At 34.3% G+C, this 112,545-nt stretch carries 99 protein-coding genes and 1 tRNA gene; 46 read left to right on the forward strand and 54 right to left on the reverse strand.

Annotated features, from left to right (window positions below; genetic code table 11):
• Positions 1-55: 55 nt before the first annotated feature.
• From B0A66_RS07860 to aspS, 16 genes are all read right to left on the reverse strand, one after another.
• Positions 56-1,447: an NADH-quinone oxidoreductase subunit N gene (locus B0A66_RS07860; protein WP_089049313.1), complete on the reverse strand. Its 1,392-nt coding sequence runs from the start codon at positions 1,445-1,447 to the stop codon at positions 56-58.
• A gap of 64 nt (positions 1,448-1,511) precedes the next feature.
• Positions 1,512-2,951 carry a complex I subunit 4 family protein gene (locus tag B0A66_RS07865; protein WP_089049314.1) on the reverse strand — a complete coding sequence of 480 codons (1,440 nt, stop codon included), beginning with the start codon at positions 2,949-2,951 and terminating at the stop codon, positions 1,512-1,514.
• 10 nt (positions 2,952-2,961) lie between these two features.
• On the reverse strand, positions 2,962-4,854 hold the full coding sequence (gene nuoL / locus B0A66_RS07870; RefSeq protein ID WP_089049315.1) for an NADH-quinone oxidoreductase subunit L: 1,893 nt from the start codon (positions 4,852-4,854) through the stop codon (positions 2,962-2,964).
• Positions 4,855-4,860: 6 nt separating this feature from the next.
• Positions 4,861-5,181: an NADH-quinone oxidoreductase subunit NuoK gene (gene nuoK / locus B0A66_RS07875; protein WP_017494599.1), complete on the reverse strand. Its 321-nt coding sequence runs from the start codon at positions 5,179-5,181 to the stop codon at positions 4,861-4,863.
• Positions 5,181-5,720, reverse strand: a complete 540-nt coding sequence (locus B0A66_RS07880; protein WP_089049316.1) for an NADH-quinone oxidoreductase subunit J family protein — start codon at positions 5,718-5,720, stop codon at positions 5,181-5,183. Before B0A66_RS07880 ends, nuoK begins: the two co-directional genes overlap by 1 nt.
• Positions 5,721-6,266: a NuoI/complex I 23 kDa subunit family protein gene (locus tag B0A66_RS07885; RefSeq protein WP_089049317.1), complete on the reverse strand. Its 546-nt coding sequence runs from the start codon at positions 6,264-6,266 to the stop codon at positions 5,721-5,723.
• Positions 6,267-6,426: 160 nt separating this feature from the next.
• On the reverse strand, positions 6,427-7,482 hold the full coding sequence (nuoH, locus tag B0A66_RS07890; RefSeq protein ID WP_089049318.1) for an NADH-quinone oxidoreductase subunit NuoH: 1,056 nt from the start codon (positions 7,480-7,482) through the stop codon (positions 6,427-6,429).
• Positions 7,483-7,484: 2 nt separating this feature from the next.
• Positions 7,485-8,516: a 2Fe-2S iron-sulfur cluster-binding protein gene (locus B0A66_RS07895; protein ID WP_089049319.1), complete on the reverse strand. Its 1,032-nt coding sequence runs from the start codon at positions 8,514-8,516 to the stop codon at positions 7,485-7,487.
• A 102-nt stretch (positions 8,517-8,618) separates the two neighbouring features.
• Positions 8,619-9,986 carry an NADH-quinone oxidoreductase subunit NuoF gene (gene nuoF / locus B0A66_RS07900; protein ID WP_089049320.1) on the reverse strand — a complete coding sequence of 456 codons (1,368 nt, stop codon included), beginning with the start codon at positions 9,984-9,986 and terminating at the stop codon, positions 8,619-8,621.
• Between the two features lies 1 nt (position 9,987).
• A complete protein-coding gene (locus B0A66_RS07905) occupies positions 9,988-10,518 on the reverse strand; it encodes a complex I 24 kDa subunit family protein (RefSeq protein ID WP_089049321.1) in 531 nt (176 codons plus the stop codon).
• 131 nt (positions 10,519-10,649) lie between these two features.
• Positions 10,650-11,888, reverse strand: coding sequence for an NADH-quinone oxidoreductase subunit D (locus tag B0A66_RS07910; protein WP_089049322.1), 1,239 nt, complete (start codon positions 11,886-11,888; stop codon positions 10,650-10,652).
• A 21-nt stretch (positions 11,889-11,909) separates the two neighbouring features.
• On the reverse strand, positions 11,910-12,431 hold the full coding sequence (locus tag B0A66_RS07915) for an NADH-quinone oxidoreductase subunit C (RefSeq protein WP_089049323.1): 522 nt from the start codon (positions 12,429-12,431) through the stop codon (positions 11,910-11,912).
• A 1-nt stretch (position 12,432) separates the two neighbouring features.
• Positions 12,433-12,981 carry an NADH-quinone oxidoreductase subunit B gene (locus tag B0A66_RS07920; protein ID WP_089049324.1) on the reverse strand — a complete coding sequence of 183 codons (549 nt, stop codon included), beginning with the start codon at positions 12,979-12,981 and terminating at the stop codon, positions 12,433-12,435.
• Between the two features lie 163 nt (positions 12,982-13,144).
• Positions 13,145-13,510: an NADH-quinone oxidoreductase subunit A gene (locus tag B0A66_RS07925; protein ID WP_089049325.1), complete on the reverse strand. Its 366-nt coding sequence runs from the start codon at positions 13,508-13,510 to the stop codon at positions 13,145-13,147.
• A gap of 240 nt (positions 13,511-13,750) precedes the next feature.
• The gene (locus tag B0A66_RS07930) at positions 13,751-13,945 is read right to left on the reverse strand and encodes a cold-shock protein (protein ID WP_007137066.1); all 195 of its coding nucleotides are present in this window, start codon (positions 13,943-13,945) and stop codon (positions 13,751-13,753) included.
• Positions 13,946-14,319: 374 nt separating this feature from the next.
• The gene (gene aspS / locus B0A66_RS07935) at positions 14,320-16,071 is read right to left on the reverse strand and encodes an aspartate--tRNA ligase (protein WP_089049326.1); all 1,752 of its coding nucleotides are present in this window, start codon (positions 16,069-16,071) and stop codon (positions 14,320-14,322) included.
• A 306-nt stretch (positions 16,072-16,377) separates the two neighbouring features.
• Between aspS and B0A66_RS07940 the strand changes: the two genes are divergently transcribed.
• Positions 16,378-17,373 carry a TlpA family protein disulfide reductase gene (locus B0A66_RS07940; RefSeq protein WP_089049327.1) on the forward strand — a complete coding sequence of 332 codons (996 nt, stop codon included), beginning with the start codon at positions 16,378-16,380 and terminating at the stop codon, positions 17,371-17,373.
• A gap of 208 nt (positions 17,374-17,581) precedes the next feature.
• Positions 17,582-17,929, forward strand: coding sequence for a toxin-antitoxin system YwqK family antitoxin (locus B0A66_RS07945; RefSeq protein WP_089049328.1), 348 nt, complete (start codon positions 17,582-17,584; stop codon positions 17,927-17,929).
• Between the two features lie 71 nt (positions 17,930-18,000).
• Here B0A66_RS07945 and B0A66_RS07950 read toward each other — a convergent pair whose 3' ends face one another.
• From B0A66_RS07950 to B0A66_RS07975, 6 genes are all read right to left on the reverse strand, one after another.
• Positions 18,001-19,560 (reverse strand): PepSY-associated TM helix domain-containing protein, encoded by a 1,560-nt coding sequence (locus B0A66_RS07950; RefSeq protein ID WP_089049329.1) that lies wholly within the window; start codon positions 19,558-19,560, stop codon positions 18,001-18,003.
• Between the two features lie 7 nt (positions 19,561-19,567).
• Complete coding sequence (locus tag B0A66_RS07955; protein WP_089049330.1) at positions 19,568-19,867, reverse strand: hypothetical protein; 300 nt, start codon at positions 19,865-19,867, stop codon at positions 19,568-19,570.
• A gap of 15 nt (positions 19,868-19,882) precedes the next feature.
• Positions 19,883-20,215: a hypothetical protein gene (locus tag B0A66_RS07960; RefSeq protein WP_089049331.1), complete on the reverse strand. Its 333-nt coding sequence runs from the start codon at positions 20,213-20,215 to the stop codon at positions 19,883-19,885.
• A 55-nt stretch (positions 20,216-20,270) separates the two neighbouring features.
• Positions 20,271-22,712 carry a TonB-dependent receptor gene (locus B0A66_RS07965; protein ID WP_089049332.1) on the reverse strand — a complete coding sequence of 814 codons (2,442 nt, stop codon included), beginning with the start codon at positions 22,710-22,712 and terminating at the stop codon, positions 20,271-20,273.
• A 191-nt stretch (positions 22,713-22,903) separates the two neighbouring features.
• The gene (gene odhB / locus B0A66_RS07970; protein ID WP_089049333.1) at positions 22,904-24,145 is read right to left on the reverse strand and encodes a 2-oxoglutarate dehydrogenase complex dihydrolipoyllysine-residue succinyltransferase; all 1,242 of its coding nucleotides are present in this window, start codon (positions 24,143-24,145) and stop codon (positions 22,904-22,906) included.
• A 78-nt stretch (positions 24,146-24,223) separates the two neighbouring features.
• On the reverse strand, positions 24,224-26,998 hold the full coding sequence (locus tag B0A66_RS07975) for a 2-oxoglutarate dehydrogenase E1 component (RefSeq protein ID WP_089049334.1): 2,775 nt from the start codon (positions 26,996-26,998) through the stop codon (positions 24,224-24,226).
• A gap of 117 nt (positions 26,999-27,115) precedes the next feature.
• On the opposite strand from B0A66_RS07975, the gene B0A66_RS07980 reads away from it, so the two are divergent.
• The gene (locus tag B0A66_RS07980) at positions 27,116-27,667 is read left to right on the forward strand and encodes a hypothetical protein (RefSeq protein ID WP_089049335.1); all 552 of its coding nucleotides are present in this window, start codon (positions 27,116-27,118) and stop codon (positions 27,665-27,667) included.
• A 204-nt stretch (positions 27,668-27,871) separates the two neighbouring features.
• On the opposite strand, the gene B0A66_RS07985 is transcribed toward B0A66_RS07980, so the two are convergent.
• The gene (locus B0A66_RS07985; protein WP_089049336.1) at positions 27,872-28,225 is read right to left on the reverse strand and encodes a hypothetical protein; all 354 of its coding nucleotides are present in this window, start codon (positions 28,223-28,225) and stop codon (positions 27,872-27,874) included.
• A 41-nt stretch (positions 28,226-28,266) separates the two neighbouring features.
• Positions 28,267-29,292: a LacI family DNA-binding transcriptional regulator gene (locus tag B0A66_RS07990; protein ID WP_089049337.1), complete on the reverse strand. Its 1,026-nt coding sequence runs from the start codon at positions 29,290-29,292 to the stop codon at positions 28,267-28,269.
• Between the two features lie 166 nt (positions 29,293-29,458).
• Here B0A66_RS07990 and B0A66_RS07995 point away from each other — a divergent pair, with 166 nt between their 5' ends.
• From B0A66_RS07995 to B0A66_RS08005, 3 genes are all read left to right on the forward strand, one after another.
• Positions 29,459-32,098, forward strand: a complete 2,640-nt coding sequence (locus B0A66_RS07995; protein ID WP_089049338.1) for a TonB-dependent receptor — start codon at positions 29,459-29,461, stop codon at positions 32,096-32,098.
• Positions 32,099-32,224: 126 nt separating this feature from the next.
• Positions 32,225-33,445: an MFS transporter gene (locus B0A66_RS08000; RefSeq protein WP_089049339.1), complete on the forward strand. Its 1,221-nt coding sequence runs from the start codon at positions 32,225-32,227 to the stop codon at positions 33,443-33,445.
• Complete coding sequence (locus B0A66_RS08005; RefSeq protein WP_089049340.1) at positions 33,435-35,300, forward strand: alpha,alpha-trehalase; 1,866 nt, start codon at positions 33,435-33,437, stop codon at positions 35,298-35,300. The genes B0A66_RS08000 and B0A66_RS08005 overlap by 11 nt, the downstream gene beginning before the upstream one ends.
• Positions 35,301-35,354: 54 nt before the next feature.
• On the opposite strand, the gene B0A66_RS08010 is transcribed toward B0A66_RS08005, so the two are convergent.
• A complete protein-coding gene (locus tag B0A66_RS08010; protein ID WP_089049341.1) occupies positions 35,355-36,329 on the reverse strand; it encodes a polyprenyl synthetase family protein in 975 nt (324 codons plus the stop codon).
• Between the two features lie 283 nt (positions 36,330-36,612).
• On the opposite strand from B0A66_RS08010, the gene B0A66_RS08015 reads away from it, so the two are divergent.
• From B0A66_RS08015 to B0A66_RS08035, 5 genes are all read left to right on the forward strand, one after another.
• A complete protein-coding gene (locus B0A66_RS08015) occupies positions 36,613-37,134 on the forward strand; it encodes a YceI family protein (RefSeq protein WP_089049342.1) in 522 nt (173 codons plus the stop codon).
• A gap of 106 nt (positions 37,135-37,240) precedes the next feature.
• The gene (locus B0A66_RS08020) at positions 37,241-37,840 is read left to right on the forward strand and encodes a TetR/AcrR family transcriptional regulator (protein ID WP_089049343.1); all 600 of its coding nucleotides are present in this window, start codon (positions 37,241-37,243) and stop codon (positions 37,838-37,840) included.
• A gap of 10 nt (positions 37,841-37,850) precedes the next feature.
• Complete coding sequence (locus tag B0A66_RS08025) at positions 37,851-39,185, forward strand: TolC family protein (protein WP_089049344.1); 1,335 nt, start codon at positions 37,851-37,853, stop codon at positions 39,183-39,185.
• 10 nt (positions 39,186-39,195) lie between these two features.
• Positions 39,196-40,263 (forward strand): efflux RND transporter periplasmic adaptor subunit, encoded by a 1,068-nt coding sequence (locus B0A66_RS08030; RefSeq protein ID WP_089049345.1) that lies wholly within the window; start codon positions 39,196-39,198, stop codon positions 40,261-40,263.
• A 99-nt stretch (positions 40,264-40,362) separates the two neighbouring features.
• Positions 40,363-43,539: an efflux RND transporter permease subunit gene (locus B0A66_RS08035; RefSeq protein ID WP_089049346.1), complete on the forward strand. Its 3,177-nt coding sequence runs from the start codon at positions 40,363-40,365 to the stop codon at positions 43,537-43,539.
• 92 nt (positions 43,540-43,631) lie between these two features.
• On the opposite strand, the gene B0A66_RS08040 is transcribed toward B0A66_RS08035, so the two are convergent.
• On the reverse strand, positions 43,632-44,069 hold the full coding sequence (locus tag B0A66_RS08040) for a retropepsin-like aspartic protease (protein WP_089049347.1): 438 nt from the start codon (positions 44,067-44,069) through the stop codon (positions 43,632-43,634).
• Positions 44,070-44,189: 120 nt separating this feature from the next.
• Here B0A66_RS08040 and B0A66_RS08045 point away from each other — a divergent pair, with 120 nt between their 5' ends.
• The 3 genes from B0A66_RS08045 (at position 44,190) to B0A66_RS08055 (ending at position 47,190) form a co-directional block, all read left to right on the forward strand.
• Positions 44,190-44,969, forward strand: coding sequence for a TatD family hydrolase (locus B0A66_RS08045; RefSeq protein WP_089049559.1), 780 nt, complete (start codon positions 44,190-44,192; stop codon positions 44,967-44,969).
• A 63-nt stretch (positions 44,970-45,032) separates the two neighbouring features.
• Entirely contained in the window at positions 45,033-46,169 is a 1,137-nt protein-coding gene (locus tag B0A66_RS08050) for a 1-acyl-sn-glycerol-3-phosphate acyltransferase (RefSeq protein ID WP_089049348.1), read from the forward strand.
• A complete protein-coding gene (locus B0A66_RS08055) occupies positions 46,159-47,190 on the forward strand; it encodes an asparaginase (RefSeq protein ID WP_089049349.1) in 1,032 nt (343 codons plus the stop codon). The genes B0A66_RS08050 and B0A66_RS08055 overlap by 11 nt, the downstream gene beginning before the upstream one ends.
• A gap of 6 nt (positions 47,191-47,196) precedes the next feature.
• On the opposite strand, the gene B0A66_RS08060 is transcribed toward B0A66_RS08055, so the two are convergent.
• Positions 47,197-48,438 carry an MFS transporter gene (locus B0A66_RS08060; RefSeq protein ID WP_089049350.1) on the reverse strand — a complete coding sequence of 414 codons (1,242 nt, stop codon included), beginning with the start codon at positions 48,436-48,438 and terminating at the stop codon, positions 47,197-47,199.
• A gap of 90 nt (positions 48,439-48,528) precedes the next feature.
• Here B0A66_RS08060 and B0A66_RS08065 point away from each other — a divergent pair, with 90 nt between their 5' ends.
• From B0A66_RS08065 to B0A66_RS08080, 4 genes are all read left to right on the forward strand, one after another.
• On the forward strand, positions 48,529-49,398 hold the full coding sequence (locus B0A66_RS08065) for a LysR substrate-binding domain-containing protein (RefSeq protein WP_089049351.1): 870 nt from the start codon (positions 48,529-48,531) through the stop codon (positions 49,396-49,398).
• A 59-nt stretch (positions 49,399-49,457) separates the two neighbouring features.
• Positions 49,458-49,547, forward strand: a tRNA-Ser gene (locus tag B0A66_RS08070).
• Positions 49,548-49,826: 279 nt separating this feature from the next.
• Entirely contained in the window at positions 49,827-50,465 is a 639-nt protein-coding gene (locus tag B0A66_RS08075; RefSeq protein WP_089049352.1) for a type IV toxin-antitoxin system AbiEi family antitoxin domain-containing protein, read from the forward strand.
• The gene (locus B0A66_RS08080) at positions 50,462-51,331 is read left to right on the forward strand and encodes a nucleotidyl transferase AbiEii/AbiGii toxin family protein (protein WP_089049353.1); all 870 of its coding nucleotides are present in this window, start codon (positions 50,462-50,464) and stop codon (positions 51,329-51,331) included. The genes B0A66_RS08075 and B0A66_RS08080 overlap by 4 nt, the downstream gene beginning before the upstream one ends.
• A 60-nt stretch (positions 51,332-51,391) precedes the next feature.
• Here B0A66_RS08080 and B0A66_RS08085 read toward each other — a convergent pair whose 3' ends face one another.
• Complete coding sequence (locus B0A66_RS08085) at positions 51,392-51,898, reverse strand: GNAT family N-acetyltransferase (RefSeq protein WP_089049354.1); 507 nt, start codon at positions 51,896-51,898, stop codon at positions 51,392-51,394.
• A gap of 178 nt (positions 51,899-52,076) precedes the next feature.
• Here B0A66_RS08085 and B0A66_RS08090 point away from each other — a divergent pair, with 178 nt between their 5' ends.
• From B0A66_RS08090 to B0A66_RS08120, 6 genes are all read left to right on the forward strand, one after another.
• Positions 52,077-52,439, forward strand: a complete 363-nt coding sequence (locus B0A66_RS08090; RefSeq protein ID WP_089049355.1) for an S-adenosylmethionine decarboxylase family protein — start codon at positions 52,077-52,079, stop codon at positions 52,437-52,439.
• Positions 52,440-52,442: 3 nt separating this feature from the next.
• Entirely contained in the window at positions 52,443-53,666 is a 1,224-nt protein-coding gene (locus tag B0A66_RS08095; RefSeq protein WP_089049356.1) for a DUF4178 domain-containing protein, read from the forward strand.
• A 231-nt stretch (positions 53,667-53,897) separates the two neighbouring features.
• Positions 53,898-54,113, forward strand: coding sequence for a DUF350 domain-containing protein (locus B0A66_RS08105; RefSeq protein WP_089049358.1), 216 nt, complete (start codon positions 53,898-53,900; stop codon positions 54,111-54,113).
• The gene (locus tag B0A66_RS08110) at positions 54,106-55,623 is read left to right on the forward strand and encodes a polyamine aminopropyltransferase (protein ID WP_089049359.1); all 1,518 of its coding nucleotides are present in this window, start codon (positions 54,106-54,108) and stop codon (positions 55,621-55,623) included. Before B0A66_RS08105 ends, B0A66_RS08110 begins: the two co-directional genes overlap by 8 nt.
• On the forward strand, positions 55,601-57,229 hold the full coding sequence (locus B0A66_RS08115) for a flavin monoamine oxidase family protein (RefSeq protein ID WP_089049360.1): 1,629 nt from the start codon (positions 55,601-55,603) through the stop codon (positions 57,227-57,229). Before B0A66_RS08110 ends, B0A66_RS08115 begins: the two co-directional genes overlap by 23 nt.
• Positions 57,207-58,229, forward strand: coding sequence for a hypothetical protein (locus B0A66_RS08120; protein WP_089049361.1), 1,023 nt, complete (start codon positions 57,207-57,209; stop codon positions 58,227-58,229). The genes B0A66_RS08115 and B0A66_RS08120 overlap by 23 nt, the downstream gene beginning before the upstream one ends.
• On the opposite strand, the gene B0A66_RS08125 is transcribed toward B0A66_RS08120, so the two are convergent.
• From B0A66_RS08125 to B0A66_RS08135, 3 genes are all read right to left on the reverse strand, one after another.
• Positions 58,226-58,978, reverse strand: a complete 753-nt coding sequence (locus tag B0A66_RS08125; RefSeq protein ID WP_089049362.1) for an SGNH/GDSL hydrolase family protein — start codon at positions 58,976-58,978, stop codon at positions 58,226-58,228. The two genes, B0A66_RS08120 and B0A66_RS08125, sit on opposite strands and share 4 nt — an antisense overlap.
• 73 nt (positions 58,979-59,051) lie before the next feature.
• Positions 59,052-59,834 carry a DUF3050 domain-containing protein gene (locus B0A66_RS08130; RefSeq protein WP_089049363.1) on the reverse strand — a complete coding sequence of 261 codons (783 nt, stop codon included), beginning with the start codon at positions 59,832-59,834 and terminating at the stop codon, positions 59,052-59,054.
• An 87-nt stretch (positions 59,835-59,921) separates the two neighbouring features.
• Positions 59,922-61,100, reverse strand: a complete 1,179-nt coding sequence (locus B0A66_RS08135; RefSeq protein ID WP_089049364.1) for an acyl-CoA dehydrogenase family protein — start codon at positions 61,098-61,100, stop codon at positions 59,922-59,924.
• Positions 61,101-61,267: 167 nt separating this feature from the next.
• On the opposite strand from B0A66_RS08135, the gene B0A66_RS08140 reads away from it, so the two are divergent.
• Positions 61,268-63,019 (forward strand): helix-turn-helix domain-containing protein, encoded by a 1,752-nt coding sequence (locus B0A66_RS08140; protein WP_089049365.1) that lies wholly within the window; start codon positions 61,268-61,270, stop codon positions 63,017-63,019.
• Between the two features lie 32 nt (positions 63,020-63,051).
• Here the strand turns inward: B0A66_RS08140 and B0A66_RS22715 are convergent, their stop codons facing one another.
• From B0A66_RS22715 to B0A66_RS08150, 3 genes are all read right to left on the reverse strand, one after another.
• The gene (locus B0A66_RS22715) at positions 63,052-63,195 is read right to left on the reverse strand and encodes an rSAM-modified peptide (RefSeq protein WP_123868229.1); all 144 of its coding nucleotides are present in this window, start codon (positions 63,193-63,195) and stop codon (positions 63,052-63,054) included.
• A gap of 77 nt (positions 63,196-63,272) precedes the next feature.
• On the reverse strand, positions 63,273-63,416 hold the full coding sequence (locus tag B0A66_RS08145; protein ID WP_089049366.1) for a TIGR04149 family rSAM-modified RiPP: 144 nt from the start codon (positions 63,414-63,416) through the stop codon (positions 63,273-63,275).
• Positions 63,417-63,472: 56 nt separating this feature from the next.
• Positions 63,473-63,616, reverse strand: coding sequence for an rSAM-modified peptide (locus B0A66_RS08150; RefSeq protein WP_089049367.1), 144 nt, complete (start codon positions 63,614-63,616; stop codon positions 63,473-63,475).
• Between the two features lie 261 nt (positions 63,617-63,877).
• Between B0A66_RS08150 and B0A66_RS08155 the strand changes: the two genes are divergently transcribed.
• The 9 genes from B0A66_RS08155 (at position 63,878) to B0A66_RS08195 (ending at position 72,625) form a co-directional block, all read left to right on the forward strand.
• A complete protein-coding gene (locus B0A66_RS08155) occupies positions 63,878-65,431 on the forward strand; it encodes a vitamin K epoxide reductase family protein (protein WP_089049368.1) in 1,554 nt (517 codons plus the stop codon).
• An 89-nt stretch (positions 65,432-65,520) separates the two neighbouring features.
• Positions 65,521-65,742 (forward strand): hypothetical protein, encoded by a 222-nt coding sequence (locus B0A66_RS08160; RefSeq protein ID WP_123868230.1) that lies wholly within the window; start codon positions 65,521-65,523, stop codon positions 65,740-65,742.
• A gap of 62 nt (positions 65,743-65,804) precedes the next feature.
• Positions 65,805-65,990, forward strand: coding sequence for a hypothetical protein (locus B0A66_RS08165; protein ID WP_089049370.1), 186 nt, complete (start codon positions 65,805-65,807; stop codon positions 65,988-65,990).
• A 100-nt stretch (positions 65,991-66,090) separates the two neighbouring features.
• Entirely contained in the window at positions 66,091-66,333 is a 243-nt protein-coding gene (locus B0A66_RS08170; protein WP_089049371.1) for a hypothetical protein, read from the forward strand.
• Between the two features lie 30 nt (positions 66,334-66,363).
• On the forward strand, positions 66,364-66,555 hold the full coding sequence (locus tag B0A66_RS08175) for a hypothetical protein (protein WP_089049372.1): 192 nt from the start codon (positions 66,364-66,366) through the stop codon (positions 66,553-66,555).
• Between the two features lie 380 nt (positions 66,556-66,935).
• Positions 66,936-67,121, forward strand: coding sequence for a hypothetical protein (locus B0A66_RS08180; RefSeq protein WP_089049373.1), 186 nt, complete (start codon positions 66,936-66,938; stop codon positions 67,119-67,121).
• Between the two features lie 270 nt (positions 67,122-67,391).
• A complete protein-coding gene (locus B0A66_RS08185) occupies positions 67,392-69,584 on the forward strand; it encodes a peptidase domain-containing ABC transporter (RefSeq protein WP_089049560.1) in 2,193 nt (730 codons plus the stop codon).
• A 2-nt stretch (positions 69,585-69,586) separates the two neighbouring features.
• On the forward strand, positions 69,587-70,882 hold the full coding sequence (locus tag B0A66_RS08190) for an HlyD family secretion protein (RefSeq protein WP_089049374.1): 1,296 nt from the start codon (positions 69,587-69,589) through the stop codon (positions 70,880-70,882).
• A 90-nt stretch (positions 70,883-70,972) separates the two neighbouring features.
• A complete protein-coding gene (locus B0A66_RS08195) occupies positions 70,973-72,625 on the forward strand; it encodes a S41 family peptidase (RefSeq protein WP_089049375.1) in 1,653 nt (550 codons plus the stop codon).
• A gap of 39 nt (positions 72,626-72,664) precedes the next feature.
• Here the strand turns inward: B0A66_RS08195 and B0A66_RS08200 are convergent, their stop codons facing one another.
• The 3 genes from B0A66_RS08200 to B0A66_RS08210 all read right to left on the reverse strand — a co-directional run bounded on the left by B0A66_RS08200 (position 72,665) and on the right by B0A66_RS08210 (position 74,678).
• Entirely contained in the window at positions 72,665-73,372 is a 708-nt protein-coding gene (locus B0A66_RS08200) for a tRNA1(Val) (adenine(37)-N6)-methyltransferase (protein WP_089049376.1), read from the reverse strand.
• Positions 73,373-73,581: 209 nt separating this feature from the next.
• Positions 73,582-74,106 carry a ribosome maturation factor RimM gene (gene rimM / locus B0A66_RS08205; RefSeq protein WP_089049377.1) on the reverse strand — a complete coding sequence of 175 codons (525 nt, stop codon included), beginning with the start codon at positions 74,104-74,106 and terminating at the stop codon, positions 73,582-73,584.
• Positions 74,107-74,123: 17 nt separating this feature from the next.
• The gene (locus tag B0A66_RS08210) at positions 74,124-74,678 is read right to left on the reverse strand and encodes a 30S ribosomal protein S16 (RefSeq protein WP_089049378.1); all 555 of its coding nucleotides are present in this window, start codon (positions 74,676-74,678) and stop codon (positions 74,124-74,126) included.
• Positions 74,679-74,874: 196 nt separating this feature from the next.
• Between B0A66_RS08210 and B0A66_RS08215 the strand changes: the two genes are divergently transcribed.
• A complete protein-coding gene (locus B0A66_RS08215) occupies positions 74,875-75,363 on the forward strand; it encodes a DUF6252 family protein (RefSeq protein WP_089049379.1) in 489 nt (162 codons plus the stop codon).
• Between the two features lie 95 nt (positions 75,364-75,458).
• Entirely contained in the window at positions 75,459-75,812 is a 354-nt protein-coding gene (locus B0A66_RS08220) for an RNA recognition motif domain-containing protein (RefSeq protein WP_089049380.1), read from the forward strand.
• 126 nt (positions 75,813-75,938) lie between these two features.
• Here the strand turns inward: B0A66_RS08220 and leuB are convergent, their stop codons facing one another.
• The 4 genes from leuB to leuC all read right to left on the reverse strand — a co-directional run bounded on the left by leuB (position 75,939) and on the right by leuC (position 80,903).
• Positions 75,939-77,000 carry a 3-isopropylmalate dehydrogenase gene (gene leuB / locus B0A66_RS08225; protein ID WP_089049381.1) on the reverse strand — a complete coding sequence of 354 codons (1,062 nt, stop codon included), beginning with the start codon at positions 76,998-77,000 and terminating at the stop codon, positions 75,939-75,941.
• A 120-nt stretch (positions 77,001-77,120) separates the two neighbouring features.
• Complete coding sequence (locus B0A66_RS08230; protein ID WP_089049382.1) at positions 77,121-78,641, reverse strand: alpha-isopropylmalate synthase regulatory domain-containing protein; 1,521 nt, start codon at positions 78,639-78,641, stop codon at positions 77,121-77,123.
• Positions 78,642-78,761: 120 nt separating this feature from the next.
• Complete coding sequence (leuD, locus tag B0A66_RS08235; RefSeq protein ID WP_089049561.1) at positions 78,762-79,358, reverse strand: 3-isopropylmalate dehydratase small subunit; 597 nt, start codon at positions 79,356-79,358, stop codon at positions 78,762-78,764.
• 150 nt (positions 79,359-79,508) lie between these two features.
• On the reverse strand, positions 79,509-80,903 hold the full coding sequence (leuC, locus tag B0A66_RS08240; RefSeq protein ID WP_089049383.1) for a 3-isopropylmalate dehydratase large subunit: 1,395 nt from the start codon (positions 80,901-80,903) through the stop codon (positions 79,509-79,511).
• A 572-nt stretch (positions 80,904-81,475) separates the two neighbouring features.
• On the opposite strand from leuC, the gene B0A66_RS08245 reads away from it, so the two are divergent.
• Positions 81,476-81,895, forward strand: a complete 420-nt coding sequence (locus tag B0A66_RS08245) for a DUF417 family protein (RefSeq protein WP_089049384.1) — start codon at positions 81,476-81,478, stop codon at positions 81,893-81,895.
• Between the two features lie 76 nt (positions 81,896-81,971).
• On the opposite strand, the gene B0A66_RS08250 is transcribed toward B0A66_RS08245, so the two are convergent.
• Positions 81,972-83,366 (reverse strand): PKD domain-containing protein, encoded by a 1,395-nt coding sequence (locus B0A66_RS08250; protein ID WP_165766593.1) that lies wholly within the window; start codon positions 83,364-83,366, stop codon positions 81,972-81,974.
• A 238-nt stretch (positions 83,367-83,604) separates the two neighbouring features.
• Between B0A66_RS08250 and dnaE the strand changes: the two genes are divergently transcribed.
• Together dnaE and B0A66_RS08260 are read left to right on the forward strand one after the other, a co-directional pair.
• Entirely contained in the window at positions 83,605-88,143 is a 4,539-nt protein-coding gene (gene dnaE, locus B0A66_RS08255; RefSeq protein ID WP_089049386.1) for a DNA polymerase III subunit alpha, read from the forward strand.
• Positions 88,144-88,320: 177 nt separating this feature from the next.
• Positions 88,321-89,259: an outer membrane beta-barrel protein gene (locus tag B0A66_RS08260; protein WP_089049387.1), complete on the forward strand. Its 939-nt coding sequence runs from the start codon at positions 88,321-88,323 to the stop codon at positions 89,257-89,259.
• A gap of 170 nt (positions 89,260-89,429) precedes the next feature.
• Here B0A66_RS08260 and B0A66_RS08265 read toward each other — a convergent pair whose 3' ends face one another.
• The 4 genes from B0A66_RS08265 to B0A66_RS08280 all read right to left on the reverse strand — a co-directional run bounded on the left by B0A66_RS08265 (position 89,430) and on the right by B0A66_RS08280 (position 95,636).
• Complete coding sequence (locus tag B0A66_RS08265) at positions 89,430-90,419, reverse strand: Gfo/Idh/MocA family protein (RefSeq protein WP_089049388.1); 990 nt, start codon at positions 90,417-90,419, stop codon at positions 89,430-89,432.
• A 258-nt stretch (positions 90,420-90,677) separates the two neighbouring features.
• Complete coding sequence (locus B0A66_RS08270) at positions 90,678-92,780, reverse strand: prolyl oligopeptidase family serine peptidase (RefSeq protein ID WP_089049389.1); 2,103 nt, start codon at positions 92,778-92,780, stop codon at positions 90,678-90,680.
• A gap of 142 nt (positions 92,781-92,922) precedes the next feature.
• Entirely contained in the window at positions 92,923-95,130 is a 2,208-nt protein-coding gene (locus tag B0A66_RS08275; RefSeq protein ID WP_089049390.1) for a TonB-dependent receptor, read from the reverse strand.
• Between the two features lie 152 nt (positions 95,131-95,282).
• The gene (locus B0A66_RS08280) at positions 95,283-95,636 is read right to left on the reverse strand and encodes a hypothetical protein (RefSeq protein ID WP_089049391.1); all 354 of its coding nucleotides are present in this window, start codon (positions 95,634-95,636) and stop codon (positions 95,283-95,285) included.
• 374 nt (positions 95,637-96,010) lie between these two features.
• Between B0A66_RS08280 and B0A66_RS08285 the strand changes: the two genes are divergently transcribed.
• Positions 96,011-96,745, forward strand: a complete 735-nt coding sequence (locus tag B0A66_RS08285; RefSeq protein ID WP_244283412.1) for a porin family protein — start codon at positions 96,011-96,013, stop codon at positions 96,743-96,745.
• On the opposite strand, the gene B0A66_RS08290 is transcribed toward B0A66_RS08285, so the two are convergent.
• Complete coding sequence (locus B0A66_RS08290; RefSeq protein ID WP_244283413.1) at positions 96,740-97,345, reverse strand: hypothetical protein; 606 nt, start codon at positions 97,343-97,345, stop codon at positions 96,740-96,742. The genes B0A66_RS08285 and B0A66_RS08290 overlap by 6 nt on opposite strands.
• A gap of 132 nt (positions 97,346-97,477) precedes the next feature.
• Here B0A66_RS08290 and B0A66_RS08295 point away from each other — a divergent pair, with 132 nt between their 5' ends.
• From B0A66_RS08295 to B0A66_RS08310, 4 genes are all read left to right on the forward strand, one after another.
• Positions 97,478-99,946 (forward strand): bifunctional UDP-N-acetylmuramoyl-tripeptide:D-alanyl-D-alanine ligase/alanine racemase, encoded by a 2,469-nt coding sequence (locus B0A66_RS08295; protein ID WP_089049392.1) that lies wholly within the window; start codon positions 97,478-97,480, stop codon positions 99,944-99,946.
• A gap of 63 nt (positions 99,947-100,009) precedes the next feature.
• The gene (gene mscL / locus B0A66_RS08300) at positions 100,010-100,387 is read left to right on the forward strand and encodes a large conductance mechanosensitive channel protein MscL (protein ID WP_089049393.1); all 378 of its coding nucleotides are present in this window, start codon (positions 100,010-100,012) and stop codon (positions 100,385-100,387) included.
• Positions 100,388-100,561: 174 nt separating this feature from the next.
• Complete coding sequence (locus B0A66_RS08305) at positions 100,562-101,551, forward strand: aspartate-semialdehyde dehydrogenase (protein WP_089049394.1); 990 nt, start codon at positions 100,562-100,564, stop codon at positions 101,549-101,551.
• A gap of 111 nt (positions 101,552-101,662) precedes the next feature.
• Positions 101,663-102,166: an SMI1/KNR4 family protein gene (locus B0A66_RS08310; protein ID WP_089049395.1), complete on the forward strand. Its 504-nt coding sequence runs from the start codon at positions 101,663-101,665 to the stop codon at positions 102,164-102,166.
• Between the two features lie 58 nt (positions 102,167-102,224).
• On the opposite strand, the gene B0A66_RS08315 is transcribed toward B0A66_RS08310, so the two are convergent.
• The 7 genes from B0A66_RS08315 to B0A66_RS08345 all read right to left on the reverse strand — a co-directional run bounded on the left by B0A66_RS08315 (position 102,225) and on the right by B0A66_RS08345 (position 109,645).
• Positions 102,225-102,542, reverse strand: coding sequence for a 2Fe-2S iron-sulfur cluster-binding family protein (locus tag B0A66_RS08315; protein WP_026982672.1), 318 nt, complete (start codon positions 102,540-102,542; stop codon positions 102,225-102,227).
• A gap of 57 nt (positions 102,543-102,599) precedes the next feature.
• Entirely contained in the window at positions 102,600-103,085 is a 486-nt protein-coding gene (locus tag B0A66_RS08320; RefSeq protein ID WP_089049396.1) for a hypothetical protein, read from the reverse strand.
• 215 nt (positions 103,086-103,300) lie between these two features.
• Complete coding sequence (locus tag B0A66_RS08325) at positions 103,301-103,540, reverse strand: NifU family protein (RefSeq protein WP_026982674.1); 240 nt, start codon at positions 103,538-103,540, stop codon at positions 103,301-103,303.
• Positions 103,541-103,649: 109 nt separating this feature from the next.
• On the reverse strand, positions 103,650-104,777 hold the full coding sequence (locus B0A66_RS08330) for an Mrp/NBP35 family ATP-binding protein (RefSeq protein WP_089049397.1): 1,128 nt from the start codon (positions 104,775-104,777) through the stop codon (positions 103,650-103,652).
• Positions 104,778-105,078: 301 nt separating this feature from the next.
• The gene (locus tag B0A66_RS08335) at positions 105,079-107,508 is read right to left on the reverse strand and encodes an ABC transporter permease (RefSeq protein ID WP_089049398.1); all 2,430 of its coding nucleotides are present in this window, start codon (positions 107,506-107,508) and stop codon (positions 105,079-105,081) included.
• Positions 107,509-107,642: 134 nt separating this feature from the next.
• Complete coding sequence (locus tag B0A66_RS08340; RefSeq protein WP_089049399.1) at positions 107,643-108,350, reverse strand: ABC transporter ATP-binding protein; 708 nt, start codon at positions 108,348-108,350, stop codon at positions 107,643-107,645.
• Between the two features lie 47 nt (positions 108,351-108,397).
• Positions 108,398-109,645, reverse strand: coding sequence for an efflux RND transporter periplasmic adaptor subunit (locus tag B0A66_RS08345; RefSeq protein ID WP_089049400.1), 1,248 nt, complete (start codon positions 109,643-109,645; stop codon positions 108,398-108,400).
• A 155-nt stretch (positions 109,646-109,800) separates the two neighbouring features.
• On the opposite strand from B0A66_RS08345, the gene B0A66_RS08350 reads away from it, so the two are divergent.
• Together B0A66_RS08350 and B0A66_RS08355 are read left to right on the forward strand one after the other, a co-directional pair.
• Positions 109,801-111,147, forward strand: coding sequence for a sigma-54-dependent transcriptional regulator (locus B0A66_RS08350; RefSeq protein WP_089049564.1), 1,347 nt, complete (start codon positions 109,801-109,803; stop codon positions 111,145-111,147).
• Between the two features lie 2 nt (positions 111,148-111,149).
• Positions 111,150-112,475 carry a sensor histidine kinase gene (locus B0A66_RS08355; RefSeq protein WP_089049401.1) on the forward strand — a complete coding sequence of 442 codons (1,326 nt, stop codon included), beginning with the start codon at positions 111,150-111,152 and terminating at the stop codon, positions 112,473-112,475.
• Positions 112,476-112,545 lie beyond the last annotated feature (70 nt).

Consider the following 112,545-nt stretch of genomic DNA (forward strand, 5'->3'; position numbering starts at 1 on the left):
ACTTTTTGGGGCATGTTCAAAATGACGGCTTTACTTATATAATGATGTAAACTTTTTAGTTTAACAAGTCCAAAACTAATGATGGAAACAAACCTAAAGCAATATTCAAAACAATTGAAATTATAGCAATCGCATAAATAAGAACAGGTTTTCCTGTACGCTCTTCGTTTGGTTCTTTAGAGTACATTGCAAGAATTAGTTTAAAGTAGTAACCAACACTTATGATAGAGTTAATTACAGCAACGATTACTAAAGCAATATATCCAGCCTGAATTGTCTGATCAAATAAGAATAACTTAGCAAAGAATCCAGAGAAGATCGGAATACCTGCCATAGATAATAATGATCCGGTTAAGATAGCCGCTAATAATGGATTTGTTTTTCCTAAACCGTGAAAATTAGTAACATCTTCATTATCCTGATTTTTGCAAACATATAGAATAACACTAAATGCAGCAATTCCCGCTAATGCATACGCTGCTGTGTAGTACAATAAAACACCTGCAGATGTTGCAACAGTAAGTAATGTCATTAACATAAATCCGGCATGCGAGATTCCGGAGAAAGCAAGCATTCTTTTTACATTCACCTGACGCAATGCCATAATATTACCAACAGTCATAGAAGCTATGGAAACAATCACAACGATAGTTTCGAATGTTCCTAATAAATTTTGATTTTCTAAAGACGGAATTAAATTTAACTCTGAAATTAATTTAAAAAGAGTTGCAATAGCAATAACTTTTGCCAAAGTACTCATTAATGCTGTAGTCAAAGCTGGAGAACCTTCGTAAACGTCCGGAGCCCAGAAATGAAATGGTACCGCTGCTACTTTAAATAACATACCAACAATCATTAAGATCATTCCAATTGGAAACCAAATTGGTAATTCAGCAGAAAGAGAGCTTTGGTGAATCTCAGCTACGTCAAAACTTCCCATAGCACCGTAAATCAAACAAATTCCAAACAAAATAATTCCTGATGCAAATGATCCCATCAAAAAGTATTTCATACCTGCTTCGTTACTTTTTAAGTTTAATCTTTCGCTGGCTGCTAAAACATAAAGAGCGATAGAAAGGATTTCAATTCCTAAGAAAAACATAGCCAAATTTCCAAAAGAAACCATTGCTACACCTCCAGCCAATAAAAATATTTTTATAGCAATAAAATCGGAGATTTTAGTTGGGTGCTTTTCATAAAAATTATGACTTAGAGCTACCAGAAAAATGGTTAGAATAATAAATAATGATGAAAAAGCAGTAGAGAATTTACTCACTGTAATCATATTATTATAATAACTTTCTGTAGATCCAAATTCAGAAAAATTAAGTGCAAGCACCGCCAATAATCCCACGATTGTAACTGGAACAATGGCCTTTCTTAAATTAAGAATTTCAAATAATAGGCAGAAAACACCTAATCCTATAATAGCTATTAATGTATTCATTTTTGTTTTTTTGATTTAGGAAATCTAAAACTAATGATGCCCTAATTTATTTTTATTTAAAATATTAATTCTTACTGATAACGTTTAGAATTGTCTCTAAACTTGGTGTAATCAAATCTGTAATTGGTTTTGGATAAAATCCGAAGAATAATAAAACCGCAATAATTACAACTAATGAAATTCCCTCGTTAACAGAAACATCAGCAAACGTTTTTGAGTTCGTTTCTCCCAACATTACTCCTTGGAACATTTTAAGCATATAATACGCTCCTAAGATAATTGTTGTTCCGCCTAAAATAGCAAACCAGATATTGATTTGAGAAAGACTGTATAAAACAGTAAACTCTCCAACGAAATTAAAAGTACTTGGTAAAGCAACAGAAGCCAAAACCAAAATTAAGAACATTGACGTAAACTTTGGTGATTGTATACGAATACCGCCTAATTGAGCAATTTCTCTTGTTTCGAATCTTCTGAAAATGATTTCGGCAGCAAAAAATAATCCTACCACAACAAAACCGTGTGCGATCATTTGTAAAACAGCTCCGCGTAAACCATCAATAGTCAACGTATAACTTCCTGCAGCAATTAGTCCAACGTGAGCTAATGAAGAATAAGCCAATAATTTTTTAAGGTCTTTTTGTCTTAAAGCTACAATAGAACCGTAAATTACTCCTGCAATTCCTAAAGCAATAAAGATATTCATGTATTCTTTTGCAGCCAAAGGTGCAATTGGCAATTGCCAACGAATAACACTATAAAGTCCCATTTTTAGCATGATACCAGATAAAAGCATAGTTCCAACTGTTGGTGCTTTTTGGTATACATTTGCCTGCCATGTATGAAAAGGAATAATCGGAATTTTAATTGCGTACGCTAAGAAGAAAGCAAGGAATATCCAAAGTTGTTCCGTTGCTGATAAATCTACTTTGTATAGATCTTCGATTAAGAAACTGCCTGCTTTTGTATACAAATAGATAAAAGCTGTTAACATGAACAATGATCCTGCAAGTGTGTAAATAAAGAATTTTACAACTGCTTTTCTGCGTTCGTCAACATCACCATTACCCCAGATAAGAGCAATAAAGTAAATAGGAATAAGAGCCAATTCCCAAAAGATATAATATAAAAGTCCGTCTGCGGCAAGGAAAGTTCCTGTCATTGCAAACGCCATAAATAAAATCAAAGCATAGAATCCTTTAGCATTTTTGTATTCATTCCCAAAAGAAGAAAAAATGATAATAGGAGTTAAGGCAACAGTTAGCAACAGCATTGAAATCGCAAGACCATCTGCGTTTAATGCAAATGAAATTTTTGGCTGTGTAATCCAGGCATTGATCAGACTGATGTTTTCACCGGCATTAAAATGACTTAATAATACCAAAGAACAGCCTAAAGCAGCCAAACTAAAGAACAAAGCTACTTTTGAAGCTAGTTTGTCACCAACAAAATAAGTGGCAAATGCACCAATTAAAAGAATAATTAATATAAGAGAAACGTTCATAGTTATTAAATTATTGAGCTAAAAATATATACGAAACAATGGCGCAAAGACCTAAAACAAAAGCAAACAGATACAATCCAATACTTCCGCTTTGTAGTTTTTTACCTTGATATCCTATCTCATTGGTTACTTTTCCTAATCCGAAAACAAGAGCTGAAAGACTTGTTTCAACATAGTCTCTAAAGAATCTTGATATTGCGTTTACAGAACGAACAAATACAGCATCGTAAAACTCGTCTACATAATATTTGTTATATAAAACTTTAGCAATACCAGTAATATTTTCGTCTGCTTCAGGAACATTATCTTGTTTAAAGTACTTGATGTAAGCAATAAAGATTCCTAAAAGTCCACCTACAACGGCAACTCCCATCAAAGCATATTCTGTAGCGCCTAAATGATGTGCTTCGCCTGATGCTTCTGCAAAAAGTGGTGCTAAATAGCTATTTAACCAACTATTTCCAGGTAAGCTAATCAATCCTCCAAAAGTAGCTAAAACAGCTAAAATCATTAAAGGAAAAGTAATTAAACCATCACTTTCATGTAAATGATGTTTTTGTTCTTCAGTTCCTCTAAAGTCTTTAAAGAAAGTAAGGAACATCAATCGGAACATATAGAATGCTGTCATAATAGAAGCAACAGATCCAATTACGTATAAAGGAATACTTCCGTGGAAAGCAGTTAATAAAATTTCATCTTTAGAGAAGAAACCAGAGAAAAACGGTACTCCTGAAATAGCCAATGAAGAAACTAACATTGTCCAGAAAGTAATAGGCATTGCTTTACGCAAACCACCCATTTTACGCATGTCCTGCTCACCATGTAAACCGTGAATTACAGAACCTGAACCTAAGAATAAACAAGCTTTAAAGAAAGCGTGTGTGATTACGTGAAATACAGCTACTTCATAAGCTCCTAAACCTAAAGCAAGGAACATTAATCCTAATTGAGAAACTGTAGAATAAGCTAATACCTTTTTAATATCGGTTTGAACTAAACCAATAGTAGCCGCTACTAATGAAGTGATAGCTCCTACGATAGCAATAATATTTTGTACTTCCGGAGCAAGATCAAAAACAAAGTTTAATCTTGTGATCATAAAGATACCCGCAGTTACCATCGTTGCAGCGTGAATCAAAGCAGAAACAGGAGTTGGTCCCGCCATCGCATCAGGTAACCAAGTGTATAACGGAATTTGAGCAGATTTACCACAAGCTCCAATAAACAAGCATAACGCCGCTATTCCAAGTAATGGTAAGTTTAAAGTTGAAGCTTCTTTTGCTGCCGCAACAGCAGTTTGTAATGTTGAGTAGTCTAAAGTAGAAAACATAGAACCAATAATGAACATTCCGATCAAAAGACCTAAATCTCCAATTCTGTTCATGATGAAAGCCTTTTTTGCTGCATCATTGTAATCCTGGTTTTTATACCAAAATCCAATTAATAAATACGAGCAAAGTCCAACACCTTCCCAGCCAATAAACAATACTAATAAGTTACTTCCAATTACAAGCGTGATCATGAAGAAAACGAATAAGTTCAGGTAAGAAAAGAACTTATGCATGTTTTCGTCATCATGCATGTAACTGATAGAATATATATGAATCAAAGATCCGATACCGGTTACAAACAGTAACCAAAGTACAGACAACTGATCTAATAAAAATCCAAGATTGATAGAAAAATTACTAATCTGAATCCAGTCAAATAAAGTTACTTGAATGGCTTTTTGAGTTTGAGTAATTTGATTGAAAAAGAAAAGAGTTACAAGAAATGAAACTACAACAGATGCAGTTCCAATGATACCTGAAACCGTTTTTCCTAAACTTTTTCCAAAGAAAACATTGATTAAAAATCCTAAAAAAGGAGCTAATACTAAAACTAGAGCTAAATTGGTATCCATTTTTATTTATCCTTTTAAATTTTTTAAATTATCGATACTAATCGAACCTAAATTTCTAAAGATCGAAACTAAAATAGCCAATCCAACTGCAACTTCTGCTGCAGCAACAGCCATAGAGAAGAATACAAAAACTTGTCCTTGTGCATCTTGATGATACGTTGAAAAAGCAACAAATAAAAGGTTAACAGCATTCAACATGATTTCGATAGACATGAAAACGATAATAGCATTTCGTCTGTACAATACACCAAAAATACCAATACAGAAAAGTACAACACTTAAAAAGATGTAGTTTTCGATACCTATTTGATTTAAGATATTACCCATTATTTATTTAATTTTTCTTTTTTAGACAATAATACAGTTCCAATCATCGCAACCAAAAGTAAGATTGATGCAAATTCGAACGGAACCATATATTCGCTCAATAATATTTTACCTAATACATCTATAGATTGGAAATCTTCTCCAGTAGAATCGTAAGCCCCAACAATTGGTTTTGAGTTGATGAAGATTGTAATCAATACAATACAAATCAAACAAAAAGAAACAATTGCACCTAAACGTGTAATTCTTGGTTTATGAACTTCGCGTTGCTCATTGAGGTTCATCAACATGATCGTAAATAAGAACAAGATCATAATGGCACCGGAATATACGATAAGATGTACGATAGCTAAAAATTGTGCATTCAATAATAAATAGTGTCCTGCTATAGAAACAAAACAGATTACTAAATAGATCGCACTATGAATTGGGTTTCTGCTGAAAATAGTTAAAAAAGCAGTTATAACCGTTATGAACGCTAAGAAACAAAATATAATTTGTACAGTAGTTGCGTTAGCAAAATCAGGAATATGTATCATTTAGTTAGCGTTTTTAAGTTGAGCATTTTTCATAGCCATTTCTAAAGGCATCACTAATTTGTCTTTTCCAAAAATAAAATCCTCTCTTTCGTAACTTGCAGGAACCAATACTTTCGAAGTGGTCAAATAAATTGCATCTTTTGGACAAGCTTCTTCACAAAGACCGCAAAAAATACAACGTAACATATTTATTTCGTAAATAGAAGCATATTTTTCTTCTCTGTACAAATGTTTTTCATCAGCTGTACGCTCAGCAGCTTTCATTGTAATAGCTTCTGCAGGGCATGACAATGCACATAAACCACAAGCTGTACAGTTTTCACGACCTTGCTCATCACGTTTTAGCATGTGTTGACCACGATAAACCGGACTCATAGTTCGCACTTGTTCCGGGTAATGAATGGTAACTTTTTTTCTAAAAAGATGTTTAAGCGTAATTGCCAAACCTTTAACAATTGCTACAAGATATAATCGCTCCCAAAAAGTCATCTCTTTATTAGAGACCATCTTTTTTCTACCCGACAATGATATAGTTTCTATTGACATTTTTAATGTATGATTTATAATTTACAATTTGAGTTTGAAGTCAAATCTAAAATCTATTTTATTTTTTGTTTGAAGCTAATCCTGCTATTCGCTGTATCTTTTATGGTGAACCCCACCATAAAAGGATGCCGCTGCTATCAGGGCTAGGACTCTCGGTTTATTAAAATCCTAAAAAGACAGCAATTTCGCTTCTTAAAATTACAATACCTGTTATCATGATATTAACGATAGAAAGCGGAATTAAAATTCTCCATCCTAAATGCATTAATTGATCGTATCTGAATCTTGGAATCGTCCAACGTACCCACATGTAAAAGAATATGAAGAAACATATTTTTACAAACAGCGCAGCAATTCCTAATAAGTTACCAATATTTACACCAACATGCTCTACAATATATTGCATTCCAGGATAATTGTATCCACCAAAAAACAATACAGAAATAATAGTAGCAGAAATAAACATACTCGCATATTCAGCAAATAAATAGAATCCCATTTTCATAGAAGAATATTCAGTATGGTAACCACCAATTAACTCAGATTCACATTCTGCTAAATCGAAAGGTGTTCTGTTAGTCTCTGCAAAAGAGCAGATTAAGAATATTAAGAAAGATAACGGTTGGTAGAAAACATTCCAGTTCATTCCTGATTGCTGTATTGTAATCTCTTTTAAACTCATTGTTCCCGTCATCATCAATAAAGCGATCATTGATAATCCCATTGCGATTTCATAAGAAACCATTTGCGAAGCTGCACGAACAGCTCCCATTAATGAGAATTTGTTGTTAGAGGCCCATCCACCAATCATGATTCCGTATACTCCAACAGAAAGTACTCCAAAAATGTATAATAAAGCAATGTTTATATCAGTTGCCTGAAGAAGAACATCTCTTCCAAATACATGAAGTCTGTCTCCCCAAGGAATAACAGCGCTGGTCATTAATGCCGTACTCATAGCAATAGCTGGACCAACAATGAATAAGAATTTGTTAGGTGTGTTTGGGAAAAATTCTTCTTTAGAGAATAATTTCATACCATCTGCAAGAGGTTGTAATAATCCTCCCCATCCGGCACGGTTAGGTCCTACACGATCCTGAAGAAAAGCCGCAACTTTACGTTCAGCCCAAGTAGAATACATCGCCATAATCATAGTGATGGCAAAAACTATCACAATTACAACACTTTTCTCTATAATAAATACATTATCTACCATCGTTAAGAATTTTTGTTGTTATTGTTTAATGGAATTTCAGCCATACTAATTTTTTTACGGTCGATATCTCTACCTAAAAGAATATTCTTTTCAGTATCGATTTGTACTTTTTCTAATTTTTGAACGTAGTTATTTTGATTGATAACAGAATCTTTTTCAAATTCTCTTGGACCTTCAATAACCCAGTCATTTACATCTTTATGTTCAAAACGACAGCTGTTGCAAATGAATTCTTCCACTTCATGGTACTCATCTTTACGACCAGTAACACGTTGAATTTCTCCTCCAAACATCCAAACAGTCGTTTTTCCGCAACATCCAGGAGTAGTACATTCTCTGTGTGCATTGTAAGGTTTGTTGAACCAAACTCTTGATTTAAAACGGAATGTTTTATCTGTTAATGCTCCAACAGGACAAACATCGATCATGTTTCCAGAGAATTCATTGTCGATTGCTTTTGATATACCTGTCGAAATATTAGCGTGATCTCCACGATCTAAAACTCCGTGAACTCTGTTGTCTGTAAGCTGATCTGCAACTTGTACACATCTTTGACATAAGATACAACGGTTCATATGTAGTTGAATATTTGGACCAATATTTTCCGGTTCAAATGTTCTTTTTTCTTCAATAAAACGTGATTTTGGGTTTCCGTGCTCAAAACTTAAATTTTGAAGATCACATTCTCCAGCCTGATCACAAATAGGGCAATCAAGTGGGTGATTGATCAATAAAAATTCAGTTACAGATTTGCGGGCTTCTGTTACACGATCAGAAGATTTACTGTTCACTTCCATTCCGTCCATACATCCTGTTACACAAGATGCCATTAATTTTGGCATTGGTCTTGGATCAGCCTCGCTACCTTTAGAAACTTCAACTAAACAACAACGACATTTACCGCCGCTGCCTTTTAATTTTGAGTAATAACACATGGCTGGCGGAACTAAATCTCCACCAATCATACGTGCAGCCTGCAGGATCGTTGTTCCTGGCTCTACGTCTATACTTTGACCGTCTATGGTTACTTTCATCTTTGCTTTGTTTTTTTAGTTTCAGGTTTAAAGTTTCAGGTGGTGTACTTGAAACTAAAAAAACTTGAAACTTGAAACTATTTTAAACTGTTTTAAACTGTTTTAAACTGTTTGTTTGCCAACTAAATGTTTTACTTGCGAAAACGGTTCAGCTACAAAATGATCTCTGTGTTTTATTTTTTCCGGGAAACGAACGTGGTATTCGAATTCATCTCTAAAGTGACGGATTGCTGCGGCTACCGGCCAAGAGGCTGCGTCACCAAGCGGGCAAATCGTGTTACCTTCGATTTTACTCTGAATACTCCATAATAATTCGATATCTTCTTCACGGCCCTGACCGTTTTCGATTCTCCATAAAATTTTCTCCAACCATCCTGTTCCTTCACGGCAAGGTGTACATTGTCCGCAAGATTCGTGGTGGTAGAAACGGGCAAAATTCCAAGTGTTTCTAACTACGCAGGCAGTATCGTTATACACGATAAATCCACCTGAACCTAACATCGATCCGGTAGCAAAACCTCCATCACTTAAAGATTCGTACGTCATTAATCGGTCTTCGCCATTTGCTGTTTTAAAAATTAATTCAGCAGGTAAAATCGGCACTGAAGATCCTCCTGGAACAAATGCTTTTAAAGGTCTGCTTGAAGACATTCCTCCTAAATATTCATCAGAATTCATGAATTCATCAACACTTAAACCTAATTCAATCTCGTAAACTCCCGGATTTTTTATGTGTCCTGAAGCAGAAATTAATTTAGTTCCTGTTGAACGTCCTAGACCAATTTTAGCGTAATCATCACCTGAATTGTTGATGATCCAAGGCACAGCTGAAATAGTTTCTACATTGTTTACTACTGTTGGGTTTGCCCAAAGTCCTGAAACCGCAGGAAATGGTGGTTTGATACGAGGATTTCCTCTTTTACCTTCCAGAGATTCAATAAGTGCAGTTTCTTCTCCACAAATATAAGCTCCGGCTCCACAGTGAACATGAAGTTCTAAATCGTAACCTGTTCCTAATATATTTTTTCCTAACCAGCCGGCAGCTTTAGCTTCGGCGATTGCTCTTTCTAAGATTTTGAAAACCCACATATACTCTCCACGAATGTAGATATACGATAGGTTAGCGCCCAGAGCAAAACTTGAGGTAATCATTCCTTCGATCAATAAGTGAGGAATATATTCCATCAAAAATCGATCTTTGAATGTTCCTGGTTCAGACTCATCAGCATTACAAACCAAATGTCTTGGTCTTCCTGATTTTTTATCAATAAAGCTCCATTTCATTCCTGCCGGGAAACCAGCACCACCACGACCACGAAGACCTGATTTTTTTACTTCTTCAACTACTTCGTCCGGTGTAAGGGTTTTTAAAGCTTTTTCTACAGAAGCATAACCACCATTTTGGCGATATACCTCGTAAGTTTTAATACCCGGAACATTGATTTTATCTAATAATATTTTTTTTGACATCTTATTTATCGTGTAATATTATTTTATCATCTTTACAATCAGCGATTAACTGATCTATCTTTTCTTCTGTCAATTTTTCTTTGTAGAAATCACCTAACTGCATCATCGGAGCATATCCGCAAGCACCTAAACATTCTACTCCGGCAATAGTAAACATTCCGTCTGGAGTTGTTTCACCCATTTTAATGCCTAATTTTTCAGAAGTATAATCCATTAAATTTTCAGCACCATTTAAACAACAACAAGAGGTCTGGCAAAATTCAAACATGTATTTTCCAATTGGTTTTTGATTGTACATGGTGTAGAAAGTAACTACTTCATATACCTCAATTGGTTTGATGTTTAAGATTTCAGCAACTTTATCCTGCAACTCCGTACTTAACCAGTTATTGTGAGCATCCTGCACTTCATGCAGAACAGGCAATAAAGCTGATTTTCTTTTGTCTTCAGGATAATGACTGATTAACTCATTGATGCGGTTCATCAATGCTTCAGTCATATTTATTTCTTGTTTGTAATGTTTTCTTTCCATTCTTAATTTTAGATTTTAGATTTCTGATTTTAGATTTTTCAATCTCCAACCTATAATCTACATTCTACAAATCTTTTATTAGACTTAAACTTTGAATCTGAATTCTAAAATCTAAAATCTAAAATATTTTTTTATGCGTCCAGTTCTCCTGCGATAACATTTAAACTTGATAGAATAACAATTGCATCTGATAACAAAGCACCTTTAATCATTTCAGGATAAGCTTGGTAATAGATAAAACATGGTCTTCTAAAGTGTAATCTATATGGAGTTCTGCTTCCGTCAGTAACTAAATAGAATCCGATTTCTCCATTTCCACCTTCAACAGGATGGTAAATTTCTGCAACTGGTACAGGAACTTCTCCCATTACAATTTTAAAGTGATAAATTAGAGATTCCATTGAATTGTAAACATCTTCTTTTGGAGGAAGGTAATAGTCAGGAACCTGAGCATGATATTCGTTACCAGCCGGCATTTTATCTAATGCCTGACGAATAATGCTTAAACTCTCCCAGATTTCTGCATTACGTACACAGAAACGATCATAAGTATCTCCTGATTTTCCAACAGGAACAATGAAATCGAAATCTTCGTAAGAAGAGTAAGGGTGAGCAACACGAACATCGTAATCAACTCCGGCAGCACGCAAGTTTGGTCCTGTAAATCCGTAAGCCATTGCCTGCTCTGCAGAAATTGCACCTACATTTACAGTTCTGTCAAGGAAAATTCTATTTCTTTCGAATAAGTTTTCAAACTCTTTCCATGCAGCTGGAAAATCTTTAAGGAAAGTGTCTAGTTTCTCAAAAGCGGCTGGAGACCAGTCTCTTTCAAATCCACCGATTCTTCCCATATTTGTAGTCAAACGAGCTCCACAAATTTCTTCGTAGATTTCGTAGATTTTTTCTCTAAATTGAAAAACATACAAGAAACCAGTATATGCACCAGTATCTACACCAAGGATTGAATTACAGATTAAGTGATCGGTAATACGAGCCAATTCCATTACGATAACTCTTAAGTATTGAGCACGTTTAGGTACTTCAATATTTAATAGCTTTTCTAAAGTCATCCACCATCCCATATTGTTAATAGGAGAGGAGCAATAGTTCATACGGTCAGTAAGCGGTGTAATTTGATAAAAAGGACGATTTTCGGCGATTTTTTCAAACGCTCGGTGAATATAACCAATCGTAGGTTCTGCTTCCAGGATTCTTTCACCATCCATTAATAGGATGTTCTGAAAGATACCGTGTGTAGCCGGGTGAGTTGGTCCTAAATTCAGAACCGAAAGTTCACTTCCGTCTTCATTTAGTTTCTCCTTAATTATTTTAGCATAGCGATGCTCTGGTGGTAATAATAGTTCTGACATTTTATAATGTTGAATTATTTTTTAGCAATTTGTTGTTGTTCTTCCAAAGAATCTGTCGTCTTTATCCGTTCTTCCGCTGTCTTCCATCGGGAATTCTTTACGCATTGGGAAAGAGACCATTTCATCCATATTCAAAATACGTTTCAATTGAGGGTGACCAATGAAGTTCACGCCGTAGAAATCGTACGTTTCTCTTTCCATCCAGTTTGAACTTAAGAAAATATTTGAAATAGATTTTATTTCCGGTTTTTCGCCGTTAAGATATACTTTGATTCTAATTCGTTTGTTTTCGTACCAATTGTGTAAATGGTATACTATTGCAAACTGACGATCTATTTCGTTATCCGGATAATGAACTCCGCAAAGATCTGTTAGAAAATGAAAACGTAAATCAGCATCGTTTTTCAAGAATAGTATTAGAGCGGTGATTTTGTCAGCAGATGTTTCTACTGAAAATATATCTCTCTCTTCCTGAAAGTTGAAAACACTTGAGCTAAATGTTTCGGTAAGTTTATCTTGTATTTGGGTGTTTTCTAAAGCCATCTTATGAAATATTATATGAAGCTAATAATTCTTGGTATTCCGGAGAGCTTCTGCGTCTTACAGACTCGCTTTTTACCAATTCTTGTAGTCTCATTACACCATCTACAATTTGTTCCGGTCTTGGCGGGCATCCTGGTACGTAAACGTCAACCGGGATAACTTTGTCAATTCCTTGTAAAACAGAATACGTATCAAAGACTCCTCCTGATGAAGCACATGCTCCAACAGCAATAACCCAGCGAGGTTCAGCCATTTGTTCGTAAACTTGTCTTAAGATTGGTGCCATTTTTTTAGAAATAGTTCCCATTACCAATAACATATCTGCCTGACGAGGAGAGAAACTCACACGCTCAGAACCAAATCGTGCTAAATCATAATGTGAAGCCATTGTTGCCATAAACTCAATTCCGCAGCAAGATGTTGCGAATGGTAAAGGCCAAAGAGAATTCGCGCGTGCCAAACCTACTACATCATTAAGTTTTGTAGCGAAGTAACCTTCACCAACAACACCTTCAGGAGGGGCAACCATGTTTATATTTGAATCGCTCATTTTAATTTAGATTTTAGATTTCTGATTTTAGATTTTGAAAATCCTGAAAACCGAAATCAATATTTAAAAAAATCAATATTATATTTTTAGAAATCAATATCTCAAATCTAAAATTCTAAATCAAAGCAATCTAAAATTTAAAAATCTGAAATTTATAATTTCTTTATTCCCACTCTAGTGCTTTCTTTTTGATGATGTAGAAAAATCCAACCAAAAGAAGTGACATAAAAATAATCATTTTTAGCATTCCTTCGATACCCAATTCTTTAAAATTTACTGCCCAAGGATAAAGGAAAATTACCTCTACGTCGAACAATACAAATAAGATGGCTACAAGGAAATATTTTACTGAAAATGGAATACGTGCATTACCAACAGATTCGATACCGCACTCAAAGTTTTTGTCTTTAATTTCAGAAGTTCTTTTTGGTCCTAATTTTCCAGAAACAATGATAGTTCCAACAACAAAACCTACAGCCAAAATAAGCTGCATTAAAATAGGAAGATAACTGTATTGATCAGATTGCATATCGTGGTGTTTTTACATGAAAAAATGAAACACAAAGATAGGTTTCAAGTCTGTAAATCACAAGCTAAAAAAGGATTTAAGTGGGGTGTGAAAGAGGGTTTGAGGGTAATTTTTATTGATTATAAATAACAGGCTTGTTTTTTAGGTTTTTTTTAAGATTTGAGCAAAAAAAAACGTCTCGAAATAAATCGAGACGTTTGAACCATTCAGAGGCAAAAAAAATAAATTGCTATATTTTTCTTAGATTACTGCTACTTTAGCAGCAACTTTCCCTTTTCTTCCTTCTTCTTCTTCATAGCTTACACGGTCACCTTCGCGTAATTCTTCCGCGTTAATTCCTGAAGCGTGAACGAAGATATCTTTTCCTGTTTCTTCGTCTGTAATGAATCCATAACCTTTAGATTCATTGAAAAATTTTACTGTACCTGTACGCATTGTAATTGTAATAATAATTTATAATGAAGCAAATGTAATATATAAATTCATACAAATGACAAGAAGGTGTTAATTTTTTGTAAAAATTATTGATTCACAGTGTTTTCGCTATTTATATTGCATCTATTAAGATATCGATATGCTTTATTTGAGAATCATTGATTGTAGGAATCTTAAGTAGGAATATTGGCTTTTGTTTTACAAATAATTGCAATCTTTTCCAAAAACTATCAACGGCTATTTTATCGTGCCTTTTGTTGCTGTATTTGTTAGTGTTCACGATAATAAGTTCGTAATGAAGACACACTGAAAATAAAAAAAACCTGCAGTTATAAGTTAGCTGCAGGTTTGGTGTTTAAAATGCTATAATTATATTATACTGTAGCAATTTTAATATGTAGTTCTTTTAATTGCGCTTCGTCAATTGTAGCAGGTGCATCGATCATAACATCACGTCCTGAATTGTTTTTAGGGAACGCAATAAAGTCTCTAATTGTTTCCTGACCTCCTAAGATAGCAACAAGTCTGTCAAGACCAAAAGCTAACCCTCCGTGAGGTGGTGCTCCAAATTGAAAAGCATCCATTAAGAATCCAAATTGTGCTTTTGCTTCTTCTTCCGTAAAGCCTAAATATTTAAACATCAATTGTTGTGTTGCTTTATCGTGAATACGAATAGAGCCTCCTCCAATTTCGTTTCCGTTTAAAACCATATCGTAAGCATTTGCACGTACTTTTCCAGGATCTGTTTCTAACAGCGCCATATCTTCTGGTTTTGGAGAAGTAAAAGGGTGGTGCATTGCATGGTAACGACCACTTTCTTCGTCAAGTTCCAGTAATGGAAAATCAACAACCCATAACGGTGCAAATTCTTCCGGATTACGTAAACCTAAACGAGTAGCTAATTCCATACGAAGTGCAGAAAGCTGAGCACGTGTTTTGTCAGCAGGACCTGAAAGAACAAAAATCATATCTCCAGGCTGTGCTCCTGTAATTTTGCCCCAGTTTCCTAAATCGTCCTGGTCGTAAAACTTGTCTACAGATGATTTAAACGTTCCATCGTCATTGCATTTTGCATAAACCATTCCAGACGCTCCTACTTGCGGACGCTTAACCCAGTCAATTAACCCGTCAATTTCTTTACGAGTATAATTTCCTGCTCCTGGAACTGCAATTCCAACCACTAATTCTGCAGCATTGAAAACTGGAAAATCTTTGTGTTTTGCAAATTCGTTTAACTCACCAAATTTCATCCCGAAACGAATGTCTGGTTTGTCATTACCGTATGTTTTCATAGCGTAGTCATAGGTAATTCTTGGAAATTTATCTACTTCAATGCCTTTTAATTCTTTTAATAAGTGTCTTGTAAGCCCTTCAAAAACATTTAAGATGTCTTCTTGTTCTACAAATGCCATTTCGCAATCGATCTGAGTAAACTCAGGCTGACGATCGGCACGTAAATCCTCATCACGGAAACATTTTACGATTTGAAAATATTTATCCATTCCACCTACCATCAATAATTGTTTGAAAGTTTGTGGAGATTGTGGTAAAGCATAAAACTGACCTTCGTTCATACGGCTTGGTACAACGAAATCTCTCGCGCCTTCCGGAGTCGATTTGATTAGGTAAGGAGTTTCTACTTCACAGAAATCTAAATCAGATAAATATTTACGAACTTCCATTGCTACTTTATGACGGAACAACAAGCTGTTTTTTACCGGATTTCTTCTGATGTCTAAATAACGGTATTTCATTCGGATATCTTCTCCACCATCGGTTTCGTCTTCGATAGTAAAAGGAGGCGTTAATGCCGCATTTAAAATCGTTAGTTCAGATACTAAAATTTCAATTTCACCAGTTGGAATATTTTTGTTTTTGGCTTCACGCTCAATAACAGTTCCTTTAACCTGTATTACAAATTCTCTACCAAGTGTTTTTGCTAATTCAAAAACAGTTTTGTCAGTACGGCTTTCATCAAAAATAAGTTGAGTAATTCCGTAACGGTCGCGTAAATCGACCCAATTCATAAATCCTTTATCGCGTGATTTCTGAACCCAACCAGCAAGTGTAACTTCGGTATTAATGTTTGAGGCATTTAATTCGCCACAATTATGACTTCTATACATGATCAAAATTTTAGACTGCAAAAGTAAACACAAAATTCAAAATATAATATTTAAAAGTTTGATTTTACTGTTAAAGAACAGGTTTTATTTAGGATGTGAAATAAAATGCTGTCGAAAGAGATTGTATTGTTTTTCATTTTGACAGGTTAAGATGTAAAAATAATTCAGGCGCATCAATTTAAGAGGTTGGTAATTAGAAAGTAAAAGAAACAGTTACAGGAAGTTATTTTTAAATATATGTTAATTCTTAAATTTTGAGATCGTATTTTCTTTAGCTTTGAGTCAGCAAAATAAAAGATAATAAATATGAAAAAAGTTTTTGTTTCCGGCTTATTGATTTTTAGCGTGATGACTATTATTGGTCAGGGTAAGAATCAGGTTAAATTTACGGCTAAAATAGCTAATCGAAATAGTGATACATTAGTAATACGAGGCATGAATAATTTTAAACAAGTTATTCCCATTAATAAGAAAGAAGTTTTTGCAGCGAACTTTGACGCTCCTAAAGGATTTTATATGTTGTCTGATGGCGTTGAGTCGTCCAGTCTTTATTTAAAACCAAATTCTGAGGTAAATCTTGTAATGAATGCTAAAGAGTTTGATGAAACTATTGTTTATAAAGGAAAAGGGGTTAACGAAAGTAACTTTCTTGCTCAAAAGGCTTTGGTTGATGAGAAATTTATGAACGAAGCTTTTTCTAAAGAAGCTACCGTTTTTGCTTCTTTGGTAGAAGAGAAGAAGAAAAAAGACTTGCAGGATATTGAAAATGGAGACTTTGATCCTGAGTTTAAAACAATGTTAAAGAAAGCGGTAGAAGAATTTAGTCAATATGCGGGTCAGGAATATAAAAGAATTTCCGGTATGGCCAACTTAAATGGAAAGGCATCTCCCGGTTTTGATTATGAAAATCATAAAGGAGGAAAAACAAAACTTTCTGATCTGAAAGGAAAATATGTTTACATCGATTTATGGGCTACATGGTGCGGACCTTGCCGAGCTGAAATTCCATTCTTGCAAAAAATTGAAGAAAAGTACCACGGTAAAAATATAGAGTTTATTAGTATTTCTGTTGACGTAGCAAAAGACCATGATAAATGGGCAAAATTTGTAACGGATAAAAAACTAGGCGGAATTCAATTATTCGCTGATAAAGACTGGCAATCTGAGTTTGTAACCAGCTATGGCGTTAACGGAATTCCAAGATTCATTTTAATTGATCCGCAAGGTAATATCTTAAATGCAGATGCTGACAGACCCTCTTCTGCAGCACTTCAGACTCAATTAGACGCTTTATTAAAGTAAAAAAGCACAAAATAGTAAAATGCAATATTTATTGCTTTTTCATAAAAAACCCAGTAAAACCAATGCTTGAGCATTGGTTTTGTTGTTTTAGATATTTTTCCAATGTTAAGCTTTTATCCAATGTTACCAAATTGTTAACTAAAAGTTTTTTTAATGTAAACAATTAATTATATTTGATAAAGATTTGATAACATTAATACCTAAAGATATGAAAAAGTGTGTGATTTTAGTTGCAATGATGTTCTCTGGAATTTTAGTTGCACAAGAAGTAAAACCAGAGTTAGAAGCTGTTGGAAACAAAGTAAAAGCTACTTATTACCATGAAAATGGTCAAATTCAACAACAAGGTTTCTTTAAAGATGGTAAATTAGATGGCGTTTGGGTATCATACGATGAAAAAGGAAATAAAGTTGCAGAAGGTGAATATACAAACGGATTGAAAACCGGAAAATGGATATTCTCTAGTGAAAAAAACCTTAGTGAAGTTGAATATGATAACAGCAAAATAAGTTCAGTAAAGAATTTACAGAAAAATGCTTTAGCAAATAGAAATTAATTTAATTTCAAAACATAAAAAATGCCGCTTTATTAAGCGGCATTTTTTATGCGTTCTATTTTCGTATGTTGTTATTTCGCTGCAACAACATCTTTCTTAGGCTTTAAGTTGAAAGCAACGTAAAGTGAAATGGATGCTAAAACGATCCAGAAAACATCGATAAAGAAAACCTGTGTATGATGTTGCAAAAATGATGTCCAAAACCAGGTTCCGGATACGATTCCGTTTGTTATTGGAATTAAGAAACCTAAAATACTTCCTGATATTAAACAGAATTTATTCGTAAAGGCATCATTCTTCTTAATAATGAAAAATACAGCTAAAATAAGCCAGCCTCCAAAGTAAAGCGTAAACAAATTAGATTGACTTAAAGGATAGAAAATCTTGCTTCCTATAAAAGCTAATGCAGTAATAGGATACATGCTTAAGCAAATAGCCAGGTAAATACGAACAACAGCTGCATTGAAGCGTCTTTTCTTTTCTGGCATATTATTTTTTTGTCTTGCAACCAGCCAGATCATTACGCCGGAGATGATAACAAAACAGGTAATAATTCCTAGAAGAAAGCTGACTATTTTTAAAGCATATCCGCCATAATCACCAAAGTGAATGCGGTACAGCACATTTTTCACAATGTCTAAATAGTTGTTTTGCGTTACGGGATTTTTGCGGGCTACTTCTTTTCCATCAGTAATGCGATAGATAACCTTTCCAACACCTGTAAACTTTTTTGTGTGCGGAACTTCACCTTCAACAAGAAGATGCATGTTTGCATCACCATAGTTTTGAATAATAACACGCGTTACCTCAAAATCATCCCAATTGCTTTTTGCTTTTGCAACAACCTGATTGATGTTAAAGGGATTGGCTAGTTTTTTATTTTCGAATTTATAATCAGGATCGGTGTATTCGAGTTCTTTATACAATTTGGCCTGATCGCCTTTGTATAATGCCATTACAGCAGGAGCTACAATTAAAAGCTTAATCATAAAAAAGGCACCTGTAACAGCGTAAACAAATTGAAAAGGCAAACCAATCATTCCTAAAGCAGTGTGTGCATCTGTCCACCAAACTTTTAATTTTTCTTTTGGACGGAAGACATAAAAATTAGAAACAATTTTTTTCCAATGCAGTAAAACACCGGTAATGATTGCAAATAAAAAGAATAAAGCAATGAAACCGGAAAGATAGTAACCAACAGGATAAGGGATTTGCGCTAAAAAGTGTAAGCGATATAAAAGTTCTCCTAAGGAATACGATTCCTCATAAGTATGTGTTTTATAATTTTGAGTATCGAGATAAAAAAAGATTCCTTCTTTTTGTTTGGCTGGCGCTAAAGTGTCTTTTGTGCCCTCCATATAAATAGCTACTCTTCTTTCTGTAGTTGGTTTAGAAATAGTAATGTTTCTGCCATGTAAAACGTGATTTTTGTCAAGCGTATCAAGCGCTTGGTTATAGTCTAGTTGAATTTCTTTAGTGAGTGCTGTAGATTCGCTTCGTTCCCAATTGATAATGTCATCTCTGAAAAATGAAAAAGATCCGGCGAAGAAAATTACAAAAAGGACCACACTTATAACGATCCCGCTTACAGTATGCGTATGAAAATAAATATTGAAATTGCGATTGCTCATGGGGTAGTTATGCGATTGGATTATACGTTTGACCTAAATAAATTAAGAGATAAAAAAACAAAGAGAGCAAAATATAGATGCCCCAAATTTTCCATCCGCTTTTTGCCAGAAACGCTACTACCATTAATGCTACCCAAAGTATGAAACCGGTAAAAGCCATTGTTATAAGAACGTTTGCTCTGTTAAACCATGATGCTAAGGCTAAGTGAAAAGTTATAGAAACAAAATAGCCGCCTAAAAAGGCAGCCGTTATTTTGGCAAACCTTTGCCATATTGATTGGGTTAAGTATTTAGGATTTGCAGGCATGTAATTTGGAGTAATTTAATAATAGTATAATTCTAAAAGGGCAACAAGAACAAATATAAATAAAAGTATTTTGCTGCTTACTTTTTTTAGAGGCATGAGTATGATGATAAGACTTCCAATGGTCATAAGCTGAATTAGAAACATCAAAGTACCACAACCTAAAGATTGTGTGAAAAGCCAAATGGAATAGGCGGTCAGTAAAAGAAACAGTCCGATAATTTTTGTTTGCTTTGGATTTTTCTGCATCCATTTTTCAAATCCTAAATCATACGACAATACAGCTCTTTTTGAGGTATAGTACAGTGTGTAAAAAGATAGAAAAACGATTAGGCTGGCAATTGTTATCATGATATAAAAAATTTAAAAAACACCTTTCTCATCAAGAAAGGTGTTTTGTATGGTACTAGAATTTATAAGCAACAGATCCCATGAAAGTTCTTGGAGCTTGTACGTTTATTGTTGTATATCCGTTAAAGTATAATTCGTCTGTTAAGTTATTTACTTTTAGAGATAATCTGTATTTCGGCTGATCGTAGTAAAGTGCTGCATTTATCACAGTGTACGATGGCAATGTAAATTTTTGATTTGTAGTTACGTTCGTATTTGGATCCGTAACGTTTCTGTTAAAAGCATACGTTTCAGAAGCGGAATTTCCTCCAAAACCAATACCTAAACCTTTAAATTTACTAGTTTGTAAGCTATAGCTAATCCAGTAGTTTAATAAACTTTCAGGACCTGCTGTTTCTGGGCGTAATCCGTTTACAGGAGCATCAGCATCGTTAAGTTTACTGTTGTTAAATGCATATCCGAAAATAAGATTTAATCCTGAAATTGGATTGGCTGTAACTTCAGCTTCAAAACCTTTACTAGTTTGATTTCCGTCCTGAACACTAGTATTGATTAGTTGACCAGCTCTTAAAATGTTTTTAACTTCGATATTATAATAGCTTAATGTAGCGCTTACTCTATTTGAAAAAGCATTTACTTTTACTCCGGCTTCAAACTGGTTTGCTCTTTCCGGATCAAAAGCTTTTAATTGTGCAATTCCTCCAACTTCTGCGAAAGCAAAACCAACATTTTTAAAACTGTTTTGATAGTTTCCAAAAACAGATACCTGATCTTTTATAATTTGATAAACAGCACCGAATTTGGGAGATAACGCATTTTGTGAAAAGTTACCCGTTTTTACATCAGTCGAAGGATCAAAGGTTCCGTCATTTTGGTAGTGGTCCAATCGTAAAGCAGCAGAAAGAAATAATCTGTCTGTTACATTAAATACATCTGCTACGTAAGCACTGTACGTTGTTAAAGAAGTAATTGCTTTAGATGCGCTTCCTCCAACAAGTCTAGCTTTTACGTTGTCAGCATTGAAATCATAATAGTTTGTATTTGCTTGCGTATAATTTACTGTATCATAATAGAAGAAAGTGTCAGCAAGTAATCCGAAGCTGCTTTTGCTTTCATAACGGTAAATGTCACCTCCAACCAAAGCTCTGTGTTTCATTCCGAATAATTCGAATTCACCATTAAAGTTTTGTTGGAATTCTAAAATGTTGTCACGTCCATCGATGTTCCATACATTTCTTGACATTTCGTTGTTGCCTAATAAATAAAACCAGATTTGTGGTCCTACCGATTGATTCGTACTAGTACTTAAAACAGATTGTGATTTCCATTTATCTGAAATTTCATAATTTGCCTGTGCGAAAATGTTACTTGTTTTAGTGTTCATCATGAATTCGCTACCAGTAAACGATCTTGTCCAATTCATTTTAATGTCTTTCGCACTGAATAAATTTAAACTGTTTGGAGTACCGTCAAAAGGGATGTAGATTAATGGCATAGATGAAGCATCTACGTTAGATAATTCAGCATCAATTGAGATCGATAGTTTGTCATTTACTTTATAAGAGAAAGAAGGAGCAAAAAAGTAGCTTCTTGTTTGTCCGTAATCTTGAAAAGTATTAGCATTATTGTACGCTGCGTTTACTCTTAAAAGAGCAGTATCGTCATCGTTTAAAGATGTATTCACGTCAGCAGTTAATCTGTTTAAACCATAACTTCCTGATTGGTATGAAATTTCACCACCAAAACGTTCCGTAGGTTTTTTAGTTACACGGTTGATTAATCCTCCGTAAGAAGTTAATAAACTTCCGAATAATGTTGCAGATGGTCCTTTTATGCTTTCTAATCTTTCCAAATTCGAAGCGTCAACATTATTAGTGATTTTACCTGCGATTCCGTTTCTTAATAAACTTTGCGTAACAAATCCGCGAGAAGAGAAGTATGATCCACCATCACCGATACGGCCTGTTGAAGCCCAAAGCTGGTAAAGTCCGGGAACATTTCGTAAAGCTTCGTCTTGGTTTACGACCAATTGATCTTTCATTAAATCTTTAGTAACAACGCTGTATACTTGTGAGTTTTCAAGATTTTTGATTGGCATTTTAGCAACATAGTTACTTTCGGCCTTTGTGTATTTATTTGCGTTTCCTTTTACAAATATTTCTTCTAATTGCTCTGAATTGTTGTTGATGATCAGGTTTTTTGTTACAACCTCACCTTCATTAACGAAGATGCTTTCTTCTTTTGTTGAATGTCCAACAGCAGTAATTCGAATCGTATAATTTCCAGGAGTTACATTTTTGATTTCGTATAATCCCTGATTATCTGTAACGGCTCCAATTTTGGTTCCTTTTAATACTACAGAAACATTTTCAGCCGCTTCACCGTTTGATAGGCTAATTTGCCCTTTTATAGTTGCTTTTTCTTGTGCCGATATTGTAGTTGAAACAAACAAAGCAAAGAAGAAACCTAATATAGATAATGTAGTTTTTAACTTCATTTTTATTTAGAATAAGTTTTAATAGCGCAAATGTAATAGTTGATTACTAATAATGCAAGTTATTTTTATCTATTCTAAATAATTTCTTCTAGTCTAGGTTTAGTTGAAAGGAAGTTTTTGGTGCTGTGTAAAAATGAAAAAACCTGCTCAAATAAATGAACAGGTTTTGTATGTATTGAAAATTATTCTGATTATAATTCTAAAGCACGTTTAGCATCACCATTCATCAATAATTCTAATGGATTTTCTAAAGCTTCTTTTACAGCCACTAAGAAACCAACAGACTCACGACCGTCGATAATTCTGTGGTCATAAGAAAGAGCCACGTACATCATTGGGTGAATTTCAACTTTACCATTTACAGCAATTGGACGCTCAATAATGTTGTGCATTCCTAAAATTCCTGATTGTGGAGGGTTGATAATTGGAGTACTTAACATACTTCCAAAAACACCACCGTTTGTAATAGTGAAAGTTCCTCCAGTCATATCATCAACAGTGATTTGACCATCACGAGCTCTAAGTGCTAATCTTTTAATTTCTGCTTCAACTCCGCGGAAAGTTAAGTTTTCAGCATTACGAACTACGGGAACCATTAAACCTTTTGGTCCTGAAACTGCAATTGAGATATCTGCAAAATCGTATGCTACTTTATAATCACCATCCATCATAGAGTTTACGTCTGGATATAATTGTAAAGCTCTTGTAACTGCTTTTGTAAAGAAAGACATGAAACCTAAACCTAGACCTCCGTGTTTTGCTTTGAAAGCATCTTTGTATTCGTTACGAATTAAATTGATTGGCGTCATGTTAACTTCGTTAAAAGTCGTTAACATAGCAGTTTCGTTTTTAGCAGCTACTAATCTTTCTGCTACTTTACGACGTAACATAGATAATTTTGTACGCTCGCTTCCACGGTTTCCACCTGTTGGAGTTCCCATTGAAGGTACTGCATTTAAAGCATCTTCTTTAGTAATTCTACCCGCTTTACCAGTTCCTGAAACAGTTGCTGGTGCTATATTTTTTTCGTCTAATATTTTTCTTGCTGCCGGAGAAGGAGTTCCTGAAGCATAAGTTGTTGCCGGAGCAACTTCTGCTTTTGGAGCTTCAGCCTTAGGTGCTTCTGCTTTTACTTCAGCTTTAGGTGCTTCCGTTTTTGGCGCTTCTGCTGCTGGTGCATCACCTGCAGGTTTTGCTGCACCTGTATCAATTAAACAAACTACAGCTCCTACAGCTACTGCATCACCTTCTTCTGCTTTTAGCGTAATTGTTCCGCTAGCTTCTGCTGGTAATTCAAGAGTTGCTTTGTCTGAATCAACTTCAGCAATAGCTTGATCTTTTTCTACATAATCTCCGTCTTTTACTAACCAAGTTGCAATTTCAACTTCTTTTATTGATTCCCCTGGTGATGGGACTTTCATTTCTAAAATCATCTTTGTCTTTGTTTAAAGTTTTAATTGTTTAAAGTTTCAGTTAGGGCAAACATGAAACTTTAAACTTGAAACATTTTTTTATCTGAATAAATTTTTATCGAATACCATTCTTATTGCGTCAGCATGACGACGTTTTGCACGAGTGTAACTTCCTGCTGCTGGTGCTGCGTATGCTTTTAATGATGCTAATCTCCATTTTACAAGATCAAAGTTCATTAACATAAAGCTGTAAGCTCCCATGTTTTTAGGTTCTTCCTGAGCCCAAACATAATCGTCAGCTTTTGGATATTGTGCAATAATTGCTTTTAATTGTTCTGCCGGGAAAGGGAATAATTGTTCGATACGAACAACTGCAACATCTTTTCTTCCGTTGTTTTCTCTTTCAGCAACAATGTCATAGTAGAATTTACCAGTAACAAAAACTAAAGTTTTCACGTCTTTTTTGTTTACTGTAGTATCGTCTATTGTTTCCTGGAAACTTCCTTCTGCCAATTCTGCTACTGTAGATACACATCTTGGATCACGCAATAAACTTTTTGGAGAGAAAACCACTAATGGTTTACGGAAGTTTGTTTTCATTTGTCTTCTTAACAAGTGGAAGAAGTTTGCAGGTGTTGTACAATCAGCAACATACATATTATGTCTTGCACAAAGTTGTAAGTAACGTTCCATTCTTGCCGAAGAGTGTTCAGCACCTTGTCCTTCATATCCGTGAGGAAGTAATAAAACAATACCATTTTGGTTATTCCATTTATCTTCACCACAAGAAATGTATTGGTCAATCATGATTTGAGCTCCATTAGAGAAATCTCCAAATTGTGCTTCCCAAATTGTTAAGGCATTAGGATTAGCTAATGCATAACCATAATCAAAACCAAGAACTCCGTACTCAGATAAAAGAGAGTTGAATACACCGAATTTCCCTTTTTTGTTTTCGATAGCATCTAGTAAAATTACTTCTTCTTCAGAATCTTCTACTTTTACTACGGCATGACGGTGAGAGAATGTACCACGCTCTACGTCCTGACCTGAAATACGAACATCAAATCCTTCTGTTAAAAGTGAACCGTAAGCAAGAGCTTCTGCAGTTCCCCAGTCAAGAGTATCGTTGTCATATCCTGTTTTTCTGTCCGTAACAATTTTAGTTATTTTGTTAATGAACTTCTTGTCAGACGGTAACGTTGAGATTGTATTGATGATAGCATCTAATCCTTTTTTCTCAAAAGTAGTATCTACTTTTTGAAGCATTTGTGTATCAGTTACCTGAACAAATCCATCCCATTCGTTTTTCATGAATGGTGTTATAATTGTCAAATCTTTTTTACGGGAAGCTTCTAAATTCTCCTCCATCAAAGTTTTGTATTCTTTTTCTAAAGCATTTACATAAGAAGCATCAATTACACCATCAGATAATAATTTCTCTGCATAAATGTCTCTTGGATTTTTATGTTTTGCAATGATTTTATATAAAACCGGTTGTGTAAAACGAGGTTCATCACCTTCGTTATGACCGTACTTTCTGTATCCTAATAAGTCAATAAATACGTCACGTCCAAATTGCATTCTGTAATCTAATGCAAAAGAAACCGCATGTACTACAGCTTCAGCGTCATCAGCATTTACGTGTAATACAGGTGAAAGTGTTACTTTGGCAACGTCCGTACAGTAAGTAGAAGAACGAGCATCTAAGTAATTCGTTGTAAAACCAACCTGATTGTTGATTACAATGTGAATTGTTCCTCCGGTTTTGTAACCGTCAAGTTGTGCCATCTGAATGATCTCATATAAGATACCCTGACCTGCGATTGCAGCATCTCCGTGTACGGCGATAGGTAAAACTTTAGAGAAATCATTAGCATAATATTTATCTTGTTTCGCTCTGGTAATTCCTTCAATAACTGCTCCAACCGTTTCTAAGTGCGAAGGGTTTGGTGCTAAATTGATATTGATGTTTTTTCCGGTTCTTGTTTTTTTGTCAGCAGTAAGACCTAAGTGGTATTTTACATCACCATCAAAATATTCCTGATCGTAATCTTTACCGTCAAACTCACCAAAAATATCCTGAGTAGATTTTTCGAAGATGTTTGCCAAAACGTTCAAACGGCCACGGTGTGCCATTCCCATTACGAATTGTTCAACACCTTTTTCAGCAGCTTGCTCAATCAAAGCATCTAAAGCAGGAATAATAGATTCTCCACCTTCCAGTGAAAAACGTTTTTGACCTACGTATTTTGTATGCAGGAAGTTCTCGAAAGAAACAGCCTGATTTAATTTGTTTAAGATCGTTTTCTTTTCTTCAGAATTGAAATTAGGCTGATTAACATTTACAGCTAATTTTTCCTGAATCCATTTTACAACACTAGGATTTCTAATGTACATATATTCAATACCAATATGCTGGCAGTAAATAGATTTTAGACGTGTTATAATGTCTTGTAATGTAGAAGGTCCTACTCCAATAGTCTGAGCTGCATCAAAAACTGTAGAAAGATCAGCAGTTGTTAATCCGAAATTTTCAATATCTAAAGTTGGAGAAGATGTTCTACGATCACGAACAGGATTTGTTTTTGTAAACAAATGTCCACGTGTACGGTATCCATCAATCAATTTTAGAACATTAAATTCTTTTTGCAGTTTTTCTGAAATCTGACTGTAATCTGTGTTGGGGCTAGACACATATTCAACAATCTGTTGAACTGGATTTTCGTCATTATAAGTCGTTTGTCCAAAGTCGAAACCTTGAAAAAAACTTCTCCAGCTTGGCTCAACGCTATCTGGATTTACTAAATACTGATCATATAATTGTGCGAAAAACTCTGTATGCGCTGCATTTAAAAATGAAAACCTATCCATAATATTAGTGAATATACTTTTTGTTAAATAGAAAGGCAAAAGTACAACAATCGGCTTTATTTAAATCGTTTTTTTGCTTACTTTTACGTAAAAATTTGTTAAAAAAAGTGTTAAGCCATGAATAAAAATCTAATTTCAATCGTTTTCAGATCATTTTTAATGATTTTTACGCTGTTGCTTTCAGGCTATGCAGAGGCACAGGAAAATATTGCTACAGAGAATACTGTCAACTTTTGGGACAGAGTTCAATTTGGAGGTGGACTAGGGTTAGGAATAGGTTCAGGTTATACTGATATAACTGTAAGTCCGAGTGCGATTTATAATGTTAACGAAATTGTAGCAGTTGGTGCTGGTTTACAATTTGGTTACCTTGCTTCAAAAAATTATTATAATTCGTTTGTTTATGGAGGTAGTCTGATTACACTTGTGAGTCCAATTCCGCAAGTTCAGTTATCTGCAGAACTTGAACAAGTCAGAATCAATACCGATTATAAAGCAACCAATGTGCGACCTGCATTTTCAGATAATTATTGGAATACCGCTTTATACCTTGGAGCAGGTTACAGAAACGGAAATGTAACAATCGGTGGTCGCTACGATGTTTTATTCAACGATAAAAAGAGTCTTTACGGATCCGCTTTTATGCCTTTTGTGAGAGTTTATTTTTAAGGTTCAGAGGTTCTGAGTGACAAAGGTTCAAAGGTTTTTTTTAAAGGCTTTAAGGTTCTGAGTTGCTAAGATTTAAGTTCTCTTTCTAAAACGCATATTTTTACATTTTATCTTCACATTGCTTTAAATCAAAATCGAAATGAAAAACCTCAGTGACTCAGTAGCTAAAAACCTTTGAGCCTTTGAACCTATGTCACTTTGATCCTATTTGAAATGATTTCTAAACCAAACCTTCTGCCATTCTCTTTTTAAAACCAAAAACGAAACCTGCTCTGCCAGAATAACCAAATCAGATCCGTCCAGTTTTTTGATTTCACTTTCGGAAACATCGATGATGTAAAGTAGGTTCAGGTATTCAGCAAATTTATACTGAATCATTCTGTAGATTTTTTCGTGAAGCTGAATCTTAAGTTCTTCAGGAGAGATGCTTAGCGGAAAATCGATTCCTTCATTGGCCAGATTAAAGTCTTTGTTGATTTGCTCAATCAGACTTAGATATAGATTTTCCTTTTCGGCGTCAGCCAATAAAAAATCGGTATTTTCAGGAATTGGAAACATTAATGCTCTTTAAGAATTGACGCAAATGTAAAACTAAAAAATCATTTAACGGTTGATTCTCTTTCAATGATTCTTGTTGGAAGTTCAACAATTTGATGTGTAACAGCACGATGTTCCTTTATCTCTGCAATTTCATCAATTAAAATAGATGCAGCGGTGTGTCCCATTTCAAATCCGGGCTGATCGATTGTCGTGAGTTTAGGCGAAATTACAGTACTCATAAACCAATTGCTAAATCCAAAAACAGCCACTTGCTGAGGCGTTTTGATGCCTGCTTCATTAAAATATTTAATAATTCCGATCGCTACTAAATCTGTAATGGCAAAAATAGCATCGATATCCGGATGCTCCGTCATGATTTTCTGGGCATTTTCGTAACCATCTTCAAAATCAGTATTATTATCGCAAACGTATACGAGTTTAGAATCGTACTCAATTCCGTGTGCTTCCAAGGCTCTTTTGTAACCTAAAAAACGATCAATTGAATTTTGAGGAACATAAGAACCTCTAAAATGCGCTATTTTTTTATATCCTTTATTAATAAGGTAGGTAACAGCATCGTAAGCCGCTTTGGCATCGTTAATAATTACTTTCGAACAATCAACTCTTTTGGCAATTTTATCAAACAAAACAACGGGAGTATTTTTTTTAATTGCGTCGTTGATATGAGAGAAATCATCCGTTTCATTAGAGAGCGACATCAGTACTCCGTCAACGCGTTTTTGAATCAATAAGGCCAATTGTTTTTTCTCTAATTCATACTTTTCATTCGATTGCAAAATGATAACCAAATAGCCTCGTTTTTCGGCTTCTTCTAAAATACCATTGAGTACGCTCGAAAAAAAATGATGTACTGTTGCCGGAATGATAACACCAATAGTTTTAGTTTCGTTGGTTCGAAGATTTACTGCAACAGAATTGGGCATATAATTCATCGTTTCAGCCATTTCAATAACTTTTGCACGCGTCGATTTACTAATATCGGTATATCCTTTTAGTGCTTTTGAAACAGTAGTAACTGAAATTCCCAATGCCGAAGCAATGTCTATTAGTTTTGTGTTATTCATGAAATAAATGTAGTAAAAATAAAATGTATTAATAAAATATTAACTTACGAAAACGTTTTAGGTGTTTTCGAAAACGTTTTCGATTCTTAAATCTTAATTTAAAGTTAATTACTAAGTAAGTTTACATTCATCAAATTAAATTTTACTAACAAAACCACAAAAAAACATGAAACAGCAAAAATCTTATTTAGGACTGTTATTTTTGATACTGTGTTTGATCTGCGTATCTAATGACGCATTTGCTCAGGCTAAAAATACTATTTCCGGAAAAGTATTAGATGAAGAGGGACACACAATTCCGGGTGCAAACGTATCATTACAAGTATCAGATAAAAACGTAATTACGGACGAAAATGGAGTTTTCATTTTCTCAGATGTTCCTGCCGGAAGTTATTCGGTTGTAGCTTCGAATGTAGGGTATAAAACGTATAGCAAAGAAGTTACGGTTAAAGAAGGAGAATCAGTAGAAGTAAGCTTATTACTGGAAAGCGAATCACAAAATCTGAAAGAAGTTGTCGTTACAGGTTCATCAGCACCAAGATCAAAATTAGAATCCAGTGTTGCTATTACAACGATGGGAGCAAAAGCAATTGAAGACAGAGCGCCATCGAGTACAGCAGCTTTGCTTCAAACTATTCCCGGTTTTGTTGTTGAAGCATCTGCAGGGGAAATAGGAAATAACCTTTTTGCAAGAGGAATCCCGTCTGCAGGAGCATACGAATATGTGCAAATTCAGGAAGACGGTTTACCGGTTTTTGAAGACGGTGCGTTACAGTTTGCTAATGCAGATACGTTTTATCGTTTAGATGAAACAGTAAGTAAAATGGAAGCTGTAAGAGGAGGTTCTGCATCTATTTTTGCGAACAATGCACCTGGTGGAATTATCAACTTTATTTCGAAAACGGGTCAGAATGAATTTAAAGGAAAAGCAAAATTATCGACATCAGATTATGGACTTTTCAGAACGGATCTTAATTTATCAGGAGCTTTAATTCAGGATAAATTATTCTTCAACATTGGAGGATTCTACAGAGCCGATAATGGAGTGAGAAACACAGGTTTTACAGCCAACAAAGGAGGACAAATCAAAGGAAATGTTACTTATAAATTCGATAATGATGATTATTTCAGAGTAAACTTCAAACATCTTAATGACAGAAATACGTTTTACTTGCCAATTCCTTTAAAAAGCAATAATGGAAAAATTGAAGGTATAAGCGGATTTAATCCAAATTATGGTACTTTGACTTCCGTAAATTTTAGCCGTTTAAATGTTCCTCAATACGGAGGTGGTACTTTTAGCACTGATTTAGAAGATGGTTCACATCCTGTAATTAATTCTATTGGAACAGAATTCAAAAAGAAAATCTCTGAAAAAGTTACTTTCAAAAATGCTTTCAAGAAAACAGCAATTGACTTAAATTACAATGCGATTTTTCCAAATGGAGGCCCTTGGACACAAGATGCTTATGCAACAGATATTCAAAATACTACAGCAGGAAACCTAGCTTACAGTTATGTAGATAATGGTGCAGCTTTAGACCCAAACACTTTAATAATGAGAGCTGACCTTTGGCATATCCAGAAAAAAATGGACAATTTTGCGAATAACTTCTCTTTCTCATTTGATTTAGATCCTGTACAATTAACAGCAGGTTACTATTATTCTAACTGGAAATCAAATCAATACTGGAATTGGAATTCTTATTTAGTAGGTGTTTCAGACAATCCAAGATTATTGAATGTAAAAGACAATACTTCCGGAGTTGATCATACATGGAATGGTATAGAAAGAATCACCTGGTTAGAAAGAGATGCTCAAACCAAAGGACTTTTAAATGATATTTATGCCGATGCAGAAATTAAAGCCACAGAGAATTTGACGTTCAATGCCGGTGTACGATACAACAAAGACAAATATTCAGGGTACCGTGATAATGCAAGATTTGGTGCAGAAAATTTAGGTCTTTTGAATAATAACACAGCAGATGATGCGGTGACAACTGTAAAAGGAAATCCGTACACGTATTGGAGATATGATGTAAGCGAATGGTCGTATACTGCAGCAGGAAACTATAAATTTAATGACAAGATGGCTTCGTATGCACGTTATAGTCATGGTTTTAGGTCGCCAATTGAAGAATCATTTTATGATAATGCAGCAGATTTAAGCAAACTTGAAAATACACAGGTAAATCAAATAGAATTGGGTTATAAATATGCTAATTCTTTCTTCTCGGTAAATGCGAACGTATTTCACATGAACTTGAAAAATGTTGCTTTTACAGATATTTTATCTGATGGAACTTCTGAGAATAAATTTGCAGACGTTAATAATATTGGTCTTGAAGTTGAAACCAATGCAAAATACGAAAGAGTGAAGTTGAACTTTACGTTTACAGTTCAAAAACCAGAATATGATAATTTTACAGGTTCCAATGCTGATGGTTCTACTTTTAACTTTAATGGAAATACAGCACGAAGAATTCCGAAGTTTTTTGCTAACCTAAGACCGGAAGTAGAAATTGTTAAAGATCTTACGGCGTATGTTCAGTTTTCATATTACGATAAAAAATTCGTGAATCAGGATAACAAACAAGTATTACCAGCGTATAAAGAAGTAGGAGCAGGTTTAAATTATACGTACAATAATCTTCGTTTTGCAGTAGATGCTTCCAACTTATTCAATGAAATTGGTTTAACAGAAGGAGATCCAAGACAAACAACAGCTGCACAAAGCGATGTGTTTATGGCAAGACCTATTTTAGGACGTGCGTTTAGATTTTCTGTAGCAATTAATTTTTAAATTTATAAATACATTGTATTATAATATGGTACCACGTAGAGACGCACTGCCGTGCGTCTCTACAATGTGTGTCTCTACAATGTGTGTCTACGCACCGCATCGATAAACAAATCATACCTATAAAAAATGAAAAACGTAGGAATAAAAATAGCACTCTATCTTAATTACTTTGTCTTTGCTATTTTACTAAATAGTGTTGGCATTGTGATTTTGAAATCACAAAAAAACTACGGAGTAGATGAAGTGCAGGCAAGTATTTTAGAAGCTTTTAAAGACATGCCAATTGCTATAGTTTCTTTTTTTATAGCTTCATTTTTACCTCGAATCGGATATAGAAAAGCCATGCTTATAGGTTTAGCGCTTGTTACTTTAGCCTGTATATCGATGTATTTTGGAAATTCCTTTGATAATGCAAAAATTCTGTTTGCAACTGTAGGTGTTTCTTTTGCATTGATAAAAGTATCTGTTTATTCGCTGATAGGAAGCGTAACTGAAACCAAAAAAGAACACAATGCATTAATGAGTAGTATTGAGGGTTTCTTCATGGTTGGAATTGCATTGGCTTATTTTTTATTTCCTGCTTTCAATAACGAAAACGATCCTAATTCCTGGCTCAATGTATATTGGTTTCTTGCGGGATTATCAATGCTTTCGTTTTTGTTTTTGCTTTTTGTAAAATTTGAAGAAGATGAAGTTTCGGCAGGCGTAAATCTTAAAGATGATTTTCTGCAAATGTTTAAACTAATGGCAAAATTACTCACCGTTATATTTGTTATTAGTGTTTTCTTATTTGTAATGATCGAGCAGGGCATATTATCCTGGTTGCCTACATTCAATACAAAAGTGCTTCATTTACCGGAGAATATCAGTATTATGATGGCAAGTATTCTGGCTATTTCATTAGCCGTTGGCAGAATGATTGCCGGTATTGTGACCAAAAAAGTAAACTGGATCTGGGTTTTAAGTTTTTGTATCGTAATGGCAATGCTAATTGTTGTTTTTGTACTTCCAAAAACAGTAGGCTTAGAAGTAAAACATATTGATACGCTTTCGGATATTCCTTTAATCGGTTTTGCTTTTCCGCTAATCGGATTGTTTATTGCGCCTATTTATCCTTTGTTGAATTCTATTGTATTGAGCGCTTTGCCTAAAAATCTACAAAGTTCCATGACCGGATTAATTGTAATTTTTTCAGCTCTTGGTGGAACTTTAGGTTCCAGAATAACAGGATGGCTGTTTAAAAATGAAGGTCCCGAAAACGCATTTTACTTTACCTTGATTCCAATGTCTCTATTACTAATGTCATTTTTTATTCTTAAAAAAATAACTGCAAAAGATGAAATTTAAACTACACATAACTCAAACTATCGAAAAATTATTGGCTCAGGAAGATACTGATGGCGATAAAAAAATCACGATTGATGATAATGGTCCAAAACGATTTTTATTAGAAGATCAGGAGGGGAATTCGGCTGTTATTGAAGGGACTTATCAGCTTTCGAATTTATTGCAGGAATTGGCTTTAGCCAGAAAAAACAATACAGAATTTGCAGAAATCAATCTGAATGAAATTACCGAAGATCCCGTACACAGAATCTCACGAAAAATAAAAGATCTTTACTGGAATGGTCTTACCAGAACTATTGATGCTAATGGCGTTAAAAAGATTCTCGAGGACAATAAGATCGAAAATGAGGTTTCCTATTTATATGTTCCTTTTGGTGATGAAATTGTTTTTGATTATTTCAAGAAATTAGAAGCTAACACACCAAAACTAAAAGTGGTGCAGATGCCTAAAAATATTTCGCCAGAATATGTATTATCACTCAATAAAAAACCAGGAATTTTAGCCTTGGCACTTCAGATAAAAAACAATGAAATTTCAGGTGTTCCATTTGTGGTTCCGGGTGGAAGATTTAACGAAATGTACGGTTGGGACAGTTATTTTATTGCGAAAGGTCTTTTGATAGATGATAAGATTGAACTTGCTTTAGGTATTGCAGAAAACTTTAAATATCAAATAGATCATTACGGAAAAATTCTAAATGCAAACAGAAGTTATTACTTAACCCGTACACAACCACCGTTGTATACCTCATTGATTATGGATGTGGCAGAAAAGTCAAATCCGGATATTTTTTGGATAGAAAGACATTTAAAAACGGCGATAAAAGAGTACCAAACGGTTTGGATGGAAGAAGGAAAAAGACTTACTGCAAATGGATTGAATAGATACAAAGCAGAGGGAATTGGACTTCCGTTTGAAGTAGAAGAAGGTCATTTTGACGATATTCTGGAGCAATTTGCGCCAAAATATAACTTATCTACGCGTGAGTTTGAAAAAAAATACCTGGAAAGAGAAGTTGTCGATGCTGAACTTGATAAGTATTTTATTCACGATCGCAGTATGCGCGAAAGCGGGCATGATACTACGAATAGATTAGTTGGTGTTTGTGCTAATTTAAATACCATTGCGATAAATAGTCTGCTATACAAATACGAAACAGATATCGCTTTTCTGATTGAAAAGTACTTTAAAAATGAATTTCAATATTTTGAAGACAAATCTTTTTCAAGTGAATATTGGTTGTCAAAAGCAGCATCCAGAAAAGAAAAAATCAATACGATGTGCTGGAACGAAGAGAAAGGTTCCTATATGGATTATGATTTTGTGAATGAAAAGCAGCATTTATTTGAAGCAGCGCCAACATTTTATCCGCTTTGGGCAAAAATAAGTACCTCAGAACAGGCAGAAATTTTAGTAAAAAAGACACTTCCAAGATTTAAAATGAAAGGTGGAATTGCTGGTAGTACCAAAGAATCAATTGCAGATGTGGAGGAGAATGCACCAATAAGACAATGGGATTATCCGTTTGGATGGGCTCCGCATCAAATGCTTTTGTGGGAAGGTTTACTCAACTATAATTTTAATGCAGAAGCACAGGAAATGGTATATCGATGGCTTTGGCTGATTACCAGAAATGCTGTGGATTATAACGGAACTATTCCTGAAAAGTTTGATTTATCCATTAGTTCGCACAAAATATTTGCAGAATATGGTAATGTAGGAACAGAGTTTAATTATATAACCGAAGAAGGTTTTGGCTGGATGAACGCCTCTTACCAATACGGATTAACGATTTTAGAAGAGGATCTAAAGCTAAAATTATCTGCTTTAGTTGATCCGGATGATTTGTTTTAGTTGGTTGTTTAAGCCTGACAAGTTTTTAAAAAATTTGTCAGGCTTTTTCTAAATCTATACTTTTCTTCCCATTAGGTTTTCACCAAATGTTCTTAGAATATTTTTCTTTTCAGCATTAATTTCCATCTTATCCAGAGTTTCAAAAGCTCTGAAAGTGTACATTTCAATAGCTTCCTGAGTGGCTTTTGAAGCACCTGATTCGTTAAAAATTGCTTTCACAGTTTCGATCTTCTCTGTATTATCTGGTAGCTGTAAGGAGAATAATCCTTCTAATAATACAATTTTTTCAGGAGTCGAAAATTCTAATGCTTTTAGATACAAATAGGTTTTTTTGTTGATCATAATGTCGCCTCCAACTTGTTTTCCAAAGGTTTCCGGATCACCAAAAGCATCTAAATAATCATCCTGAAGTTGAAATGCCAGTCCTAAATTAAGCCCGAAATCATAAATTAAATCGGCTTCTTTTTCAGTGGTTTTAGCTACAATTGCACCCATTTTCATAGCTGCTGCAACAAGAACTGCTGTTTTGTATTCGATCATTTTTAGATATTCCAGAACCGTTACATCCTTTCTTTCTTCAAAATCAACGTCCCATTGCTGTCCTTCGCAAACTTCAAGAGCCGTTTTGCTGAATAACTTGGCTAAATCCCTAAAAACAACAGGCTCATATTGTTCAAAATATTGATAGGCAAGAATAAGCATTGCATCTCCGGATAAAATCCCGGTATTAATGTTCCACTTTTCGTGCACGGTAACTTTTCCTCTTCTCAAAGGTGCATCATCCATAATATCATCATGCACAAGCGAAAAATTATGAAAAACTTCTACAGCCATAGCAGCTGGAAGTGCCAGTTTAAAATTAGTATCAAAAACCTCTGAAGTCATTAAAGTTAATACAGGGCGCATGCGTTTGCCGCCAAGTTTTAAAATGTATTCTATTGGTTCATAAAGATTTTTAGGGTCTTTGCTGATTGTCTGATCTTTTAAATAACTAATAAAAAAATCCTGGTATTGGCTAATATCGTGCATAAATATAATCTGAATTGCGAGGCGCAAAGATACGATTCATTATGAATTATTTGTTTTTTTAAATTTTAAATAAAGCCAAGTTTCCACTTAAAATAAGTTGTGATTTTGTTAATATAGGACTAAAAATGAACGTTTTACGTTTATTTCAAAAAAAACACGGAAACTTTTTTGGTTTTCTAAGTTTCCTTTCTATATTTGCACCGTTAATTGGAAACTCTGAACACTGTAAAAGTTTCCTTAGTACAATTCGAGTAAATTATAAACTCAATTAAATCAAATATTTATGAAAACAACATGGACCATTGATTCTAGCCAATCTGATGTTTTAATAAAAATGAGACATTCGATCATTGCATACATGGGAGGAACAACCAACAAATTTGACGGTTATGTCAATATTGAAAACAATGAAATTGAAGATGCTTCAGTTGAATTTTCATTAGATATAAACAATAAAGCAGACAGTTTCCAGCAAATCGACACGCATTTGCAATTGAATGATTTGTTTAATGTAAACGAACATCCGATTATTAGTTTTAAATCAACTTCTTTCCAAAAATTAAATAATAATATTAATTTCTTCAAAGGAGATTTAACAATAAAAGATGTTACTAAAGTAGTAGAACTTGATGCCGAATTTATTGGTGTTAATACTTATGATGGTAAAAAGAAAGTTGCTTTTGAAATTACAGGAAGCATCAAACGCCAGGATTTTGGTTTAGACTATAATTCATTTAGCCATAATGGCGGATTGGCTTTAGGAAAAGATATGAAGCTTATAGCGAATTTAGAGTTTTGTATCTAAAACTTGACAATGAGTAACTTAATGTAAAATTAGTACAAAAATAATTGGAAACTATTTTTTAAATTAAAGTTTCCTTCTATCTTTGTTACGCAATTTGAAAATTATAATGAAAGAAAAGATCATAGCAAAAGCAAGTGATTTGTTTTTGAAACTCGGATTTAAAAGTGTCACCATGGATGACATTGCGGGAGAGATGTGTATTTCAAAAAAAACGATTTACAAATATTTTTGCAATAAAGAGGTATTGATAGCAGAAAGTACTTCAATGGTTCATGCTCAGGTACACGAAATTATTCATACCATAGTAGAAAGAAATTACAATGCCATTCAGGAAAATTTTGAGATAAAAGAAATGTTTCGCGACATGTTTAAAAACAACACAGACAGTTCTCCGATTTATCAGTTAAAAAAGCATTATCCTGAAATATATCAAAATGTATTGTCTTACGAATTGGATCAGTGTACGCAATATTTTAGAGCTAATATTGAAAAAGGAATTCAGGAAAATTTATATCGAAGTGATTTAGATATTGAGTTGTATGTTAAGTTTTATTACACTTTAGTGTTTCACATTAACGAAAATACAGCTTCAGAAAAAGAAGCACAGCGTATCGAATTAGCCGCTTTAGAATATCATACCAGAGCAATGGCAACAGCAGAAGGTATATTAGAATTAGAAAAACAACTTAAAAAAATTATTACTTAATCATCAATCTATGAAACGAATAATTCTTATATTTTTGTGTTCAATTGGCTTGTCAGTCAACGCACAAGTTAAAACCTTAACCTTAAAAGAGGCTATTACATACGCTCTTGAAAACAAGTCGGATGCTAAGAAATCTAAATTACAGGTTGAAAACAGCGAATATAAAATTCAGGAAGTACGCTCAAGAGCATTACCTCAAATTACAGGGAATGCAAGTTTAACATACAATCCTGTTATCCAAACGACCGTAATTGATGGTGCCGGATTTGGTGCTCCTGGAACTACAATTCAGGCAGCATTCGGTCAAAAATGGACGTCGGGAGCTGGTATCTCATTAAGCCAGGCTTTGTTTGATCAATCTGTTTTTACAGGACTAAAAGCAGCTAAATCTACCCGCGAATTTTATCAGATCAATAACCAGTTAACTGAAGAGCAGGTTATCGAAAGAGTAGCCAACAATTATTACTCTGTTTATGTACAACGCGAAAGATTATCTTTAATCGACAGCAGTTATGTAAATACCGGTAAAGTTAAAGATATCATTCAAGGACAATTTGATAACGGATTAGCCAAAAAAATTGATTTAGACCGTATTGTTGTAAAATTATCAAACATCAGCACACAACGTCAGCAAATTGTTAATCAGATTCAATTACAGGAAAATGCACTAAAGTTTTACATGGGAATGCCTATTGAATCTCAAATTGAGATTCCTAAAGAGCAATTCGAAGTAACTTCAGCTGCCTTAACAGAATCTCCTAATATCGAAAACAGAACAGAATATCTGCTTTTGAAAAAACAAGAAGAGCTTTTGGTTTATCAAAAGAAATCAGTTGTAGCAGGATACTACCCAACGCTTTCTTTGGTAGCTAATTACAATTATTTAGGACAAGGTCCTGAAATGCCACTTTTTGCAAAACCAAAAGATGGAGTTTACTGGTCTGATTTTTCTGCAATAGGATTAAATTTAAGAGTGCCAATTTTTACAGGATTTGGAACTCGTGCGAAAGTAAGACAAGCAGATGTAGAAATCAGATCACTTCAGGAAGATATGAAAGAAACGAAACTTTCACTTGACCTTGATTACAAAAACGCGACGACTCAAATTCAAAATAGTCTTATCACAATCGACAACCAAAAAGAAAACATGCGTTTGGCGACTGAAATTTTAAGCAATACAAGAAACAATTATCTTCAGGGATTAGCATCATTAACAGATTTGTTAGATGCCGAAAATGCATCACTTGAAGCTCAAAATAATTACACCAGAGCTATCTTAGATTACAAAATTGCCGAGGTATCTCTAATCAAATCAAAAGGCGAACTAAAAACTCTTATCAAATAATTTTACCAAAATGAAGAAAACTATTATAACTATCGTAATCATAATTGTAGCCCTAGGTGCAATTGGATATGTCTTGAATAATAATAAGAAAGAAAATAAAGCTAAAACAGATATCGTTGCTGAAAAAAATGCTGCAGTGTCTGTGAAAATAGCTTCAGTAAAAACAGAACCAATTTCATTAGACTTTGCAGTAAACGGAAGCTTCCTGCCAATTCAGGAATTAACATTCTCTGCTGAGAAATCAGGAAAAGTAATCAGTGTGTTAGCTAAAGAAGGTGACTATGTAAAAGTAGGTCAAACTTTATTAACAGTTAGAGGTGATGTTATCAATGTAAGTGCGCAACAAGCGCAAGCAGCTTACCAAAATGCAAAATCTGATTACAGCAGATACGAAAATGCATTTAAAACAGGTGGTGTTACAAAACAACAATTAGATCAGGCAAAATTAGCGTTAACAAATGCTGAATCTAACTTACAACAAGCTAACATCAATGTTGGTGATACAAAAGTAAAAGCACCAATCAGCGGATTCATCAATAAAAAATATATTGAGCCAGGATCTATTTTAGCAGGAATGCCGGCAACTGCATTGTTCGATATTGTAAACGTTTCTAAATTAAAATTGAAAGTTGCAGTAAACGAAAATCAGGTAGCGAGTTTAAAAGTTGGAAACACAGTAAACATTACAGCTAGTGTTTATCCTGACAAAACATTCTCAGGAAAAATTACTTTTATTGCTTCAAAAGCAGATGAGAGTTTAAACTTTGCTGTTGAAATCGAAATTGCAAACAACGTAAACAACGACCTAAAAGCGGGTATGTACGGAACAGCAAACTTTGGTTCAAAACAACAAACACAAAACCTTATGGTTGTACCAAGAAATGCTTTCGTAGGAAGTGTGAGCAGCAACGAGATCTTCGTAGCTCAAAATGGTGTTGCTAAATTAAGAAAAGTTACTGCAGGAAGAATTTTAGGAGATAAAGTAGAAATTATCAACGGATTGTCTGATGGTGAAACTGTAATCGTTACAGGTCAAATTAACTTACAAGACGGTAATTCAGTAGAAATTATTAAATAATTGAAAGGCTATAAGCAGTAAGCTTTAAGCCATAAGCATTGAGCCTCGAGCTTATGCCTAAAGCCTAAAGCCTAAAGCTTACAGCATAAAAGAAAATATATGAAATTAGCCGAAATATCCATAAAACGTCCGTCGTTAGTTATTGTATTGTTTACAATTCTAACACTTGGTGGATTGTTCAGTTACAGCCAGTTAGGTTATGAGCTGATCCCTAAATTTGAGCAAAACGTTATTACAATTTCTACAATTTATCCTGGAGCTTCTCCAAGTGAGGTAGAAAATACCGTAACCAAGAAAATTGAAGATGCGATTGCATCCTTAGAGAATGTCAAGAAAATTGACTCCAAATCATACGAAAGTTTATCTATCGTTTCGATAACCTTAACATCAAATGCAAAAGTCGATTTCTCTCTGAACGATGCACAGCGTAAAATTAACGCGATCATTAGTGATTTGCCGGACGACGTTAAAACGCCTGCATTAACCAAATTCTCGTTGAGTGATTTACCAATTATGACATTGGGTGCCAACGGTAAAATGGACGAAGCAGAGTTCTTTGACTTAATTGATAAAAAAATTGCTCCTATTTTGTCTCGTGTACAAGGTGTGGCGCAAGTAAATATCATTGGTGGTTCAGAGCGTGAAATTCAGGTAAACCTTGATGCTGTAAAAATGCAGGGTTACGGATTATCTATTCCACAAGTACAACAAAACATTCTGACTTCGAATTTAGATTTCCCTACAGGTAACATTCAAACCCGTAATCAAAAAATATTAATTCGTTTAGCAGGTAAATATAAAAGTGTTCAGGAATTAAGAAACTTAGTAGTTTCTTCTCAAAACGGAATTCAGGTTCGTTTAAGTGATATTGCTGACGTTCAGGATACTCAAAAAATTGCTGAAAAAATATCACGTGTAGATCAAAAGAGTGCGATCGTTTTACAAATCGTAAAACAATCTGATGCGAATGCGGTTGCGGTAAGTGAGCAATTATTAAAAACAATTGAAACTCTTGAAAAAGATTATAAAGGAAATCAATTAAAATTAGAAGTTGCAAAAGACAGTACTATTTTTACATTAGAAGCAGCAGATTCTGTAGTTCACGATTTATTAATCGCGGTAGTTCTGGTAGCCTTTGTAATGTTGTTTTTCTTGCATAGTATTAGAAACTCGCTTATTGTAATGGTTTCTATTCCTGCATCTTTGATTGCTACGTTTATTGGTATCTATTTAATGGGATACACATTAAACTTAATGAGTTTATTAGGATTGTCTCTGGTTGTAGGTATTCTGGTCGATGATGCGATTGTGGTCCTCGAGAATATTTACCGACACATGGAGATGGGTAAAAGCAAAATTCGTGCTTCGTATGACGGAACAGCAGAAATTGGTGGAACTGTAACTTCGATTACCTTAGTAATTGTGGTAGTGTTCTTGCCTATCGCGATGAGTTCTGGTTTAGTATCTAATATCATTACACAATTTTGTGTTACTGTAATTATTTCGACTTTATTGTCACTTTTAGCATCATTTACAATTATCCCTTGGTTATCATCTCGTTATGGTAAATTAGAGCATATTGAAGGAAAGAATTTATTTGGAAGAATTATTCTTGGATTCGAATCTTATTTAACACGTTTTACAAACTGGGTTTCTGAGTTGTTAACATGGTGTTTAGATCATTATATTAAAACCATTTTAGTTGTTGTAGTATTGTTTTTTGCATCTACAATAGGATTAATGGGTGGAGGTTTCATTGGAGGAGAGTTTTTCGCTTCATCTGATAGTGGAGAGTTCTTAGTTCAAATCGAAATGCCGAAAGATGCTTCGTTAGAACAAACCAACTTCATGACACAAAAAGCAGAAGCTTATTTGAAACAACAAGAATATGTTCACAGTCAAATTACAACGGTAGGACAAACAAGTGAAGGTTTTGGAGCATCGCAAGCAACTGCATATAAAGCAGAGATTGACGTAAAAATGATCGAACAAAAAGATCGTACTGACGATGCTAACGTTTATGCTGCTAAAATTAAGCGTAAACTGGAAAAAGTATTAGTTGGAGCAAAAGTAAAAACAGTTCCGGTTGGTATCTTAGGAACAGCTGAAGATGCTACATTAGGATTGATCGTAACAGGTCCTTCAACAGAAAGTGCTATGGCATTTGCTAAATTAGCAGAAGCAGAATTACGTACTATTCCTGGAACAACAGAGATTAAATTAACGGTTGAGGATGGAAACCCTGAAATCAACGTTAAGGTAGATCGTGATAAAATGGCTGCTTTAGGCTTAACGCTTCAAACAGTTGGTTTGACTATGCAAACAGCATATAGTGGAAATACAGATGGTAAATACAGAGCTGGTGAATATGAGTACGATATCAATATCAGATACAACTCATTCGACAGAAAAAGTATTACAGATGTTAGTAATCTGATCTTTGTAAATGCAGCAGGTCAACAAATTAAATTATCTCAGTTCGCTGATATTACAGAAGGTTCAGGACCTAGCCAGTTAGAGCGTAGAGATAAATCAGCGTCGGTAACCGTAAAAGGACAAAACGTTGGGGTGCCATCAGGAACAATCGTTACGCAATGGCAGGCAAAATTAGACAAGCTTAATAAACCAGCCGGAGTTAGTTATATCTGGGGTGGAGATCAGGAGAATCAATCAGAAGGATTTGGTACTTTAGGAATCGCTTTATTAGCCGCTATTATATTAGTTTACCTTGTAATGGTGAGTTTATATGACAGTTTTGTTCACCCGTTTGTTGTATTGTTTGCTATCCCGCTTTCGTTTATCGGAGCGATGTTAGCCTTAGCTTTAACAAACAACTCATTAAACATATTTACCATTTTAGGTATCATCATGTTGATTGGTCTGGTGTGTAAGAATGCGATCATGCTTGTCGATTACACCAACCAAAGAAGAGCAGCAGGAGAATCAATCAGAACGGCATTAATTCAGGCGAATCACGCTCGTTTACGTCCGATCTTGATGACAACAATTGCGATGGTATTTGGTATGTTCCCAATTGCATTAGCATCTGGAGCAGGAGCAGAATGGAAAAACGGTTTGGCATGGGTAATTATTGGAGGATTAATTTCTTCTTTATTCTTAACCTTGATCGTAGTTCCTGTAATTTACAATATCATGGAGAAAATCATCCAGAAACTTAGTAAAGGAGAGAAAATAGATTATGAAGCAGAAATGGTGGCAGATTACACGCCAACAGAAGTAAGCGAAGACGGTTTCAATCCTAAACATACCCATTAGTTTTGATTTAATTTTAGAATGAAAAAACCCAAATTCCGTAAAGAATTTGGGTTTTTTATTGCTTTTAAATTTGAAATAGAAAGAAGTAGCTTTTACTTTAAATATACATAGTGATTATAGTAATCAATAATGGCCTTGCCTTCCAGCAAAACATCAGCGCCAATAATACCATGAACCGCTTTTGCTTTATAGGATTCTAAAGCTTCATTGACATGCGAAAGATCAAAAATTACAATGCTGAAATCGTTGTTTTTCCAGCTTCCGAGTTGTAGATTGTTGTGTGCCGAAACCTCTGTTTTCATTCCGCCGCCTCCAGCTCCTGATGCTTTGGTTTTAGATTTTTTGGTCGCCAGTTCAAAACGTTCGATGCTCTCAAATCCTACGCACGAATTAGAAGCGCCCGTATCTAAAATGAAATTGCCGGAAACACCATTAATTTTAGCTTTTATTAAAAGGTGTTGTGTTTTGGTGACTTTAAATTTGATTTTCCTGTATTTCTCTTTTTTGAGAACCTGATGCAGATTTTCCATTTTCATTTTAGATTGAAACTCAAAAATAGAAGAAATACAATCAAAAAGCTAATGCCGTTAAACGTTATTGGGATAGTTTTTATTAAAATTGTAATTTTGGATTTTAAAAATAAATATACTTTGAACAGTACACCTATAATTACCGATACACATACACATCTTTATTCTGAAGAATTTGATCAGGATCGGGATGAAATGATACAAAGAGCCATAAATGCAGGCGTTACCCGTTTTTTTATTCCTGCTATCGATGCTGCTGCAACACAGTCGATGTATGATTTAGAAAAAAATTATCCAGATAATGTATTTCTAATGATGGGTTTGCATCCCACTTACGTGAAAGATAATTACGAGGACGAGCTAAAACATGTAGAAACCGAGCTGGCAAAACGTAAATTTTATGCCGTTGGAGAAATCGGAATCGATTTATACTGGGATAAAACACATCTAAAAGAACAGCAAATTGCTTTTAGAAGACAAATACAATTAGCCAAGGAATATAAGCTTCCGATCGTAATTCACTGCCGTGAAGCCTTTGATGAAATCTTCGAAATTCTTGAGGAAGAAAAATCTGAAGATTTGTTTGGGATTTTTCATTGTTTTTCCGGAACTTTAGTACATGCACAACAAGCGATTTCTTACAACATGAAATTAGGAATTGGAGGTGTGGTGACATTTAAGAACGGAAAAATAGATCAGTTTTTAAATCAAATCGAGCTAAAACATATTGTGCTCGAAACAGATTCGCCGTATTTAGCGCCAATTCCTTATAGAGGAAAACGAAATGAAAGCAGCTATTTGGTCAATGTAATAACCAAATTAGCAGAAATATATGCTGTTTCTGTAGAAGAAATTGCAACTATTACAACCCAAAACTCGAAAGACGTTTTTGGTATTTAATCCTGATGTAACAATACTTTAATTTTTTTTTTGTTCTTTTGCCCACTAAAATAGATATCTATAATGCAGAAATTTGATGCCATTCGACCGTTTTATGACTCAGAAATAAATGAAGCACTTCATGGTGTAGCTAATCATCCGATGATGAAAGCCATGATGAATTTTACTTTTCCGGAATTAAAAGATGACGAATGGAAAGAGCAGTTGAAGAAAACACATTCTATTCGTGACTTTCAGTGTAATTTTATATACAATACAATTCAAAGAGTATTGGATAAAAGTTCTGAGGGACTTACCACTTCCGGTTTTGAGAAACTTGAAAAAAACACCTCTTATTTATTTGTATCCAATCACCGTGATATTCTTTTGGATACGACATTGCTAAATGTATGTCTGTTCGAACATGGTTTGGTTATGACAGCATCTGCAATTGGAGATAATCTGGTAAAAAAAGCATTCTTAAGTACGTTGGCAAAATTAAACAGAAACTTTTTAGTTTTAAGAGGTTTAACACCTCGTGAAATGTTGCAGAGCTCTAAATTGCTTGCAGAATATATGGGGCAATTATTGCTTCGCGAAAACCGTTCCGTTTGGATTGCGCAAAGAGAAGGTCGTACCAAAGACGGAAACGATGAAACTAATCCGGGCGTTCTGAAAATGATCGGAATGGGATCTGACGAACCTAATTTAATGGATTATTTTAAGAAATTAAAAATTGTTCCTGTTTCTATTTCATACGAATACGACCCAACCGATGTTTTGAAGATGCCACAATTAATGGCAGAAGCGAACAACGAAGTTTACATCAAAGAAAAAAACGAAGATTTCATGACCATTTTAAGTGGTATCATGGGAACTAAAAAAAGAATACATATTTCTGTTGGCGACGTTCTTGATACTGAAATCGACAGAATCGTAGCAGAGAATGATAATTCAAACAAACAAGTTCAGGCATTGGCTCAGGAAATTGACGATCAAATTCTAAAGAATTACCAACTATGGCCAACGAACTTTATTGCTTACGATATTTTAAACGAAACAACAAGGTTTGCTCATTTGTATAAAGAAAGTGAGAAATCACTTTTTGAGCGTCGTTTAGAAATGCGTATCGGAAGTGATAATCCGGTTACAAGACAAGGATTTTTGTCTATGTATGCGAATCCGGTTGTTAATAAATTAAAATATCAGGATGTCATCTAAAGCTAAAATACTTCTAATTTATACCGGTGGAACCATTGGTATGAGCAAAGATTTTGAAACGGGTGCGCTTAAAGCATTCAACTTTGGAAAATTATTGCAAAATATTCCGGAGATCAAACAATTAGATTGTAATATCGAAACGTTTTCATTCGAACATCCGATTGACTCCTCAAACATGAATCCTTCTATGTGGACAAAAATTGCCACAATTATAGAGGAAAATTATCCTAAATACGATGGATTTGTGGTTTTGCACGGTTCTGATACCATGTCCTATTCTGCTTCAGCATTGAGTTTTATGTTAGAAAATCTGGCAAAACCAGTTGTTTTTACAGGATCTCAATTGCCTATTGGAGATTTGCGCACAGATGCAAAAGAAAACTTAATCACCGCTATTCAGATTGCTTCGCTTCAGGAAAACGGAAAACCTGTTATTACAGAAGTTTGTTTGTACTTTGAATATAAATTATACCGAGGTAACAGAACCTCAAAAGTAAACGCAGAACATTTTAGAGCATTTACAGCGCCAAATTATCCCGAATTGGTAGAATCCGGAGTACATTTAAAATTGAACTCGCATTTGTTTCTTCCTGTAAAGAAAGATGCCAAGCTAATTGTGCACAAAAACTTAGACAATCACGTAGCAATTATAAAAATGTTTCCGGGCATGAGCGAAGTGGTTTTGTCTTCGATTCTTGCCATTAAAGATTTAAAAGGAATTGTTCTCGAAACGTATGGTTCCGGAAATGCGCCAACAGAAGATTGGTTTTTACAACTGATCCAAAAAGCCATTCAGTCCGGATTACAAGTAGTCAATGTTACGCAATGTTCAGGCGGAAGCGTTAATATGGGACAATACGAAACCAGTACCGTTTTAAAATCGTTGGGTGTTATTTCAGGAAAAGATATTACTACAGAAGCAGCCATTACAAAATTAATGTATTTGCTTGGGCAGAATATTCCACAAAATGAGTTTAAAGATATTTTTGAAACCGCTTTACGAGGAGAGATTTCGCAATAAAGCTTTTTACCCTTTTATATTTCTGTACGGAACCACACAGGTTTCTAATGTTTCTGACGATTTCGGGTTTTTGTAATACACATATACGATTACTGAAATAATACAAATTACACCTTGAATGATTACCGTATTTCTAGTTCCAATGAAGTGCGAAACATAGCCTATGATCAAACTTCCTACCGGAATCATTCCCTGATACGCCATCATGTAATAACTGATACTTCTGGAGCGCATATTTACAGCACTTTGCGTCTGAATATAAATGTTGATAGACGAAGTTTGTCCCATCATTCCAATTCCGCTTAACGTCATACAAATCAATGCTACTGTAATATTAGTTGAAACAGCTAATATGATAACACTAAAGCCAAGAAGTAAGCTTGCAGCGATCATTAACTTATTCATGTTTTCGGCTGATTTTAAATTGGCGATATAAACCGCAGAGAGCACAGAACCAATTCCGGCAGCACTTTCAAACCAGCTAAAAGTCTCTGCATTTCCGCTAAAAATATCTTTCGCAAAAACCGGCATTAATGTATTGAAAGAGATTACAAACAAACTGCTGCACGTAAGCATTAAAAGCATTCTGGCCATTTCAGTCTCTTTTTTTACATAATCAAGACCTTCGATAAGATCTTCCAGCATTCTAAATTTATTTTCGGCTTTGATATGCGGCGTGATTTTCATCATCATTAAAGAAATCAAAACAGGAACATAGCTAACAAAATTCCCTATAAAACAAATGTCTTCTCCGTATTGATGAAGAATGATTCCCGCAAGGGCAGGACCGGCAATACGGGCAAAGTTGTTCATTGTTGAATTAAGTGCTACTGCATTAGGAAGGTCTTCTTTTTTGTCAACAATATCAATCATCATGGTTTGGCGGCAGGTCATATCAAAAGCATTGATGATTCCCTGAATAAGACTTAAGGCAAGAATAAAATTGATGTTGTAAATTTTAAAATAAATAAGCAAAGCCAATGTTCCCGCCTGAAGCATCGCAAGTGATTGCAATAGAATCATAGCACGGTGTTTGTCGTAACGTCCAATAATACTTCCGGCCAAAGGAGCCAGAAACAGAGATGGAATCATGCTTAAAAAAGTCGCTAATCCCAATAGAAAAACAGAACCTGTTATACTATAAACCATCCAGCTTACAGCCGTTTTCTGCATCCAGGTTCCAATAACCGAAACAGATTGACCGTAAAAGAATAACTTGAAATTTTTTGATTTTAACGCTTTAAACATGATCCTTATTATTTAAAACAAAGGTCGGGATTATGATAGCATTAGAAAAATTAATAATTTTACTGATAATGAGTATTTAAACTTATCAATATGGAACTTTATCAACTACAATACTTTATTAAAACCGCAGAGGTTTTGCATTTTACTCACGCAGCCGAATTGTGTTTTGTAACGCAGTCAGGGCTTTCGCAGCAAATAAAAAAACTCGAAGAAGAATTGGGCTTGCCACTATTCAAGAGAATTGGTAAAAAAGTACAGTTAACAGAAGCCGGTTCTGTTTTTTTGATTCATGCCAAAAAAGTAATTGAAAATGTAGAGAATGGGAAGCAGGCGATAGAAGATTTAAACGAAATGATTGGAGGTGAACTCCGAATTGGCGTTACCTATATTTTTGGTTTACTGATTTTACCTATCGTAAACACGTTTGCCAAACAATACCAAAACCTGAAAATTATTGTCGAGTACGGAACTACAGAAGCTTTAGAGCAAAAATTGGTCAATAATGCATTAGATGTCGTTTTAGTAATCTCATCACACGAAATCGGACTTCCAATTCAAAAAGTACCTTTGTTTACTTCGCAGATGGTTTTGGCGGTTTCAAAAAATCATGCTTTGGCTAATTTAGATAAAATTGCTTTTAAGAAAATAGAAGAAATTCCGTTGATATTGCCCGGCAAAGGATCGAATTCGAGAGAATTTGTCGAAGAGTTGTTCCAAAAGTTTAATATGAAACCTAAAATCTCGATTGAACTGCATTCGATTCATGCATTGCTGCAAATGGTCGAAAATAGTGATTGGGCTACCATTGTTGCCGAAAAAGCATTAAAAGACTGGGATCAGCTTAGAGCCATTCAGATTACGGGTGTAGCAACCAAGCGTGAATCTTTTATGCTGACACTTGGCGGTTACCAAAAGAAAGCCGTGAAATTATTTATGGAAGAATTTAGAAAAAGCATATAAACTAACTGGGATTTTGTTTTTATAAGTCAGTTTTTTTTGTGTTATTTGCAAACCAATTTAGAGAGGTGTCCGAGTGGTTGAAGGAGCCAGCCTGGAAAGCTTGTATATGGGTAACTGTATCGTGGGTTCGAATCCCATCCTCTCTGCCAGAAAACCTCTTGTAAATTTTGCAGGAGGTTTTTTTATTTCATACCTAACAGGTTTTAGAAACCTGTTAGGATAATTAATTCAAACCAGATTTCCTAACAGGTCTTTAAGACCTGTTAGGTATAAATAGGAGTAATTAAAAAACAACTACTAATTTGTCTAAAAATTATCATATAATCGGATTTTTTCCGATTATCAATTCATGGTATGACAAAACAAAGTGTTAAATTATTTGCTTTAAATCGGAAAAATTCCGATTTTAGCTTAATAATTTAACAAAAATGGACTTTAAATACTTAATCAGACCTTATAACAATGCCCCCCTTACGAGACATGTCATGCTGGATATGCTTAAGGATTATAAAAGGCCTAATGATAAAATCAGTGAATTAATAAAGAACGGGGATCTCATATCATTAAAAAAAGGACTTTATATTCCAGGAATAAAAACAGATTTGACAGGTCCGGAACTTTTCGTTATAGCAAATCATTTATGGGGACCAAGTTATGTATCACTAGAATCTGCTTTGTCTTACTGGGGACTTATTCCTGAGCGAGTTTATGAAGTAAGTTCAATCACGATTAAACTTTCAAAAAAATACAAAACACCAAAAGGCAGATTTAGTTACCGTTTTATGCCTTCGCCGTATTACAGTTTTGGAATTAAAAGTGTAGAATTATCTCCTGGGCAAGTTGCTGTTGTTGCAACACCTGAAAAAGCACTTTGTGATAAAATAATTACCACAGTTGGACTTGTCTTAAGAAGTCCAGCTCAAACACGTGATTTTTTGCTGGATGATCTTCGGATAGATCCGGAATGGCTTCGTAAATTTAATATTGACGAGTTACGTTCATGGATTGAGGATGCTCCAAAAAAAGAAAGTTTAAGGATGCTTGTTAAAACACTTGAGAAATTATGATTAAAGAATGGATTGGGGAATATGACCCAAAAAATACAGATGATGTGCTTTCGGCTCTACGAGAAATTATGCAGGAAGTTACATTGGCAGGTCTTTCGAGAACTGATTTTTTTGACAAGGCAGCTTTTTATGGGGGGACTGCATTACGTATATTTTATGGCTTGGATCGCTTTTCTGAAGATTTGGATTTTTCTTTACTGAAAGCCGATCCCGAATTTTCTCTTGAACCCTATTTCGATGCTATTTTGAATGAATTTGAATCCATCGGTATGAAAGTTAGTATCCGAGAAAAGGAAAAAAAGGAAAAAACAAATATCGATTCAGCTTTTCTTAAATCTGAAACGGAGTGGAGAGAATTAATATTGGAGGATATTGTAAAGCAGGCTGGAATAAAATCTACAAACAGGTCTATGAAAATTAAGATTGAAGTGGATCGTAAGCCACCGCTAGGTTTTACAACGGAAATGAAACTTCTTACGCGTCCCTTTTCTTTTTATGTAAAGTGTTTTGACAGACCAAGCTTATTTGCGGGTAAAATGCATGCTCTTTTATTTCGCAAATGGAAGAGTCGAGTTAAAGGGCGAGATTGGTATGATTTAGAATGGTATATTAAAAAAGGAATTCCTCTCGATTTACACCATTTTACTTTAAGGGCAAAAGATACCGGTGACTGGACGAAAGAGGAACTAGCACCTAATGATGTTCTTGGGTTGCTTAAGGAAAAATTTAAAGAAGTCTCATTTAAAAATGTAAAAGAGGATATTATTCCTTTTATTAAAGATGATAAAGTGCTTGAAATATGGAGTGAGCAATATTTTAGTGATCTAACAGAAAAATTAAAATTTCATATAAACTCAACTTCCTAACAAGTCTCCAAGACCTGTTAGGTATAAATAGGAGTAATAAAAAAAAATAGAAGGTTAAAATTAAACCACAATCTCAAACAAGCTAAAAGAACCTTCTTTGTAATGTTCCGGTAACTCGTTTGTCCATTCGATTGTGCTAATTCCTTTGTAATCGAAACCACAGCTTGCGTAGTATTTGTTTATTCTTTCGTTACCGCTATGCGTATCAAGTCTGATGTATGATTTGGCATTCTCTTTAGCATAATTTTTTGCCCATGCTACAATCTTTTTTACGTAAGATTGTCCTCTGAACTTTGGATTAGTAGCAATGCGATGCAGGTATATTGCAGGATCTTTACTGGCTTCTTTCCAGATGATCAAGTCGTTGAACGTAATAACAAAGGTACAGGCAATTTCACCTTCTTCCTTGATAATAAAATGGCGGTTTTCTTCGATTTCTTTTTCAATTAAGGCTCGTTCAAAGCCTCGCCAGCTTTTATTGTTTACTGTTTTTTGATAAGAAGTCGCCTGCTCGTAAATATTGAATACAGTGTCGATGTCCTGAAGCGTTGTTTTAGAAATTTCCATTTATGCTAATTGTGTTATTCATGTTATCCCAACTGGAAGTAAGGTTAAGCAAATTTACCTCTATTTTTTTGGAATAAGATTTTTGATTTTCAGAATGTCTGATTTTTAAAAAAGAGAGAAGTTTAATTGTTAAAATTATCCAAAAATTATTTTATATTTGGAGCGATAAATAAAATTAATGGATTTACCAACCTACTCCCCAGGCTTACATAAACTGGTTACACTACATGTCGATGAAACTCAAAAATTAACGAATAGTGGTGGGTTTGTTGCTATAACCAATTCAATTTTAGAAACCTACAATCTTGAGAAAGTAGGCGTTATTGTTCATGATTTTGACAATGACAGTTTTACGATTTCATTTTGTCTGAAAGAATCTCACATCTGTATCCATACCTGGCCAGAATACAATCAGCTTACATTAGATGTTTACTTATGTAATTATCAGCAGGATAATTCAGAAAAAGTACGACAGGTCGTAGCAGATTATATTGCTTATTTTGAAGGAACAATTATAAAGGATTTTGAAATTAACAGATAGTCTATGAAAGTTCCTTGTTACAATTGTAATACCGTTACGGAGTTAGAAGTAAATTTTGATGTGGTAAACTTTGTTTGCCCAAAGTGCTCCAGTATATACATAGCAGATAAAAATGAAGAACTCCGATTAAGATCTAAGTTTAAACCAACCCCTCCTGATTTTGCACTAAAAGTTGGGGATAAAGGAATTTTACAAGGAGAAGAATGTACCGTGACAGGTATGGTGGTAAAAAAAATACATCCATCGTATTATTGGAAGGAATACGTTTTAGAAACGGCGAATAAAAAATACATCTATTTGTCTGAATCAAAAGGACATTGGATGATTCTAAAAGAAATAGCAGATCAGTATAAAGTATCAGATTATCCAAGAACGATTGATTATGAAGGTGATTACTTTGATCTTTACGAGTATGCTGATTCAATAGTACACACAGCAAGTGGTTTTTTTGATTATTCATTAGAAAAAGCCAGATTTAATACTGTTGAATATATTGCTCCGCCCCGCATCATTTCTATAGAAAAATCGAATAATGTGCAGACTACTTTTTTAGGAGAGTACCTGCCTCAAAAAGAGTTCAAAAAAGCTTTTCCTACCGCAGCATTACCCTATAAATGGGGCGTTAGTATTATTCAGGTTTTTTATTTCAATTTAAAACATACCGGAATCATACTTTGCATTTTTGCGCTTTTAATCTTTTTTACGGACTGGTACATTTACAAGGATCAGGTAAAGCAAACTGTATTTCAAAAAACAATTACTTTTGATAAGTTCAATAACAAAGAAATAACAAGTGAGCCTTTTGTTTTAAAAGGAGGTTCAGCACCAATGACCATTTATTTTTCTACCGATGTCAGTAATTCATGGGCTAATGTTGATGTGACTTTAATAGACGAAAGCAACAGCAATGAAATTCATGCCAGCAAGGATATTGAGTTTTATGAAGGTTTTGAAGACGGTGAGAGATGGACAGAAGGAAATACATCTGAAAAATTCAATATTTGCGGTGTAAAACAAGGGAAATATCACCTTTTGATCACGCCAATGAAAGCACCTGAAGATGTTGTAAACAATGAAATGAAAATTAAAGTAGTCTGGAATGAACCCTCAAGCCGTAATATCTGGCTGGTTATTATTTTTATGATTGTGGTGTATATAGCAATACGCCTTCTAAATTATAACTTTGAGAAAAAAAGATGGGCAGACAGCTCCTATTCTCGTTATTAATCTTAGTATATGAAAAATATTCTCGATTTTATAAAGCAAAATGTAGCAGTCTTTTCAATAGGCTTGTTTTGTTTTGCAGCTTATTTATTTTTTGCTTATTCGGGAAATCGAATTTGCGATTGCGAAACAACAGAGCGTTACAGTACTTCAGGAAATCATAGATCACCGAACACTTTTTATAGATCAAGCAGATCATCTAACCGTTTTTATCATAAATAAATCTCTTAAAGTATGGAGTTATTACACTTACAGCCTATCATTAATTCGATTGTTTATTCTCTTGTGGGAATCGTTATTTTATTAGTCGTTTATTTTATAATCGAAAAAATTACGCCGGAGAACACCTGGAAAGAAGTAGTTGAAAAAAATAATATAGCAGTTGCAATTGTTCTTGCCGCTTTTATTATTGGAATTTCAATGATTGTTAGTGCCGCAATTCATGGGTAAAAAATTTCTCAGATTTGAATTTTTACTTCTCTTCGCTGTATTTATTATTGCTACCTGCGGGCTTATTTATGAGCTTGTTGCGGGTACTTTAGCCAGTTATTTACTCGGAGATTCTGTAAAACAATTTTCATTTATTATTGGAGTCTATTTATTCTCAATGGGAATTGGCTCTTTTTTCTCTAAGTTTTTTCATAAAAACCTGCTCAATACCTTTGTAGAAATCGAAATATTAGTCGGTTTGATAGGAGGATTGAGTTCAGTACTTTTGTTTATGCTGTTTGAAAGTGTTGCCTACTTTCAATTTATTTTATACCTGCTTGTCTTTGTAACCGGTTTTTTGGTAGGATTAGAGATTCCGTTGTTGATGAACATTCTAAAAGACAAAGTCGAATTTAAAGATTTAGTCTCCAACGTATTTACATTCGATTATATTGGAGCATTATTGGCATCGATTCTGTTTCCGTTGATCTTAGTGCCAAAATTAGGCATCATGGGAACTTCGCTTTTCTTCGGAATGATAAATGTAAGTATTGCTATTGCCTTGTGTTTTCTTTTGAACAAAGAATTAAAGAGAAGCTATTTTCTAAAAGCAAAAGCTATTTTTTCATTTGTTGTCTTGTTGACTGTTTTTCTATTTTCGGATTCTATTTTATCCTATTCAGAAGGGAAGTTGTATGGCGAAAATATTATCTACACTAACTCCACACCGTATCAGCGTATCGTTTTAACGCACAATAAAAGCGACTACAGACTCTATTTAAACAACAACCTACAATTTAGTTCAGCAGATGAATATCGTTATCATGAAGCGTTGGTACATCCCGCGATGTCAATTGCTAAAAGTGTAAAACATGTTTTAGTTTTGGGTGGAGGAGATGGTTTGGCGGTACGTGAAATTTTAAAATACAAACAAGTTGAAAAAGTAACCTTGGTCGATCTGGATGAAGGCATGACTAAGTTGTTTAAAACCAATAAAGTCTTGACAGATTTCAACAAAGGATCGCTCAATAATCCCAAAGTTACGGTTATTAATACCGATGCTTATATTTGGGCAAAAACCTGTACGGAGAAGTTTGATGTAGCGATTATCGATTTTCCTGATCCATCCAATTATAGTTTAGGAAAGTTATATTCGTTGAATTTTTATCAAACGCTTAAAAACATTCTACAACCGGATGCTGCAGTTGTTATACAAACGACATCGCCTTATTTTGCTCCAAAATCATTTTGGTGTATTAATAAAACGGTAATGCAGGTTTTTCCACAAGTAGATGCTTATCATGCCTACGTTCCTTCCTTTGGAGAATGGGGTTATACGATCGCGATAAATGGTTTTGGCAGTACTTTTAATCAGGTGAACAGAAAAGCCGACAAATTAAAATTCTACAATTACCAATTCGACAGATTCAATTATTTTACCACGGATATGATCTCAAATGAAATTGAAATCAATCGTTTAGACAACCAAATTTTAGTACGCTACTTTGATGAAGAATGGGGAAAGTTATAGTAAATCAAGACGGAATTTTGTAAAAGGAATTACTGCTGGATTGCTGTTGATTCCATTTTTGCAATTTTGTTCAGATAAAGTAGTGCAGTTTATATTTCGCTTATCGGGAACCAATCATCTTTTGGGACACCGATTATGGATAAAAGATTTCCCTAAACCAAGTAGCCAAATTCAGATTCCTTATCTTATTGTGGGTGGAGGAATTTCGGGTTTAAGCGCTGCAAGACAATTTCAGAAAAAAGGAATTTTAGATTTTTTGGTTGTCGAATTAGAATCGCATCTTGGAGGAAATTCTTCTAATGGAGAAAATCAATATTCTAAGTTTCCGCTTGGAGCGCATTATTTGCCTTTACCCAATTTTAAAGACAAGGAATTACTCCAATTTCTTGAAGAAGAAAAAATCATTATCGGTTACGATTCAAAAGGACTTCCTGTTTTTGATGAATTACAATTGTCTTTTGCTCCGGACGAACGTTTGTTTTACAAAAACACATGGCAGGATGGCGTAGTCCCAAAAGAAGGAAATTCGAGAGAACAAGATGTTGAATTTCAGCGTTTCTTTAAATTAATGGATTCCTTTAGACAAGGAAAAGGACATGACGGAAAGTACTATTTTGATATTCCGCTTCAGCTTAGTTCTGATGATGTTGCCATAAGAGCTTTAGATAAAATAACCATGAAAGAATGGTTCGAAAGCAATAATTTTAAAGTAGAACCCTTATTCAACTATATTGATTATTGCTGTAAAGACGATTTCGGATTAGGTATAGAATATGTTTCGGCTTGGGCAGGAATTCATTATTTCGCAGCACGAAAACAAGATGCCACTTCAAACAAAATAGATAGTGTTCTAACCTGGCCGGAAGGCAATGCAAGATTAGCGTCTCATCTTAAAAAATATACGGATCAAAAAACCTTAAAGAATCATATAATTTACGAGGTAAAAGTCGAAAACAGTAAAGTTGTTGCTAAGGCATTTGATGATGTAAAAAAGATTTCTGTAGAAATAATTGCAGACAAAGTGATTATGGCAACTCCTCAGTTTGTAAATCAATATATAATTAAAGACCGAAAAGAATTTACCAAAGAATTTCATTATACACCTTGGCTTTTGGCTACATTAACAGTTACTGATTTAGCAGATAACGATAGTTTTCCATTGTCTTGGGATAATGTTATTTATGATGCAAAAGGTTTGGGTTATGTGTACGATCAGCATCAGTCTTTAAATCAGATTCAGAGCAAACAGGTTATTACGTATTATCATAGTTTTTCTTCTTCGGACTTAAAAAAGTCAAGAAAGGAGCTTTATAAAAAAAAGGAAGACCATTGGAAACAATTCGTCTTTGATGATCTAAAAGTGGCGCATCCGGATATTGAAGAATGTACAGAGCAAATGGAAGTGTTTTTGCTTGGACACGGAATGGTTAGTCCCGCACCGGGATTTATTTTTGGAGAAGCCAAAAAGCAAGCGTCAAAAAGTATAGAAAATCGTATTTATTTTGCTCACACTGATTTATCGGGAATCTCTATTTTTGAAGAAGCTTTTCATCAGGGAATTAATATTGTAAACCAAATTTTAGATGAAACAACCCTGGATTCATAAAGCCAAAACCGATTTACTTTTTATCATCGGACCTTCGTTTTTAGTTTTGGTGATTATTTTCTTGTTTCAGAACTACATCACAGTAATCGAAAATGAATATTCGTTTTATACCTGGCTTTTTTTAATTGTATTTATCGATGTGGCACATGTTTATGCTACGTTGTTTAAAACCTATTTTGTAGCCGATGAATTTCAAAAAAACAAAAAAAGATTATTGTTGTTACCAGCAATATGTTTCCTTATCGGAATCGTACTTTTCTCTTTTGGTCCTTTGGTTTTCTGGTCTTTTTTAGCCTACGTAGCTGTTTTTCATTTTATTAGACAGCAATATGGTTTTATGCGTTTGTATGCCAGAAATGAAGAAAAAACGAAATTGTCTGTATCTCTGGACAATCTCGCTATTTATGCTGCTACGGGATATCCTATGCTGTATTGGTTTTTTTCTTCTGATCGAAAGTTCAACTGGTTTGTCGAAAACGAGTTTTTTAAATTTCAAAATACGGTTGTAGTCGAAATTTTGCTTTGGCTGTACGTCCTAATAATGTTCACTTATCTGAGCTATACAATTTATAAAAGTTATAAGAATCAGTTTTTTAATATTCCAAAAAATGCGATAATACTGGGGACAGGACTTTCGTGGTATTTTGGAATTGTTTATTTCAATAACGACCTTGTTTTTACTTTGCTAAACGTTGTTTCTCATGGAATTCCGTATATAGCGCTCGTTTACTTCAAAGAAATTGAAAACAAAACCAATCAGGATTCTAGTATTTTTAGCTGGTTCAAAAGTAAAAATGCGATTATAGTTTACATTGCAATTTTATTATTAATCGCCTTTACCGAAGAATTCTTATGGGAGTTTTTAGTCTGGAACGAAAATATAGTTCTGAATACTTTTGATTTTTCCTCCTGGCAAATTCTTATTGTACCCTTATTGAGCGTTCCACAATTTACCCATTATTTGCTGGATGGATTTATCTGGAAATCTAAAAAAGCTTAATTCTGCAAAGCAACTTTCACACTAGGTAAAATACGTTCTACAAAGCTTGAATATGCAATTTTTGAAGGATGCAGACCATCTGATGCAACTAGCTCCGGATTGTTTAAACCATTTCGGGTAATGTCCGTAATATCAATAAATACAATGTCATTTGCTTTGCAATAGTTTTTTGCAAAGGTATTGTATTGGTCTATTTCGGCAGATATTTTTGCGCCCTGACTTCCCATTTGATTTTGTCCAAAGGGAGTATAAGCATAATCAGGAATAGAAAGCACCAATACCTTTTTTTTATCGCCTTTTGCTAAAGTAACAGCTTTAGTTACTAATTCAGGAAACTCTTTTTCGTAAATGCTGAAATTTCTTCCTTGATATTGGTTATTAACTCCAATTAATAAGGTAACAAGATCGTAATTAGCCTCAAGATTTTGATTGTTTATAGCCGAAATTAAGTCGAATGTTGTCCATCCAGTTCTGGCAATCACTTTTAGTGAAAAGTTTGTTTCAACATAAAGTGTACTCAATGTTTGTTTGAGTTGTTCGGGATATCTACAGGTTTCGCAAACACTTTGACCAATAGTATAGCTGTCGCCTAAAGCCAGATAATTTACAGTGTTGGCAATAGGTTTAGTTGGTGTTACAGGTAGTGGAGCGACAGGAGTTGCAGGGCTGTCAGCTTTTTCATCAGAGCTGCAGCTTAGTAAAAAGATGGATATAATAACGATAACTATTTGTTTAAATACTGGTTTCATAATTTAGATAAATTAGATTCGGGATCTTAAACAAATAGTTACGTTAAATAAGTAACTTTGGTTTTATGGGATTTTAAACCATTTCGGCTTTCAGAACAATTTCTTCTTCAATAGCATCCCATAGACCAATACGTTTTTCTAATGCAAGGATTGAAATTTCTTCAACTTCTTTCCATTTTTGAGCATCTTCTTCGCATAGATCGTTGATCATTTGCATTGCCATCGGGCCATGTTCGTCAGCATCAAGTTCTATATGTCTTTCAAAATAATAAATCAATTTATCCAGATTAGCTTCTGGTAAGTTTTTCTGAAAGTTTTTAAGAATCTCAGTAAACATGCTCGGAATCAAATCTTCTCTTCCAAAAGTAAAGGCTGCAGCAATCTGATGCGGTTTTCCTTCTTCAATTACTCTAAAAGTAAAATCTAAGAATGCTTTTACATTTGGATGTACAGTGCTTTGTTTTATAGCAACAAAAATATTGTGTAATGAAGTAACTTCAGATAAGAAAGTATTGATTGCTGTCGTGTCTGCACCGCAATCTTCCATCGCTTCAAGATACATTTCGTAGTGACTTTGTCTTCTTCCGTCGATACTAATATCAGTTTCTTCAGCAAGAACAATTTCATTAATTAAATATCTTGTTTCAGGATTTTTGGTAGCAAACCAAGGCGTTGTGGTACAGGTAAGTTTGGCTTGCAGCGCTTTTAACAATGACATAAAATCCCAAACAGCAAAAACATGATTTTCTACGAAACAGTGTAAATCATCTATATTTTGAATTTTGTTGTACAAAGAGTGTTTTAAAAGTTGCTCTTTCTGAGGTTGAATGCTATTGTTTATAGTTTCAATATTCATTTGCTTAAATTTTGTGCAAAGATAAAAAGCTTCTCCGGAAGAAGAAGCTTTTAGAATTGTTTTTGTCTATATTTTAATCAGTATGTGTTATTTAAATGCTGGAATTCCAGTAACATCCATTCCGGTTATTAATAAATGAATGTCATGTGTACCTTCATACGTAATAACACTTTCCAGATTCATCATGTGTCGCATGATCGAATATTCACCCGTAATTCCCATTCCGCCCAACATTTGTCTGGCTTCGCGGGCAATGTTTATCGCCATGTCTACGTTATTTCTTTTTGCCATCGAAATTTGTGACGTAGTTGCTTTTCCTTCGTTTCTTAAAACACCTAAACGCCACGTTAGCAACTGTGCTTTTGTGATTTCGGTAATCATTTCGGCTAATTTCTTTTGTTGCAGTTGTGTTCCTCCAATTGGTTTTCCAAACTGAATTCGCTCTTTTGCGTAGCGTAAAGCAGTATCGTAACAGTCCATTGCAGCACCAATAGCACCCCAGGCAATTCCGTATCTTGCAGAATCTAAACACCCAAGCGGAGCTCCTAATCCTGATTTATTAGGTAAAAGATTTTCTTTCGGTACTTTAACATTATCAAAAATAAGCTCACCTGTTGACGAAGCACGAAGTGACCATTTGTTATGCGTTTCCGGAGTCGAAAAGCCCTGCATACCACGTTCTACAATTAAACCGTGAATTCTGCCTTCTTCATTTTTTGCCCAAACAACAGCAATATCTGCAAAAGGAGCATTTGAAATCCACATTTTTGCACCGTTTAAAAGATAATGATCTCCCATATCTTTAAAATTCGTAATCATACTTCCGGGATCAGAACCATGATCAGGCTCTGTTAAACCAAAGCAACCCATAAACTCACCTGTAGCAAGTTTTGGTAAGTATTTCATTCTTTGCTCTTCGTTTCCGTATTTCCATATAGGATACATTACAAGCGAAGATTGTACAGATGAGGTAGAACGCACACCTGAATCGCCACGTTCAATTTCCTGCATAATTAAACCGTATGAAATTTGATCTAATCCTGCACCACCATATTCTTCTGGAATATAAGGTCCAAAACCACCAATTTCTCCAAGTCCTTTTATAATTTGTTTAGGAAATTCTGCTTTTTGAGCATACTCTTCAATGATTGGAGATACTTCTCTCTTAACCCATGCACGTGCTGAATCACGAACTAATTTGTGCTCATCAGTCAATAAATCGTCAAGGTTATAATAATCCGGTGCTTGAAATAAATCTGGTTTCATGTTTAGTTATTTTACAAAAACAAATTTAAGGAATAAAAATATAACAAAATGACTTTATTTTGTTATATTTTTGCACGGTGAAAATAAAATTATTAGGAATTTGGCAAATAAAATATAGTTTATTGAAAATTTATAAGCTATTTTTGAGTTCCAAAATATAACTTTAAATGAGGCTGATCATCTCTTTATTACTTTTTCTTGTTTTTAATACCAGTTTTGCCCAGCAAAACCGTGATTTTACAGAACAGGAATTTTTGCTCTTGCAAGATAAAATTCGGCTAAATACAATAGTAAACATAGATAGTGCCTTTGTTTATGTACGTAAATTAGAACGATCAACAAATAATTTGCAGTTAGCTTTTGCAAAGGCAGCTGAAGCCAATTTGTATCAGATGAAGGGTAACACGGTGCAAGCTAAAGAAAAATACTTTTTAGCATTTAAATATTTGGACAAAGTACCTGACTCTAATGATAAAACAAAAATCAAATCTTACGTATATAATTTTGGTGGATTAATCGAATTTAAGAAAGGAAATTATGGTAAAGCATTAGAAAATTACCAGCAAGGACTTAAGTTATCTTTACAAATAGATGATATTATTCAGATTGTAAAGTTTAAGAGCAATATAGCTTTTATTAATGAAGCGGTTGGTAACTATCAACTTGCGATTAAAACTTTGAGACAAGTTGATGCGGTTGTAGATCAAAATGAAAACCTGTATTCTAAGGAACAGTTTAATATTATAAAGAGCAACAACAATATGACGCTTGGTGGTTCGTATGAAAGCCGTTATATGAAAAATCAAAGCAAGAAGTTTTTGCTCGACTCTGCAGCTTACTTCTATCAAAAAACAATCTCTTACGCACAAAATATTCCCGATACTAAAATTGGAGCCAAACTTAGTCTGGGAAATATATATTACATGAACAATGATTATGAGAATGCTGAAAAAGTATATTATGACATTGTAATTTTTGCCAGACAGAACAATAGGAAAAGAGAATTTATTATTGCAAATTACAATTTAGGAAATTTGTATTATGATAAAAAGAACTATGATAAAGCACTTGTATTCTTAAAAAAGGTAGATTCAATAGCGCTGGTTGATAACAAGAAAGACGAAAACTATTTGAAAGCCAATTATTATCTGGCTAAAATTTACAATATAAAAAAGGAGCCTGAACTTGCCTATAAACATTCTAAAATTTACTTAGAGAATTACGAAAAATTAGAAGCCAAACTAAGTAGTGAAGCATTAGAAGTAAATTTTAAACTCGGAACAGGCGATTTGAGTGATGAAATGTTTTCAATTCAGAAAAAATACCAAAGCGAAGTACTATTTAATAAAGCATTAAAAGTGTTTTATGTGTTACTTGTAATTGGAATTGTATTTTTACTGATCAAAAATATCCGGGACAAGAACAAAGCGCATAAAAAAATGAATGCTTTGATCGAGGAATTTAAAGCTAATCTGGAGAAAAAAGAAAATACTCCGGTTCTAGTAGAAGCAGAAATAGTAGAATTAGAAGAGGATGTTCAGCTCAAAAAAGAGAATGTCAATTTAAGTATTGACGAAGCTAAAGAGAATAAAATTGTAGAGAAGTTGCTGGCTCTGGAAAGTAAACTGGAATATCTAAATGCAGATTTTACATTAACGTACGTCGCTAAAAAGATTAAAACCAATACGACTTATTTGTCTTATGTTGTAAATAAACGTTTTGGAAAATCGTTTGGAGAGTATTCTAACGAGTTGAAAATAAACTATGTAATCAATGAAATGATTACCAATCACATGTATCGCAAATATTCTACACAGGCAATTGCAGAAAGTGTAGGATTTAAGAATGCCGTTTCTTTTGCCAAATCATTTCGCAAAAGAACTGGAGTATCTCCAGCTCAATTTGCGAGTAATATTTAAAATTTCTTTTTAAAATAAAATGGGAGCACTTTTTATGGTGTTCCGCCATGTCCTGTACCACCTTTATTTGGATCTTTTGGATCAATATCGTCACTTCCTCCACGCACTGTTTTTAACTGAGGAAGCGTTAATTCTTCCTGTTTAAAATCTTCAAATCTGATTTTTTTTGCTTTCATAATTCTGATAAGTTACCGTTTGTTTATTTCTTGTATGTTATGTATGTTTATGTTTTGTATGTTTTTGTACGTTTTTTTTATGGAGTTCCACCATGTCCTGTACCTCCTTTGTTAGGATCTTTTGGATCTATAATTTCATCTCCGCCTCGCACAGTTTTTAATTGATTTTTGTTCAATTTTTCGTCTTTAAAATCTTCGAATTTAATTTTTTTTGCTTTCATAATTAAGATAATTTAGGTTGGTTTGATTTATTATTAAGTAGTTCTTTTTTTATTTTTTATGGAGTTCCTGAGTTTCCGTTTCCACCCTTATTTGGGTCTTTATTTTCTACATCCGCATTACCTCCGCGAACTGTTTTTTGTTCATTTTTAGTTAGTTTTTCACTGTCAAAATCTTCGAATTTTAGTCTTGTACTTGTCATGTTTTTATGTATTGCGATTAATATTTTTTCAAAACTAGACAAAAAGCAAAACCCTTCATCGAGAATGAGGTTTTTGAGGTTTTTGAGATGTAAATATACTTATAATTAATTGATAGTCAATATTTTAATGTAATCATTCAGACTGGTATAATTTATAAATTGTATGTAGTATTATTAATAAATTGTATGCATAGAGGCGATTTTTTCAAATAAAAACATCAATATTTGCAGTGTAATTGTGATTTAAAACAGCTCGAAAAGATGTTGAAACTGGTTCAAAAATTTCTACTAATAAACAAGTACTCGGATATAAAAAATGAGTTCAAAGATTTGTTTCTTTCTCACCCAAATTATCCAAGCTTGTTTGCCATAACAGATTCATTGGATTTGTTATCTGTAGAGAATGCAGCCGTAAGAGTTTCGAAAGAGCAAATCGAAAATTTGCCATCTAATTTTTTAGCTTATTTTAAAGAAGAACTTGCCTTAGTAGAAAGAGCAAAAAACTTTGTTCGAATAGATACTATTAAAAAAGGAAGTCAAAAAATATCGTATGATAATTTTCTTTTAGACTGGAATGGAGTAATTGTAGCAATTGAACCAAACCATGTAGTAGAAAAAGAAAGCTTTAAGAATGAATATAAAAATGTAAAATATTACATCCCTTTATTTCTTCTTGTATTATCATCATTTTTTTATAACAGTTATACATTATTTAGTAGTGTGTTTTTAGGAACATCAATATTAGGATTAATAATAAGTGTTTTTATTGTTCAGGAAAAACTTGGCTTTAAAAACAATATGATTTCAAAATTTTGTAATCTAACGACGAATACGTCTTGCGATACGGTTTTAAGCTTTGAATTTTTAAATAATAAGTGGTTCAGCTTTTCAGATTTACCACTGCTGTTTTTCAGTTCATCGTTACTGGCCATTTTGATTAGACCATTAGAGGCTGTAGTTTTTATCGGATTTTTAAGTTTGCTAGCTATTCCGGTAATTGTTACTTCAATTTGGATTCAAAAATTTGAAATTCAGAAGTGGTGTGTAATGTGTTTGGCCGTTTCGTTATTAATTTTTGTACAAAGCGTTCTTTGGTTTGCATCAGATTTGTTTACGTTGAGTTTTACAGTCGAAAATGTTTTTCCGTTTTTATTTGCTATCGTTCTTTTAGGTTCAAGCTGGCTGATTTTAAAGCCCATAATGAAAGGGGTGCTAAACAGCAATAATAATGTAAAAGAGCTTAGAAAATTCAAACGAAATTTTTCGCTATTGAATTTTCTTTCGAAAAAAGTCCCTCATCCGGATGGATTCGAAGAATTAAAAGGGTTGAACTTTGGAAATAAAAATGCCAACATTAAGCTTTCTATAATTGTAAGTCCTAGTTGTGCACATTGTGATAAGACATTTCAGGAGTCATTTGACTTAGTGTTGCGATATCCTGAAAAAATATATTTGAATGTTCTGTTTAACATTAATCCGGAGAATATCGAGAACACTTTTAAAATTGTTGTAGAAAGACTTCTGACGATAAACAGATCAACACCAGGAAAAACTGTAGAAGCAATTTCAGACTGGCACATTAAAAAGTTAGGAATAAAAAAATGGTTAAAAAAATGGCATACTGAACCTGTAAACATGTTAATAAATCAGGAGATACAAAAACAGTATGATTGGTGCTCGAATAATGGTTTTAATTATACGCCGGTAAAAATTGTAAATGATAAATTGTTTCCGAATGAATACGATATCAACGAGCTGAAATATTTTTTAAATGATTTTGTTGAAGAAGTCGAAGTTTTAGAAAAGATAGCTTAGCCCTAACAATATTCTTGCGCATGAATAGACATAGCTTCAAATGTCTTAAACTGATTGAAGGTATTAACCCAAACAAAAAACTAATTGTTATGTTAAAAAAATTCTTGAGTTTAGAAGGTATGCAAAGATTAAGCGTTAGTGAGCAAAAAAATATAAACGGAGGAGCAATTCCGCCAGATGATGGAGGAGCTAATTGTAATGAGTTTGTCATAGTAACAGCAACAGAAGCTCGTTGTCTTGCTTACGATCCTTTTTACAGACCAGTTTACATAGGATCAAACAAGTGCTCGATATTGATGCCTCCGTGCTAAAGAATAAGGTTTTAATGTAACATTTTAAAAAGTTAAAGCAGTTTTTAAAACGGCTTTAAAAATTGAAATTATTAACCCAAACAAAAAACATTGTTATGTTAAAAAACATTTTAAACCTTGAAGGAGCTAAAGAACTCACAACGAATGAAAAAAAAGTTATCAAAGGCGGTTTAGCCTGTACGGAAGATGATAGATGCCCAAAAGGATCGATTTGCGATTACGACTCACGTCGCTGCATAAGAGCCTAAATTAAAAGTAAAGTACAAAACAGAGGAAACTAAAAACCTCCTCTGTTTATAAAAAGATATATAGTTTGAATTTTAATTCAATAATTCTAAAAAAGAAATTATGTTAAAATCTATTATAAATTTAAAAGATGCTCAAATTATCAGCATGAGTGAGCAAAAGACGATTATGGGTGGTACACCAGTTCAGCCTGCTGATTGTGCATGTTTTTGTTGGGATCGTTCGACACACCAAAAAGTGACAGCTTATTGCTTCTCTTATTGTCCTGACGGATCGGTTCCGGGAATAGAAGAAGGGAGCACTGGAAAATGCGGACCAGTCGTAAACCCGAAACCTGAAATATAGAAATTAATCAGCTTTAATTTTAAAAGATAAATGTTAAAGAAAATTTTAAATCTTGAGAGTGCTCAGGAGATAACAAAAACAGAACAAAAAACAATGGAAGCAAAAATTCCTGAATGTTGGCTTTATGCCATCGAATCAGGATGCATCTTAATACCGGTGGGAGGAAATTGTCCGTTGGACACTTATACCGGAGTTTGCGATTCGACACGTCTTTGTTGCTAATTTTTTTAAACCTTTTAAATTAAAGTATTACAATATAGCCTTATTAAAATTTAGTCATGTTTTTTTTAAGTTGTAGGCGCTCGATCGTGGAACATTGAGCAAATATCCCCACATTGATGATTGGTGTTGGGATTCTCAGGAAAATTGGCCACTCGGTTGGTTTTACAAGGTTAGAGCTAACCGGGCCATCTCCTAGAGAAAGTTTTATAAATTTATTTTTTTGAAATAATTTAACAGAGGGATTAGTTTCTCTCTGTTTTTTTATTAAATACAGTAAGTGAAATACTTTTTAATATAAGTTCTTTCTAAAATATAGACAGAGCGCTTCAAATGTCTTTAAATGCTTGAGGTAATAATTCAATATCAATAAAATTATAAAGATGAAAAATTTAATGAATTTAAAAGGAATTGAAGTTTTAAGTAAGAAAGAACAAAAAAGCATCCGTGGAGGTGAGCCCGTTGAAGCTTGCTATTGTCCGGAAACGAATATTTTTGCCGGTTTTGGGCGCGCTAGCGAAGGAGGTTGTGCCGTAATTATTGGTCAGCACTGCCCTTTAGAATCGTAATAATTCGAATGAAATTATTCATAAAATATAAATTGATTTAACAACTCAATTTGATCTGCCAAAAAACAAAAACCTAAAAGATAAAGCTTTGTTATGTATTTAACAAAGCTTTTTTGATTATTGATTAAGAGTTGTTTGTGTTAAGTTATTCATTGATATGTCTTTATAAATGTATGATTGCTTGGAATTTGCATTTGTATATTTTGATACAAATCTTCTTTTTCTAAGAATTTTTGTATAATATTGTTATTAAATAAACCAATTAAGGAATTGAAAAAATTCACCAATTATAAACAGGCAGATTTTAAGGATTGTGGCCCTACGTGTTTAAAGATAATAGCAAAACATTACGGTAAGACAATTAATATTCAGGAGTTGCGCGACAGCAGCGAAACAACTCGTGAGGGCAGTAATTTGCTTTTTTTGAGTGAAGGTGCAGAGAAAGTTGGTTTTAGAACATTAGGAGTAAAACTAAACGAAACAAGACTGCAGGAAGCGCCTTTGCCTTGCATTTTACATTGGAATCAAAATCATTATGTTGTACTTTATAAAATAAAAAAAGGCATTTATTATATTTCTGATCCGGCTTTTGGACTAATTCAATATAATAAAAAAGATTTTTTAAAATTTTGGATTGGCAATAACGCCGACGAATCTACGCAGGAAGGAATTGCTTTATTGATTGAACCTACACCAAAATTTTTTCAATCTGATTTTGATAAAGAAGATAATAAAGGAATTGGATTTGGATTACTAGCGCAATACGTAATACGGTACAAATCTTTTCTGGTGCAGTTAAGCATAGGTTTGCTGGCAAGTAGTTTGTTGCAATTGATTTTTCCGTTTTTAACCCAAAGTATTGTTGATGTCGGAATACAAAATCAAAACATTCACTTTATTTACCTCATTCTTTTTGCACAATTATTTTTATTTGCCGGAAGAACAGGATTAGAACTTATAAGAAGCTGGATTTTGCTGCATCTCTCCACGAGAATAAACATTTCACTGATCTCCGATTTCTTCATTAAATTAATGAATTTACCTATTTCATTTTTTGATGTTCGTATGACCGGAGATATCATGCAGCGTATCAACGATCACAGAAGAATCGAACGAATTTTAACCACCTCGTCATTAAACGTTTTGTTCTCTGTTATCAACATGTTTGTCATGGGCGGTGTTTTGGCCTATTTTAATCTGCAGATATTCTTTGTGTTTTTTGCAGGAAGCCTTCTTTATTTTGGATGGATTACCATTTTCTTAAAAAGAAGAGAAGCATTAGACTATAAACGTTTTGCTGAGGTTTCCCAAGAGCAAAGCAAGGTAATGGAACTTATCAACGGAATGCAGGAAATAAAGCTTCACAATGCCGAAAAACAAAAGCGTTGGGGATGGGAATATGTTCAGGCAAGATTGTTTCGGGTTTCGATCAAAGGATTAGTATTAGAACAAACCCAAACGATTGGTTCATCTGTTATCAATGAATTAAAAAACATATTTATCATTTTCTTATCTGCAAAATTGGTAATCGACGGCTCTATTACATTGGGAATGATGCTGGCAATCAGTTCTATTGTTGGAAGTTTAAACGGACCTATTACACAATTAATAGAGTTTGTACGTGAACTTCAGGATGCTAAAATATCCTTGGCAAGATTGTCGGAAATTCACGAGAAAGTAGATGAAACTCAGGAAGAGCAAAATCAAACGAGTGATGTGCCTTTCGAAGCGGATATCGATATTAGGAATCTGTCCTATCGTTATTTAGGCTCTGATATTCCGGTATTAGAAAATTTGAATCTTATAATTCCTGCTAATAAAGTAACAGCAATAGTAGGAGTGAGCGGGAGCGGAAAAACTACACTCATGAAATTATTGCTCAAGTTTTATGAACCCAACGAAGGTGAAATTGCCATTGGAAACACATTATTAAAAAATATTACACAAAAAGCCTGGCGATCCAACATTGGTGCTGTCATGCAGGAAGGTTTTATATTTAATGATACGATTGCCAATAATATTGCAATTGGTGTTGATAAAGTCGATAAAGAACGATTGGTGTACGCCGCAGATGTAGCCAATATAAAAGAATACGTAACAGGTTTGCCACTGGGTTACAATACTAAAATTGGCTCAGAAGGATTAGGAATGAGCACAGGGCAAAAACAGCGCTTACTAATTGCAAGAGCCGTTTACAAGAATCCTGAAATTTTGTTTTTTGATGAAGCAACTTCTGCATTAGATGCTAATAATGAAAAAGAGATTATGCGTAAACTCGATATTTTCTTTAAGAATAAAACTGTTGTCGTTATTGCACACAGGCTGAGTACGGTAATGAACGCCGATCAGATCGTAGTTTTAGACAAAGGAAAAATTATAGAAATAGGAAGTCACTCGTCTTTAGTGAATCAAAAAGGGAATTATTTTGAGCTGGTTCGCAACCAATTACAATTAGGAAATTAATCATGGCAGAAAACAACGATACATTCGAGTTAAGAAGTGAGGAAGTTCAGGACATTTTAACCAAAGTGCCGCACTGGATGATCCGCTGGGGAACCGTACTTATATTTGTAATACTCTTTATGCTGTTTTTTGTGTCCTGGTTTATAAAATATCCGGATGTCGTTACTACCGAAATTGTAATAACAACCAATATTCCGCCAGAACGATTGGTAGCGAAAACATCAGGACGTATCGAAGCCATATTAGTGGCAGATAAAGCAGTTGTAGAAAAGAATACTACTTTGGCAATTATCGAAAATACAGCCAATTACAAAGATGTTTTTGCACTGAAAAGTATAATCGACGGTTATAATATAAACGATTTAAAAAAAGATTTTCCTTTTGCATTGCTTAAAAACACGCAATTAGGAGAAATTGAAAGCGCTTACGCTGTTTTTCAGAAAGATTATCAGGCACAGCAACTCAATCATGATTTACAGCCTTATGAAGTCGAAAACAGAGCGCAAAGTTCAGAAAACATTCAGATTAAAGAAAGACTTGATATTCTGCAACAGCAAAAAATATTAAATGAAAGCGAATTGCAATTGCAAAAAAATGAAGTAGCCCGTTTTGAAACCTTATTCAGCAAAGGCATTATTTCGGCTCAGGAAATGGACGTTAAAAAACTGAGCTACCTTCAGGCACAAAAGAACTATAGAAGCCTTTTATCGTCGATTTCTCAATTGAGATCGTCTTTGATCGATAATAAAAAATCAAGCCAGAGTTCGCACATAAATAGTACTAAAGAAGAAGTGAACTTGGGACGTAATATGGCACAGTCCTTTTACCAGCTCAAAAAAGTGATAAAAGACTGGGAGCTTAATTATGCTTTAAGATCTTCTGTGAGCGGAGTAGTGACTTTCCTGCAGGTATGGACAGAGAATCAAACTATTAATTCAGGTGATAATGTCTTTTCGATTATTCCCGATGCTAAAAATGGTTTTATTGGAAAAGTAAAAGCACCGGCATTGAATTCAGGAAAAATAAAAGTGGGACAAAAAGTCAACATCCGACTGGCGAATTTTCCGGACAGAGAATTTGGTGTTTTGTATGGTAAAATTCAGAATATCTCTTTAGTGCCGGATAAGGACGGGAATTTATTAATAGATGTTGCGCTTCCAAATGGTTTACAAACTTCATATAAAAAAGAAATCATCTTTCAGCAAGAGATGAAAGGAAGTGCCGAAATTGTAACTGAAGACCTTCGTCTTTTAGAAAGAATTCTATATCAGTTTAAGAGTATTTTTGAACAGGTATAAAATCGCAATAAGTACTATTTTGTAGTAACTGATTTTAATCTGTTGATCTATATGACAATCATAATTAACCAAACCAAAACCAATCCTTAAATGAATAAAACTATTTTACTTATTGCTTTTCTGTTGTTTCAATATTCTTTTTCGAAACCTGTTGCTGAAACCCAAAAATTAGCTGCTACAGCAAAAATCTGGGGATTTCTAAAATATTACCATCCTAATGTTGCAAATGGAACTAAAAATTGGGACGAGCAGTTGTTTCAGGTTTTGCAAAAGGTAGATGAAGCACAATCGGCTGAAGCATTTTCTTTGGTGCTCGAAAATTGGGTTGATTCTTTAGGAGAAGTTAAAAAAGTGTCACCCTCGAAAGCTGCGTCAAAAAAAGAGTATTTTGATAAAAATTTCGATTTATCATGGATTAATAAAAATGATTTGTTTTCGAAATCACTTTCCAAAAAATTAAAGTTTATTGAAGAAAACAGAATTCAGGACAAACAATATTATGTTGATTTTGAGCTAGGTTCAGGAGGAGTACCTTTGAAGTTTACTAATGAAGTGAAATACACCGAATTTAAATGGACAGATAAAAATTTAAGACTTTTGGCCTTGTTCCGATATTGGAATTATATCGAATATTTCTTTCCTTATAAATATCAGATGGATCAAAATTGGGATCAGGTATTAACCGAATTTCTTCCAAGAATCAGTCAGCCAAAGTCTGAAAAAGATTTTGATCTGGCAATGCGTGAAATTTCTATAAAACTGAATGATACGCATGCATCAACCGATATGATGAATTTGTTTGAATATTTTGGAGATAAATTTATTCCCGCTGATGTTGTAATAATCGATGAAAAAGCAGTTATTATTGGTTTTAAAAATGATTCATTGGCAAAAATTAGTGATCTGAGAATAGGAGATGCAATAACGAAAGTAGAAGGTAAAACGATTGCTGAAGTTTTAAAAGAAAACCGTAAATATGTAGAAGGGTCAAATGAGCCATCTGTTTTGAGGAAGGCGTACTGGACTATCTTTAACGGCAAAACATCAACATTTGAAATTGAGTTTGAAAGAGATCAAAAAATTGCCACTAAATCGATAAATCGTTATAAGTACCAAGACTTAAAAATTCAGTTTCCTTCTTCTGAAAAATGGAAAATTTTAGAGGGTAATATCGGATATGTGAATTTTGAAGAAGTTGTTATTGAAGATGTCCCAAATTTGATAGCAGCGCTTAAAAACACCAAAGCAATCATTTTTGATGACAGAAAAAGACCTAATGATGTTTTATATGCGCTTTCGGATTGGTTAAATCCTGCTGAAAAAGAATTTGCAAGATTTCTGGATCCTGATGTTAGTTTTCCGGGGCGATATGTTTGGAGAACAGGTATTGAAAAATGTGGAAAAGTAAATCCGGATTATTACAAAGGAAAAGTAATCGTTTTAATTGATGAAAATGCGGTAAGTCATGCTGAATATGCGGCAATGGCATTAAAAACTGCTCCTAAGGCAACAATAATTGGAAGTCAGAGTGGAGGAGCAGATGGTGCAAATTACAGATTTCAGATTATAAAAGGCTTTTCTTCTGCATTTACATGTTATGGTGTTTTTTATCCAAACAAAAAAGAAACACAGCGTATTGGAATTGCGGTTGATATAGAATCAAAACCTACAATTTCCGGAATAAGACAGGGAAAAGATGAGGTTCTGGATCGTGCAGTAACATTTATTAAAACAGGAAAATAAGGTAAACCTGTTTTTGGGTTACAAATACGATTTAGGCAATTACATTTTTAAGTAAAAGTCTTTGGTAAGAGCAATGTATTCCGGAGTGTAAATATGTCTGTCGATCTCTATTGTTAACTCGTCAACTTCAATATCAGGGATTTCAAAACGACTAAAAGCCATTAAGATTCGTTTAATTTCTGATGTTGGAGTTCCTTTTACGTGAGTAATTTTAGTTGGATATAATTCAAACTCTTTTGCTAAAGCAATAAACTTCTCTTCTTCTTTATAAGGTAGAATTACAGCAAATATTCCATTTTCAGAAAGCAGTAAATCTGCAGCTTCAACTAGTTCTTCAAATGGCATTGCATCCTGAAACCGAGCCAAATCACGTTGCTCATTTTCGGTTTTATAATCTTCAGCATAAAAAGGAGGATTCGAAACAATAAGGTCGTATTCGTCTTCTGGTTCTTCTATAAATTCATCTAAACCGGCATGAAAACAAAATAATCGATCTCCCCAAGGTGAATTTTCAAAATTTTCTACAGCTTGTTCGTAAGCGTCTTCGTCAATTTCAAGAGCATCAATTTGTTCTGCATTTGTTCGCTGTGCAAGCATCAAAGCAATAATTCCTGTTCCGGCACCAATATCTAATACACTAAACGGATTGTTGTGTATTGGAGCCCAAGCACCCAATAAAACACCGTCAGTGCCTACTTTCATAGCGCAGCGATCTTGTGCAACTGAAAATTGTTTGAATTGGAACATTTTTTTAGACTTGCTTAGATTATTAGATTTTTAGACTGCTTAGATTTTTAGATCGTTAGACTTTCTTAGATTTTTGGACTTCTTAGATTGTTCGATCTTTGGATTTTTATATTTATAAGATTATAAGATTAAAAGATTAAAAGATTAAAAGATTAAAAGATTAAAAGATTAATCAATTTAACAACTAAACGGTTAAACGATTCAACAATCTAAAGATACATCTCCACTAAGCCTTCAGGAAGGTTCATGATGACTTTTTTGTTGTCGCGATCAATTTTTACTAAAAAATGATCGATCATTGGAATTAGTAGTTCAACTTCGCCGTTTAAAACTTCAAAAAGCGGTTGTGCTGTACTGTCGTTTACGGCTACGATTTTTCCAAAAACGCCTAAACGCTGATCTTCGATCTCAAAACCGATTACCTCATGGAAATAAAATTTGTTACCGGAAAGTTTTGGCAACATACTTAATGGAAGATAGACAGCATTTCCAAGAAGAGCATCTGCATCTTCTTCTGTATTGACATCTTCAAAACGAACTCTAAGAAAATCGTTTTTGTGTAATGAACTTGTTTCAATAAAAAAAGGAACCAAGTGTTTGTTGCATTCAACAAACACTGATTCCAGATTTTCGTATAACTCAGGTTCGTCTGTGTCTAAATAAACCAGAACTTCACCCTTGAAACTAAATTTTTTAGCGATTTTACCTAAATAAAAACATTCTTCTTTACGCATTCTCGCTAATCTAAAATTTATGCTTCAGTTGTTTCGTTATTTTCTTCAGTAGCCTCTTCAGTTGTAGCTTCAACTTCAGCAACTTCTTCAACTGCATTTTCAGCAGCGATAGCATCAGCTTCAGCTTTAGCTGCAGCAGCTAAACGTTTAGCATTAACTTCTTGCTCAGCTTTTAAAGCTTTTGCTTTAGTATCAGCTTGCGCTTTAGTTAAACCGTCTTTTTTAGCATCAACTTTACCAGCTTTAGCTTCTAACCATGCAGCTAGTTTAGCATCAGCTTGCTCTTGAGTTAAAGCTCCTTTACGGATACCTCCATCAAGGTGGTGTTTCAATAAAGCACCTTTGTAAGAAAGAATTGCTCTAGCTGTATCAGTAGGTTGTGCACCATTGTGCAACCATTTCACTGCGCTATCAATGTTTAATTCGATAGTTGCAGGGTTTGTGTTTGGATTGTAAGTACCGATTTTTTCTAAGTATTTACCATCTCTTTTTGAGCGTGCATCTGCAGCTACAACCCAGTAAAAAGGTTTTTGTTTTTTACCGTGTCTTTGTAATCTAATTTTTACTGACATAATCTTATGATTAAATTTTGAGGTACTCGACCTCTGTTAATTAAGGGCGCAAAGATATAATTTTTTTCTCAGTTGTACGTTAAAATTCACATTAAATGTATTTGTGATAAATTTTTCTTAATTTTTACCCATTTCCTAACCTGTTTTTTAATTATTTGTCTGTAATCGGGTATTTTTGCCTGTAAATTCATTGTATATGAAAAAATACCTCTCCCTATTATTACTATTCGCATTGCTTTCTTCTTGTTCTGAGGAAATTCAATTCAATAATCCTGCCTTCCAGACCTTAAAAAACAGGGTGTTTTGGAGAGCACAAACGTATGAAGCGTATCTTACTTCAGGCGGACAAATGGTCATCAAGGGATCATTAGGAGCTGAACAGGTTCAATTGCAAACAGCTTCTCCGGAAGCGAGAACTTATATTTTTGGAGTTGATAATAATTCTTGGGCTACCTTCTATAATGAATTTTCTGAACCAACTTATCGATTTACTACACAGGCTAATAGCGGAAGCGGAGAAATAACTATTACAGAATATAATAAGGAAGCAAATACGATTTCAGGGACATTTAAATTTGTTGCAGAAAACTCAGACGAGAGGGATACGGCAAATGCCAATGTCAGTTTTTCCGAGGGTGTTTTTTATAAAGTTCCCATTACTTCTGAAATTACTTTTGAAAACTAATTTTTTAAATCAAAATAAAAACATAAATAAACTAATATATAGTAGATTACAGAAAAATAAGACTACATTTGCTACATTATTATAAACAAGTACATATGAACATTTTTGTTGGAAGTCTTCCATTCAGTATTGAGGAAGCAGATTTAAGAGAGTCTTTCGAGGCTTACGGAGCAGTAGATTCAGTTAAAATTATTACAGATAAATTTACTGGAAGAAGCAAAGGTTTTGGTTTCGTAGAGATGCCAAACGATGCTGAAGCTCAAAAAGCAATTGATGAATTGAACGGTGCAACTGTTCAAGGACGTGCAATTGTGGTTAATAAATCTGAGCCAAAACCTGAAGGTGAAAGAAGAAGCTTCAACAATAACAGTCGTGGTGGAGATTCACGCGGAGGTTATGGTGGAGGAAACCGTGGTGGAAATGACCGTGGCGGTAGAGGAGGATATTAATATTTTTTTCTAAATATAAATCAAAAGGGGATCAATTTTTATTGATCCCCTTTTTTTTTTGAGACGCATTGCTTTTTATCTTTGCTTTGTGTTAGACGCACAGCAATGCGTCTGTACGATAAAATTTTATAAATTTTCTACCAACCAATCTCCAACTTCACTGGTTTTGTATGCTTTTGATCCTTTTGTAGCTAAATCTTCTGTAACAATTCCTTGTTCTAACGATTTGTTGACTACAGCTCTGATCGCTTCGGCTTCGTCTTTTAATCCAAATGCATCTTCAAACATCATAGCTGCTGATAAAATAGTGGCTAATGGATTCGCAATATTCAATCCTGTTGCTTGTGGGTAAGAACCGTGTATTGGTTCGTACAAAGAAGTATGTACTCCAACAGAAGCAGATGGCATTAATCCCATTGAACCTGAAATTACAGATGCTTCATCAGTCAAGATATCTCCAAATAAGTTTTCAGTAATCAAAACGTCATAAGAATTAGGCCATTGTACCAAACGCATCGCAACAGCATCTACAAATTCGTATGAAACCGTTACTTCCGGATAGTCTTTTTCCATCGCCTGAACCGTTTCTCTCCATAAACGCGATGTTTCAAGTACGTTTGCTTTATCAACGCAACATAGTTTTTTGCTTCTGGTCATAGCCAATTCAAAACCTTTCTTAGCTAAACGCTGTACTTCGGCTCTGGTATAAACACAATTGTCAAAAGCAGTTTCGCCATCATCTTTTCTTCCTTTTTCTCCAAAGTAGATTCCTCCGGTTAATTCTCTTAAGAAAACTAAATCAGTTCCTTCGATTCTTTCTCTTTTTAAAGGAGAATTGTCAATTAAAGAAGGAAAAGTAAAAGTTGGACGTACGTTAGCAAACAAACCTAGTTTTTTACGCATTAACAATAATCCTTGCTCAGGACGAACTGGTGCGCTTGGATCGTTATCGTATTTTGGGTGGCCAATAGCACCAAACAAAACAGCATCTGCTTTCATACAAATGTCATGTGTCTCATCAGGATAAGGAACTCCAACGGCATCAATTGCACATGCTCCTGTAAGAGCCGGTGTCCACGTTATTTCGTGATTGAATTTTTTCGCAATAGCATCAGATACTTTTACGGCTTCATTAATGACCTCAGGACCAATTCCGTCTCCTGCTAAAAGGGCTATGTTAAATTTCATTGTTTTTTGTATTTGTTGTTTTTATAAGGTTCAAAGTGGCAAAGGTTCATAGGTTCAAAGCTCTAAAATGGCAAAGATCAAAAACCTTTGTACCTTAGTTACTCAGAGCCTTTGTCCCTCTTAATTAATTACATTAAGCATTTTTTGCGTTGCTATAATTGCAGCAACCGTCTGGTCAGAGTCTAATCCTCTTGTTTTAAATTCTTTACCGTTGTTTACCCAGGTAATGATCGTTTCGCATAAGGCGTCAGAGCTACTTCCTGGTGGAATTCGAACTGCGTAATCAATTAATTTAGGCAGTGTTAGTTTTTTACTTTTGTAAATTTTCGACAAAGCATTCATAAAAGCATCAAACTGACCATCACCTTGCGCATGTTCTTCTATGATTTCTCCATTAAGATTTAAGCTTAATGTTGTAGATGGTCGTGTTCCTTTTGAATGCATTAAAACATACGATGCGATAGTTATTTTATCCTCATACGTATGACTGTCTAAAACGTCAGAGATAATATACGGAAGGTCTTCTTTGGTAACAGTTTCTTTTTTATCACCCAATTCGATGATTCTTTGGGTTACCAATTTCAAGTCTTCCTGATTTAGTTTTAAACCTAATTCCTGAAGATTCTTCTCGATATTAGCTTTCCCGGATGTTTTTCCTAAAGCATATTTTCGTTTTCTGCCAAAGCGTTCCGGAAGTAAATCATTAAAATATAAATTATTCTTATTGTCTCCATCAGCGTGAATTCCGGCAGTTTGAGTAAAAACATTATCACCTACAATTGGTTTGTTGGCAGGAATTCTATATCCTGTAAAAGTCTCCACCAATTTGCTTACCGTGTATAATGAAGTTTCTTTGATATTGATTTTTACGTCAGGTAAGTAATCGTTTATCACGGCAACAGTACTTTCGAGCGGAGCATTCCCGGCTCTTTCGCCCATTCCGTTTACCGTTACATGAAGTCCGTTTATACCTGCTTTTATGGCTTCCATTACATTAGCAATACTTAAATCGTAATCATTATGTGCGTGAAAGTCAAAATGAATTTGAGGATACTTTGCTGTAATTTTAGAAATAAATTCAAAAGTCAGGGAAGGAATTAAAACGCCTAAAGTATCAGGAAGCAAAATTCTCTTGATAGGCTGAGTCGCTAAAAAATCCAGAAACTGAAAAACATATTCCGGAGAATTTCGCATTCCGTTGCTCCAGTCTTCCAGGTAAACATTAGTTTCTATGTCATTTTCTTTTGCTAACGTGATGATCGCTGCAATTTCAGAAAAGTGTTGTTTCGGCGTTTTTTTTAATTGATGTGTTAAGTGATTCATTGAGCCTTTGGTCAATAAATTCTGCACTTTGGCGCCAGCTTTTTTCATCCATTCGATGGAAACACCGCCGTCTACAAACGAAAGTACTTCAATACGATTGGTGTAGCCTTTTTCAGCTGCCCAGCTTGTAATGCCTTTCACAGCCTGAAATTCTCCTTCACTTACACGAGCCGAAGCAATTTCGATTCTATCAATATTTAATTCCTCCAGCAATAATTGCGCAATGGTTAATTTTTCTGCAGCAGAAAAAGATACTCCCGAGGTTTGTTCACCATCACGGAGCGTCGTGTCCATTATTTCAATTTTTCTTTTTTCCATTTCAAATAGGATAGATCTTTAATGTGGTCTGATTGGTAGTCAATCAATTGATATAAATAAAAGCAGTTACTCGCCCAACCATAAGTTGAAGTCGAAGTAACTGCTTTTTATAGGTTGTTATTAATAAGGAAGTTTATCAGCGAAAGCCACAATATCTTCTTTGATGTTTTGTAAATAATCAATGTCATCAAAACCATTAATCATATTGTTCTTTTTGTATCCGTTAATAGCAAAAGATTCGTGCTGTCCTGTAGATAACAAAGTAATGGTTTGGTTTGGAAGGTTGATTTCCAGTTCTGTTTTTGGATCAGCTTCGATTGCTTTAAAAATAGTCTCAGCAAATTCCGGGCTAACTTGTACGGGTAAAACACCAATATTCAAACAGTTTCCTTTGAAGATATCAGCAAAGAAACTAGAAACTACAGCTCTAAAACCATAATCGTAAACTGCCCATGCAGCATGTTCTCTTGAAGATCCTGAACCGAAGTTTTTTCCTCCAACAAGAATTTTTCCAGAATAAGTAGCGTTATTCAAAACAAAATCTGCTTTTGGAGTATCGTCTCCGTTGTATCTCCAGTCTCTAAAAAGGTTATCTCCAAAACCTTCACGTTTTGTAGCTTTTAAGAAACGAGCCGGAATAATCTGATCTGTATCTACGTTCTCGATTGGCAGTGGTACAGCACTGCTGGTAAGTATATTAAATTTATCGTATGCCATTGTAATGGATTTTAGATTTTTAGATTTAGATTTTAGATTTTCTTGCGAAAACTTAAACATAGAATCTAAAAATGTTTTGTATTAAATAATGTTAATCAATTTTATTTGAAGAGGTTTAGATCAAGATTGAAAAAATCTAAAATCTCCAATCTAAAATAAGTCACGCGGGTCAGTTAGTTTCCCTGTAACAGCCGCTGCAGCTGCCATAATAGGACTTGCTAAAAGCGTTCTTGAACCAGGACCTTGACGACCTTCAAAGTTTCTGTTTGAAGTACTTACTGCATATTTTCCAGCAGGAACTTTATCATCATTCATTGCTAAACACGCAGAACATCCCGGTTGACGTAATACAAAACCAGCTTCTGTCAGGATATCCAATAAACCTTCTTCTTTAATTTGAGCTTCAACAACATGAGAACCCGGAACTAACCAAGCAGTAACATTGTCTGCTTTTTTTCTTCCTTTAACAATTTCGGTAAAAGCTCTAAAATCTTCAATACGGCCATTTGTACAGCTTCCTAAGAAAACGTAATCGATTTGTTTTCCAATCATTACATCGTCTTCTTCGAAGCCCATGTAAGCTAAAGATTTTTTGTATGTTTCTTCTCCGCCTTCCACTTGATTGGCAGTTGGAATATGTTTTGAGATACCAATTCCCATTCCTGGGTTAGTACCATACGTAATCATTGGTTCGATATCTGAAGCTTTGATGTTTAGTTCTGCATCAAAAACAGCATCAGCATCTGTTTTAAGTGTTTTCCAGTATTCAACAGCTTTCGTCCAGGCGTCACCTTTAGGAGCGTATAATCTTCCTTCAAGGAAATCAAAAGTAGTTTGGTCAGGAGCAATCATTCCTCCACGAGCACCCATTTCGATACTTAAATTACAAACTGTCATACGACCTTCCATAGTCATGTTTTCAAAAACATCACCAGCGTATTCAACAAAGTAACCCGTTCCTCCAGAAGTCGTTAATTGAGCAATAATATAAAGTGCAACGTCTTTTGGACCAACACCTTTACTTAATTGACCATTAACGTTAATACGCATTTTCTTTGGTTTAGGCTGCATGATACATTGTGTAGAAAGTACCATTTCGACCTCAGATGTTCCAATACCAAAAGCAATTGCTCCAAAAGCACCGTGAGTAGACGTGTGTGAATCTCCACACACAATAGTAGCACCTGGCAAAGTAATTCCGTTTTCAGGACCAACAACGTGTACAATTCCATTTTTCTGGTGACCTAATCCCCAGTGCGAAATGCCATATTCAGTAGCATTATCTTCAAGTGCTTTCAGCTGATTAGCAGAGAGAGCATCCTGAACCGGTAAATGTTGGTTTATAGTTGGTGTATTGTGATCGGCAGTTGCAAAAGTACGTTCCGGGTACAAAACCTTAACGCCTCTTTCTTTTAATCCTAAAAAAGCAACAGGACTCGTAACTTCGTGAATGAAATGACGGTCAATAAAAAACACATCCGGTCCATCTTCAATTTTACGCACTACATGTGAATCCCATACTTTGTCAAATAATGTCTTACTCATTTTTTATTTTTTTTAATTGTAATTTCTATAACCACAGCAATCTCCTGATGATAGGGAAACAAAATTAAAAAAAGGGACAAATTCGTCAATTTCAATATTTCATTATATACGATACCCAAAGTTATTTACAATTTGTGATTGAGTTTTCCTGTGTCAGAATTGTTTGTAGAATGATTATAAATTGATTTTGCGTTTTTTTTGACGTGAGTTTTGGATAAAATGCTTTAATTTTTGCTATTCGCATTTTTTATTAGGTAATTAATACTAAAACATGTATTTTAATTAAAATTTAGCAACCAAACAACTTTTTAAAGTGATAATTAATGGTTTTAGTTTTGGTTTTCTTTTTCGAAATAAGCAGCTGGAAGGTGTTTTAAGGTGTTATAAAAACAAATTTTAAGATAGTTATTGATGTCTTGAGTTGAAAAAATAATACGACATCCAAGAAATGTATTTTTTTGTTTTTGGAGATGATTTTAGATGCAAATTGATTCATAATGACAATTAGCCGACAATTGTTTTAGTGTATGATTAGTAATATTGAAAAATACTAATTTTAAAAAACACACGTCATGAATTTAAATCAAATCGCTTACAAGCTAGGAGTTTTAGGAACGGTAATTATTTTAATTTGGGTAGGTCTTTTTAAGTTCACAGCAGTAGAAGCCGCAGCAATAAAAGATTTAGTCGAAAATCATTTTGCGATGAGCTGGATGTATAAAGTAATGTCGTTGCAAATGGTGTCAAATGTTATTGGCACTTTTGAAATTATTATTGGAATAGGATTGCTCGCTTCTCTATTCTATAATAAGATTGGTTTATATGCAGGTTTAGGTTCTGCTGTTATTTTTGCCACAACATTGAGCTTTCTATTTACAACGCCAGGCGTTTTCAAAAGTGTAGAAGGATTTCCTATAACAGATTTTTTTATCTTAAAAGATATTCCTTATTTAGCAATCTCTTTAATGGTTTTTGCAAAAGGCAGAGAGTAAAAAAAAGAGGGTAAAAAAAAAGGATAAATAATCACACTAGTAATTATTTATCCTTTTTTAGATTTTAAAATTTAAGTTAGATTTTTTTGAAAGTTAGGTTAGCATCTACTGCTCCAAGTCTGACTTCACGAATTGAATAATTTTCATAACTTGAATCGATTGCAATCACAAAATAATACAGATCGCCTTTTTTCACAAAGCCTCCATTATATGAACCTGCATATGAAATGGATTTTACTACATTTCCACTATTGTCGTATTTCTCTAGTTTTTGGAAACCAGATGCAATAAAACCATTTTCAGTTTCAATTATACTTTGTACACCTGTGCCTGCGCTGCTAGTTGGCATTTTAATTAATTTTAATTCTTCTCCTTCTGCTGTTGTAACTCTTAACTCATTATGGCTGTATAATGCTAAGTTTCCATTAGTCAATTTTATTACTTTAAAAGAACCATTAAAGGAATTCCAATCCTGTTCAGCTTGCATATCTTTTATGGTACTCTTGTCAAATGTTTTTTGACTTGTTATTTCAAGATTTTCATTAAGAAATAACACCAATGGTCTGTAGTTTGTAAATTCACTTGTTGTTGATGTTTCGTATTTTCCTCCAAAGGCAACGTATGTATTTCCTGTTTTAATAAGATTTCCAATAAATCCGTTTTGGATAATGCTTTCATATGTTTTTCTACTTACAAATTTACCTTCATTGTTTCTTATTTCAATTGCAGGATTCTTACTGTAAGATCCATAAAAATAATATTGGTCATTGTTTTTAAGAGAACCATGAATAGTACCGCTCGTAGAATTAGACTGAATACTATTCCAATCGGCACTAAATTCTGATTCTGATGATCCTATATAATAAGACATAGATTGAATTATGTTTACAAGTATGTTTCCGTTGTTCAAATATGTAGTTTGTGCGTGACCAGAGTTAACAACTTTTTCGCTAATAATTTTAGTATCAAAAGTTTTAGTTGCAGCATCATATTCTACGTGTCTGTAATAACTGTTAGTAGATGGTTTTACAGAACTATAAGCTTCGGTATAAAATATTTTATCGCCATGTATTCCTATTTCGATAGGATAAACAGTTGAACCTTCGGGAAGCGGATTTTTAAGAAGAAAAGTGTTTTCTTCGCTTACAGTTACACTAATAAAGCTAGTAGCGACAGTTCCGTTTGCATCTTTAATAACCAGTCTAACGGTATATATACCGGCACGTGAATAATAAAAAGTAGGTTCTTTTTCTGTAGAGACAGTTTCATCACCAAAACTAAAACTATAAGAAACTATTTCTTTATCAGATGTAGAATTGTTTGTTACTTTAATGTCATCTCCTATGTTAACTTTGGTTGCTGATAAAGTAAATGCCGCAACTAAGTTATTTTTTTCTTCTCCGGGAGAATCACTGCTGCAAGAACTTAAAGCATTTAATAAAATAAATGCAAAAAAGTAAATTTTTTTCATAAAAATAGTTTGTTTTTGATTTTGATTTAACGGGGTAAAGATATCTTTATTTATAAGAAAAGAAAACATTTTTTAGAACTCGAATATTAATAATTCTTTATTTTTTCAAGCCGAAAAAAAGCGTAAATTTGAACTTCCTCTATTTTACAGGTCGCAATTTTGTATGGCGCAATAAATCAAGTATTTAGTGTGTTATAATAGATGTGATTTGGAATTATAATTTAGTCTTTAAAAACGTATGTATTTAATATTCGATACCGAAACTACCGGATTACCAAAACGCTGGGATGCTCCAATAACCGATTCTGATAACTGGCCTCGCTGTATACAGATCGCATGGCAGCTTCATGATGAAATGGGACAATTGATCGAGCATCAGGATTATTTGGTTAAGCCCGAAGGTTTTAATATTCCGTATGATGCGGAGCGTATTCACGGAATTTCTACAGAATTGGCTGAAGCCGATGGAATTTCGCTTGCCGAAGTTTTAGAGAAATTCAACATTGCGTTGAGCAAGACCAAATTTATTGTAGGTCAGAACTTAGGTTTCGACGTTAATATTATGGGAGCTGAATTTCACAGAATGGGTGTAGATTCTCCTATGAGTACTATGCCGGTTTTGGATACTTGTACGGAGGTTACAGCTTCGTTATTGCAATTGCCAGGAGGACGTGGAGGAAAGTTCAAACTGCCTACATTAACAGAATTACACAGTTATCTTTTTAATAAGCCTTTTGCAGAGGCCCACAACGCAACTGCCGACGTTGAGGCAACAACGCGTTGTTTTTTAGAGTTAATCAGAAGAGAAGTTTTTACCAAAGAAGAACTTGATGTTCCTAAAGATTATTTTAAAGAATTTCAGGCAAGAAATCCACAGGAATTTCCTTTAATTGGTTTAAAACACATCAATTTAAAAGCAGCTTCTGATAAAATCAGAGAACAGCTGAAAGCACTGCAATCTGATGATACGCAGAATGTTGTTTCAGAAGCTGCTAAAGCTGATTTTAAAGCAGCAAAATATTCTCACTTACACAATCATACACAGTTTTCAGTTCTTCAATCTACTATTGGAATTGGAAATATTGTTGCGGCAGCAGCCAAAAATAAAATGCCGGCAGTTGCCATGACCGATACCGGAAACATGATGGGAGCTTTCCATTTTGTGAGCGCCGTTATGAATCATAATAAAGCCGCATCCGGAAAAAACAAAGCATTGGTTGAAGCTGGAGAAGAACCAACAGAAACAGAAGTAAAACCAATCGTGGGTTGTGAATTTAATGTTTGCGAGAACCATTTGGACAAAAGTAAAAAGGACAATGGAAATCAGATAGTGTTATTAGCCAAAAATAAAAAAGGCTATCACAATTTAGCCAAAATGTCTTCAATTGCTTTTACAGAAGGGTTTTATTATGTCCCAAGAATTGACAGAGCGATTATTGAAAAATACAAGGAAGATATAATGGTTTTGTCTGGAAATTTATACGGAGAGATTCCGAGTAAAATTCTGAACATTGGTGAAAACCAAGCCGAAGAAGCTTTGATCTGGTGGAAAGAACAATTTGGAGATGATTTTTATCTGGAATTGATGCGCCATAATCAGGAAGATGAAAACCGCGTTAATAAAACCCTGATTGACTTTGCACAAAAGCATAACGTAAAACTTATTGCTACCAACAATACGTATTATTTAAATAAACAAGATGCCAATGCGCACGACATTTTACTTTGTGTAAAAGACGGTGAAAAGCAGGCAACACCAATTGGTCGTGGTCGTGGTTATCGTTACGGATTACCAAATCAGGAATACTATTTCAAGTCAGAAGAAGAGATGAAAAAGCTCTTTGCTGATTTACCTGAAGCGATCATTAATATTCAGGAAATCGTTGATAAGGTCGAAGGATATTCACTTTATCGCGATGTACTGCTTCCTAAGTTTGATATTCCACAGGAATTTGTGGTTGCAGAGGATGAAGCAGATGGTGGTGTTCGAGGTGAAAATGCTTATTTGAGGCATCTTACCATGGTAGGAGCTAAAAAAAGATATGAAGAAATTACAGACTCTATTCAGGAACGTTTGGATTTTGAGTTGCTTACGATTTCGAATTCCGGATATCCGGGTTATTTCCTGATCGTTCAGGATTTCATCGCCGAGGCCAGAAATATGGATGTTTCGGTAGGTCCCGGGCGTGGTTCTGCTGCTGGATCAGCGGTAGCGTACTGTTTAGGAATTACGAACATTGACCCTATTAAATACGACTTACTTTTTGAGCGTTTCCTAAATCCTGACCGTGTATCCATGCCCGATATTGATATCGACTTTGATGATGAGGGTCGTGGTCGTGTAATGGAATACGTAATTAATAAATACGGAAAGAATCAGGTTGCACAAATTATTACCTATGGTAAAATGGCAACCAAATCGGCTATTCGTGATACAGCTCGTGTACTTGATTTGCCTCTTTTTGAAGCAGATAGAATCGCGAAACTGATTCCGGGAATGATGCCGTCTAAATGGAATTTGGCGCGTTTTATTTCTGAAAGTGAAGAAGACGTTAAAAAAGCACTTCGATCTGATGAATTTGACAATGTAAAAGAACTGATCGCTATTGCGAATGAAGGTGATTTGGCAGGAGAGACGATTCAGCAGGCTAAGATACTTGAAGGATCAATGCGTAATACGGGAATTCACGCCTGTGGTGTAATCATTACGCCATCGGATATTACGAATTTCGTTCCCGTTACAACAGCAAAAGATTCTGATTTGTATGTAACGCAGTTTGACAACTCGGTTGCAGAAAGTGCCGGATTGCTGAAAATGGACTTCTTGGGTCTTAAGACCCTTACCCTTATAAAAGATACCGTTAAACTGGTAAAATACAGAACAGGAATAGACCTGAATCCCGATGTTTTTCCTATTGATGATGAAGAAACATATGCGCTTTTCCAAAGAGGTGAAACAGTTGGAATCTTCCAATATGAGTCACCTGGAATGCAGAAATACATGAAAGACCTAAAACCAACGGTTTTTGGGGATTTAATTGCGATGAACGCCCTGTATCGTCCGGGACCTTTGGAGTATATCCCGTCTTTCGTCCGAAGAAAAAATGGTGACGAGGAAATCAAATACGATTTAGATGCCTGTGCAGAATACTTGTCAGAAACATACGGAATTACGGTGTATCAGGAGCAGGTAATGCTTTTGTCTCAGTCTCTAGCAGGATTTACAAAAGGTGAAGCCGACGTCTTGCGTAAAGCGATGGGTAAGAAGCAAAAAGACGTTTTGGATAAGATGAAACCAAAGTTTGTTGAACAAGCCTCGCAAAAAGGACATGATGCAAAAATTCTGGAAAAAATCTGGAAAGACTGGGAGGCCTTTGCGAGTTATGCCTTCAACAAATCGCACTCGACTTGTTATGCCTGGATCGCGTATCAGACGGCTTATTTAAAAGCGCATTACCCTGCAGAGTATATGGCAGCGGTACTTTCTAATAATATGAATGATATCAAGCAGGTTTCCTTTTTTATGGAAGAATGCAAACGTATGGGATTACAGGTTCTTGGACCGGATGTAAATGAATCATATTATAAATTTACGGTAAACGATGATTATGCTGTTCGTTTTGGAATGGGAGCGATCAAAGGTGTGGGATCCGGAGCTGTAGAAACCATTGTAGAGAACAGAAAAGACGGAAGATATAAATCGATTTTTGATTTGGCAAAGCGAATTGATCTGCGTGCTGCCAATAAAAAAGCAATAGAAAATTTAGTGCTTGCCGGTGGTTTTGATTCTTTTGAAGGAACAACACGAGCACAATATTTTCATGATGATGGTGACGGTATTACGTTTTATGAAAAAGCAATACGTTACGGTTCTAAGTTTCAGGAAAACGAAAACTCATCGCAGGTAAGTTTATTTGGTGAAACCAGCGAAGTACAAATAGCGGAGCCTGTTGTACCGCCTTGCGAGGACTGGAGCACGATGGAAAAGCTGGCAAAGGAAAAAGAGGTGGTTGGAATTTACATTTCAGGACATCCTCTCGATGATTTTAGATTTGAAATGAAATACTTCTGCAACGCCCGATTAGAGGCTTTAAAAAGTATGGATTTGTATGTGGGTAAGAATCTAACTTTTGCCGGAATTATTAATAACGTGCAGCATCGTGTAGCAAAAAATGGAAAGGGCTGGGCAGCATTTAACTTAGAAGGCTATGATGAAAGTTTTGAGTTCAAGATTTTTGGTGAAGAATATTTAAAATTCCGCCATTTCCTGATTCAGAATAATTTTGCCTTTTTGAAGATTTTAATCAAAGATGGCTGGGTAAATCATGATACAGGCAAGAAGTCTGATCCGAGAATGCAGTTTGTGGAAGTGAGACAATTGCAGGATATTTTAGAAGCTTTCGCTAAAAAATTGATTTTATTATTGAACATTAAGGATCTTCAAACAGATTTTATTCATAGGCTGAGTACCTTATTTAATGAAAATAAAGGAGATAATTCTGTGACTTTTGAAATCATGGAATTAGAGAAAATAAAGAAATTGGTTGAGGTCGAAACCCGAAATGATTTTTCTGAGACAGAAGATGCTGTTTTTGAGGATGAAGCAGAAAATGAAGATGCTGCATTAGCAGAAACTAAAATACAAGAAGTAACGGAGGTTGAAGAGATTAAGGTAGTAACCAAACTCTCGATGCCAAGCCGTCGATTAAAGATAAAGATTTCAGCAGAATTATTACAGGAATTGGAGAAAATGCAGATAAATTTCAAGCTGAATTAAAATTTAACAGTTAAATTTTAAAAGAATATATTTTTTTTACGTTAAAATTATGCATGCATAGCAAATTTTTAGTAATTATGGCTAAAATTACAACGATTTCGTGCGTTTTGTAATATTGTAAGCTGTAAGATTATGTTAAAATATTTTAAGTTTGTACTAATTAATTAAATGACTATTATGAAAAAGAACCTATTTTTATTAGGAATGTTAGTTTGCTCGATGGTAACGATGGCGCAAACAGAAAGTGCAGATAAACCAGAATCATGGTATTTTAAATTAGGTGGTTCGTATTTTAACCAAACTGCCTCAACAGAATTTCCAACAGTAGGAGGAAATGCAGCATTAGATAGAACGTATGTAGGAGGAGCTTTGGTTTCTGAAAAAAGTGTTACAGGTTCTTTTGGACAAGGTTTCAGAACAGGTATCACAGCGGGTTACCGTTTTTCTGTTCGTTTAGGAGTTGAATTAGGAATTAATTACTATACAAGTAACACTAAAACAATGGCTCAAACACAATCTGACAGACCATATATCCCAACTTCAGCAACAACTGGAATCTATAATTTTAAATCTGAAGGACAAATAACTGCTTTTGATGTGGCTCCTGCAATCGTAATGTTTTTAGGAGAATCTCATGGTTTTGAGCCTTATACAAAAGTTGGGATTTTAGTACCAGTTCATGGAGATTTAGAAATTACTACAAATGCAACTGCACCAGTTGGAGTTAATCCAGGTACAGGAGCACCTGTTTTTGGAGAAGTTCGTAGTGTTGATAAAGTAAAACCAAATCCAACATTAGGTTTCACAGCAGCATTAGGTACTTCTTATAAATTAGGAAAACATATTTCAGCTTTTGCTGAATTAGAGTACCGTAACTTTACTGTTCATGGTAAAACAAAAGAAACAACTGATTTTACAGTTAATGGACAAGATGCTTTAGCAACTAGAACTACAGCTCAGAAACATACAAATTATCAGGATCGTATAGATGCAACTTCTAATAATGCTTTAACTAATCCAAATGGAGTTGATTCATCAAAACCATTAGATGAATTGAGTTCTTACGTTGGAATTTCTGGCTTAGGGTTAACTTTAGGTCTTAAATACAGCTTGTAATTTTTAAAATTATAGAATAACAAAAAAGAGGATAGTCATAATGATTATCCTCTTTTTTGTTATTTTAAAAACGAATATCCTAGCCCTGATGGGAGGGAAAATCCTTTTGTGCCGGGGTTCGGCATAAAAGATTTGGAAGGACAGCAGGAATAAGCTCCTATAAAAAGCAATTATTTATTTCTAAACTCCTTTAATACTTCATCGATTACCCAGGTTGTTCTTGCGCCCGAAATTCCCTTGGAAGGAGCAAAACCTTCATTGCCCAAAAGTTCGGCAACAACGGTTTCTATAAAAGGCTGTTGAATGTGTAACGGATTTTCGATTGTAATACTTTCTTTTTCACCATTCGCATATTGAATATGAATGGGATCATTACCAAAAGTAGAGAAAGATATTTTTCCTTTGTCACCCACAATTTCTGTATTGTCGTAACGCTCAAAGCTGGTAAAATTCCACAAACCTGTTCCGTGAATTCCGTTTTCGAATAAAAACGACATAGAAACGCTATCTTCAGCAGGATATGCTTGAAGCTGAGAACTTGCATGACCACGAACAGATTTAATTGGTCCTAATGCGAAGTCTAGAAAATCCAGAGTGTGACAGGCAAGGTCAACAAAAATTCCGCCACCTGAAATGTGTGGTAAAACCGTCCAGGGTAAGTTGATTTCATCGTCGTAACGCGCCTCAAACGGATGGTATAGAACACAGTTTACATGTCTGATGGTTCCTATTTTATTTTGATCAATTAGCTCCTTTATTTTTAAGAATCTTGGCAAACTTCTTCTGTAATAAGCCACAAAAAGAGGGACATTGTGTTCTTTGCAGGCATTGATCATTTCGTTGCATTCTTCAAAATTTAGTGCCATTGGTTTTTCTACATAAACCGGTTTTCCGGCTTTGGCGCATAAAATCGTGTATTCTTTATGAGATGATGGTGGTGTAGCAATATAAACGGCATCGACTTCAGGATCATCGATTAAATCTTGTGCATTCGAGTACCATTTAGGAACATTATGGCGTTTGGCATAATCTTCGGCAAGCGCAGCATCTCTTCGCATTACTGCAACTAAAGCCGAGTTTGGTGTTTTCTGAAATGCAGGTCCGCTTTTAACTTCGGTTACGTTACCACAACCTATAATTCCCCATTTTACAATTTTCATTCTTTTGGTTTTTTAGTTATTTCAAATTTAAGCATTGTTTGAAAAAGTCAGTCACGATTTTCTGAATTTTCATTACTTGATTTTTGGATTAATCACCACGAATTCACGAATTAATTTTAAATAAAATGATAAAGAATATTAAAAAGTAAGATTCGTGAATTCGTGACAGTTTTACAGTTAGTAAAATGCCAAAAATAAAGCCACAAATTCACAAAAGATAATTCGTGAATTTGTGGCTAAATTTAAAAGTTTGGAGCTTTACTTTTTAGGCAAAGCTTTAAAACCCATATTGTAAAGCGTGAACGCCTGAATGTCTACATTTTCCTGAATGGTTGCAGCAACAGATTTTCCTGCTCCGTGACCTGCTTTTACATCAATACGAATTAAAACCGGATTGTTTCCTGTTTGTTTTTCTTGTAATTCAGCAGCAAATTTAAAACTGTGCGCCGGAACAACACGATCGTCATGATCTCCCGTTGTTACCATTGTTGCAGGATATTGAACACCCTTTTTTACGTTTTGTACAGGAGAATATCCTTTTAGGTATTCGAACATTTCTTTGCTGTCCTGAGCAGTTCCGTAATCATAAGCCCAACCTGCACCTGCAGTAAAGGTGTGGTAACGCAACATATCCATTACACCAACAGCAGGAAGTGCCACCTTCATTAAGTCGGGACGTTGTGTCATGGTTGCACCTACTAATAAACCTCCGTTAGAGCCTCCGCGAATAGCTAAGAAATCAGATGAAGTATATTTTTGAGCGATTAGATATTCACCTGCGGCAATAAAGTCATTAAACACATTTTGCTTTTGCAGTTTTGTTCCGGCATCATGCCATTTTTTTCCATATTCACCACCACCTCTTAAATTAGCTACAGCATAAACACCGCCGTTTTCTAGCCAAACAGCATTGGCAACACTAAAACTTGGTGTTAGACTAACATTAAATCCTCCATAACCGTAAAGGATTGTTGGATTTTTGCCATCTAATTTTAGTCCTTTTTTATACGTAATGATCATTGGAATTTTTGTTCCGTCTTTTGAAGTATAAAATACTTGTTTTGACTCATAATTCTCGCTTTTAAAATCGACTTTTGGTTTTTGGTATACTTCAGATTTACCGGATTTTGGTTCTAAAGCATAAATAGTTCCCGGAGTCGTGTAATTTGTAAAACCGTAGTACAATGTTTTTTCGTCTTTCTTTCCTCCAAATCCACTTGCACTTCCAACAGCCGGAAGTTTGATTTCGCGAACTAATTTTCCGTTATAATCGTACTGCTGTACAAATGAAACGGCATCTTTGGTATAATTTGCAAAGAAAAATCCACCACCGGTAGAAGGGGTTAAAATATCTTTGGTTTCTTTAATGAAATCTTTCCAGTTTTCCGGTTTTGGATTGCTGACGTCAACCGTAACGACACGTTTGTTTGGTGCGTTTAAATCGGTTTCGATAAACAATTTAGTACCTTCATTTTCAATAATGCTATTGTCGCTGTTTAAATTGTCAACAATAGTAATTATTGGACTGTTTGGCTTTGTTAAGTCTTTTATGTAAAGCTCATTTCCGTACGTAGAATTAGCCGCTGTTATTACTAAATAACGGTTGTCTTCTGTAACATATCCACCAACATATCTGCGTTTTTGATCGGCACCAAAAATCACTTTATCTTCTTTTTGAGCAGTTCCCAGTTTATGATAGTACAATTTATGTTCATCTGTTTTTGCAGATAATTCACTTCCTTTTGGTTTTTCGTAACTAGAGTAATAAAAACCTTCATTGCCTAACCAGGAAACATCACTGAATTTAATATCTACTAAAGTATCTTCCAGAACTTTTTTAGACAAAGCGTCAATGATAATTACTTTTCTCCAATCGCTTCCGCCTTCAGAAATTGCATAAGCCGCTTTGTTTCCGTCTTTAGAAAAGTTTAATCCTCCTAAAGAAGTTGTTCCGTCTTTAGAAAAAGTATTCGGGTCTAAGAAAACTTCGTCGTTACCATTTTTGTTTTTTCTGTAAACAACGGATTGATTTTGAAGTCCGTTATTTTTAGAGTAATATGTAAATTGTCCTTCTGTAAAAGGAGGGCTAATTCTTTCATAGTTCCATAACTTTTCCATTCGGTTTTTAAGTTCACCGCGAAAAGGAATTTGGTTTAAATAACCATACGTAACTTCGTTCTCTGCTTTTACCCAAGATCCCGTTTCTGCCGATTTATCATCTTCAAGCCAACGATACGGATCACTAACTTTAGCATCAAAATAAGTATCTATCGTTTCTCCTTTTTTAGTTTCGGGATATTTAATTTGTGCAAACGAAACTCCTGCAGTGGTAAGTGCCATTAATAAAAATGTTTTTTTCATAGTTAGTTTTTATCTGTTGTAACAAAAATAAAACTTTTTGTGAGAGATTAAGTTTTAATCGCAAAGAACGCCAAGAAATTTTTAAACTTTGCGCCTCCGCGTCTTTGCGAGATTTTTTAAGTATTAGCTAAGAAATAAAACTTTATAAGTTGAAATTAACCCCCAAAACGATGTTACGCCCAATATTCGGAATACCATCTGTTTTTAGTCTTGAAAGGTGTGCTATATATTTTTTGTCCAATAAGTTATTTCCATTAAGATTTACATCAAAAGCGGTTTTACCTAGTTTAACAGTTCCTCCAACACCAAGATTTAATAGTGTATATCCGTTTGAAGCCGTTTCAAAACCGCTTACGTTAGGCTGATTAAAGGTAGACGAAACGTTTAGTGACGCATATCCGGCTTCTAACCAGTTTTTTATTTTAAATTCAGTTCTAATCGTGTTGTTCCAATTGTTAGCAGGAATTAAAGGTAAATAATCACCGTTGTCTTTTTTACCGGTAACGGTTTCAAAACTTGTTTCGAAATGCAACCAATCTAAAGGATGTGGGTGAAAGTGAAAACCTGCTTCACCACCATATAATTTTGCATTATCCTGAATGTAAGCGAAAACAGCATTTTCATCCAGAGTTTCTCCTGTTGGTGAAGTGTAGATGTAATTGTTAATGTGATTGTAAAAACCATTGATGAAGAACTCAAAATGAGAATTTTTATATTCCAGGTTCAAATCCGTCTGAACGTTTTGCTCTGTTTTTAAATCAGCATTACCAATTTCATATCGGTTTGTTCCTTCGTGAACACCATTTGATGTTAACTCCGCTAAGTTTGGAGCTCTAAAACCTGTTGCTACATTCAATCGCATGGTTAGCGCTTCTGCTAATGTAGTTTTGTAACCTAAAGAAGCATTAAAACTGTCAAATGATTTGTTTAAAGCTTGAAAATAACCTTCTTCACCTTCAAGACCATGTGCTTCAGAAGTAATGTTTCTGTTGTCAAAACGCAGTCCAGCCTGTAAGACATTGCTGTTCCATTCGTAGTTTGCTGTTCCAAAAACACCAAAGTCATTGGTTTTAGCATCCGGAATTAAATATTCTTCACCAGAATTAGCATTGGTTTGGTGCATTCCCTGAACCCCTACAATAGTTTCTATTTTACCAAGTTTAGGGAAATGGTATTTCGCATTGTAGTTAAACGTATTCAGTTTCATACGAAGTGAAGCATCATTACTGTCTTCAAATTCGCTTCTGTCGTTGGCAATGTAACCTAAATCAACATCTAATTTTGAGTTTTCAAAGAAGATAACATTATTTAAACTTAATAAATGATTAAAAATTCCCTGTCTTGGAAATTGAGTATCCTTGCTGGAGGATTGTTCCGCGATTCCGTCTTCAGGAATTCCGATATCCAATTTATTGTAATTGTATCTTAAAACACTAGAAAAGCTAGAATTGCTGTATCCGATTCCGGTTTTAAAATCAGTTTCGTTGTAACGTGAGTTAGTTACGCGGTCCCCATCTGCGATTTTGTAATCAGAATGCGTGTTGAAACTTCCACGAGCCAGAAACTTCCAGTTATCAGTAGAAGTCTTTAATCCAATAGATGAATTACTTCCTTGTGTATTAGTGAAATATTTTTGACTAAAGTTTGCTTTAAAAGTATGCGCATCAGCAAATTTTTCAGGATTAAAGTATAAAACACCTCCCAAAGCATCTGATCCGTAAAGTAAAGAAGCAGGTCCTTTGATTACTTCAACACTTTCGATTCCGGCATCATTTAAACCTAAACCATGTTCGTCTCCAAATTGCTGGTTCTCGATACGAACGCCTTGAGAGTAAACCAAAACACGATTTCCACTCAGTCCGCGAATAACCGGTTTTCCGATTGAAGTTCCGGTAGAAATCTGCGAAACTCCTGGAATCGTAGCTAAACCTTCGATTAAAGTCGAAGTTCCTTTTTGTTGTAATGTTTTTATGCTTTCATGCTCTACTTTCATTACGTTTTGCGATTGCAATTTGTTGAAAGGTGTAGAGACAATAACCTCATCCATTTCGAAAACAGATTCAGCAAGAATAATGTCTAAAGTATTTTGTTTTAATAGTTTCGAAATCGTTTTGTTTTGAGTGGTATAACCAACAAATGTAAAAGCAATGCGTAAACTTCCGTTTGGCAGATTGTTGAACTCATATTTTCCGTTCTCATCTGTTGTGGCGCCTTTGTGTAATTCAGGTGCATATACAGAAACTCCGGCTAAAGGTTTGTTTTCTAAATTGGTTACCGTTCCTGAAATAGAATTTTGAGCAGAAACAAGACCTGAGCACCCTAAAATAAGGGCTAATAATAATTTTTTCATTAAAATGATGCTATAGTTAAACTGAAATTCTCTTTTAGATTAAAACTAAAACAACGATAAAGCTTGCCGATCCTGATACTATCAAGATTGGAAAACCCAACGTTTTTTGGCATTAAATAAAAGATTTGATTTTTGTTCCGATGGAATCGGAATTAGGCAACTATAACAATTGGTGGGCCCCGTAGTAAATAAGCGTTTTCTGAAAATGAAAATATTTTTTCAGGAATACTAAAGAAATAGGGAGTTTCTTTAGTGAAAGTATAAAATTGAAATGAAAATTCTTCTGGTACAAGGTAGCTTCCAAAAGTAAAATGACACACATAACAAAGGTCATAATCTTCATGTTGGTGCGTAATCTCACCATTTGGGTCATTGTAATTGTGATGACACTGTTTTTCAGAAAGTTGTTTTACAATATGCTCAAAACTATGTACCGACTGAAACAGTATCGAGAACAATACTGTCAGCGCTAAGGAGATACTTATTATGAGCTGTTTTTTCTTCATGAAGAAACAAAGGTATGAAAAATTTAGATTGTTAGATCTTTAGATCGTTAGACTTTCTTAGACTTGTTAGATTGTTAGATTGTTAGATTGTTAGATTTTAAGATTAAAAGATTAAAAGATTAAAAGATTAAAAGATTAAAAGATTAAAAGATTAAAAGATTAAAAGATTAAAAGATTAAAAGATTAAAAGATTAAAAGATTAAAAGATTAAAAGATTATTTAGTTAGTCTCAAAATCGTAAAATCTAATTATCTAACAATCTAAAGATCTAAGTAGTCTAAGAAAGTCTAACAATCTAAATTCTAAATTCTAAATTCTAATATCAATTGAACTATATTTGTATTTAAAATAAATAACTCAATTAAAACGTTAACTTGAAGAACTCTTTTAAACCAAAATACGATATGCGATTCTTTTTTAGCTGTTTGTTTTTAGTATCGTTTTATACTGTTTTTTCGCAGGAAGAAGCAAAACCCGAAATTTTGCCCAATATAAAAATGGATTCGTTGTATCGTGAGGATCAGTTTTACTTTTCTGTGACCTATAATATGTTTTCTCAAATTCCGTCCGGACTTAAACAGAATAAATTTTCTGCGGGTCTTTCTACAGGTTTTTTGCGTGATATGCCTATCAATAAATCGAGAACTGTTGCTATTGCCGCCGGTTTGGGATTAAGTTATCAGAATTATTTTGAAAACTTGACGATTTCAAAAGATGCAAACGGAGCGACAGTTTATGGTGTAAGCAATTATGGCGATTTCGATTCTAATCGGTATAGACAATATTCAGTCGATCTTCCGATTGAGTTTCGATGGAGAAACTCAACTTTCGAAAGTTACAGATTCTGGAGAATTTATGGCGGGGTTAAAGTAAGCTATGTTTTTCTTAATAAATCGACTTTTGATGATGGTGAAAATACATTTTTAATCAAAAATAATCCGGATGTCAATAAACTGCAATACGGAGCTTACATCGCTGCAGGTTACAATACCTGGAATGTCTATTTCTATTACGGTCTAAATCCGTTGTTTAAAGATGTTCAAACTGTTACAGGAGAAAAACTGGACATTAAAACAATGAATATAGGTTTGATCTTCTACATTCTATAACCACAAAGGAGAGAATAACATTTGTGGCAATACACCAATTAACAAGCCTATAATTAATTCCTTATTTGTATGAGCCTGCATCTCCAAACGTGATGATGCAACGATACCGGTTAGCATAATCAGTAAAACAGTCCAATACGGATTATGCATCTGCAAATGGATGTTTAAGCAAATTACAAAAACACTTAGTCCGCCAATAGCTAACATGTGCAAACTTGCCTTGATTTTAAAAAGCAGACAGATCAAGGCTAAAATCGTACTGAACAGCGCTCCCAGAAAAAAGAAATGAAGTTCCGGATAGCGTGTAATAACAATACTTCTTTTTACCAGCAGAATATATAAAAAACACTGTAAAATAAGCGGAATTTTACGCTGTGAAGCTTCCTGTACCATTATGGAATTAACATGCCCTGAAGAACGAAGCAACAGGAAAAACAAAACAGGAACTATAATCGTAATGATTAGAATTTGAAACAATACATAATATTTTTCCTGATTCGAAAAAAGGTCTTCTTTACAAAACAGATAAAATAAGGTGGCATACATCGATATAAAAATCGGATGAAGAATATAGGAGAATAATGGCAATACTTTTTTCAAAACACTGTAATTTGAGGTCTTCAACAAATATAATAAAATTAGAATACAGCTTTGCCGCAACGTATATTTTTTAAGAAAATCACAACTATTTTCTATTTGTAATGTTTTAAATTTGAACAAAAGAATTTTATAATGAGCATAAATCTAAAAAGCCTGATTTCGGTACTTGATGCCAAATGGATTGGTCCAGAAACAGATGTTTTTGTTGATCATATTTCGATCGACAGCCGTTCCCTGCAAAACGGATCGCAAACCTTGTTTTTTGCACTGAAAGGAATCAATAATGATGCTCATACTTATATAGCGGAGCTTATACAAAATGGAGTTCAAAATTTTGTCGTTCAGTATATTCCCGAAAATTGCAAAGGGAAAGCAAACTTTTTAGTTGTTGCTGATACCCTGAAAGCATTACAGGAATTTGCAGGTTACTATCGCAATCTGTTTCATTTTCCAATTATTGGAGTAACCGGAAGCAATGGTAAAACGATCGTCAAAGAATGGCTCAATTTTTTACTAAGCCCCGATTATAATATTATCAGAAGTCCTAAAAGTTATAACTCACAAGTTGGTGTTCCTTTATCTGTTATTGCGATAAACGAAAAGCATAATCTAGGAATTTTCGAAGCCGGAATCTCGACTGTTAATGAAATGATTAAGCTCGAAAAAATTGTAAAACCAACTATTGGCGTTTTAACCAATATAGGATCGGCACATGATGAAGGATTTAAAAACCTGGAACAAAAAATCAATGAAAAATTATTGCTTTTTAAAAGTGCAGGCATTATAATTTATCAAAAAAATGAATTAGTAGATGCTTGTTTAAAAGAGTTTCTAAAAGAGAATCAATTATCAGACAAAACACTGTTTTCATGGAGTTTTACCGATAATTCAGCTGATCTGTTTATTCTTAAAAAAGAAAGCAAAAACGATAAAACGTATATTAAATACCAATACGAGAATGAAGTTTTCGAGTTCGAAATTCCGTTTCAGGATTCAGCATCGGTAGAGAATGCGATTTCCTGTCTCTTAGTTTTGCTTTACCTTAAATATGATTTTGCATCGATTCAAAGTCGCATGCAAATGTTGTATCCCGTTCACATGCGTTTGGAAGTAAAAAACGGAATCAATAATTGCAGTATTATCGATGATAGTTACAGTTCCGATTTTCAGTCACTTAAAATTGCACTGGATTTTTTAGAAAGTCAGAAAAAAAATGCTTCGAAGACCGTTATTTTATCTGATATTTTTCAGAGCGGATTCTCCAATGAAGAATTATATACCAAAGTAGCACAGCTAATAGCCGACAATAAAATTAACCGTTTAATTGGTATTGGTGCTACCATTTCTTCTTTTGCAGCCAAGTTCTCCAACAGTACCATGTTTAAGGATACAGCAGCTTTTATTGATCATTTCGAAAATTTAGATTTTGCAAATGAAACCATTTTAATAAAAGGAGCACGTTCTTTTCAGTTTGAGGAAATTGTTTCTTTGCTGGAAGAGAAAACACATGAAACTGTATTAGAGATAAATCTCAATTCGATTAGTCACAACTTAAATTTCTTTAAAGCGAAATTAGCGACTGACGTTAAAATCATGGTAATGGTGAAGGCTTTTGGGTACGGAAACGGCGGTTTGGAAATTGCCAAATTACTGGAACATCATAAAGTAGATTATTTAGGTGTGGCTTTCGCCGATGAAGGAATCTCTCTTAGAAATGGTGGAATAAAACTTCCGATTATGGTTTTGAATCCGGAATCGACCAGTTTTCCATCGATTATTCAATATCAGTTAGAACCTGAAATTTATAGTATAAAAGGATTGAATGCGTTTCTAAAAATTGCACGCGAAAAAGGATTGAAAGACTATCCCATTCATATCAAACTCGACACCGGAATGCATCGCTTGGGCTTTGAGCGAAATACAATCGATGAATTAATCGAAACACTTAAAGGAAACGAAACTGTTCGGATTCAGAGTATTTTATCACATTTGGCAACAAGTGACGATATGAATCATTATGATTTTGTGATTTCTCAGATCAATTTATTCGATGAATTGTCATCAAAATTAATGGAAGAGCTGAACGTAAACCCGATCCGACACACGCTAAATACTTCCGGAATTAGTAATTTTCCTTCGGCGCAATTCAATATGGTTCGATTAGGAATTGGTTTATATGGTGTTTCAAACGATCCAGCTGAGCAAAAGTATTTAGAAAATGTAGGAACCTTAAAATCCATTATTTCGCAGGTTCGTACTATTCCTGCAGGAGACAGCGTAGGATACGGAAGACGTTTTATGGCTACGAAAGAAACCAGAATCGCAACCATTCCGATAGGTTATGCCGATGGAATTTCGAGATTGTGGGGAAATGAGGTTGGTTTTGTTATGATTAAAAATCAGAAAGCCAAAATCGTTGGAAGCGTTTGCATGGATATGCTTATGGTGAATGTAAGTGACATCGATTGTAAAGAAGGTGATTCTGTTATTATTTTTGGAGAAAATCCAACGGTAACAGAGATTGCTAATGCCTTGAAAACTATTCCGTATGAGATTTTAACGAGTATTTCGCAAAGAGTAAAACGCGTGTTTTTTAGGTAGGTTTACAGAATTTTAAATAAAATTGCTTATTTTCGATATTAAATAAATCTAAAAACGACACTTATGGGAATATTTTCAGAATTTAAGGAATTTGCAATGAAAGGCAACGTAGTCGATTTGGCTGTCGGTGTTATCATTGGAGCTGCTTTTGGTAAAATTGTAAGCTCATTAATTGAAAATGTCATTACGCCATTGCTATTAAAACCTGCTTTGGATGCAGCACATTTATCTACAATCGAGGAACTAACAGCTTTTGGAGGTGTCAAGTACGGATTGTTTTTGTCTGCAGTAATTAACTTTATAATTGTTGCTTTTGTTTTGTTTTTGATCATAAAAGGAATTAATAATCTTAAAAAGAAAGATGTTGCACCGCCGCCGCCGGCAGGACCAACTCAGGAAGAATTACTTATTCAAATTAGAGATTTATTAAAAAATAAATAAAAATGTACTACCGCTACACTAAGTCTAACTTAACCGCCTTTTAAACAGGCGGTTTTTTTACGAAATGTTTATTTTGTAACATTTTGTTATTTTTTGTGAATCATCTTGCCGAGACATTTATTATACTTATTTTTGTGCTGTTAATTTGATTATTGATTATTTAAAAATATAAAAATGAGAATAGCGGTTGTAGGTGCCACTGGAATGGTTGGCGAGATAATGCTTAAAGTTTTGGCAGAAAGAAATTTTCCTGTTACAGAATTGATTCCTGTTGCATCTGAGAAGTCAGTAGGAAAAGAAATTGAATTTAAAGGCGTTAAATATAAGGTTGTAGGCTTACAGACGGCAGTTGATTTAAAAGCTGACATTGCAGTTTTTTCTGCAGGAGGAGATACATCATTAGAATGGGCACCAAAATTTGCAGCAGCCGGAACAACTGTTATTGATAATTCATCAGCATGGAGAATGGATCCGACAAAAAAATTGATCGTTCCGGAAATCAATGCAGATACATTAACAAGTGAAGATAAAATTATTGCAAACCCAAATTGCTCTACTATTCAAATGGTATTAGCATTGGCTCCTTTGCATAAAAAATACAACATCAGAAGAATTATCGTTTCAACTTACCAATCTATTACAGGAACTGGTGTAAAAGCAGTACGACAATTAGAAAACGAATATGCCGGAGTTCAGGGAGAAATGGCGTATAAATATCCAATTCACAGAAATGCGATTCCACAATGCGATAGTTTTGAGGATAACGGATATACTAAAGAAGAAATGAAGTTAGTTCGCGAAACTCAAAAAATTCTTGGTGATAACAGCATCAGAGTAACAGCTACAGCAGTGCGTGTACCGGTTGTTGGCGGTCATAGTGAAGCGGTAAATGTTGAATTTACGAATGATTTTGATGTTAATGAGGTACGTGAAATTTTGCACAATACAGATGGAGTAGTAGTACAGGATAATTTAGACACCTTTACTTATCCAATGCCATTGTATGCAGAAGGTAAAAATGATGTTTTTGTTGGAAGAATCCGTCGTGATGAAAGCCACGAGAATACCTTAAATATGTGGATTGTTGCAGACAACTTAAGAAAAGGAGCTGCTACAAACACCATTCAAATCGCTGAATATTTAATTGCAGCAGGTTTGGTTTAATTAGTGTTTTAAATAATTGTTATAAAGAAGAAACCGTAATTGCAGTATTGTAATTACGGTTTTTTTATGTCTAAAAAAGCCATAATTTAGCTACTCTAAAAAGTATATGAGATGAACTTCGATCAGTATAAAGTAATACCGAATTACCAAACGCATAAAACAGATTTATTTCTTGCAGAAGAAGAGGATATCCTGGCTTGCGAAAAAATCTTAAATATTATTCTTGAAGATGATTATAAAGAATATGTTTTAAATTTTGGAAGCGGAATTTTAGGTGGTACCTATGTTCGAATTTACTTGCCGGAAACCATAATATTAACCGTTGCAGCATGGAAAAACCGTATCGCTGAATATTGGTTTTGGGATGAAGGAAAAGAAGTGCTAACGAAAGAAGAGGTTCTGGACTCCGTTAGAGTTGGAGATACTTTTGATGGAGATGAAATTATATATTTCAAAAAGGAATACTACATTTTACCACGACATAGTGAAATGATCTACAAAGCAGGAAAAACACTTGAAGAAACGATAACCTGGTTATGTTCTTCCGGAATTTTGACAGAAGCATTTTCTGAGCGTGATTTCGAGCCTTTTGATCCAATGGATATAAAGGAATAAGTGCTAAATCAAGACATAAAAAAAGCGAGAACTAAATTGTTCACGCTTTTTTTATGATTTAATATTCTGGAGCCAGTTCAAGTTCCAGTCCTTCTAACTCTGTAGTAATTGGGATCTGGCAGCCTAAACGACTATTTGATTTAACATAAAACGCTTCTGAAAGCATGGCTTCTTCTTCATCTCCCATTTCCGGTAATGCAACATCATTAAGAACGTAACACTGGCAAGAAGCACACATGGCCATTCCTCCGCAGGTTCCTTCAACAGGAAGTTCATATGCTTTGCATAATTCCATTATGTTCATCGCCATATCAGTAGGAGCTTGTAATTCGTGTATAACTCCTTCTCGATCTTTAATCTTTATTAATACATCCATTTTTATTTGGAATTTTTTTGGTAGGATTTTATAACGTGAAAAAATCCTGAATTAAAATTAACTGGTTGGTATTACGCCAAAAGCAAATACTCTTGCAGGATTATCTTTCGCATATACTTTAACACCAACAAGATTACCATTTTTTTCTAATAATGTTATTATTGCTACAATAGAATAATAATCTCTCTCTCCCTGAAATACTAAATTTCCTTCGTAAGTTGAATTTACTACTCCTTGTTTATCTGTTGTTACAGACATTTTTCTTGGACCTAAAAATTCAGCAGTGCTATAGGTAGCCTTATCAGCAAATTTAGCTTTTCCTTCGCAAAGATCAGACAAAAAATCATAGTTGCCTATTCGTAATCGACCTTCTGGTTCATTAGAATTACTTGAAAAAACAATTTTTCCTTTATATGAATAGTCAGTCCATTCTTCTGATTCGCCATAATACGCTTTGTTTACTACTGAGGTTTTTACACCTGTTTGTGCATAACTGGTGCCGAAGGCAAGAAATAATAAAATAAGAGCGTAGAAATTCTTCATAAGTTTAAGATTTTAGAGGTTATGTCGCAAATTTAAGTTAAATATGTAACAATATCCCAACTATATCTCTTAAATCTTTGTATTATTTTTTGTGAAAATCGCAAAAAGCAATCGATTTTTAATTGATTTTTGAATTATTCTGAAATAAAACACAATACAGGTTAATATTCTTGTTAAAACATGCTTGAAAGAAAATCTAAGTAAATATTATCACATTACATGATATTTACTACAGTTTCTATCTGAGGTGCGTATTTTTTAATAGTGGTTTCAACACCAGCTTTTAATGTCATCTGATTTACACTGCAGCTAATGCATGCTCCTTCAAGACGCACTTTGACATGTTTGTCATCATCTATTGAAATAAGCGTAATGTCTCCACCGTCAGAATTTAAAAAAGGTCTGATTTCGTCTAGAGCCAATAATACGTTGCTTGTTAATTCTTCTGTTGTCATAATATTTAATGTATCAATGAGAATTAGATAATTAGAGAATGTGTCAATTAGAAAGTTAAATTACCTAATTAAGTCATTTTCTAATTATCTAATTGCCTCAATTATCTAATTATTTTTTTACCGCTGAACAACCTGCCATAGTTGTAATTTTAATAGCTTCTGTAGCCGGTAAGCTTTCGTTTCTGTTTACAGTTTCCTGCACAACGTTTCTGGTAATTTCTTCAAATACAGTCTCTATAACCGAAGCAGTTTGCAAAGCAGCAGGACGACCATAATCTCCGGCTTCACGAATAGATTGCACAATTGGAACTTCTCCTAAAAATGGAACATTTAAATCTTGAGCAAGGTTTTTTGCTCCTTCTTGTCCAAAGATATAATATTTGTTTTCAGGTAGCTCCTCTGGTGTAAAGTACGCCATGTTTTCAATGATTCCCAATACAGGCACATTGATATTATCCTGAAGGAACATAGCAACTCCTTTTTTAGCATCTGCCAAAGCAACTGCTTGTGGAGTACTCACAATCACAGCTCCGGTGATTGGTAATGATTGCATAATCGAAAGGTGAATATCTCCAGTTCCAGGAGGTAAATCGATTAACATAAAATCTAATTCTCCCCAATCTGCATCAAAAATCATTTGGTTCAATGCTTTTCCAGCCATTGGACCTCTCCAGATTACAGCCTGACTTGGTGAAGTAAAGAATCCGATTGAAAGTATTTTGATTTCATAACTTTCAACAGGTTTCATTTTAGATTTTCCGTCAACTGTGATTGAAATTGGTTTTTCATTTTCAACATCAAACATGATTGGCATAGAAGGTCCGTAGATATCGGCATCTAAAATACCAACAGAGAATCCCATTTTTGCAAGTGTTACAGCAAGGTTTGCGGTAACAGTAGATTTTCCTACTCCACCTTTTCCGGATGCAACTGCAATAATATTTTTAATTCCAGGAATAGCACGACCTTTTATTTCGTTCTTTTCAGGAGTTTCAACTTTAATGTTGACTTTTATTTTTGCGTCAGCTGATACTAGTTCAAGAATCGTTTTTTTAATATCATCTTCAGCTCTTTTTTTAATGTGCATTGCAGGCGTGTGTAAAACTAAATCTACGACTACTTCATCACCAAATGTTAGTACATTGGCAACAGCACCACTTTCAACCATATTTTTTCCTTCGCCAGCTATAGTGATAGTCTCTAAAGCTTTAAGAATTTCTTTTCTATCTAATTTCATTTTTATTGTAGTGTTTTATTGATGAAACTTGTTTTGAAGTATTATCTTTATTTAAACTCGTTTCGGATTGCAAAGATAACAGTTTAAGTTCGGATTCTGATGCTTTTTGAATCGTATTTATCGATATAGAGATTATTCAAAATGATACTATTGGCTTTTTTATAAGATCAGATTCTATAGAAAATAGGTTGCTCAGGGTTTTAAATTAAATAGGAAGGAAGTAAAAAGTTGGATTTTCCAAAAAAAAGAAACCCGCCAAAATCATAGTTCTGACGGGTTTTAAAAAAAATGGTCTACAAGTTTATTCGTATTTTAAATATTTTAGAATATCAATTTTAGTTACCTGATAGGCTTTTGCTAAAACAATAATCAAGGTTAGTATTATAAGAGAAACCAATGCAATGCCAAAAGGAACAGCAGAAATATTAATTCGGAATGCAAAATCTTCTAGCCATTTCTGTAATAAAATATAAGCAGGAACAATACCGATTAAAAATCCCAAGACACAAAAAATAATATATTGTTTTGATAATTCTTTTAGTAAAGTATCTGTCTCTGCACCCAATGTTTTTCTAATTGCAATTTCTTTTAGTCTTCTTTCCATCGAAAATGATGCTAAAGCAAATAATCCAAAAACCGCAATGATGATCACAACAAGATTCAGAATAAAGAATAAGTTTTTTTGTTTTACCTGCTCTTCATAGGTTCTCGCAAATCCTTTATTTACAAATTCATAATCAAAAGGATAATCAGCATTGACATTTGCTGCCCAGTATTTTTTTAATCCGGCTAATGTTTCGGTTAAATTATTTGGCGAAACTTTTACAAGAACATTATTAAAGTTATTCCATTTTAATGTTTTAAGATTGATAAAAACCATTGGAGGTACTTTTTCATGCAATCCCACGATATTAAAATCCTTTACAACTCCCACAATTTTATATTTCAATGGACCATTTTCATTGCCCCAGCCCGATGTTATAATCGTATTAATTGGGTTTTTTAGGTTTAATGTTTTAACGAGCGTTTCATTCATCAACATATTACTTACCGTATCTGATGCAAATTCAGTCGATAGATCACGTCCTTGTACTATTTTGATTTTCATCATTTCAAGAAAACCAAAATCCATTTCAACATTTCTGGGCTGTACAAATATGCCATTGTGTTTAAATCCTGAACTAGAACTTGTGCTGCCGCCAAACGTACCAGCAAAGGCGGAAACATCCAGAACGCCGGGTATTTTTTTAATTTCTTGTTTGGCAACTGTATATTGCTCTGTTCTCTTTTTTCGATCTGCTTTGTTAAACGGAATTGAGATTACCTGATCACCACTAAATCCAAGGTCTTTCTTCATCATATAATCAACCTGAGAATTTACAATCAAAGCACCAATAATAAAGAAAGCTGCAATTCCGAATTGAAAGATAAGCATCGAATTTCGAATCCAGATACCGCTTTTGCTTCTCGAGAAATTTCCTTTTAAAACTTTTAGTGTTTCAAAATTTGAAATGTAAACAGCAGGGAAAATACCCGCAAAAATGATCACTAATCCAAAAATCATTATAAGCTGCAGGTAAAATTCACCCCCATTCATTGTCAATGTTTTGTTCAAAAAGTTACTGTAATACGGCAATGAAAACTCTACGATAGCAAGAGCAAACAAAATAGCCAGAATTACAATTATAGCCGTTTCAAAGATAAATTGCGTTACAATTTGGTTTTTTGTAGCCCCAACAATTTTGCGAACCCCAACTTCTTTAGCACGTTTTATGGCAGATGCTGTTGCTAAATTGCTATAATTTACGACAGATAAAACAAGAATTAGGAGAGACAAACCTCCCATGATATACAACAACTTTAGGTTGCCGACACCTTCAGGATAATTACGTCCGGCTGAACTTTTGGTACCATGCAAACGAGATGTCTTTAACTGATCGAGAATAACCGTGATTTGTCCATTTTCTTTAATATGCTGTTCTACAGTCATACCGCTTTCTTTCGCATCCTTAACCGTTCTGTTTACAAAATTTACATTTTGCATTTTCTTTAAAACAACAGCAGCGCTGGCATCTTTTTTAATTTTTACCAGTAAACCATAATTAAAATTTCCCCACGCGTTTAAGTCGAATTCTCTTTTTACATTACTGAACACATAAGTCGGTTGTATAGAAGAAGGTTTTATAATGCGATAAACAGACTTAATAGTATAATGGTCATTGTTGTATGAAATAGATTTTCCGATTGGATCTTCATTCTGAAAAAGCAATTTTGCCTGTTCTTCCGAGATCGCAACACTATTTTTTTCTTTTAAAATATTTTTATTCGCACCTTTTAAAATCTCGAAAGGAAAAAAATCAAAGAAATTTTCATCGCTTCCCATAATATTTTTAGCCAGTACTTTTTTGTCCTGATATTTGATAACATCCTCATCGTACCACGTATTAAAGAAGCAGATGGATTCAATCTCAGGAATTGTTGCTTTACAGGTTTCTCCAAACGGAATCGAATTAGATGCCCAGGTATCGCCCGTAGAGCCAATTTTGTTAAGCGACATATAAATCCTTTCTTTATTCGGATTCCATTGGTCGTAAGCGTTTTCGTTGTTCCAATATAAGATCGCAAAAATTACGCTGGCAATCCCAATGCTCAATCCTAAAATATTTAGGAATGAAAAGAGTTTGCTTTGTTTTAAGTGATAAATAAATATTTTAAACCAGTTAGAAATCATGGCGTATTAGTTTAGTTATGGTTAGTTATTTTTTGGTTTTAAAGCTCATTTTACTTTAAAAAAGAGCAATAATATTGCAAACAAACCCTACCAGAGCCAAGATTGCAGTAATTATAAATTTGATCATTTTGTAATTATTTAGCGTCCATAAAAACATCAACGTTGCGTTGATTTAATTTTTCAGAAAGTATAATTCCGTCTTTCATGTGAATCGTCTTTTGAGAAAAAGAAGCATCATAGTCAGAGTGGGTAACCATCAGGATCGTAGCTCCTTTTGCATGCAGATCAGTTAAAAGTTCCATAACCTCATTACCGTTTTTACTGTCCAGGTTTCCGGTTGGCTCATCGGCAAGGATAATCTTAGGATCGTTTACTAAAGCTCTTGCAACGGCAACCCTTTGTTGCTGACCACCCGAAAGTTGTTGTGGATAATGTTTCAAACGATGCGAAATATTCAATTTCTCCGCAATCGCTTCAATTTTTTGTTTTCTGTCCGCTGCTTTTACGTTGTTGTATAATAGTGGTAATTCGATATTATCATAAACAGAAAGTTCGTCGATAAGGTTAAAATTCTGAAAAATGAATCCAATGTTTTCTTTACGAACCTGAGCTCTTCCTTTTTCTTTTAAATTGATCATTTCCTGATCTAATAACTTATAGCTTCCCGTAGAACCACTGTCCAAAAGACCAATAATATTCAGCAATGTTGATTTTCCACATCCAGAAGGTCCCATAATGGTAAGGAAATCTCCTTTTTTAATTTCTAATGAAATTCCGCTCAATGCAGCTGTTTCTACTTCTTCAGTTCTAAATACTTTGGTTAAATTTTGTATTGTTATCATAATTTTTAAGAATTAGTGTTGTTATCGTTTTTTGATTGATGATTGTTTTACTGGGGATTATTAATTGATAATTCTTCAATGTCTTTATAGTCTGTGTAAGAAGAGGTAATAACAGATTCTCCTTCTTTTAATCCGTCTAATACTTCGTAATATGATGGATTTTCTCTTCCTAATTTTATATTTCTTCTTTCGGCTTTATTTCCTTTTACCACAAAGATCCATTTTCCGCCTGTTTCCTGATTGAATACTCCTTTTGAAAGTACCAATATTTTATTTCTTTCAGATAAAACCAGTTTCACACCAAAGCTTAAACCATCCTGTAATACGATTTCTTCTTTTGAAGTAAAAGCCAATTCTACCGTAAAACGCCCGCTTTTTACTTCCGGAATTACTTTGGTAACCAATACTTCAAGCGTTTTTCCTTTAAATTCAACCTGACCTTTCAAACCTTCACGAATTTTTTCTAAATAGAATTCATCAACTTCTGCTGCTAGTTTGTATCCTTTTTTAGAATCGATTTTTCCAATACTTGCTCCTGCCTGAAATGTTTTTCCTAATACCGGCTCAAAAGAAGTCAATCTTCCGCTTTCCGGAGCAGTAATCAAAAAGTTCTTTTTGTTGTTTCTTAAAATCTCCAGACTTTTTTCCATTGTCTGAATCGAACGGTTGATTTGAGAAATCTGCAATTGATTCGATTGTTTTTCTTTTTGAATGCTTTGCTGAATTGTTTTTTTACGTTCCTCCTGAAAACGAAGACTTTCCTTAAACGTATTCCAGTCATTTTTAGAAATTACATCCTTCTCGAATAATTTAGAGTTCATGTCATATAATCTTTTAGCATCGTTATAATCATGCTCGATTAACACATAATCTTTAGTCATATTCAACTCCTGATTTCTGATGTTCAATTTTCCGGTATTCAGATTATTGATTTGCTCAATGATAGCCGTTTCCTGTGTTAGATAATTTAGTTCTGTATTAGGATTGTACAAACGAGCCAAAGATTGTCCTTTGGTAACCATTGCACCATTTTCGACAAAAATCTCTTTCACAGATCCTCCTTCGGTAACATTTACCAGCATTACGTTCAACGGTTCAACTTTCGCCTGAAAGACAACGAAGTCTTCAAAAAAGTCTGTTTCTACTTTTTGAATCGAAAGTTCATCTGCTTTTACATTCAGACTTCTTTTAGAATTGAAAGAAAAAAAGAGAATTGTGCTCAATACTAAAAAAACTCCAATTGCTATTGTGAGATATCTAAATTTTCTATTTTTACGAGGAATTGCTTTGTCCATTTCTTTAATAATTTACTGATCAATAGGTAAATACTGTGCCATAAAATTCATTTTTTATAAAGCATTGATTTTAAAGAGGATTTGAAAACAGACCCAAAACAAGAGTGTTCGATAATGAACAGTTGACCGTTCGATATCGTACAAAAAAAGACCACATGAGAAAAAAACAAGCCCAGATTTTAGTTGTTGACGATCAGGAAGAAATTCTTTTTTCGGCAAAAATGATTCTCAAAAAACATTTTGAAAACATTTTCACAGAAAATAATCCTAAGAAAATCATTTCCATTTTGAGTGAAAATGAAATTAATGTGGTTTTATTGGATATGAATTACAGAATTGGGTTTGAAGATGGGCGCGAAGGAATTCATTGGCTCAAAGAAATCAAAACGCTTTCGCCTAACACCATTGTGATTTTGATGACGGCTTACGGAAAAATCGAAACGGCTGTCGAAGGTATAAAAACAGGTGCTTTTGATTATGTTCTGAAGCCTTGGAACAACGAAAAACTACTCGAAATAATTGACAGAGCGGTTGGGGAAAGCCGAAAAAACAGTAAAAAAGTTCCTGTCGAAACTATAGAGAAAAAATACTTTGTGGGTAATTCACAAAAGATAAAACAAGCCTATTCTATCGCAGAGAAAGTAGCGAAAACAGCTGCTAATGTGTTGATTTTGGGCGAAAATGGAACTGGTAAATATGTATTTGCTGAATTTATTCATCAAAATTCGACGAGACAAAATGAACCTTTTGTACATGTAGATTTAGGTTCTCTGAGTGATAATTTATTCGAAAGCGAGCTTTTTGGATATGCAAAAGGTGCTTTTACCGATGCTAAAACTGATACCGCAGGCAGATTCGAAACGGCACAAAACGGTACCATATTTCTCGATGAGATTGGTAATATTCCGCTTCATCTTCAGGCAAAATTATTACATGTTTTACAAACCAAAACGCTGACACGATTGGGAGAAAGTAAACCTCGTCCGCTAAATGTCCGTGTAATTGCCGCTACCAATAGTGATATCAAAACCGAAGTAAAAAATAAAACTTTTCGAGAAGATTTGCTGTACCGCATTAATACAATGGAAATAAATTTGCCTCCGTTACGCGATCGAAAAGAAGATATTGTTCCGATGGCGCATTTTGTTTTAGATCAGATAGTAGAGAAATACGATCAGGGGAACTGGCATTTTGATGACAATGTAGCACAATATTTAGAACGTTATCCCTGGAAAGGAAATGTTCGCGAGATGGAAAACAAAATTGAACGCGCCCTGATTTTAGCAGAGAACAACACAATTTCATTAACCGATTTGGATATTCTTGATTTCGAAGAAATTCAGGAAAATGATGATAATCCGTTATCTGAATTAGAGAAAACGGCAATCGAAAAAACATTGCTGAAAAATCACGGAAATATCAGTAAAACTGCCGAAGAATTAGGCTTGTCAAGAGCGGCTTTGTACAGAAGAATTGAAAAATACGATCTTAAAAACAACTAATAATGAGAAATCCGAAATTTTATAATGCGATGTTTTTAAGGGTTTTATTCGGTATGCTGCTCCTGCTGGTTTGTGCTTTACTGATTTTTAAGACATTTTATTACAATGCATTTCTGGTGGGTCTTTTTGTTATAATAATGTTGGTAGAAATGTATTTTTATTTAAGAAAGCAATTGCAGTTTTACGATAGAACCTTGAATTCGATTTTGAAAGATGATTTTACGACTAATTTTCCGGAAGAAAATAAGAAAGACAATTTCAAGAGTTTGTATGTGTTGTACGAAACTTTAAAAGAACGACAACAAGATAAGACCTCAAAGGAATTACTTTATCAGTCGCTACTAAACAACATTGATACATCGGCATTGATTTTAGAAAAGGATGGAGACGATTGGAACATCTTTTTAATGAACGATTGTTTCTCGAACTTATTTAAAGTTCCAAAAGTAAGTCATTGGAAATATCTTAAAAACTATTTGCCTTCGTTGTGTGAGGAAATTGAACAGACTAATTTCACGGAATTAAAATCGGCTATTTCTATAAAAATAGAAGAGCAGGATTTGCAAACTTTTGTATTGCAGACTTCGCGAACCCAAACCTATAATAAAGAGTATTTCATTGTTTTATTAGACAGTATTCAGCGTGTAATTGAGAAAAAAGAAAAAGAAGCGTGGATTAATCTAATGAAAATTATTTCACATGAATTAATGAATTCTTTAACGCCAATTAGTGCGCTTTCGCAGAATTTACTTCAAATTATCGATCAGGAAACTCTAGAAGAAGATGATTTTGAAGACATCAAAAGCAGTATTTCGACAATTGTAAATAGAACAGAGCATTTGCAGACTTTTGTAGATAATTACCGAAAATTGACCATGTTGCCAACACCAACCAAACAAATGACACCTATAAATGCGTTGTTTGATGATTGTTTGCGCATTATGAGTCCGATTTTGAAGACAGAAAAGATCGAAGTAGTCAATGAAATTCATAGCTCGCGTTCTATTCTAATCGATAAAAACCAAATGGAGCAGGTTATTATCAACTTGATTACCAATAGTATTTATGCTTTGAAAGATAAAAACGAAAAGAAAATGTTTGTCTCTAGTTATACCGAAAATAACCGCTTTTTTATTGTTATTGCAGACAATGGAAACGGAATCGATAAAGAGATTCAGGACAAAGTATTTTTGCCTTTTTTCACTACAAGAAAAGACGGTGCAGGAATTGGTTTAACGCTTTCTAAAAATATCATCGAAGCACATGGTGGTTATTTGAGCTACCAGACAGATGAAGATAAAACGAGTTTTGTGATTTGTTTGATTTAATGAAGTTACATAAGTTCATATTTAATCTCACGCAAAGTCGCGAAGTCGCAAAGAAAAACTTAAAAGAAAA

This window comes from Flavobacterium hercynium, from assembly GCF_002217285.1.
GTDB lineage: Bacteria > Bacteroidota > Bacteroidia > Flavobacteriales > Flavobacteriaceae > Flavobacterium > Flavobacterium hercynium.

Coding starts and splice junctions, on each gene's coding strand:
- B0A66_RS07860 (WP_089049313.1), bottom strand. CDS start 1,447: ATGAATACATTAATAGCTATTATAGGATTAGGTGTTTTCTGCCTATTA.
- B0A66_RS07865 (WP_089049314.1), bottom strand. CDS start 2,951: ATGAACGTTTCTCTTATATTAATTATTCTTTTAATTGGTGCATTTGCC.
- nuoL (WP_089049315.1), bottom strand. CDS start 4,854: ATGGATACCAATTTAGCTCTAGTTTTAGTATTAGCTCCTTTTTTAGGA.
- nuoK (WP_017494599.1), bottom strand. CDS start 5,181: ATGGGTAATATCTTAAATCAAATAGGTATCGAAAACTACATCTTTTTA.
- B0A66_RS07880 (WP_089049316.1), bottom strand. CDS start 5,720: ATGATACATATTCCTGATTTTGCTAACGCAACTACTGTACAAATTATA.
- B0A66_RS07885 (WP_089049317.1), bottom strand. CDS start 6,266: ATGTCAATAGAAACTATATCATTGTCGGGTAGAAAAAAGATGGTCTCT.
- nuoH (WP_089049318.1), bottom strand. CDS start 7,482: ATGGTAGATAATGTATTTATTATAGAGAAAAGTGTTGTAATTGTGATA.
- B0A66_RS07895 (WP_089049319.1), bottom strand. CDS start 8,516: ATGAAAGTAACCATAGACGGTCAAAGTATAGACGTAGAGCCAGGAACA.
- nuoF (WP_089049320.1), bottom strand. CDS start 9,986: ATGTCAAAAAAAATATTATTAGATAAAATCAATGTTCCGGGTATTAAA.
- B0A66_RS07905 (WP_089049321.1), bottom strand. CDS start 10,518: ATGGAAAGAAAACATTACAAACAAGAAATAAATATGACTGAAGCATTG.
- B0A66_RS07910 (WP_089049322.1), bottom strand. CDS start 11,888: ATGTCAGAACTATTATTACCACCAGAGCATCGCTATGCTAAAATAATT.
- B0A66_RS07915 (WP_089049323.1), bottom strand. CDS start 12,431: ATGGCTTTAGAAAACACCCAAATACAAGATAAACTTACCGAAACATTT.
- B0A66_RS07920 (WP_089049324.1), bottom strand. CDS start 12,981: ATGAGCGATTCAAATATAAACATGGTTGCCCCTCCTGAAGGTGTTGTT.
- B0A66_RS07925 (WP_089049325.1), bottom strand. CDS start 13,510: ATGCAATCTGATCAATACAGTTATCTTCCTATTTTAATGCAGCTTATT.
- B0A66_RS07930 (WP_007137066.1), bottom strand. CDS start 13,945: ATGCGTACAGGTACAGTAAAATTTTTCAATGAATCTAAAGGTTATGGA.
- aspS (WP_089049326.1), bottom strand. CDS start 16,071: ATGTATAGAAGTCATAATTGTGGCGAATTAAATGCCTCAAACATTAAT.
- B0A66_RS07940 (WP_089049327.1), top strand. CDS start 16,378: ATGAAAAAAGTTTTTGTTTCCGGCTTATTGATTTTTAGCGTGATGACT.
- B0A66_RS07945 (WP_089049328.1), top strand. CDS start 17,582: ATGAAAAAGTGTGTGATTTTAGTTGCAATGATGTTCTCTGGAATTTTA.
- B0A66_RS07950 (WP_089049329.1), bottom strand. CDS start 19,560: ATGAGCAATCGCAATTTCAATATTTATTTTCATACGCATACTGTAAGC.
- B0A66_RS07955 (WP_089049330.1), bottom strand. CDS start 19,867: ATGCCTGCAAATCCTAAATACTTAACCCAATCAATATGGCAAAGGTTT.
- B0A66_RS07960 (WP_089049331.1), bottom strand. CDS start 20,215: ATGATAACAATTGCCAGCCTAATCGTTTTTCTATCTTTTTACACACTG.
- B0A66_RS07965 (WP_089049332.1), bottom strand. CDS start 22,712: ATGAAGTTAAAAACTACATTATCTATATTAGGTTTCTTCTTTGCTTTG.
- odhB (WP_089049333.1), bottom strand. CDS start 24,145: ATGATTTTAGAAATGAAAGTCCCATCACCAGGGGAATCAATAAAAGAA.
- B0A66_RS07975 (WP_089049334.1), bottom strand. CDS start 26,998: ATGGATAGGTTTTCATTTTTAAATGCAGCGCATACAGAGTTTTTCGCA.
- B0A66_RS07980 (WP_089049335.1), top strand. CDS start 27,116: ATGAATAAAAATCTAATTTCAATCGTTTTCAGATCATTTTTAATGATT.
- B0A66_RS07985 (WP_089049336.1), bottom strand. CDS start 28,225: ATGTTTCCAATTCCTGAAAATACCGATTTTTTATTGGCTGACGCCGAA.
- B0A66_RS07990 (WP_089049337.1), bottom strand. CDS start 29,292: ATGAATAACACAAAACTAATAGACATTGCTTCGGCATTGGGAATTTCA.
- B0A66_RS07995 (WP_089049338.1), top strand. CDS start 29,459: ATGAAACAGCAAAAATCTTATTTAGGACTGTTATTTTTGATACTGTGT.
- B0A66_RS08000 (WP_089049339.1), top strand. CDS start 32,225: ATGAAAAACGTAGGAATAAAAATAGCACTCTATCTTAATTACTTTGTC.
- B0A66_RS08005 (WP_089049340.1), top strand. CDS start 33,435: ATGAAATTTAAACTACACATAACTCAAACTATCGAAAAATTATTGGCT.
- B0A66_RS08010 (WP_089049341.1), bottom strand. CDS start 36,329: ATGCACGATATTAGCCAATACCAGGATTTTTTTATTAGTTATTTAAAA.
- B0A66_RS08015 (WP_089049342.1), top strand. CDS start 36,613: ATGAAAACAACATGGACCATTGATTCTAGCCAATCTGATGTTTTAATA.
- B0A66_RS08020 (WP_089049343.1), top strand. CDS start 37,241: ATGAAAGAAAAGATCATAGCAAAAGCAAGTGATTTGTTTTTGAAACTC.
- B0A66_RS08025 (WP_089049344.1), top strand. CDS start 37,851: ATGAAACGAATAATTCTTATATTTTTGTGTTCAATTGGCTTGTCAGTC.
- B0A66_RS08030 (WP_089049345.1), top strand. CDS start 39,196: ATGAAGAAAACTATTATAACTATCGTAATCATAATTGTAGCCCTAGGT.
- B0A66_RS08035 (WP_089049346.1), top strand. CDS start 40,363: ATGAAATTAGCCGAAATATCCATAAAACGTCCGTCGTTAGTTATTGTA.
- B0A66_RS08040 (WP_089049347.1), bottom strand. CDS start 44,069: ATGGAAAATCTGCATCAGGTTCTCAAAAAAGAGAAATACAGGAAAATC.
- B0A66_RS08050 (WP_089049348.1), top strand. CDS start 45,033: ATGCAGAAATTTGATGCCATTCGACCGTTTTATGACTCAGAAATAAAT.
- B0A66_RS08055 (WP_089049349.1), top strand. CDS start 46,159: ATGTCATCTAAAGCTAAAATACTTCTAATTTATACCGGTGGAACCATT.
- B0A66_RS08060 (WP_089049350.1), bottom strand. CDS start 48,438: ATGTTTAAAGCGTTAAAATCAAAAAATTTCAAGTTATTCTTTTACGGT.
- B0A66_RS08065 (WP_089049351.1), top strand. CDS start 48,529: ATGGAACTTTATCAACTACAATACTTTATTAAAACCGCAGAGGTTTTG.
- B0A66_RS08075 (WP_089049352.1), top strand. CDS start 49,827: ATGGACTTTAAATACTTAATCAGACCTTATAACAATGCCCCCCTTACG.
- B0A66_RS08080 (WP_089049353.1), top strand. CDS start 50,462: ATGATTAAAGAATGGATTGGGGAATATGACCCAAAAAATACAGATGAT.
- B0A66_RS08085 (WP_089049354.1), bottom strand. CDS start 51,898: ATGGAAATTTCTAAAACAACGCTTCAGGACATCGACACTGTATTCAAT.
- B0A66_RS08090 (WP_089049355.1), top strand. CDS start 52,077: ATGGATTTACCAACCTACTCCCCAGGCTTACATAAACTGGTTACACTA.
- B0A66_RS08095 (WP_089049356.1), top strand. CDS start 52,443: ATGAAAGTTCCTTGTTACAATTGTAATACCGTTACGGAGTTAGAAGTA.
- B0A66_RS08105 (WP_089049358.1), top strand. CDS start 53,898: ATGGAGTTATTACACTTACAGCCTATCATTAATTCGATTGTTTATTCT.
- B0A66_RS08110 (WP_089049359.1), top strand. CDS start 54,106: ATGGGTAAAAAATTTCTCAGATTTGAATTTTTACTTCTCTTCGCTGTA.
- B0A66_RS08115 (WP_089049360.1), top strand. CDS start 55,601: ATGAAGAATGGGGAAAGTTATAGTAAATCAAGACGGAATTTTGTAAAA.
- B0A66_RS08120 (WP_089049361.1), top strand. CDS start 57,207: ATGAAACAACCCTGGATTCATAAAGCCAAAACCGATTTACTTTTTATC.
- B0A66_RS08125 (WP_089049362.1), bottom strand. CDS start 58,978: ATGAAACCAGTATTTAAACAAATAGTTATCGTTATTATATCCATCTTT.
- B0A66_RS08130 (WP_089049363.1), bottom strand. CDS start 59,834: ATGAATATTGAAACTATAAACAATAGCATTCAACCTCAGAAAGAGCAA.
- B0A66_RS08135 (WP_089049364.1), bottom strand. CDS start 61,100: ATGAAACCAGATTTATTTCAAGCACCGGATTATTATAACCTTGACGAT.
- B0A66_RS08140 (WP_089049365.1), top strand. CDS start 61,268: ATGAGGCTGATCATCTCTTTATTACTTTTTCTTGTTTTTAATACCAGT.
- B0A66_RS22715 (WP_123868229.1), bottom strand. CDS start 63,195: ATGAAAGCAAAAAAAATCAGATTTGAAGATTTTAAACAGGAAGAATTA.
- B0A66_RS08145 (WP_089049366.1), bottom strand. CDS start 63,416: ATGAAAGCAAAAAAAATTAAATTCGAAGATTTTAAAGACGAAAAATTG.
- B0A66_RS08150 (WP_089049367.1), bottom strand. CDS start 63,616: ATGACAAGTACAAGACTAAAATTCGAAGATTTTGACAGTGAAAAACTA.
- B0A66_RS08155 (WP_089049368.1), top strand. CDS start 63,878: ATGTTGAAACTGGTTCAAAAATTTCTACTAATAAACAAGTACTCGGAT.
- B0A66_RS08160 (WP_123868230.1), top strand. CDS start 65,521: ATGTTAAAAAAATTCTTGAGTTTAGAAGGTATGCAAAGATTAAGCGTT.
- B0A66_RS08170 (WP_089049371.1), top strand. CDS start 66,091: ATGTTAAAATCTATTATAAATTTAAAAGATGCTCAAATTATCAGCATG.
- B0A66_RS08175 (WP_089049372.1), top strand. CDS start 66,364: ATGTTAAAGAAAATTTTAAATCTTGAGAGTGCTCAGGAGATAACAAAA.
- B0A66_RS08180 (WP_089049373.1), top strand. CDS start 66,936: ATGAAAAATTTAATGAATTTAAAAGGAATTGAAGTTTTAAGTAAGAAA.
- B0A66_RS08190 (WP_089049374.1), top strand. CDS start 69,587: ATGGCAGAAAACAACGATACATTCGAGTTAAGAAGTGAGGAAGTTCAG.
- B0A66_RS08195 (WP_089049375.1), top strand. CDS start 70,973: ATGAATAAAACTATTTTACTTATTGCTTTTCTGTTGTTTCAATATTCT.
- B0A66_RS08200 (WP_089049376.1), bottom strand. CDS start 73,372: ATGTTCCAATTCAAACAATTTTCAGTTGCACAAGATCGCTGCGCTATG.
- rimM (WP_089049377.1), bottom strand. CDS start 74,106: ATGCGTAAAGAAGAATGTTTTTATTTAGGTAAAATCGCTAAAAAATTT.
- B0A66_RS08210 (WP_089049378.1), bottom strand. CDS start 74,678: ATGTCAGTAAAAATTAGATTACAAAGACACGGTAAAAAACAAAAACCT.
- B0A66_RS08215 (WP_089049379.1), top strand. CDS start 74,875: ATGAAAAAATACCTCTCCCTATTATTACTATTCGCATTGCTTTCTTCT.
- B0A66_RS08220 (WP_089049380.1), top strand. CDS start 75,459: ATGAACATTTTTGTTGGAAGTCTTCCATTCAGTATTGAGGAAGCAGAT.
- leuB (WP_089049381.1), bottom strand. CDS start 77,000: ATGAAATTTAACATAGCCCTTTTAGCAGGAGACGGAATTGGTCCTGAG.
- B0A66_RS08230 (WP_089049382.1), bottom strand. CDS start 78,641: ATGGAAAAAAGAAAAATTGAAATAATGGACACGACGCTCCGTGATGGT.
- leuD (WP_089049561.1), bottom strand. CDS start 79,358: ATGGCATACGATAAATTTAATATACTTACCAGCAGTGCTGTACCACTG.
- leuC (WP_089049383.1), bottom strand. CDS start 80,903: ATGAGTAAGACATTATTTGACAAAGTATGGGATTCACATGTAGTGCGT.
- B0A66_RS08245 (WP_089049384.1), top strand. CDS start 81,476: ATGAATTTAAATCAAATCGCTTACAAGCTAGGAGTTTTAGGAACGGTA.
- B0A66_RS08250 (WP_165766593.1), bottom strand. CDS start 83,366: ATGAAAAAAATTTACTTTTTTGCATTTATTTTATTAAATGCTTTAAGT.
- dnaE (WP_089049386.1), top strand. CDS start 83,605: ATGTATTTAATATTCGATACCGAAACTACCGGATTACCAAAACGCTGG.
- B0A66_RS08260 (WP_089049387.1), top strand. CDS start 88,321: ATGAAAAAGAACCTATTTTTATTAGGAATGTTAGTTTGCTCGATGGTA.
- B0A66_RS08265 (WP_089049388.1), bottom strand. CDS start 90,419: ATGAAAATTGTAAAATGGGGAATTATAGGTTGTGGTAACGTAACCGAA.
- B0A66_RS08270 (WP_089049389.1), bottom strand. CDS start 92,780: ATGAAAAAAACATTTTTATTAATGGCACTTACCACTGCAGGAGTTTCG.
- B0A66_RS08275 (WP_089049390.1), bottom strand. CDS start 95,130: ATGAAAAAATTATTATTAGCCCTTATTTTAGGGTGCTCAGGTCTTGTT.
- B0A66_RS08280 (WP_089049391.1), bottom strand. CDS start 95,636: ATGAAGAAAAAACAGCTCATAATAAGTATCTCCTTAGCGCTGACAGTA.
- B0A66_RS08295 (WP_089049392.1), top strand. CDS start 97,478: ATGAGCATAAATCTAAAAAGCCTGATTTCGGTACTTGATGCCAAATGG.
- mscL (WP_089049393.1), top strand. CDS start 100,010: ATGGGAATATTTTCAGAATTTAAGGAATTTGCAATGAAAGGCAACGTA.
- B0A66_RS08305 (WP_089049394.1), top strand. CDS start 100,562: ATGAGAATAGCGGTTGTAGGTGCCACTGGAATGGTTGGCGAGATAATG.
- B0A66_RS08310 (WP_089049395.1), top strand. CDS start 101,663: ATGAACTTCGATCAGTATAAAGTAATACCGAATTACCAAACGCATAAA.
- B0A66_RS08315 (WP_026982672.1), bottom strand. CDS start 102,542: ATGGATGTATTAATAAAGATTAAAGATCGAGAAGGAGTTATACACGAA.
- B0A66_RS08320 (WP_089049396.1), bottom strand. CDS start 103,085: ATGAAGAATTTCTACGCTCTTATTTTATTATTTCTTGCCTTCGGCACC.
- B0A66_RS08325 (WP_026982674.1), bottom strand. CDS start 103,540: ATGACAACAGAAGAATTAACAAGCAACGTATTATTGGCTCTAGACGAA.
- B0A66_RS08330 (WP_089049397.1), bottom strand. CDS start 104,777: ATGAAATTAGATAGAAAAGAAATTCTTAAAGCTTTAGAGACTATCACT.
- B0A66_RS08335 (WP_089049398.1), bottom strand. CDS start 107,508: ATGATTTCTAACTGGTTTAAAATATTTATTTATCACTTAAAACAAAGC.
- B0A66_RS08340 (WP_089049399.1), bottom strand. CDS start 108,350: ATGATAACAATACAAAATTTAACCAAAGTATTTAGAACTGAAGAAGTA.
- B0A66_RS08345 (WP_089049400.1), bottom strand. CDS start 109,645: ATGGACAAAGCAATTCCTCGTAAAAATAGAAAATTTAGATATCTCACA.
- B0A66_RS08350 (WP_089049564.1), top strand. CDS start 109,801: ATGAGAAAAAAACAAGCCCAGATTTTAGTTGTTGACGATCAGGAAGAA.
- B0A66_RS08355 (WP_089049401.1), top strand. CDS start 111,150: ATGAGAAATCCGAAATTTTATAATGCGATGTTTTTAAGGGTTTTATTC.